Origin of the sequence: Shinella sedimenti (genome assembly GCF_022601905.1) — a bacterium.
Lineage (GTDB): Bacteria > Pseudomonadota > Alphaproteobacteria > Rhizobiales > Rhizobiaceae > Shinella > Shinella sedimenti.
Genome location: NZ_JAKVIN010000008.1, coordinates 45,572 through 160,914 on the forward strand (window position 1 = coordinate 45,572; position 115,343 = coordinate 160,914).

The window sequence follows — 115,343 nt, forward strand, 5'->3', positions numbered from 1 at the left end:
GATGAACGCCATGTGCAGAAACAGCTCGGCCACGCCTCTGCCGAGATGACCCGCAAGTATCAGCGCCGGCGTGACCGCTTCCGGGTTAACTTGACGAAGGCGGCAGGATTATAAAGGCCCAGCAATTAGGCCATTCATTGGAAAACTTTGCCAGCTGCGACTGAGTAAGCGTCCGCCGCGCGCCGAGGCAAACCATTATCCGCAGTACTGGGTTCTCGATAATGTCCGCGAATGCGGCGAGTATTCCGCAGATGCCCATTAACGTCGGATATGTGAGTCTCAGAACTGTGCGCATTCGTAGCGCTCAGAGAATACGAGCAAATTATCGCCCAAATCTGAAACTCTGATAGACGCGAAGTGGAGGATGAGCACGCGAAGACGATTTCCACATCGCTTGGGCTTTCGTATGGCCCTCCCCTACTCACCTCCTCGAAATCTCGCGACACCAAAAGGAGCTCGCCATGCGCGCAGCAATCTACGAAACGTTCGGCAATCCCTCTGCGGTCACCAAACTCGGTGACGTGCCCCAACCCATGCCCGGCAAGGGGGAAGTACGCGTCCGCATGATCCTGTCTCCTATCCACAACCACGATCTATGGACCACGCGCGGCACCTATGGCTACAAGCCGACACTTCCGGCCATCGGCGGCACGGAGGCTGTGGGCACGGTCGATGCCGTCGGCGAAGGCGTGGACGCGGTGCTAATCGGCAAGCGAATTGCCGTTGGCGGCGTTCAGGGAAGCTGGGCTGAGTATTTTAACGCCCAAGCCAACACGATTGTACCCGTTCCCGACGCCATTGCCGATGACACGGCCGCCCAACTGATCGCAATGCCCTTCAGCGCCATTTCGCTGCTGGACATGCTTAAGGCAAAGGCCGGTGACTGGATCGTGCAGACCGCAGCCAATGGCGCAGTAGGCAAGGTCATAGCCGCGTTGGCGTCAGAACGCGGCATCGGGTTGATCAATCTTGTCCGCCGCGCAGAGGCCGTAGCGGAACTCACCGACCAGGGCATGACCAATGTTATCGCCACCTCGAACGCCGACTGGATTGACGAGGTCAAGTCAGTAACCGGCCCCAAAGGCGCGGTCTCGGCCGTAGACTCGGTGGGCGGCGAAATTGGTGCTGCGCTCATCGACGTGCTGGGCACTAACGGTGAATTGGTGATCTTCGGCACGGCAACCGGCGCACCGATGCCACTCAATTCCGGCGCTGTGATCTTCAAGGAGATCACCATCAAGGGCTTCTGGGGTGCGAAGGTCAGTGCTGCTATGTCCGGCGAAAAAAAAGGCCAGTTGATCGGCGAGCTCATCACCCTGGCTGTCGAGGGCAAGCTGCCGCTACCGGTCGGCGGTATCTTTGATCTGGCGGATGCAGCTAAGGCCATGGACGCCGCTCAGGTTCCCGGCCGCACTGGCAAGGTGCTGCTACACGCGTAAGCCATGCGATCGTGGCCGCCAACCAAGGCCTGCCACACTCTATTTCAGGCAAGGTTGGGTGGCCCTGCTGCCTCACTAGTGCTTTTGATCTCGCGATTCCGTAAAAGACTGGAATTCGACGTAATGGATCTGCTGGCCTATCCCTAGCCAGCAGATCAAGCGCCTCGCCCAATACCGAACCTAAAAGAATAGCGTGTAGATTGATAAGACGGACCATGTCCTTATCGCACGGGGTTACGCCGTGGGCTAACCCAGCATTGGACAAGTGCGGCATCGCCTAGGATCTTTCGGATACCCTAATCACCATCATCCCGATGACCCTTTTCATAAGGCTGGTGACGGCGTGACGGGCGCTTATCTGCGAACCATAGCCGATGGAAGTGCAGCGCAGGCAAAACCGTTGGCAGTACGGCATGAACGCGATGATCTCCAGAAAGCACATCTGCGGGGTTGTGCAACGCGTTCACCAGAAATCCTCGCTTGGATCAAACCGAGTATTCCCTGAGGACGCGGACATGAGCTTTCGGCCTCAACGCCCTGACCGGTGAGCCCCCCACCCAATCCAGCTGTATAGCAGGCCGCACCGGCACAGGCGCCGCATGATAGCTAAAACGTCGATAAACCCAACGGGCGCCGATCAATGTAGGCTGAACCCATAGCGAGAGCTATAACTATCTTATCATTCATCGTGTTCTTTAATAGAGAAATGCGCCCTATCGTCGAGCAGAACAGCGAAAATCACCCTCAGGAGAGCTCAACGCCGTCTGGCAGCACGGCTGTTGGCGGTGGGGATTTGGCTGCCTTGCCGCCGGATGGCGGATCGGGGGCTGTGCCGGCGCATCTGCGGGATCTGACGGAGCGGGCGCGTGGTTATGTGGAGGCGGCGAGTTCGGCCAATACGCGGCGCGCCTATGCCGCCGACTGGAAGCATTTTGCCGCATGGTGCCGGCGCCAGGGGCTGGCCCTCATGCCGCCCGACCCGGCGGTCGTCGGGCTCTACATCACCGCCTGTGCCTCGGGCAGCAGCGGCGGTGCTGGCGCGCGCAACGTCAGGCCCAACACGGTCTCGACCATCGAGCGGCGGCTTTCGGCGCTGTCCTGGAGCTATGCCCAGGCCGGCCAGCCGCTCGATCGCAAGGATCGCGCGATCGCCACCGTCATGGCCGGCATCCGCAACACCCATGCCGCCCCGCCGCGCCAGAAGGAGGCGGTGCTGCCCGAAGACCTGATCGCCATGCTCGAGACGCTGGAGCGCGGGACGCTGCGCGGCCTGCGCGACCGCGCCATGCTGCTTATCGGCTTTGCCGGCGGTCTGCGGCGCTCTGAGATCACCGGGCTCGATCTCGGCCGCGACCAGACGCAGGACGGCCGCGGCTGGATCGAGATCTTCGACAAGGGCATGCTCGTGACGCTGCGCGGCAAGACCGGCTGGCGCGAGGTGGAGATCGGCAGGGGCTCGTCGGAAGCCACCTGCCCCGTCGCCGCCGTCGGCGCGTGGATCCGCTTCGCCAAGCTCTCGAAAGGACCGCTCTTCCGCCGCGTGACAGGCCGCGGCAAGGATGTCGGGCCGGACCGGCTGAATGACCAGGAGGTGGCCCGCCTCGTCAAGAAGACGGCGCTGGCTGCCGGCGTGCGGGGCGACCTGTCGGAAACCGAGCGGGGCGGGAAGTTTGCAGGCCATTCGCTGCGTGCCGGCCTTGCCTCCTCCGCCGAGGTCGATGAACGCCATGTGCAGAAACAGCTCGGCCACGCCTCTGCCGAGATGACCCGCAAGTATCAGCGCCGGCGTGACCGTTTCCGCGTCAATCTGACAAAGGCGGCGGGGCTGTGATGCCGCGTGTCCGCCACTGGCGCGGACGCCATCGGGTGGATGTGCCATGCGCTTCGGCAGCTTTCCCCTCGTCCCTCTTGATCCGTCGGGACGCGAGTTGAAAGTGGCAAAAACAACCTATAAACGCTGGAATTCGAGCATATTTATATATGACACAGAGCAGCAGTTGTAATTGTTCGCCAAATTGGCCCGCGAACTCAACTCATAATAAGCTTAACAAGACCTTAAGCATTTTCATCAAGTATTAGTCCGGCAGATCCCGGGGTAGAGGCGCGACCGATTGTAGTCGGTTCATAACGCGAACGATCATGTTCACCCTGTCTTTCGCGTCTGTTCCACCCTATCCACGGAAAATACTATGTCGCTTTTGCAAAACCTGCGGATCAGAACAAAGGTCCTGTCCCTCGTCCTCCCTGCCTGTCTTATCGGTATAGGTGGAACCCTCTATGTCTCGGGCAAATTCAAATCTGCGGATACCGAATATTCCGATTTCGTCAGCAATGACGGCAACGCCGAGATAGACATGGCGATTGCCAGCCAGCGTCTCGTTGCGATCGTCTATGACGCATACCAGGTGTTTCTCTACGACGCCGGAACTGACGGCATGAAGAGAGCGGAGAGTGACTACGCGGCCAGCAAGACCAGGCTCAACGAGCTGATTGATAACGCGCGGACACTGATGCCGGCGGACCGTGAGGTGCTGACGTCGCTGCAGGATCAAGCCAACACCGTCATCGAAATCACAGATAAGGCCGTTTCTGCAGGGTCGTCCGACCGGAACGAGGAAGCCAAAGCACTTCTCATGCAAGCCGACGAGAAGGCGGCGCAGACAATTAAAGCGATGCGGACATGGATTAACAATACGAGTGACTCTCTGAAGAAGAAATCAGAGGTTCTTTCTGAGAAAACCAACAATACGATCCTCTACACTCTTCTGGCACTGGCTGTTGTTTTCTCGTCCCTGTTGCTTCTTGCCGTGATCGTTACGAAACGCGAGATTTCATCGCCCATCGAGCGGCTTCGCCTTAGAATGATGTCGCTGGCCGCTGGTCAGGTGGATGAGGCCGTGCCGGGTGCTGACCGGCGCGACGAGCTCGGAAGCATGGCTTCTGCGGTCTCTGTCTTCCGGGAGAATGCCATTGAAAAGGATCGTCTCGAAAGACAGAGCGAGGCTGACAGAACGCTTTCCGAACACGAGAGACTGGAGCGGGAGAAACAGAAGGCCGCCGACGCCGCCAACACCAAGTTTGCGGTCGATTCCCTTCGAGATGGCCTGGAGGCTCTCGCGGATGGCAACGTCTCTCACCGCATCCTGACGCCCTTCACCGGAACGCTCGACGAACTGCGTTCAAACTTCAACAGTTCCGTGGAGAGGCTTCATTCCGTGCTTCGCTCGGTTGGGCAAAATGCGGAAGGGATCGACGCGGGTGCGAACGAGATTCGGGCGGCTGCCGACGATCTTTCGAGGCGCACCGAACAACAGGCAGCCTCCGTCGAGGAAACGGCAGCAGCGCTGGAACAGATCACAACGACGGTGAAGGATTCAGCCAAGCGTGCGGACGATGCCGGTCGGCTCGTGTCGAAGGCACGAACAGGTGCCGAACAGTCTGGTGCGTTGATGCAGAATGCCGTCGAAGCGATGATGGCGATTGAGAAATCTTCGGGCGAGATGGGTAACATAATCTCCGTTATCGATGAGATCGCGTTCCAGACTAATCTCTTGGCGTTGAATGCGGGTGTAGAAGCGGCCCGCGCCGGCGAAGCGGGAAAAGGCTTTGCGGTGGTCGCTCAGGAGGTTAGAGAGCTTGCCCAACGCTCGGCAAACGCCGCCAAAGAAATCAAGGCCTTGATCGCCGCCTCCGGCTCTCAAGTTCAAACAGGCGTCGATCTGGTAAAGCAGACCGGTGCCTCGCTCGAAACGATCGTCGCTGAAGTTCGGGAAATCAGCCTGCACGTCCACGCCATCGTGGAATCGTCTCGGGAGCAGGCGACCGGCCTTCAGGAGATCAACACCGCCGTCAACGTCATGGACCAGGGCACGCAGCAGAATGCGGCAATGGTCGAGCAGTCGACGGCGGCAAGCCATGGTCTCGCCCGGGAAGCCGCTGCGCTCAATCAACTCCTGGCGCAGTTCAACCTGAGCGGTGCAAAAGGCCCAGAAAGCATCGTCCGGACGATGCGGGCTGCATAGAAGCCGGAAGATGATGCCGCGTCACACGGCGCGGCATCTCGAAGACAAACGAATGAAAAGGACTGCCTGAGGGCGCATATAGTCGTTCGGATCCTTCCACCCGCACCGACCACCCTGCGCAGAACACCTAGCGGGGCCTGCCCGACGGCAGGCCGCGATCGGCTCAATGGGCGAGCATTTCCTCAAGGATCTGCTTGCCGTCCAGATTGGCCGGATAATAGGTCGGCCAATTCGTCAGTTCCTTCAGCACCGCAACGCGATCATTGCCCCAGTAGAGATGGTAGTGGCCTGCCTTCTGGGGGGCGATGATGTGGTCGCTGAACTGAATGAAGGATGGTGCTGCCTCGTCACCCCCTACCTTCTTGAAAATGAAGCGAACGCCGCGATTGCCTTTCTCGTAGGTCAGGATTTCGTGGCCATCGGTTTCATAGTCGCCGCTAACCGGCGTCTCGCCACGGAAGAAGGTGACCTTCGGTCCGGCGATCAGGATGCGGTCGACATCGGTCTTGTAGCCAACCTCGTAATAGGCCCGGTAATCCGCGGCACTCTTGTCGCCATGCTTGGCCTTGTCGGCCATGACCGGGTCGAGCGTTCCGTCGACGAGATAGGGATAGACCGACTGCCAGTCGCCTTCCCAGTCCGAAAGCGGACGCGCCTGCACCTGATCGTCCTCGAAGTAGCCGTCATGGACCTTTTTCTGTGCCTCGTCGGCATGGCTATGGCTATGTTTGTGCTCCGACGCGGCATGCGCGCTGGCCAGTCCCGCAAGGCCCAGCGCTGCAGATATCGCCAATACGTGGCCGAGCCTTCTCATCACCTTGGTCATTGCCTCTTCCTTTCAATTGTCCCGTTCGGCAGTCAACACCAAACCGATATGTAATAACGTTACTTAGATCGATTAACCCGCCTGGAAGTCGCGTGCAAGGTCAAAAATGCATTGAATTTTTACCCATCCTCCGTCCTGCACATCAGGCTGGCGCTAGCTTGCGCGGGATAAATGAGCACAGACTGCGGTTAAAGCGGCGGCTTTCGGCGGGCGCGCGAAGAGAGAAACGAGATGAGCGAGATTCAGAACAAGGCTGTCGCCCTTACCATGCAGAATGAAGGCGACATCTCCTCTCAATCACCCGCCGGACGGGCTCTTCCTTATCTCGAAAGCGCTCTCAACCTCTATTTCGCGCTGGGCGGCGATCCGGCGCAGGCCGTGGTTCTTGCCGGAGCCCAAAGGCCGCAGAAGCCTAGAGTTGATGCTTCCGTCGCCGATGTTATGGTGGAAATCGCAGTCGCCAGCCATCTTAGCGATATCGATATGATCCAGGCCACCTACAATCGCCTGGATTTCGAACTGACGTCCCTGCCCCGCCACAAATAGGCAAGCGGCACCAAACCCAGTTCATTCCGTCTCAACCGGTGAACGCACCGTTCTCGCCAGCGGCCTTTTCAAGCGGGCGGCGATCACCCATCTTGCGGATCAACTTCCCAGAAACGGACGCATGGCGTCGAGGCGGACTCACATGAAGAAAATCGGTTTTCTCTCCTTCGGACACTGGACCACTTCCCCCCAATCACAGACCCGTTCGGCCGGCAATACGTTGCTGCAATCGATCGATCTGGCGGTCGCGGCGGAAGAACTGGGCGCCGACGGTGCGTATTACAGGGTACACCACTTCGCGCGGCAGCTCGCTTCCCCCTTTCCGCTGCTGGCAGCCGTCGGTGCACGGACCAAAAGCATCGAGATCGGCACGGCCGTCATCGACATGCGCTATGAAAACCCGCTCTACATGGCCGAGGATGCCGGTTCGGCCGACCTCATCTCGCAAGGCCGCCTTCAGCTCGGCATCAGTCGCGGCTCGCCCGAACAGGTCATCGATGGCTGGCGCCATTTTGGTTATGCGCCGGCGGAAGGTACGAGCGATGCCGATATGGGCCGGCAGCACGCCGAGGTGTTCCTCGAGGTCCTGAAAGGAGAAGGCTTTGCCCAGCCGAACCCGCGCCCGATGTTTGCCAACCCGCCGGGCCTGCTGCGGCTTGAACCGCATTCGGAAGGCCTGCGCGAACGCATCTGGTGGGGCGCCGGCTCCAACGCCACAGCCGTCTGGGCTGCCAAGCATGGCATGAACCTGCAAAGCTCCACGCTGAAGGACGACGAAACCGGCGAACCGTTTCATGTTCAGCAGGCCGCACAGATCCGCGCCTATCGCGAAGCCTGGAAAGAAGCTGGCCATACGCGCACGCCGCGCGTTTCGGTCAGCCGCAGCATCTTCGCCCTGGTCGACGACCGCGACCGCGTCTATTTCGGCCGCGGCGGCAAGGAAGAGGATTCCGTCGGTTTCATCGACGACAAGACACGCGCGATCTTCGGCCGCTCCTATGCCGATGAGCCGGACAGGCTGATCGACCAGCTGGCCGCCGACGAGGGCATCCGGGAGGCCGACACGCTGCTTTTGACCGTTCCGAACCAGCTTGGGGTCGATTACAACGCACATGTCATCGAATCCATTCTGAAACACGTCGCACCGGCGCTTGGCTGGCGGTGAAAACGCATCGGGCGGGGGGCAAATGCGGCCATCCGCCCGGCAAACCTGAATTTTTCACGCCCTTGCCCGTCACGCCTGCGACCGTTCGAGCGCCTGAAGCATCGGATAGACGCTGAAGGCCGCACGCCCAGCCTTCTCGGTTAGGTTTCGCAGATAGCCACCGGGCGAGCGGACGGCCTCGCCCCGTTCCAGCAGCACCGCAATCACCACGGCCGCCGCTTGTTCACCCATCGCTGCCTTCGCCTTGCGCCATGCATCGGGTGAAATGCCGAGCATCGACCGCGCGAGATCCGCCGCAGCCAGGAAATCGCCCCATGACCGGATGCCGTCCTTCGTGTAGTCGGCGATTTGCGGGCAGATACGCATCAATCTGTCGAGGCTGACCGCCATCTTTTGCTCTGGCGCCTTGCCTTTGGAGATTGCGGCTTCGCCCGTTTTAGCTTCGCAGCCGCTTATTTCAAAAGATGAGTCTGTATTTGAATTCTGTATATGGTGCTCATCTTGAAGATCATTGCCGCTCATTTCTTGTTCGGAAAGACTTGAAAGATATGTGTTTTCCACCTCAGCACGCAGCGTTATCAATTCATCGCGCCGCCGCGCCAGGAGGTCGGGAGCCGTGCGGCGGCCAAGGCCGGCGGTGGCCGTGGCCAGACGGGCCGTGAAATCGAGCCAGTCTCCCGCCCTGCCCTCTTCCAGAGCGCAGGCGATGATCTTGGCGATGTCACGTTGGTGCAGCGTCACCTCGCCCCGCAGCGCCCGTATGGCCCTGTCCTCGGCGCGTGCGGCTTCCGCTGCCTCAAGGATTTCGGTGGCCCGCAGCGCGAGCGGCGCGAGATCGAAGCCGAAGGCGTCTTCCATCACGCCGTTGTCGTCACGCCGGCAGAAGCGCTTGCCATTGGCGCTGTCGCGGCGGAAGATCATGCCGGCCTCGACCAGCGCTGCCAGGTGACGGCGGATCGTCGCCGGCGCCATGCCGCGCGTGCGCACCGACAACTCGCGATTGGATGGGAAAACGATGATCGGTGCCGACCCGTCGAGCTCCCGCGTCGTGGTGAAGGAAACGAGCGCTTCCAGCACGCTGATCGTGCGATCGCCGATGCCATAGGCCGCGCGGGCCTCGGTCAGGGCGCGCATCAGCTGCCACTTGTCGGCTCGGCCGGTATCGTTACCGCCCTCCCCGGCTCGCAGCTTTTCCTGCCGCCCCGCCATTTCGCGCTGTCTCTGGAATTGGCGCGCACTCATTCGTCCGCCGCCGAAAGGCGTCGTTGCAATATGCTCCATCATTCGGGTCCCCTTTCCGAGGCAAGGAGGTCCCGTCGACGCCATCCATCCGCCCTGCCGCGTGATCGAGCGGGGTTTCCGCTCCTGCGACAGGTCATTTGGCAGACGAAGTTTCACCTTCGCACGACGCTAGCGTCGCACGACTCTTGACTTTGACTGTAGGAAGTGATTCTCTCGAATTGCTACATAGAAGAGGGCTTCCGAAATGGTGACGTTTTGGGGGCCTTTTTTCTTGTCTCCGCGCTTCCTTTCGCTGGTTTCTCAGGCGTTCTCCAGCCGCTCACGCGGCCGAATCACAGAATTGTCGGTCAGGTCTTCCCCGCCTTCGCGTCTTTGCGCGCGGCAAGAAAGTCTGCGTAATCGTCCTTCATCCGGGCTGTTACAGCCTCAATGAAGGCGGGATCCACTTCCGGTGCAAAGGCAATGCGTACGGCCTTGCCCTTGCGTTCGACCCGGGCGAGTACGCCACCGTCCGGGCGGGTGATCGCCTCGACCGCGGCCGCTGCCTTGGGAGCACGGCGCATCAGCCGGTCGAATAGCATCTGAAAACGCTCGTCGCTCGTTGCCAGGCGGAAGCGTTCGGAATGGACCTCGTCCTCAGATTTCTCGATCTCCGCGCCATCGCCGTTCTCGAAGAGCGCGCCGAGCGCCATCCAGCGTTCGCGGCCGGCCTTTGGCGCCGGCCCGATTTCGCGCACGAAGCGGAAGGGCACGGCTTCTGCGACCTGCAGCAGACGCGACAGCTCGCTCTTCTGTACGGCCAGCGCATCGCAGACGAGCTTGCGCTCGAAACCCCGCCCGACGAGCGTATGCGCAAACAGCGCGCGCTCGATGAAGCTCAGATTGCGTCGTTCGGCATTTTCCTTGCCCTGTGCCAGAACGAGTTCGTCATCGCTCAGCGTCTTGACGATCGCCTTTACGGGCTGGCCAAGGCGACGGGCTGCGCGCAGGCGGCGGTGGCCATAGGCGACCTGATAACGGTCCCCCTCCCCTGCCCCGGCATTTCCAGTAGGGGAGGGGCGCACCAGGATCGGTACCTGCTGCCCGCTTTCGCGAATGCTTTCGACGAGTGCGAGGAAATCCGGATCGTCGCGTTCCTCATCGCTGAGGCGGTCGTTGATGAAGGAGACGTCGATCTTGTCTGTATCGAGCGAAACGATGCGCTCGCCGTCCTGCAACGCCTGGCGCAGCGCCCGCGCCTCCTCCGCCTCGCGAGTAATCGAGGTCAGCGTCAGGCCCATCGCCTTGACGGCGCCGGAGGACGCCCGCACCGGGGCAGCGATCGGTTCGTTTGCCGTCGGCACGGACTTCGTTTCGGGCGCCGCCTCCCCGGTTGGCACGATATCGCCGCCGAACAGCGCCTTGATGGAATTCTTGCGATCGCGGCCCGCCATCATGTGCGCCCCCATGCAGTATGAATCAGCTGTTCGATCTCGTTGTTGACGGCATCCAGTGCGTCCATCGCGCGATCATAAGTGCCGCGGGAGAAGTTCTCGCGCCCGACTTCGTAAAGCGTCTGCTTCGTCAGGCCGGCATCCGAGACGGCGGTGGATTTCAGCATCGGTGCCGTCAGAACACGGCTGCCGAAGAGCGAACGGAGAAACCCGACGATCTGTGCCTGCGGCCCGTCATGCGGTTCATAGCGCGTTACGAGATAGCGCAGGAAATCGAAATTGAGCTGCCCGCCCGCCTCGCGCACCACGCCAAGCAGATCCGCCGTCATGAAGAGGAACTGGCTCATGGAGGCGACATCCAGCATCTGCGGATGCACCGTCACGATGACCGACGTCGAGGCGCAGAGTGCTGACAGCGTAAGATAGCCGAGCTGCGGCGGGCAATCGATGACAACAACGTCATAGTCATCCGCAACCGTGGCAAGGGCTGCCTGGACGCGGGTGAAGAACAGGCCATGGGCGTCGCCGGGGCGTCGCTCGGCAAGCGCGCGCGGCGTCGAGTGCTCGAACTCCTGGAGTTCGAGATTGCCGGGCACCAGATCCAGATTGTGGAAGTAGGTCTTGCGAACGATATCTGATAGCGGCCGCGCCTCGTCATCGTAACGGATCGCGCCGTAGATCGTGTCATTGCCGACAAGGTCGAGTTCCGGCTGGTAACCGAAGAGCGCCGAAAGCGAGGCCTGCGGGTCGAGATCGATCGCCAGAACGCGATGGCCGGTCATGGCCAGGTGCTGGGCGAGGTGGACCGCCGAGGTCGTCTTGCCCGAGCCGCCCTTGAAATTGGTGACGGAGATGACCTGCAGGTGCTCGCCCCGCGCCTCGTCACGCCATTTCAGATAGGAGCGGGCCTTTGCGGCATTGCCCTTGGCGCGCGCCTGCTCGGCGAGGTGATGACGCAGCGCATCGATATCGGCGAGCGAATACATGCGACGGCCGCCGGGGCCGGTGGCCAATTCCGGTCCCTCGCCCGCCAACGAGATCTGCCGGAGATAACCGTCGGATACGCCGATCAACCGCGCGGCTTCCCCCGACGTGAAGCTGCGCAACGACTTCCGCGATGTCGGCGAAAACAGCCGGTCGCGCATTGCCTGGAGCTGCACGGAGAGCGCCTGCGCATCTTCCGCAATGGTTTCGTCCGCCGGGCGAAGCGGCGGCGTCTGTTCTCCCATGGCTGTGTCCGACGGCAGGGCCATCAATGTCTCCGATCGTTTCCCGGTCTCGCCAGCGCCTCATGCACTGCGGACCGTCATGCTATTATCTCCCGATTCTCGACACCGTGGATATGCGACGTCTTGAAAATCTACAGATGCATTTAGCAGTTACGGCGAACTAACCATCCTTCGCCTTATTCCGTTAGGCACGCTGGGCCATGCTGCGAGTCGCGTCAAGCCCTTTCTGATTATGGGAAATGGCAATGCACAGGCAAAGAAACGCTGGAAAATGAATCGTTTGCGGGCATTTCGGCGTCAGGAACGAGGGCGTTGCCATCATCACGTTGACAGCTGTCAACGACCTTATCCATCAGCGGCATGAATCGATCAGTCAGAATCGATTCAATAAAGTCGTTGGACGCGATTCCCCGACACCTTCAAATTCGGCGCATGGAGCAAGGCACGTCAAGACATTTCATCCGCTGCGATCCCTCGCGCAACATGAACCGCTTCTATCGCTTGACCGTGACACGCGACCTGCTGGGACAGACCTTGCTCATCCGCGAATGGGGACGGGTCGGTGTCTACGCCCGCCGCCGTTCAGACGAGAAGACAGGGCTGGCGGAAGCCGTGCGCGACGCGGCAGCGCTCGCCGCGCGGAAAATGAAGCGCGGCTATGTGCCGGTCGCTGAGTGATGAGTTGATCGTTGACAGCTGTCAACGCGTCAACGATCTGCAGTTCGACGATGTAGACGACGGCACTCCCAGTGGCGACCCGCTTGATCCATGCACTGGCTTCCATGAACTTTGCCGCAAAAGGACTGGACATAGACTCCATACTCTTTCATTACAGGGACATCGCTGCTTCGAGGTTGATCGCGCACTCTCGACGCCCAGCCGGTGGACGCTGTCCATGCCAGTTTCACCTGCGCTAGCGGCAACACAAAGCCTTCTCACGAAACACCCTAGACAATTTGAAGCGGAATTCCGCTCGAACTACGATTTTCGTGCGGAATTCCGCTTCTCTCGTTCAGCGTTTCATGATAAACAGCGGACTTTCTGACATCGAGGCCCGCATGAAAACGCCGATTGCCGAAAATCTCGGCGCGCAGATCCGGCAGGCCCGGACCGGCCGCAGCATGACCCAGCCGGACCTTGCCGCACGGCTCGGGCGTGATCGCGCCCGCATTTCAGAACTGGAGCGCGATCTGCTTCAAGGGCGTATCGGCCGTGATCGGCTGGCGTTGCTGCTCGACATCTGCGACGCACTCGACCTCGTGCCCATGCTGGTGCCGGTCGAAAAATTTTCTGCCGTGCAGAGCGCGTTGCGGCAAGGGGAGGGGAGGGTTCTGTCATCCAGCCCGACCTCCACCGCTTTCGACGATGTGTTCGTCGATCTCTCGGGCGAGGACGAGTAATGGCCGGCGCGGCGATTCTCGCGATTCACATCACCGCTCCGCAGGGCCACCGGTTGCGCGTCGGCACGCTGTCGCGCGACGGGGGAGGAGCAACCGCCTTTACAATAGATGAGGCGTTCCTGCGTGATCCCGCGCGGCCGGTCGTCAGTCTTGGATGGGTGGTTCCTGGTGATGAGGAGGCCACCCGACAACGCCTTACCGGTCGTGGCGACAAGATCGGCCTCAACGGGCATCTGCCGCCATGGTTTGCGGGCCTGCTGCCGGAAGGCGCGCTCCGCGAGCTCGTCATGGCCGAAATGGGGCCGGGCCGGCACGACCAGTTCGATCTCCTGACACGGCTGGGCGGCGACCTGCCGGGCGCGCTCATCGTCACGCCAGAGACGACGCCACCTTTCACCGCCGGGCCGCTTCATCTCGAACGTCTCGGCGGGCTGGATCTGCCGCGGCCGGAAGGGCTGGTCAAATTCTCGCTCGCCGGCGTGCAGCTCAAGTTCTCGGCTACCGAAAATCACGGCCGCCTCACCGTGCCCGCGCGGGCAGGGGAGGGGAGGGCAATCCTCAAGGTACCTACGGCGCAGTATCGCGCGTTGCCGGAAGCGGAATTCGCCGCCATGTCGCTCTGCCGCATGATTGGTGTTCACACCGCTGACTGCCGTCTCGTGCCGGTCAGTGCGATCGACGGTATTCCATCGGCTTTGCTGGAGGGTGGCGCGCAGGCGCTTGCGGTCGACCGGTTCGACCGGCCGGGGGAGGGCAGGCGGCTGCATATCGAGGATGCGGCACAGATCGTGGGCGCCGTCGGCGAGCGCAAATACACGATGGCGACCTACGAGACGATCCTCAACATGATCCGCCGCTTCTCCACGGACTGGCGCGCCGACGTGATGGAAGGTTTGCGCCGCATCGTCGCCGACGTGCTGATCGGCAATGGCGACAACCACCTGAAGAACTGGTCCTTCCTGTTTCCCTCGGAAGGCATCGTCCGGTTGTCGCCGGCCTATGACATCGTACCGACCGTGCTATTTTCGCCCGCCGATGGATTGGCGCTGCGCTTCGTCGGGACGCACAGCTTCGAGAAAGTCAATCTTCGCCGCTTCCGTCGCGTGGCCGAATTCCTCGGTCTTGATGCCGACTGGATCGAACGGGAGGTGAGGGCAACCGTGCGGACGGCGCTTGAACGATGGCCGCAAGAAGCCCCACACCTGCTCGGCAAAGAACGCGGAGATCGCCTCATCGCCCGCCTGGACACGCTGGCTTTGGTGCAGGAGATAAAGGGTTAGGGCAGGGGGCTTCAGGCAAAAAAAATGGGCCGGCGAGTTGCGCGGCCCATGAAGTGTGAAGGTTCAAAAAACCTCCAGAGGGGAACAGCTGATGCGGCGGCACTGGGAGGAAAAAGCCGCCGTGTGCATCAACTGCGAGCACTATGCCCCTTTTTTGACCAGATGGAAAACATTTATTGTGCAATGCAGCTATGCACGGGCCGCGTTGCTCCCACACTGTCGCACGATTGCGAAAAATCAGCCCGATATTTGCCACAGACGGGGCTAGGATGCGGCGCCGTAACATCAGCGCGGGCTTGAGCATGTCGGACAAAACAGGTGTGGTTGCCGAGGACACGTCGTCTCGGCTCGTTGTGCTGTTTCTCACATACAGACTTTATATCCTCGGTGCGGCCAGTCTATGCGTTTTCGCGCTCGTGGCATTCGCGTTGTATCGGCTGACGGCGGAGGTGCGCTATGACGAGGTGCTCGCCGCGCTTTCGGCCACCTCGTGGAGCGCGATGGCGCTTGCCGCATTGTTCACCGGCCTCAGCTTCTTCGCGCTCATCCTTTACGACGTGAACGCGCTGGACCACGTCGGGCGCAAGGCGCCATGCCCCTCCGTCGCCGTTACCGCCTTCATGGCGTATGCGGTCGGCAATACCGTGGGTTTCGGCCCGCTCAGCGGCGGGGCCATCCGCTTTCGCGCCTATTCCAGGCTCGGGCTGACGCCGGGCGAGATCGCCCGCATCATCGCCTTCGTCACGCTCTCCTTCGGCCTCGGGCTGCTTGGCGTCAGCGCCCTTGCCACGCTTGCCGTTGCACCCCGCGTTGCCGGCATCATCGGCGTGGATGCGGTCTGGCTGCGAGTCATCGCCGGCGCGGTCGTGGCCGGGCTGGCCGCAGTCTTCTATATCGGCCGCAACGGCCGGGTGCTGAATATCAAGGGCATTCGGCTGCGTCTGCCCGACAGCGGCACCGCCTCGCGCCAGTTTCTTGTGTCCGCGCTCGATATCGCCGCAGCGGCCTCCGTGCTCTATGTGCTTCTGCCGGAAACCCATGTCGGCTGGCCGACCTTCCTCGCGATCTATGCGGTGGCCATCGGTTTCGGCGTGCTCAGCCATGTCCCGGCCGGGCTCGGGGTGTTCGAAGCCGTGATCATGGCGGGCCTGTCGAACGCCATCGGCATCGACCAGCTGCTCGGCAGCCTCGTGCTCTACCGACTGATCTACTATGTGCTGCCGCTGCTTCTTGCCACGCTCCTGCTGCTCCTGACCGAAATGCGCCAGCTCGCGCTGCGGCCGGGCGTGGCCGAGGCCGCTCAGCTTGCCGGAAAGCTCGCCCCGGCGTTGATCGCCACGCTGTCGCTACTGCTTGGCGCCATGCTGATCTTCTCGAGCGTGGTACCGACACCCGATACCGATCTGGACTTCCTGTCCGGTTACCTGCCGCTACCGATCGTCGAGGGTGCGCATTTCCTCTCGAGCCTTATCGGCCTGCTTCTGATCGTGGCTGCACGCGGACTTGGCCAGCGGCTCGACGGTGCTTGGTGGGTCGCGCTCGCTGGCGCTGCTGTTGCCTTCGCCTTCGCCTTCCTGAAGGCCATCGCGGTTTTCGAGGCGGCCCTCCTGGCGCTGTTCATCGTCGCGCTGCTTGCCAATGCGCGCGCCTTCGACCGGCACAGTTCGCTGCTGCGCCAGGCGCTCGGCCCATCCTGGCTGATGGCCATCGCCGTCATCCTTGTCACGGCGACCTTCATCCTGTTCTTCGTCTATCGCGACACGAATTATGCGCATGACCTCTGGTGGCAGTTCGAGTTCTCGGAAGAGGCGCCCCGCGGATTGCGCGCGTTGCTTGGCCTCGCCATCGCGGCATCGACACTGGCGCTTTCCAGCCTGCTGCGACCGGCACATTACCGAACGCAGGGGCCGACGCCGGAGGAGCTGAAGCAGGCCGTGGCCGTGACGATGCAGCAGGATGTGGCGGATGCCAATCTGGTGCGCATGGGTGACAAGCGGCTGATGTTTTCACCCTCCGGCCGCTCCTACATCATGTACGGCATCCACGGCCGTTCATGGATCGCGATGGCCGATCCGATCGGCGCGGAGGAAGAATTTCCCGAACTCGTCTGGCAATTCGTCGGCGCGGCGAGGGCGGGCGGGGGGCGCGCCGCCTTCTACCAGATTTCGCCCGCTTTGCTCGGCGCCTGCGCGGATGTGGGCCTTCGGGCCTTCAAGCTCGGCGAGCTCGCCACCATCGACCTTGCGGAATTCGAGCTCAAGGGCAGCCGTTTCGCCAATCTGCGCCAGTCGTATAACCGGGGCCTGCGCGACGGGCTGACATTCAACGTCGTCCAGCCGGGCGATGTCGCGCCGATCCTCAGCGATCTTCGTGCCGTGTCCGATGGCTGGCTCGACCATCACAACGCCAAGGAAAAGACCTTCTCGCTCGGGGCCTTCGATGACGATTACGTGCTGTCCCAGCCCGTTGCGGTCGTTCGGCTCGCCGAGAGCATCGTGGCCTTTGCGACGCTCATGGTGACGGATACGAAAGCCGAGGCGACGGTCGATCTCATGCGCTTTGCGCCGGATGCGCCCAAGGGCACGATGGATTTCCTGTTCGCCAGCATTCTCGACTATCTGCGCAACGAAAAATATGCCCAGTTCAACCTCGGCATGGCGCCGTTGTCGGGCATGGCGCGGCGCGAGGCGGCCCCCGTATGGGACCGAGTCGGCGGCGCGCTTTTCGAACACGGCGAGCGCTTCTACAATTTCAAGGGCTTGCGGGCCTTCAAATCGAAGTTTCATCCCCGCTGGGAACCGCGCTATCTTGCGGTTTCCAATGGCACAGGGGCGGCGCTGGCCCTGATGGACGTGACCTTTCTGATCGGCGGCGGCGTCAAAGGAGTAATCTCGAAATGAAGGTTCTGTCCCGTCTTACGGCCGCCGCGCTGCTCGCCAGCCTCCTGCCATGCGCAGCCATGGCGCAGAGCTTCGACACAGGCATGATCCCCGCCGATCATATCACCATGCCAGACGGTGCGCCTGAGGCGAGTGTGTTCCTGATCTCCGGCAAGGACGGCTGGGGCGAGCAGGAGGACAAGCAGGCTGCGGACCTGGCCGCGAAGGGCGCCGCCGTCGTCGGCATCGACCTGCCGACCTACCTAAAAACGCTCGCCGCGGATACCGGCGACTGCGTCTACATGATCTCCGACGTGGAATCGCTGGCCCACCAGACCCAGCGCGCCGGCGGGGCGACACAGTACAATCCGCCCATCGTCGCGGGCATCGGGGAGGGGGGTGCCCTGGCCCTCGCCATGATCGCCCAGAGCCCCGCCGCCACGCTCGACCAGGCTATTGCCGTCGATCCGGAAGCCGGTATCGCGCTGGACAAGGTGCTCTGCACCCCTGCCAGCAAGACGAAGGCGGGCGACCGCACACTCTATGGCCTGACGGACGGGCCGCTGCCCGCACCGGTGACGGTGCTTTTCACCACCGCCGCCCCGCAGGCCGGCCGCGACCATGTGACGATGCTGCAGACATCGCATCCCGATATCGAGGTGCGCGACGAGACGGCAAGCGCCGCCGATGCGCTCTCGCAGGCGCTGGCCGACCGGGTGGATGCCGCCGCCGACACAGAAACGCCCCTTGGCCTGCCGCTCAGCATCCTCAAGGCGACGCCGGCCTATGACACGATGGCGGTGGTCTATTCCGGCGACGGCGGGTGGCGCGACATCGACAAGCAGGTGGCCGGCGCGCTGCAAGAGCGCGGCATTCCCGTCGTCGGCGTGGATTCGCTGCGCTACTTCTGGTCCGAGCGAAAGCCGCAGGAAACGGCGGACGACCTATCCCGCATCATCGACGCCTTCAGCAAGGAATGGAACGTCAAGCATGTGCTGCTCGTCGGCTACTCCTTCGGCGCCGATGTGCTGCCTGCAACCTATAACCTGCTTCCGGCCGAAGACCGCAAGCGGGTGCCGCAGGTGACGCTGATGGCGCTCTCGCATCAGGTCGACTACGAGATATCGGTGACGGGCTGGCTCGGCGTGGCCGGGGAAGGGGCGGGCGGCGACCCGGTCAAGGACATTGCCAGGATCGACCCCAAGATGGTGCAATGCATCTACGGCAGCGAAGAGGACGACGACCCGTGCCCGACACTGAAGGCCTCGGGCGTGGAATCCATCTCCATCGAGGGCGGGCATCATTTCGACGGCGACTACGAAGCCCTTGCCGGCCGCATCGTGGATGGGTTGAAGAAGCGCCTCGGCGGCTAGGGCAGGATGGCTCCTCCTGTCTCTGCGATCTTGCCCGGACGCCGTCAGGTTGACCTCCATGCCGATCGGTAGGATAGTGACGCGTCACTCTAGGGAGGAGGGATAGCATCGTGAAGATCGTGACCAGCCTGAGTTTCCAGGGCCAGTGCCGGGAGGCGTTCGAGTTCTATGCCGAGGTTCTCGGCGGGACGATCACGGCTGCCATGCCCTATAGCGCCGCGCCACCGGACATGCCCATCAGCGACGAAAAGTACAAGGACTGGCTTATGCATTGCTGGCTGCAGGTCGGCGATCAGGCGTTGATGGGCGCGGACATGGACGTCGCGTGGGCACCGAATGTCGGCAAGCCCAAGAACGGCTTCGACGTGACATTGCACACAACCGACAAGGTCGAGGCGAAGCGCTGGTATGACGCGCTTTGTGACGGCGGGCGGCCGGGCATGCCTTTTGACGAAACCTTCTGGTCCCCCGGCTTTGGCTCGCTGACCGACAAATTCGGCGTGCCGTGGATGATCAATACGATCCCGTCCGCCGACTGGAAGCCGAAGCAAGGCTGAGATCTCGCCATTACGACCGACAGCGTGCTCAATCGTGCGGGGCCAGTTGCGAGCGCGCCAGCAGCCGCACGAGCCAGTCGACGAAAACACGGACCTTGTTGCTGAGATGCCGGTTGGGCGGATAGACGACGTAGAGCTGAAGCCGCTCGACCTGCCAGTCGGCCAGCACCGGCACCAGCCGACCATCTTCCAGCGCCCCGCGCGCCATGAAACGGGCGAGCAGGGCGATGCCCAGCCCCGAAAGCGCGGCTGTGGAATAGCTGCGCGCATCGTTGGTCGATACGGTATATCGGCCGTTGATCTCAATCCTCTCTTCTCCGCGCGTCAGCGCGAAGGGCATGATGCGGTTGTTCTGCGCGAAGAAGTAGTTCACCAGACGGTGGTCGGTTTCGAGCTCCGCCGGATGCTGTGGTGTACCGAAGGCAGCTATATAGTCGGGCGCCGCGCAGGCCAGGAGGTCGACCTCGCCAACCCGCCGCGCGATAAGCGACGTGTTGCCCGGCGCGCCTGCCCTGAGCGCGCAATCGACATTCTCCGCGAGATAATCCACCGGCCGGTCGCCGACACCAAGGTCGATGCTGATATCGGGATAGGCCTCGTGGAACTCCTTCAGCGCCGGAATGACCACAAGATCGGCGAAGGCGCCGGACATCTCCACGCGCAGGCGGCCGCTTGGATTGGTGCGGGAATGCGAAAGGCTGCCGTCCAATTCATCGATCTCGGTGATGATCTGGTTCGCCCGTTCATAGTAGAGCGCGCCGTCCGTCGTCACCATCACCCGGCGCGTCGTGCGGTTCAGCAGCTTGGTCTGAAGATGCGCCTCGAGATTATGAATGAGATTGCTGACAGTGGCTTTGGGCATGCCCAGGGTATCGGCCGCCCGGGTGAAATTTCCCATCTCGACGACACGAAGGAAAACGCGCATCGCAGAAAGCTGATCCATGGAACATTCCCGCTATGGAAGACATGATTGTTCGAGTTATCGAACAGTGAAATCAATTTTACCACACTTATCTGGGTGCAATGACTAACGATATAAATGGTGAGGGCCCCTCCTATTTCCAACAGGGCCACAGGACAAAATCGATGCCGGTGGAAATCAAGGATATGACGTTCGACAAGGTGGCCTCCGGCCCCGTGTCGGTGCGCGTCTATCAGGGAGCGGAGTACGCCAAGGGCGCACCGGTCCTGCTCTATTTCCACGGCGGCGCGTTCATGCAGTCGGGCCTCACCCATTGCCCGCTCGCCGAATGCATTGCCGGCACCGGCGCCATCGTCGCCGTGCCGAACTATAACGAGGACGGCAGCGTCTTTCCGCAGCCGCTCGAAACCGGCTTTTCCATCTTTTCCTATCTGGCCAAGAAGCGCGCCGGTCTCGGCGACCGCAAGTCGCTTCTGTTGATCGGCGGAGAGGAAGCGGGCGGCAATGTCGCGGCCGGCGTTGCGCTGAAGGCGCGGGATCACTTCGCCGACGAGCTCGACGGCCAGGTCCTGCTGTCGCCGCTGCTCGATCCCTTCATGGCCACCCCATCTTTCCGCAAGGCGGACGCCATCGGCATGCGCAGCCGCTGGGCCGACGGTTGGAGCCACTATCTCAGCGGCGGGGTCTGCCACCCCTATGCCGCACCGTCGATGTGCTCGCGCCTTACGGGCCTTGCACCGGCGCTCATCCTGTCCTCTGAGGACGATCCGCTTCTCGACGAGGGCCTGGGATATGCCGCAAGCCTCAGCGCGGCAGGCGTCAAGGTTCAGCAGCATGTCCTTCCCGCGGGAACAGGCTGGCCAACGATTTACAGCGGGACACCCAATGGTGCCGGGAACTGGGCAGGCGTCGTCGCCGACCAGTTCTCCGGTTTCGTTCACAATATAAGCACTGCCTGATTTGAATTGAAAACATAACGCGGACCCAAGCCGCACTGGAGAAAACAATGATGTCGAAGCGCAAGCGCTGGGCCCTCACGGGCGCCGGCCTGGGACTGGCTGTGTCTGCTTCTGCCGCAGCCCTGATCTTCCAACTGCCCGCCACCGCCGCCAAGGCCGAGGCGACCGTCTCCGCTGAGGTTCCCGCGGTGCCCGTCACCGTGACGGTTGTCGAGAACCGCGATGTGGTGACATGGCAGGAATTCTCCGGCCGCCTGGAGGCCATCGAACGCGTGCAGGTTCGCTCGCGCGTTTCGGGCGCCATCCAGTCGGTCAACTTCCGTGAGGGTGCGCTGGTGAAGGCCGGCGACCTGCTCTTCACCATCGATCCCCAGCCCTTCCAGACGGCGGTGACGCAGGCGAAGGGCCAGTTCGCCTCCGCCGAGGCCCGGGTTAAACTCGCCAGAACCCAGCTTGAGCGCGGCGAACGCCTCGCGCAAAGCAACAGCATCTCGCAAAGCGATATCGACCAGCGCCTGAACGCGGTGGCCGAGGCCGAAGCGGCGCTGACCACCGCGCGTGCCACGCTCGATGCCGCTGAGCTCGAACTCAGCTATACGAATGTACGCGCACCCGTCGCCGGCCGCGTCGGCCGGGTGGAGATCACCACCGGCAACCTCGTGGCGGGCGGCTCGGCCTCCCCGGCGCTGACGACGCTCGTTTCCGTCGATCCGATCTATGCGAGCTTCAATGTCAGCGAGGAAACGGTTGCGGCGGCGCTTGCAGCCCTACCCGCATCCGAAGGCGCACTGCCCCCGATCGAGCAGATCCCGGTGGAGGTCGGCACGCTCGCCGACGAAGGCACGCCCATCCACGGCAAGCTCCAGCTGATCGGCAACGAGGTGGATGCGGCCAGCGGCACGATTGCCGTGCGCGCCGTGTTCGACAATCCCGGCAATCGCCTGATCCCCGGCCAGTTCGTGCGCATCCGCATGGGCGAGCCAAAGGCCGAGAGCAAGATCCTCGTCAGCGAAAAGGCCGTCGGCACCGACCAGGACAAGAAGTTCGTCTTCGTCGTCGACAAGGAGAACAAGGTCACCTACCGGCCTGTCGTGCTCGGTAGCCTGTCCGGCAACGAGCGTATCGTCGAAAGCGGCCTTGCCGATGGGGACAAGGTGGTCGTCAACGGCCTGCAGCGCGTTCGCCCCGGCATCGTGGTCGATCCGCAGGAACAAGAAAGCGTCGCCGCCGTGAAGTAACGGCGGCCGGCGGGGCGACGTAAAGGCCCCGCCCCGATTGCATGCAAATCCATGTCCGCCGGCGGAGCCTTGCCCGCCGGGTGGGCTCGTTCGTCCGAATTTCATCCTGGAGAGGGTGCAAAATGAACATCTCCCGTTTCTTCGTGGATCGCCCCGTCTTTGCCGGGGTTCTATCGATCCTCATCGTGGTGGCAGGCCTGATCGGCATGCGCGCCCTGCCGATTTCCGAATATCCGGAAGTCGTTCCGCCCTCGATCGTGGTGCGTGCCGTCTATCCGGGCGCCAACCCCGTCGTCATCGCCGAAACCGTCGCCACGCCGCTCGAAGAGCAGATCAACGGCGTGGAGGACATGCTGTATATGAACAGTCAGGCGACGTCGGACGGCGTGCTGACGCTCACGGTCACCTTCAAGCTCGGCACCGATCCCGACAAGGCCCAGCAGCTCGTGCAGAACCGCGTATCCCAGGCCGAGCCGCGCCTGCCGGCGGAGGTGCGCTCGCTCGGCGTGACCACGGTCAAGAGCTCGCCCGACTTCATCATGGTGGTGAACCTGGTCTCGACGACTGACCGCTATGACGTGACCTATCTTCGCAACTACGCCACGCTGAACATCAAGGACCGCCTCGCCCGCATCGAAGGTGTCGGGCAGGTGCAGGTCTTCGGCGCCGGCGACTATGCGATGCGCGTGTGGATCGATCCGCAGAAGGCCGCCGAGCATGCGCTGGCGGCAAGCGATATCAGCAACGCCATCCGCGAACAGAATGTGCAGGCGGCCGCCGGCATCATCGGCGCTTCCCCGACGCCAAACGACGTCAACCTCCAGCTCAACGTCAATGCCCAGGGCCGTCTGCGCACCCCCGAGGAATTCGGCAACATCATCGTCAAGGCCGGGCCCGAGGGACAGATCACCCGCCTGAGGGATGTCGCACGCGTCGAACTCGGTGCCGCCGACTACACGCTGCGCTCCCTGCTCGACGGGCAGCCTGCCGTCGCCGTCGCCGTGCTTCAGGCGCCGGGTTCCAACGCCATCGAGATCGCCGACAGCGTACGTGCCACCATGGACCAGCTCCAGCTCGCCATGCCCGACGGCGTGAAGTACGAGATCGTCTACGATACGACGGAATTCGTGCGCGCCTCCATCGACAAGGTCGTTGATACGCTGCTCGAAGCCATCGCGCTCGTCGTGCTCGTCGTCATTCTCTTCCTCCAGACCTGGCGCGCCTCGATCATCCCGCTGCTCGCCGTGCCCGTTTCCATCATCGGCACGTTCGCCGTCATGTATGCCTTCGGCTTCTCGGTGAACGCGCTGACGCTGTTCGGCCTCGTGCTGGCCATCGGCATCGTGGTGGACGATGCGATCGTCGTGGTGGAGAACGTGGAGCGCAACATCGAAAACGGCCTGAGTCCACGCGACGCCACCTACCGGGCGATGCGCGAGGTGTCGGGCCCGATCATCGCGATTGCGCTGGTGCTCGTCGCGGTTTTCGTGCCGCTCGCCTTCATCAGCGGCCTGTCCGGTCAGTTCTACCGCCAGTTCGCGTTGACCATCGCCATCTCCACGGTCATCTCGGCCATCAATTCACTGACCCTGTCCCCTGCCCTTGCCGCGCTGCTCCTGAAGGATCATCACGCGCCGAAGGATTGGCTGACCCGTGTGATGGATGGCCTGTTCGGCTGGTTCTTCCGCGGCTTCAACCGGGCATTCGGCGCGGCCGGTAACGGCTATGGCCGCGGCGTCGGCGCATTGGTGAACCGAAAGTCGCTGGTCATGCTGGTCTATCTCGCCCTCGTCGGCGCGACCTACACGGTGTTCAATGCCGTGCCGGGCGGCTTCGTGCCGGCGCAGGACAAGCAGTATCTCGTCGGCTTCGCACAGTTGCCCGATGGCGCGACCCTCGACCGCACCGAAGACGTCATCAAGAGGATGAGCGCGATTGCGTTGGAACAGCCGGGCGTGGCGCATGCCATCGCCTTCCCGGGCCTGTCGATCAACGGCTTCACCATCGGCTCGAATTCCGGCATCGTGTTTGCGGTTCTCGACGATTTCGACAAGCGCAAGACGCCGGATCTCTCTGGCGGTGCCATCGCCATGCAGCTGAACCAGAAATTCGCTGGCATTCAGGACGCCTTCATCGCCATGTTCCCGCCGCCGCCGGTCAACGGTCTCGGCACGACGGGCGGCTTCAAGCTGCAGATCGAGGACCGCGCTGGCCTTGGCTATACTGCCCTGAACGAGGCGACCCAGGCCTTCCTCGGCAAGGCGTACCAGACGCCGGAACTGGCCGGCCTGTTCTCCAGCTTCCAGATCAACGTGCCGCAGCTTTACGCCGATCTCGACCGGGCGAAGGCCCAGCAGCTCGGCGTCCGGGTTACGGATGTGTTCGAGACCCTGCAGATCTATCTCGGCTCGCTCTACGTCAACGACTTCAACGCCTTCGGGCGCACCTACAGCGTGCGCGTGCAGGCTGATTCCGCCTTCCGCGCCAAGCCGGAAGACATCGGCCAGCTGAAGGTGCGTTCGCAGTCGGGCGAAATGATCCCGCTTTCCGCCCTCCTGAAGGTGGATGCGACGACGGGGCCGGAACGCACCACGCGCTACAACGGCTTCCTCGCCGCCGACATCAACGGCGGGCCTGCGCCAGGCTTCTCGTCGGGTCAGGCACAGGTCGCCATCGAGAAGATCGCTGCGGAAACGCTTCCCGCCGGCATCGATTTCGAATGGACGGACCTGACCTACCAGCAGATCCTGGCCGGCAATTCGAGCATCGTCGTCTTCCCGCTCGCGCTGCTGCTCGTCTATCTCGTGCTTGCCGCGCAGTATGAGAGCCTGACGCTGCCGATCGCCATCATCATGATCGTACCGATGGGCGTGCTCGCCGCGCTCGCCGGGGTCTGGTACACGGGCGGCGACAACAACGTCTTCACCCAGATCGGCCTTGTGGTGCTGGTGGGACTATCGGCGAAGAACGCCATTCTCATCGTGGAATTCGCCCGCGAACTGGAATTCGAAGGCCGAACCCCGATCCAGGCGGCCATCGAAGCCAGCCGCCTGCGTCTTCGCCCGATCCTCATGACCTCCATGGCCTTCATCATGGGCGTCGTGCCGCTCGTCCTGTCGACCGGCGCGGGCGCGGAAATGCGCTCGGCCATGGGTCTTGCCGTGTTCTGCGGCATGATCGGCGTGACCTTCTTCGGCATCTTCATGACGCCGGTCTTCTATGTGCTGCTGCGCCGGATCGCGGGCAACCGCCCGCTCGTCCAGCACGGACGGTCGACCATGTCCGAGGAGGAGCCGGAAGGCACGCCCGCGGTGCAGCACTGAACGAAACGAAAGGCCGGGTTCATCCCGGCCTTTTTCGTCGCGTCAGTCGATCGGCACGTATGGCAGCACCTCGACCGCGCCGCGATAGATCATGTCGAGCGAGACATAGAGGATAATGGCAAGGCCGATATAGGCGATCCAGCGATGTTTGTTGAGAAGGCGGGCGATGAAGTTCGCCGCAATGCCCATCAGCGCGATGGAGAGCGCAAGGCCGACGATGAGCACGCTCGGATGCTCGCGCGCCGCGCCGGCAACGGCCAGCACGTTATCCAGCGACATGGAGACATCGGCGACGACGATCTGGGTCGCAGCCTGCATGAACGTCTTCTTCGGCGCGCCTTCGGCCGGCAGGCCATCGGTGTCACTATGCCCGCCACGCAGTTCGCGCCACATCTTCCAGCAGACCCACAGCAGAAGCAGGCCGCCGGCCAGGAGCAGGCCGATAATGGCCAGAAGATGCACAGCCACGGTGGCGAAAATGATGCGCAGCACAGTGGCCGCGATGATGCCGACGAGAATGGCCTTCTTTCGCTGGGCGGGATCGAGCCCCGCCGCGGCAAGACCGATGACCACGGCATTGTCCCCCGCCAGCACCAGATCGATTGCAATAACCTGCAAGAGCGCCGTCAGCCCGGCTGCCGTCAGAATTTCCATGCGTCATACCTCAAATGTCGCGGTTCGCCTCCGGGTCATCCCTGCCCGGGGATACGGATCAGTGCGCCCCGGCTTCGCATTTTGCAAGATGGCGTGGCCGCCGCCGCGCGCAGATTGCCGCTCAGCGGCAAAACGCTTCGTTGTCGCGCGGCTCGCATTTGACTATCTATCGTTTCCCGACGCCCTGTCGGTCATGAGTGGAATTTGCGAGGATACGAATATGGACATGATCTTTTCGCCCGTGCTGACGGTGTGCGGCATCGATGAACTGCCCGGGCAGCGCGACCGCGCCGTCACCCATGTCCTGTCCATCGTCGACCCAGACCTGCCGGAGTTGGAGGCCTTCGCAACCTACGGACAGCATCATCGCACGACGTTGCGCTTCCACGACATCATTTCCGCGATACCCGACCGCGTGATGCCGCACCCCGATCACGTGGCGGCGGTGCTCGCCTTCGGCAGCGATTTCCTCGCCCGGCAGGAGCAGGACGCGCAGAGCCACCTCCTCGTCCATTGCCATATGGGCATATCCCGCTCCACGGCCGCCATGCTGACCCTGATGGCGCAGGCGAACCCGGGCGAGGAGGCCGAAGACCTGTTCCGGCGTCTCGTCGAGATCCGCCCGCAGGCCTGGCCGAATTCGCAGATGATCGGTTTTGCCGACGAGCAGCTTGGCCGCGGCGGCGATCTGACAGCAGCCCTGCGCCGCCACTATGGCCGGCAGATCCGCAACCAGCCGAAATACACGGAATGGATGACGATGCTCGGCCGCGAGGCGGAGCTGCGCATGGCGGTCACCGACTGACCGTCTGGTCCGCTTCGGCTGGACATTGGCTACCGCCGGCCCCGCGGGCGTGTCGCCAGCACATTGCGGATCGAAAAGCTGGAATGGATGCGCTGGACGCCCGGCAGCGCCGACAGGATTTCCTTGTGAATGCGCTCGAAGTCGCCGGCATTGGCGACCTCGACACGCAGGAGATAATCCGAGCCGCCCGTCATCAGGAAACATTCGCGGATTTCCGGGTGCCGACGCACCGCCGCCTCGAAGCGATCCAGATGGTCCTCCGTCTGGCGCTCCAGCGTGATGTTGATGATGACGGCGATCGTCGCCTCGGCACTCCCGGTATCGACGAGCGCCGTATAGCCCCTGATAACACCCGCTTTTTCCATCAGCCGGATGCGCCGCAGGCAGGCGGAGGGCGACAGCCCCACTTCCGCGGCGAGCGCGGCATTGCTCATTCGCGCATCGAGCCGGAGAAGCCGCAGGATGTTGCGGTCGATCGTATCGAGAGCGGCCATGGCAGATTGTTCCGAAACATCAACGTTTCTTCCAACAATCATGCAAGCACACAACAATCAAGCACTCATCGGCCGGAAATTTCACGATCGTTTCACTAGGCTTCGATAAAAGGCTCGGGGGACGGGTATGGACGGCGTAACATCACGACACATCAGCGAAGAGATCGGCGGCGCGTCCGGCTACCTCACCATTGATCTGGCCGCGCTTGCCCGCAACTATGCACGGCTGACGGCGGAAGTTTCCCCGGCACGCGCCGCCGCCGTGGTAAAGGCTGATGCTTACGGGCTGGGCGCCGACCGTGTTGCGCCTCGGCTCTATGCGGAAGGCTGCCGCCATTTCTTCGTAGCCCAGTTCGTCGAGGCCCTGCGGCTTCGCCCGCTGCTGGCCGACGATGCCCGCATCTTCGTGCTGAACGGCCTTCTGCCTGGCAATGAAAGTGCCTGTGCACGCCACGGCATCGTGCCGGTCATCAACTCGCTCGAGCAGTGGCGGCAATGGGCCGGCGCGGCGAAGACTGCGGGCCGCATCCTTCCCGCCGTCCTCCAGTTCGACACCGGCATGTCGCGCCTCGGCGTGCCGCCGGAGGAGCGCGAAGTGCTCGCGGCTCTGGTGAAAGCCGAAGCGGGGATCGCCGTACTTTTCGTGATGAGCCATCTTGCCAGCGCCGACGACGCCGAGAGCGCGCAAAACGCCAGCCAGCTTGCCGAGATGCAGGCCGTCGCGGCCACCTTCGCGCAGTTCGACCTGTGCTTTGCCAACTCCGGTGGCATCTTTCTCGGCCAGCCTTATCACGGCGTGCTCGCCCGCCCCGGTATCGCGCTCTATGGCGGCGCGCCGGTTTTCGGCCGGGCAAATCCGATGCAGCCGGTCGTCAGCCTCGACATATCGGTGGTACAGACCCGCACGGTGCAGGCGGGCGCGCGTGTCGGCTATAGCGGCACCCATATCGTGACGGGCGAGACCCGTCTTGCCACCATTGCCGCCGGCTATGCGGACGGCCTGCCGCGCAGTCTCTCGGGCCGCGGCGCCGTCTATTGCGACGGCATTCGCCTTCCCATCGTGGGCCGCGTCTCGATGGACAGCATCACGATCGACATTTCCGCACTGCCGGAGGGGCGCCTCACGCTCGGCAGCCGTGTCGAGCTGCTGGGTCCCAACCAGACGCTGCAGGATGTCGCCCGCGACGCCGGCACCATTTCCTACGAGATCCTGACCGGTCTCGGAAACCGCTACCAGCGCACCTATCGCTGACACCGTCTCTTTCCTTCGAGGGCATCATGAAAGTCATCGTTCTCGGCGCCGGCATCGTCGGTGTCACATCCGCCTACCAGCTCGCGCGCGCCGGCCACGACGTCACGGTCGTCGACCGCCAGCCCGGCCCGGCACTGGAGACCAGTTATGCCAATGCCGGCGAGGTCTCCTTCGGCTATTGCTCGCCCTGGGCCGCGCCGGGCATCCCGATGAAGGCGATGAAATGGCTGTTCATGCAGCATGCTCCGCTCATCCTGCGTCCCAAGGTCGATATGGCCATGCTGTCCTGGATGGCGCAAATGCTGCGCAACTGCACGTCGGACCGCTACGCGCTCAACAAGAGCCGCATGCTGCGGCTCGCCGATTACAGCCGCGTGGCGCTCGCCGCGTTGCGCGAGGAGACCGACATCTCCTATGACGAGCGCATGCAGGGCACGCTGCAGCTCTTTCGCACGCAAGCCCAGCTCGACGCATCGGCAAAGGACGTCAAGGCGCTCGCCGCCGACGGCATTCCCTATGAGGTGCTCGATCCGCAAGGCTGCATCCGCGTGGAGCCGGCGCTCGGGCATGTGCGTGAAAAGATCGTCGGCGGGCTGCTGACGCCGAAGGACGAGACCGGCGACTGCTTCAAATTCGCCAATGCGCTTGCCGCCAAGGCCGCCGCGCTCGGCGTTCGCTTCAATTACGGCAGCATCATTCGCGGGCTCGATGTGGAGGCCGGACGCGTCACCGGCGTCATCACGGCCCATGGCCGCATCGAGGCCGATGCCGTGGTCGTGGCGCTCGGCAGCTTCTCTCCCCTGCTCGTGCGCGCGCACGGCATCCGCCTGCCGGTCTACCCGGTCAAGGGCTATTCGCTGACGATCCCGATCACCGACGAGACGCGCGCGCCGGTCTCCACCGTAATGGACGAGACCTACAAGATCGCCATCACGCGGCTCGGCGACCGCATCCGCGTCGGCGGCATGGCGGAAATCTCGGGCTATACCAACGATCTTGGCGAACCGCGCCGCCTGACGCTGCAGCATTCCGTCACCGATCTCTTCCCCGGCGGCGACGTGTCGAAGGGGAGCTTCTGGTCCGGCCTGCGCCCGATGACACCCGATGGCACCCCTGTCATCGGGCCGACGAAGATCGCCGGCCTCTATCTCAACACCGGCCACGGCACGCTTGGCTGGACGATGAGCTCCGGCTCGGCCCGCGTGATCGCCGACCTCGTCTCCGGTCGAAAGCCCGAGATCGACGCCACCGACCTCGCCGTCGCGCGTTATGCCTGACGGCGCCGACGCCGCCACCACACTTTCCGGCGCGGGTGGCGGCGCCGATCCATAAACCAAATCCTTACATCTCATAGGCTAGCTTCCGGCGATGACGGAATGAAACCGCGGTCCGAAGCGAGAAGCGAGCGCATGAGCATGCCCGAAATCGCAATGGAAGTTCTGCTCCCGCAGGAGCCAGCATCCGAAGGCATGCCCGCCTCCGGCCGCTCCCGTCAGGACGTTGATTTCTGGATGAACTGTGTCGGCGCGCCGCTTGTGCTCGTCGAGATGCAGCAGCTTGTCGTGCGCCAGGCCAACCGCAACGCCGCGATCCTCTTCGGCCGCGGCCTCGAAGCCATTGGCCAGTGCCCGATGGAAGAGCTCGTCGGCCCCGAGGCAACCCGCATGCTCGGCCAGATCTGGAATGTCGCGCCCGTCGGCACGCCGGGCGAGCCATTCATCATCCCGGCGCAGGTGCAGGGCCAGGAACGCTCGCTCATGGTGCAGGTCACGAAGATTGCGGTGGAGGACGAAGTCCTGCGCCTGTTCACCTTCATGGACGCGCCACCGCAGGGCTCCGTCGCGCTCGCGGGCTGGCAGGACAATATGATGTCTCTGCTCAACTGGCTGCCCTTCGGCTTTGAGATCGCGGGCGCCGACGACCAGATCCAGTTCGCGAACTCCACCTTCAACGAGCTGTTCGGCTTCTCGCAGGACGACATTTCCGACATCGAGGACTGGTGGCGCGTTGCCTATCCCGATCCCGAGTACCGCGCCTACGCCCGCAAACAGTGGTACGATTCGATTGCCGCCGCCCGCGCCGAGCAGCGGGAGATGACGCCTTTCGACCTCGAGGTTGCCACGGCAACCGGCCGAACGCGGACGATCCAGTTCCGCCACCGCACGATCGGCAACTTCAACATCAACCTCTATATCGACGTGACGCAGGAGCGCGCCGCGGCGCGCGAGCTGAAGACACTTGCCGAGACCGACTCGCTGACGGGCGCGATGAACCGCCGCCGCCTGATGGACGAGGCCGCACGCCTGCATGCAGAAAGCCGCGACCGTAGCGCCGCGTTCTCCTTCCTGATGCTCGATATCGATCACTTCAAGTCGATCAATGACCGCTACGGCCACAGCGTGGGCGACCGCGTGCTGGTGGACTTCACCCGCCGCTGCCTGGATGCGCTGGAGCCGCAGGATTGCTTCGGGCGGATGGGCGGCGAGGAATTCGCAATATTGATGCGGCGTCCGGATAGCGCGGCGATCGAGGCTGCGGCGGAAAAGCTGCGCTGTGCCGTTGGCGCCACGCCCTTCGGGATCGACCACGATGACTTGACCATCACCGTCAGCATCGGCTTTTTCATCTTCGATTCCGAGACAAGTCTGGAAGCCGGCATTTCGCGGGCCGACAAGGCGCTCTACAAGGCGAAGGAAGCCGGACGCGACCGCGTCATCATGTGGAAAGCCCCGTAATCCGGCCCTCAGCCGCCCATTTCGCTATGCCGTCCGGCGTCTTTGCGTATGATGCAGGCGATTGAGATGCCGCATGAGAGGACGATGCGCAAACTCCCCGGTCTTTCGGCCATGAAGGTCTTCGAAGTGGTCGGCCAGACCCGCAGCTTCACGCGGGCGGCCGAGCGGCTGAACCTCACGCAGAGCGCCGTCAGCAAGCAGATCAAGAGCCTCGAGGACGATATCCGCGAGCCGCTGATCATCCGCCGCCATCACCGCCTCGAGCTGACGCCTGCGGGGGCCGCCTTGCTGGAAACCGTGCAGCAGGCATTCCATGACATCGAGACCTCCCTGCGCGGCATCGCCGACAAGCAGAACCGCAACCGGCTGCGCATCAATGTTCCCGCGACCTTTGCCAGGCGCTGGCTGATGCCAAGGCTCGCCGATCTGCGCCGCACCCTGCCAGACATCGATATCAGCATCGGCACCGAGGCCGTCGACAGCCTTGCGGAGCGTGGCCTGCTCGACTGCGCCATCCGCTTCGGTGACGGCGAGTGGCCCACGCTCGACGCCAGCCTGCTGATGAGCGAGGAACACATCGTCGTCGCGGCTCCCGGCCTCGTCGACGGCAGGCCGCTTGCCACACCCGGTGACCTCGCGCAATTCACCTTCCTGCATGTGCTTTCCGCGCCCGACCAGCGCTACCTCACCTGGCGGCACTGGCTGGATGCAGCCGGCTTTCCCGAACTCGACACCAGCCACGGCCTCGAATTCGATGTGCTGGATCTCGCAATCGAAGCGGCCCGCGCGGGCCTTGGCGTCACCATCGCCGACCGGTCCATGGTGGCCGCCGACCTCGCTGCCGGCACGCTGCGGCAGCTTTTCGATATCGCTGTCGGCGGCCATGAATCCTACTGGTTTGTGACCCGTCCGCGTGCCGCAGCGTCCCCCTCGCTAGCGGCTTTCCGCACATGGCTCTTCGCACAGGCGGGGCGAGCGTGCTGAGTCTTGAAGCATTCCCCGGCGGAATGCTTCACCCGAAAATTCCTCGTTTGCGCATTCCCGCTACCCCCGCGACACTTGCCCGGCGGGCCGGCGCGGGGAGAGGCGGCGTGCGCCGCTTGGCCATCCTCTCCCGGCCTCCCTCCAGCAGAGGGGGACCAGCCAGGGTGAGATACATGCGCGAATTCCGCAACTTCCTTGCCGGCCGTTTTGTGCCGCCCGCATCGTCAGAGACGATTGCCGTGCGCAATCCCACGACGGGAGAGATCGCCGCCGCCGTGCCCGCTGCCACCGAGGCCGAGGCTCTTTCTGCTGTGGCAGCCGCCCGGCAGGCGCAAGCCGCGTGGTGCGCTCTGCCCGCCATCGCGCGCGGCGATGCGCTGCGGCGGCTTGCCGACGCGCTGACGGCCCGCGCCTGCGAGATTGGCGCGGCACTCGCGACCGAATCCGGCAAGAGCCTCGACGATGCGACCGGTGAAGTGACCTACGGCGTCGAATTGATGCGCTACCACGCCGAATGGGCGCGGCGTATCGAAGGCGAAGTCATCCAGAGCGACAATGCCGACGAGACGCTCATCCTGCGCCGCGAGCCCGTCGGCGTCGTTGCCTGCCTCATCCCGTTCAACTATCCGATCTACACGCTGGTGCGGAAGATCGCGCCAGCACTGATTGCCGGCAATGCGGTGGTCGTACGGCCAAGCAACAATACGCCGCTATCCGCCCTGGTCTTTGCGGAGGCGGTGCAGGCGGCGGGTCTGCCGGAGGGGCTCGTCAGCATTCTCGCCATGAACCATGACACCGCCCGTGCGCTCTGCACCCATCCGGCCGTGGGCATGATCACATTGACGGGCAGCGTGGCCGCGGGGCAGGCCGTCCTCGATTACTGCAAGGCAAACATCGCCAAACCCTCACTGGAACTGGGCGGCAAGACGCCTGTCGTCGTCGAGCCCGATGCCGATATCGATGCGGTCGCGGCGATGATCGTCGCGGCCAAGATGAACCATTGCGGCCAGGTCTGCACCAGTCCCGAACGGCTCTATGTCCATGAAAAGGTGCATGACCGCCTGCTCGCGAGCCTACGGCAGGCGTTTTCGGCGCAGGCTTTCGGCGACCGTGCCGAGGATCCCGCGCGCATGGGCCCGCTCGTCAGCGACGCGGCCCGCCAGCGCGTCCATGCCATGGTGGAGAGCGCGCGGGCCGACGGCGCCATGGTGGAAACTGGTGGCTTCCTGCCCGAAGGCCCGGGATTCTTCTATCCGCTCACGCTGCTTTCCGGCTGCCGGCAGGATATGGAAATCGTGCGCGAGGAGGTGTTCGGACCGGTTCTCGCCGTGCTGCGCTATGCCACCTTCGAGGAGGCGCTGGCGCTGGCGAGCGACCATCAATACGGCCTCAGCGCCGTGCTTTTTACCGAGAGCTATCGCAAGGCCATGCGCGCCGCAGCCACCATCGAGGCCGGCGAACTCTACGTCAACCGCCTGCCCGCCGATCCCTATCAGGGCTTCCACGCCGGCTGGAAGAAATCCGGCCTCGGCGGTGATGACGGCAAACACGGCATGCTGGAATTCACCCAGACGCGGCTCGTCGTGTTCAAGCACTGACAGCGCTCACCGATTTTCACCAGGACGGGGGAAACCATGAAGATCGCCTCTCTCACCACCCACATCGTCGCGGTGCCGCCGCCGCATATCGGCGGCATGTACTGGATCTTCGTGCGGCTGCGCACCGAATGCGGCATCGAGGGCGTCGGCGAGATCTACGCCACCGCCTTTCATCCGGCCGCGATGACCGCACTGATCGATGACGTCTTCGAGCGTTACCTGCTGGACCATGATCCGCACCGCATCGAGCGCTTCTGGCGGGCAGCCTATTCCAGCGGCTTCACCCAGCGTCCTGACCCGACCATGATGGGTATCGTCTCCGGTTTGGAGATCGCCTGCTGGGATATTATCGGCAAGGCTGCGGGCCGTCCGGTCTGCGATCTGCTCGGTGGCACGGTACATGAGAGGTTGCGCGCCTATACCTATCTCTATCCCGTCAACGCGGCCGGCGAATACGATTACAACGACCCGGACCTTGCGGCCGACTATGCCGTTAAGATGGTCGACATGGGCTTCACCGCGGTCAAGTTCGATCCAGCCGGCCCCTATACGGATTATTCCGGCCATCAGCTCTCGCTCGCCGTGATGGACCGCTGCGAGGCGTTCTGTCGCAAGATCCGCGATGCTGTCGGCAACCGCGCCGACCTCTTGTTCGGCACGCACGGGCAGATGGTGCCCTCCTCGGCGATCCGCCTCGCGCGGCGCCTGGAAAAATACGATCCTCTCTGGTTCGAAGAGCCGGTGCCGCCCGGCCAAGAGGCGGCGATGGCCGAGGTCGCGCGGGCAACCTCCATCCCGATCTCGACCGGCGAGCGGCTGACGACGAAGTACGAATTCCAGCGTGTGCTGGAGGAGAAAGCCGCTTCCATTCTCCAGATGAACGTGGCGCGCGTCGGCGGCCTTCTGGAGGCCAAGAAGATCGCGGGCATGGCAGAGGCGCATTATGCGCAGATCGCCCCTCACCTTTACAACGGCCCCGTCGGTGCGGCCGCCAGCATCCAGCTCTCGGCCGCGACACCGAACTTCCTCATCCACGAGGCCATCGTGGACTTCTCCGGTTTTCATGCCGAGATCGTGAAAACGAAGCTCACCGTCGAGGACGGCTATATCATCCCCTCGCGCGAGCCCGGCCTCGGCATCGAACTCGATCTCGACGTGGTGGAACGCCATTCGCCCTATACCGGCGAGCGCCTGCACCTGCAGATGGCGAGCGAGCCGGTCGACGTGAAGGCGCTTGCCCCGGCACGCGGCTGAGGGCGCGCCCATGCAATACGACTATATCGTCGTCGGAGCGGGATCGGCGGGCTGCATCCTGGCGAGCCGCCTTAGCGAGGACGGCCGCAATTCCGTGCTGATCGTGGAGGCCGGCGGCAGCGACCGGTCCTTCTGGTTCCAGATCCCTGTCGGCTATGCCCGCAGCTATTACGATCCGCGCGTGAACTGGATGTACTACAGCGAGCCGGAAGCCGCGCTGAACGGCCGGCGCGTCTATGTACCGCGCGGCAAGGTGCAGGGGGGCTCAGGCGCGATCAACGCCATGATCTTCGTGCGCGGAGCAAAAGCCGACTTCGACGACTGGGCGCGCGCCGGAAATCCCGGCTGGAGCCACGACGATGTGCTGCCCTATTTCCGTCAGATGGAAACCCATGCCGGCGGCGCGTCCGGTTGGCATGGCGGCGACGGGCCGATCCATGTCACGCCGATGCGCGGCATGACGCACCCCATCACCGGCGCTTTCCTTGAAAGCTGCCGCACACTTGGCCTGCCGATGAATGCGGATTTCAACGGCGCCGACATCGAAGGCGCGGGCGTCTACGATATCAACACCAACAAGGGCCGCCGCTCGCATTCCAGCGCGGAATATCTGCGCCCGGCGCTCGGCCGTCCCAATCTGGCTATCGAGCGCGATGCGCTGGTCGAGCGGCTGACCTTTGCGCAAGACAGTCGGGTCAACGGCATCGCGGTTATCCAGAACGGCGTGACGCGCAACTTCATCGCACGGCGCGAGGTGGTGCTGGCGGCAGGCGCCATCGGCAGTCCGCAGATCATGCAGCTTTCCGGCCTCGGCGACGGCGACCGGCTGAACGACCTCGGCATTCCCGTGCGCCGGCATCTGCCCGCGGTGGGGCGGAATCTCCAGGATCATCTCTGCGCGAGTTACTATTACCGTGCGACCACGCCGACGCTGAACGGCGCATTCGCCAGCCTGTTCGGCCAGGCGCGGCTTGGGCTGCAATATCTCATGACCCGCCAGGGCCCTTTCGCCATGAGCGTCAACCAGGCGGGCGGTTTCTTTCGCGGCACACCGGATGAGGTCGCGCCGAACATCCAGCTTTATTTCAATCCCCTCTCCTATCGCATTCCAGCCGAGCCGAAGGCGGGGCTGAAGCCGGAGCCCTATCCCGGCTACCTGATCTGCTTCAACGCCTGCCGGCCGCAAAGCCGCGGCAGCGTGGCGATCACCTCGACCGACCCGCGTGTCGCGCCGGCGATCCGGCCCAACTATCTCTCCACGGAACGGGATATCGCGGAGGTTCTGCAAGGCAGCCGGCTGGTGCGGCGGATTGCGGCGCACGCAGCCCTCGCCGCGGTGACCTCAGAGGAAGTGTCTCCCGGCCCGGCAATCGACGGCGACGCCGCGCTGCTTGACTATTTCCGCGAGAATGCCGGTTCGATCTACCATCCGTGCGGCACCTGCGCGATGGGCCCGGATGGTCGCACGGCAGTCGTCGACAGCAGGCTGCGGGTGCATGGCGTGGCGGGCCTGCGCGTGATCGACGCCTCGATCTTTCCCAACATCACCGCCGGCAACATCAACGCGCCGACCATGATGGTGGCGGAAAAGGGTGCCGCAATGATCCGTGAGGATGCGCGGTAGGCAAAGCCACCTAGTAGAGAGATTGTCTACGCCGTTGCGCTCATTTGGCCCAACTCTCTGCACTCTCCCCACCCAATAGACAATCTGACCGCCATCCTCTGGCAGACTTTCTGCACACCAGAGGAGGCCTTCATGACCGCCACATTCGCCCGCCCCGCCTTTCACGAGGCCCTTGCCCGTCTTGCCGATCCGCACCTGCTGCGCAGCCTTGCCTATGTCGATGGCCGCTGGGTGGCCGGGCGTGATGGCGCGAATTTCGCGGTGATCGACCCCGGTTCCGGCACGGCGCTCGGCTGGGTCGCCGCCCTCGACGGCACGCAGACGGATCAGGCGATTTCCGCCGCAAGCCGCGCCTTTCCGGCATGGCGGGACCGGCTGCCGCAGGAGCGCGCGAAAATTCTGCGCAAATGGCACGACCTGATGCTGGAGGCCCGCGAGGACCTGGCGCTGCTGATGACGCTGGAACAGGGCAAGCCGCTGGCCGAATCCCGTGGCGAGATCGACTACGCGGCGTCTTTCATCGAGTGGTATGCCGAGGAAGGAAAGCGCCTCAACGCCGAAAGCGTCACCAGCCACCTGCCCGGCGCCGAGATGATCGTGCGCCGCGAGGCGCTCGGCGTCGTGGGCATCGTGACGCCGTGGAACTTTCCGTCCGCCATGGTGACGCGCAAGGCCGCAGCAGCGCTTGCCGCCGGCTGCACCGTCGTTGCCCACCCTTCCAGCGAAACACCGCTTTCCGCACTTGCCCTTGCCGAACTCGGCGAACGGGCAGGTCTACCTGCCGGCGTTTTCAATGTGGTGACCGGCGATGCCGCCACCATCGTCGGCCGGATGAACGCCGATGCCCGCGTGCGTGCCCTCAGCTTTACCGGCTCGACCGAGATCGGCAAGCTGATCGCCGGCCAGTGCGCACCCACCATGAAGCGGCTCGTCATGGAACTCGGCGGCCACGCCCCCATGATCGTTTTCGCCGATGCCGATATCGACAAGGCCGCCGACATCGCGGTCAACGCGAAATTCGCGACCTCCGGGCAGGATTGCCTTGCCGCCAACCGCATCTATGTCGAGCGTCCGGCGCTCGCAGCCTTCACCGCAGCCTTCCAAGCCCGCATACAAGCGCTAAAGGTCGGTACAGGGCTGGAGGACGGCGTCGAGATCGGTCCGCTGATGCACGAACGCGCCATCGCAAAGGTGGAGGAACAGGTGGCAGACGCTGTCGCGCGCGGCGCAACGCTGCTGACAGGCGGCAGCCGCCATCCGGCCGGCCCTCTGTTCTATACCCCGACGCTTCTCGCCGACGTGCCCGACGACGCGCTGATCATGCGTGAAGAGACTTTCGGCCCGGTCGCCGGCATCAGCGTCTTCGACAGCGAAGCGGAGGTAGTGGAGCGCGCCAACGATACCGAATACGGCCTCGTCGCCTATGTCGTGACCGAAAACGGCGCCCGCCAGATGCGGCTTGCCCGCGCGCTGGAATACGGCATGGTGGCGATCAACCGCGTGAAGATCACCGGTGGCCAGATCCCCTTCGGCGGCTGGAAACAATCCGGTCTCGGCCGCGAGGGCTCGCGCCACGGCATGGAGACCTTCACCGAACTGAAATATCTCTGCATCGACACCGCCGCCTGACGGCGCCGGGAACATTGAAAGGAAAGACCATGCTGGACCAACGCAACGAACTGACCGCCTGGGACCGCGACCACTTCTTCCATCCCTCCACACATATGGGCATGCATGCGCGCGGCGAAACGCCGACCCGTGTCATCGGCGGCGGCGAAGGCGTCTACATCACCGATACCAGCGGCAAGACGAGCCTCGATGCCTTTGCCGGCCTCTATTGCGTGAATGTCGGCTACGGCCGCCAAAAGATCGCCGATGCGATAGCCGAGCAGGCCAAGAATCTCGCCTATTATCACGCCTATGTCGGCCACGGGACGGAAGCCTCGATCACGCTCGCCAAGATGATCATCGACCGCGCGCCCGAAGGCATGAGCCGCGTCTATTTCGGTCTGTCCGGCTCGGACGCCAACGAAACGAACATCAAGCTGATCTGGTACTACAACAACATTCTGGGCCGCCCCGAGAAGAAGAAGATCATTTCCCGCTGGCGCGGCTATCACGGCTCCGGCGTTATGACGGGCTCGCTGACCGGTCTCAGCGTCTTCCACAATGCCTTCGACCTGCCGCGCGCTCCGGTCCTGCACACGGAAGCCCCCTATTTCTTCCGCCGGCCGGATCGCTCCATGGACGAGGAGCAGTTCGCGCAATACTGCGCCGACAAGCTGGAAGAAATGATCCTGGCCGAGGGGCCGGACACCGTGGCGGCCTTCATCGGTGAGCCTATCCTCGGCACCGGCGGCATCGTCCCTCCGCCGAAGGGTTACTGGCAGAAGATCCAGGCCGTGCTCGACAAGTACGACGTGCTGCTGGTCGCCGACGAGGTCGTGACGGGCTTCGGTCGTCTCGGCACGATGTTCGGGTCTGATCATTACGGCATGAAGCCGGCGCTGATCACCATCGCCAAGGGCCTCACCTCCGCCTATGCGCCGCTTTCCGGCACCATCGTTTCGGACAAGGTCTGGGAGGTCCTCGTCAAGGGCTCGGACGAGCTCGGCCCGATCGGCCATGGCTGGACGTATTCCTCGCATCCGATCTGCGCGGCGGCCGGCGTCGCCAATCTGGAGCTGGTCGATGAACTCGGTCTCGTCGAGAACGCAGGTACCGTCGGCGCCTATTTCCGCAGCGAACTCGCCAAGGCCGTGGGCGACCACAAGCATGTCGGTGACGTTCGCGGCGACGGCCTGATGGCGGCGGTCGAATTCGTCGAGGACCGCGACGATCGGGTCTTCTTCGATCCGGCGAAGAAGATCGGCCCGCAGGTCTCTGCCGCCCTTCTCGAGCGCGGTGTCATCGGCCGCGCCATGCCGCAGGGCGACATCCTGGGCTTTGCGCCGCCGCTTTGCCTGACGAAGGAAGAGGCAGATATCGTCGTGAAGGCGGCCGCCGATGCGGTGAAGGCCGTTCTCGGCTGACATGAAAGGACGAGGGTCGCCACGGCGGCCCTCGTCAGTCTGAAACGGAAGAAGCCAGCAACGCCGCTTTCTCCTGATGACAGGCAGGCCTACAGGCAATAGACAGTCAATATGCGCTTGACTGGAAACCTGTGACATGAAGACCTGGCATCCCGATCTCGGCCGAAGCAGCAGCCCCCTGTATATGGCGATTGCCGACCTGATCGAACTGGACCTGAAAAGCGGCCAGCTTTCGGCCGGCGACAAGCTGCCGACCCATCGCGATCTTGCCCGCCGGCTCGCCATCGACGTCACCACCGTGGCACGCGGCTATGTCGAGGCGCAGAAGCGCGGGCTCGTCCAGTCCCATGTCGGTCGCGGTACCTTTGTCGCCCGCATCGAAAGCCCGCAGGTGAACATATCGATCGCGGCAGACCCGGACAGCCGCCGCGCCGCCGTTCTCGACCTGTCCATGAACATGCCGCCAGAACCGGACGATCCCGCACTCGTCGCCCGCATGCGCGACGGGCTTGCCGCCCTTTCGTCCGATCTCCTGCCGCTCCTGCGCTACCAGGGTTTCGGCGGCGCTGCGATGGACAAGGAGGCGGCCGCAACCTGGCTTGCCCGCCGCGACGTGAACGCGCCGACAGAGCGCATTTTCGTGACGCCCGGCGCACACCCGGCGCTGCTTGCCATTCTTGCGACGCTCGCAAAGCCTGGCGAGACCGTGCTGTCCGAAAATATAACCTATCCTGGCCTGCGCTCCATTTCCGCGCAGTTGCGGCTTCGGCTCTGTGGCCTGCCGATGGATGCGGACGGCATCCAGCCGGATGCTTTTGCCGAGGCCTGCGAACGCGAGCAGCCCAAGGCGCTCTATCTCAACCCGACACTGCAGAACCCTTTGACGCTGACCATGCCGGAAGCCCGACGCCAGGCGATCGTGGAGATCGCAAGGCGTTACCGCGTGCCCATTATCGAGGATGACGCCTACGGCTTCCTGCCGGCGCAGGGACCGGCGGCTCTGGCCTCGCTCGCCCCTGAACTCACCTGGTATATCGGCGGACTTTCCAAGTGCATCGGTGCGGGCCTGCGCCTTGCCTATGTTGCGGCGCCGGATGACAGCCGCGCCCTCTGGTCCTTCGCCGGGGCAATGCGCAGCGGAAATGTCATGGCCTCGCCGCTGACGACAGCGCTCGCCACCCGCTGGATCGGCGACGGCACTGCGGATGCGATCCTCGCCTTTCTGCGCGCTGAAGCGGCCGCGCGGCAGGGAATCGTTGCTCGGCTGCTGCCTGCCGGAAGCTACGGCGCCGACGCCATCAGCTTCAACATCTGGCTGCCGTTGCCGCATGGCTGGACCCGCTCCATCTTCAGCACCCATATGCGCAGCTGTGGTCTGGGAGTGGTCGCCAGCGATGCCTTCACCGTCGATGGCGTGCCGCCCGAAGCGGTGCGGGTCTGTCTCGGCGGGCCGATGGCGCGTGGGCAGCTGCAATCCGCATTGGAATTCATGGCGCATGCACTGGAAAGGCCACCGGAGATGGCGGGTTCCTTCTTCTGATACAGCCCTGCGTCATCATGTCTAATCGACAGATTGGCCGTATGAACACATCTATATGACTGCATTGAATGACAGGATTGAATGGCTCGGAAAGGCAGACGTCATGAGTGAGACCTATCCCGCACTTCCGCCCCTCCAGACGGGGATTCGCGGCCGGTGTCCGCGCTGCGGCCAGGGCCACCTGTTCAAGGGTTTCCTGAAAATGGCGCCGCGGTGCGAGGCCTGTGGGCTGGACTATTCCTTTGCCGACCCCGCCGATGGGCCCGCCTTCTTCGTCATGATCTTTGCCTGTATCCCCAGCGCCGCGCTCGCCGTGTGGCTGGAGGTCAATTACAACGCATCGCTGCTGACACAGCTTTTCGTGACCGGCCCGTTCATGCTGCTCACCTGTATTCCGCCGTTGCGCCCGCTCAAGGGATGGCTTGTCGCGAGCCAGTATTTCTACAAGGCCGAACAGGGCCAGCTCGTGAGACGGTCGGAGAAGACTTGACCATAACATGCTCTTGCGCCGGCTCTGCCGGCGCCATTGTCTGACGTGGCAGCGAAGCCCCGCGTCGGCTCAAGGGCGGCTTGACGGCGCGATTTCTGCCCGACCGTGACGATTTCCTTCATTTCCGCTTTTCTCACACGGTATCGCGGCGCGGTTTACGCGCGACCGCGGCAGGCGCCGCTGCGGTGCGTGTCGCCCACAGCGCGGAAAATATAAATTCCATCTCTTTTATAGACTTCTTTTCGGAACGTTCTTTTCCGATCGCCGCTCCGGCGCAAACCGCATGCCTCGCGCAGCGGCAGGAATTGTCCTTATGCTTTGGAACGAAACAACGGCCGGCGCATTACCACGCGGCTGCCGACCCCAATGCGGGGAATGAAGACGGTAGCGTTAACCTTTTATTAACCAAACTCCCGGACCTTCGCCGACCGGGGGCTCGATATTCCGAACGGAAGGAGACGCCGAATGACACTGATGACGATGCCGGGCAAGATGAGGCAAGATGGCCAGCACACGCTCCTCGTCATGCGCGACGAGCGCAGGTGCCAGGCGGTCTGCATCGTCGATGACGGCACGATCGGCGACGTCACCACCAAGCTCGGCCTCATCGAGGCCATCGCCAGCCGCAAGCTCGCCGGCGGCGAACTCGCCTTCGACGGGCGCGTCTGGATCACCCCCGCCGACATGCCCGTGCCCGCATCGGCCGCCATATCCTGACCACGGACGCGCCGGATATGGTGGAGAGCCGGCACGACGCGACACGGGAGAGATAGGCCGGAAGCTGCAATTCGGATATAGCAGGTCGCCACCCGACCTGACGCCGCCCGGAGAGCGCCCGCATGAAACTCGACGCCATCGACCTGCGCATCCTGGAAGCCATTCAGGAGAACGGGCGTATCACCAAGCTGGCGTTGGCGGAAAAGGCGGGCCTTTCCCCCACGCCCTGCTGGCTGCGGCTGCGCAAGCTCGAAAAGGCCGGTATCATCACCGGCTATCATGCGCGCGTGGCCGTGCGGCGCGTCGCTCCGGTGGCCAGCGTGATGATGGAAGTGACGCTGGCCAATCACCGGCAGGCGGATTTCGAGCGCTTCGAGCGCGCCGTGGCGGCCACGCCGGAAATCGTGGCCTGCTGGTCCGTCGGCGGCGGCGTGGATTACATCCTGCGCATCATGGCCCCCGATATCGATGCCTACCAGCGGCTGGTCGACGGTCTGCTCGACCGCGAACTCGGCATCGACCGCTACTTCACCTACATCGTCACCAAGACGGTGAAGGAGGAAACGGTGCTGCCGCTTGCAACCCTCCTGCCCGCGCGCGACTGAACCGCCGGATCGCCTCCTGACGGCAAAACGCCCGGGCACAGGACCCGGGCGGTGCGGCCCCGCCTTGGCGGGACCGTAAGATGGTACGCGGCTTATTCGGCCGGCTGGAGCACCGGAACCTCTTCCGGCAGCGGCAGGGCGTTGCCGCTCAGCGCTTCGTTGAGGCGCTCGACATCCAGCTCGTTTTCCCAACGGGCCACGACGATCGTCGCGACGGCATTGCCGACGAAGTTGGTGAGCGCGCGGCACTCCGACATGAAGCGGTCGATGCCGAGGATCAGCGCCATGCCGGCGACCGGCACGGAGGGAACGACGGACAGTGTCGCCGCCAGCGTTATGAAGCCGGCGCCGGTGATGCCGGCGGCACCCTTCGAGCTCAGCATGGCGACGAGCAGAAGAAGGATCTGATCGGCGAAGGACAGCTGGATATCCACCGCCTGCGCGATGAACAGCGCCGCCAGCGTCATGTAGATATTGGTGCCGTCGAGGTTGAAGGAATAGCCTGTCGGGATGACGAGACCGACGACCGAGCGCTTGCAGCCGGCCTTTTCCATCTTCTGCATCAGGCCCGGCAGCGCAGCCTCGGAGGAGGACGTGCCCAGCACGAGCAGCAGCTCTTCCTTGATGTAGCGGATCAGCGCGATGATCGAGAAGCCGTTGTAGCGCGCGACGGCGCCCAAAACGACGAAGACGAAGAGGAACGAGGTGAGATAGAAGGTGGCGATGAGGAAGGCGAGATTGGCAACCGAGCCGATGCCGTATTTACCGATGGTGAAGGCCATGGCGCCGAAGGCACCGATGGGTGCAGCCTTCATCAGGATGGCGACCAGACGGAAGATCGGGCTGGTCAGCGACTGGAGAAAGTCGACGACCGGCTTGCCCTGATCGCCCACCATGCCGAGCGCAACGCCGAACAGCACCGAGAAGAACAGCACCTGCAGAATATCCCCCTCGGCAAAGGCGCCGACGATGGTCTGCGGGATGATGTTCATCAGGAAGCCGGTGATGGTCGATTCATGCGCCTTGGTGGCGTAGGTCGCGACCGCATTGGCATCGAGCGTGGCCGGATCGATATGCATGCCCGCACCCGGCTGCACGACATTGGCGACGACCATGCCGACGGCAAGCGCCAGCGTGGAGAAGGTGAGGAAGTAGATCATCGCCTTGCCGGCAACGCGTCCGACCTTCTTCAGGTCCGACATGCCGGCAATGCCGGTGGCCACCGTCAGGAAGATCACCGGCGCGATGATCATCTTGACGAGGCGGATGAAGGCGTCGCCGAGCGGCTTCAGGCTGGCGCCGAAATCCGGATAAAAGTGACCGACAAGCATGCCGGCGACGATGGCGACGATCACCTGGAAATAGAGGTGACGATAGAATGGAAGAGGTGTGCGCGGATGCGTATCGACAGCCGAGATCTGCATGATTTCCTCCTATGGCACCCCAACCGGAAAACCGGCTCTTCCCGGGGTGATTTGCTGAACACGGCATTCATTCAGCAAAGGCCGTGCCAGACCGCAGTTCGAACATTATGCTATTGAAATCGAAGATCTATTTTCTGAAGCCGTGAACTGCCGATACTGCGATGTGCGATAATCCGCACGATTTTTATTGAGAGTCGTGCGGTTTTGTGCTCAAAATTGCCGATGGAAACACCCGTCACGACTCCAATCCAGGCCGAGCTTTCACGCACCGCGCGACGGCAATGGCTGGCCTTTGCTGTCGTGCTGCTCTTTGCACTGGTCTGTGCGCTTCATGCCGCCGGTCTGTATGGCCGGGCCGCGGCACTTGCCGATCTGGAGGCGCAGGGGCGCACTGACGCCAATCTGAAAGTCGCGCTGCTGCGCGCCGTGCTGGAGCGACCCCGCGCCCTGCCCTTTCTTCTCTCGCGCGACCGCGACCTCGCGGACGCGCTGACCGCCGCCGATCCGGCACCGCGCACCGCGCTTGATCGCAAGCTGGAGGAGCTGGTGGCCGGCACCAGCGCGGCGGTGATCTACGTGACGGACGCGACAGGCATGACGATATCGGCCAGCAACTGGCGCGAGCCGACGAGTTTTGTCGGTAACGACTATTCATTCCGGCCTTACTTCTTCCGCGCAATGCGGGAAGGCACGGCAGAGCATTTCGCACTCGGCTCCGTCAGCAAGCGGCCCGGCCTCTATATTTCGCACCGGATCGGTCCGCCATCCGCGCCGCTCGGCGTCGTCGTGGTCAAGATGGAATTCGACCAGCTCGAACAGGACTGGCACGAAACGCAACGCCCGTCCTATGTGGTCGACCCCGGCCATGTGGTGCTGATCACCAGCATCCCCTCCTGGCGGTTCATGACGACACAGCCGCTGCCTGCCGAAAACCTTGCGGCCATTCGAGAGAGCCTTCAGTTCGGCGAGGCCCCGCTCTTGCCGCTCCCATTCATGCAGACGGCGGACGACAACATCATCCGCGTCGTCGAACCAGGCGGAGGGAGCGAGACCTATTTGCGCATCTCGGTGCCCGTGGCCACCACGCCGTGGCGGTTCGAGTATCTCATGCCGGTTACGGAAGCGGTTGCGGCGGGCCGGCGCCAGGCGCAGTTGCTCGCCCTCCTCCTCATCGGCGTCGCCACGATTGCTGCCGCCATATGGCTTCGACGCCGCCAGACCGCGCTAGCCGGGACAGTGCGCGACCAGGCCGCGCGCGAAGAGCTGGAACGCCGGGTGGTGGAGCGCACGCGTGATCTCAGCCTGGCCCGCGACCGCCTGGAAGCCGAGATCACCGATCACCATCGGACCGAGACCCAACTACAGTCCGTGCAGCAGGATCTGGTCCAGGCCAACCGGCTCGCCATTCTCGGACAGGTCGCCGCCGGCGTGGCGCATGAGATCAACCAGCCGCTGGCCACCATCCGCGCCTATGCCGACAATGCCAAGGTCTTCCTCGGCCGTGGCCGCGCGGAGCCCGTCGCGGAAAATCTTGACCACATTGCCGGCCTGACGGACCGTATCGCCACGATCACCGAGGACCTGAAGGCGCTGGCGCGCAAGGGCCGGTCGGGCGAGGAACCGGTGAACCTGCGCGCAGCGGTGGATGGCGCCGTCCTGCTGCTTCGCAGCCGGTTCACGGGACGTCTCGAGCGAATGAAGATCGTTCCCTTCCCGACGGGCCTGGAGGTCATGGGCAACCGGCTTCGCCTCGAGCAGGTGTTCATCAACCTCTTCCAGAACGCGCTGGAGGCTGTGGCAGAGAAGGCCGATGGCCGGGTCGATGTTTCCGTCGAGGAAAACGGAACCGACGTCGCCCTGACGGTTGCCGACAACGGGCCGGGTCTTTCCGACATTATTCTCGCCTCCCTGTTCGAGCCCTTCAATACGTCCAAGGAAACGGGCCTCGGGCTCGGCCTCGTCATCGTCAAGGACATCGTTTCAGACTATGGCGGCAGGCTGGAGGTCGAAACGGACGCGCGCGGCGCCCGCTTCCGCGTGCATCTCAGAAAGGCCGTGCCATGACCACACCCGTTCTCCTCATCGATGACGACGGGCAACTGCTGCATGCGACCGCGCAGACGCTGGAACTGGCCGGTTTCGACGTGACGCCGCTTGCCCGCGCCACGGAAGCCATCAGCCTCATAAACAGCGATTTCAGGGGCGTCGTCGTTTCCGATATCCGCATGCCGGGTATGGACGGGCTGCAGCTTTTCGAGCGCATCCGCGCCATCGATGCGGAGATACCGGTGATCCTCGTTACCGGCCACGGCGATATCCCGACAGCCGTGAAAGCCATCCAGGACGGCGTCTACGATTTCATCGCCAAGCCCTTCCCGGCCGAACGCCTGATCCAGTGCGTGCACCGCGCTGCCGAAAAGCGCGGCCTCGTCATGGAGAACCGCCGCCTGAAGGATGCCGCGCGGCAGGCGGAGGACGATTTTCCGCTGATCGGCCAGACCGTGACCATGGACCGGCTGCGCCAGACGTTGCGCCAGATCGCCGATACCGATGTCGATGTCCTGGTGACAGGAGAGACCGGCAGCGGAAAGGAAGTGGTGGCCCGTCTGCTGCACGGCTGGAGCCGACGCTCGAAGGGCAACTTCGTCGCGCTCAACTGCGGCGCCCTGCCCGAGCAGGTCATCGAGAGCGAGCTGTTTGGCCATGAGCCCGGCGCCTTTACGGGCGCGCAGAAGAAGCGCGTCGGCCGCATCGAGCATTCCAGCGGCGGCACCCTTTTTCTCGACGAGCTGGAAAGCATGCCGCTTTCGACTCAGATCCAGATGCTGCGCGTTCTGGAGATGCGGGAGGTGACCCCGCTCGGCACCAACGAGGTGCGTCCCGTCGATATCCGCATCGTCGCGGCCGCCAAGGTCGATCTGGCCGATCCTGAACAGCGCAAGACCTTTCGTGAGGATCTCTATTATCGCCTCAACGTGGTGTCATTGACGATCCCGCCGCTGCGCGAGCGGCGCGAGGATATTCCGCTGCTGTTCAGCTATTTTGCAGAGCGCGCGGCGCGGCGCTTCCAGCGCGAGGCCCCGCCGCCTTCCGCCGCTATCCTGAAACATCTGGCCGAGCACGACTGGCCCGGCAATGTGCGCGAACTTTCCCACTTCGCCGAACGCGCCGTGCTCGGCATGATGCCGCCCGCTGCTCAACAGACAATGTCAGCACCTGCTGATACCGGCGACGGCGCGCTTCCCGAGCGTCTGGAGAGGATGGAGGCGCAGATCATTCGCGATACGCTTTCGGCCCATGGCGGCGACGTGCAGGAAACGATTGCCGCACTCGGTATTCCGCGCAAGACCTTCTACGACAAGCTCCAGCGCCACGGCATCGTGCGCCGTGACTTCACGCAGAAGGCGGACGGCTGAGCGATCGTTTGCCGCGTTGTCCGAAGGTCAAAGCGATCCCGCTTCCGCCGGAAATGGCTTAGAACAGGGCGTCCTCGAAGAGGTCCTCGTCGCTGCCGGTCGCGGCGCTTACGGCTGGCGGCTCGGCCGCCGTGCCGAAGATGCGGGCATGCACGTCCCGCTCGGACACCATCGTATAGGTCCGGGCGATCCGTGCACCGAGATCGGCCAGTACGGGTTCAAGGCCATCCGTATCCGGCAGACCGGGGCCGCTGAGTTCACCCGCCCGCGCCGTGCAATCGGCGAGCACGTCGCCGAGTTCGGCGTTGAAATCAAGCCCTTCCGCCATACGTCCAGCCGTTGCGGTGACGTCGACCGCGCAGGCGCGCAGCGCCGTCATGTCCTCTTCCATACGGTCGCCGGTGTGGCGCAGATGGCCAAGCACGTCTTCAAGCCGCGCATCGAGCGAGTCACCGCCCGCGGCACCCACGGCGCCCAGCTTGCCGGCATCCTCCTCAAGCGATTGCAGGGCCGTCAGGATCCGTTCTGCGGTCTCGTCGAGCTGGCTTGAGAAACTGCGCAGCTCCGCCGTGACGACATTGATCGCGCGGCCTTCCTCACCAAGCTTGCTGCAGCGCAGGTTGGTGTTCAGCGCCATGTACTGGATGTCGGTGCGTACCAGCTGGATGGTTTTCACACCCTTCAGGAGCTCGTGCACCGTCGCGACCGTGCTTTCGCCGAGCGTGTTCGCCTTGTCGGCCACCTGCTCGATGTCGCGCACCACGGCGCGTGCGGCGGTGATGTCCGCCTCCAGCGTACGCATCGCGCGGTCGGCGGACGCGCCGTCGCCGGCATCCATATCCCGATAGAGCGTCATGAGGTTGTCGACGTCGGCGCCAAAGCTGCGGATCGTCTGGACGACGGTGCGGCATTCGCGTTCGAAATCCCTGGCGATTTCGTCGAGCTGGGCATGGACGAGATGGCGAATAAACTGCGTAAGGCGCGTCGATGCCTCATCGTCGAAGCTGCCCGCCGCAAGCTCCGCCTCGAGCATCGTCAGCGCCGACTGGCAGTGTTCGATGCGCTGGCGGGTGATGTCGCCGATCTGCATTGCCGAGAGCGTCGTGGCGACCTTGCCCTGCACGCCGCGTGCAAGCGCGCCGACCTTGCCGGCCAGCTGCGAGAGATGCCGGCGCTGCGTGCCGAGATCTGCGGCATTGCGCGAAAGATTGCCGGCGATATCAGGCACGCTGCCGCGAAAGCGCTCAAGCGCATCGCCGCCGCCGGCCGAAGCGCTGGAAATCACGGTGCCGAGCGTGCTGATCTTGCTGCCCAGCGCATTGACCTCGCGCGTGCCGAACTGGATACGTTCGAGGATTTCGTCGGCAAAGCCCGCGAAATCCGGAATGGCAGCGCCGGTGATCTTGGCTGTGGTGGCGAAGGTGCGCAGATAACGCAACGTTTCCTGCATGGTGGCGATGTGGGCGCCAAGCGATTTTTCCGTAAGAGCCACGCCGGCAAGACGCTGCTGGCGTGTTTCCTCGATGCCGGGCAAGGCTGTCAGCTGATCGATCGTCGCAAGCAGGCGCGCCGTCGTGGCTTCCGTGTCCTCGCCGCCCAGCGAACCGGAGAGGTTCTCGAGCGAGGCAACCAGCCGGTTGAGCACATCGAGTACGCCGAGCAGCACGACGCCGCCATCCAGAAAGCGTTGTTCGATGCGCGAACGCGCGCCTTCGAGCCGCGATACGAGTTCGGCTTCATTCGTCTGCTGCTCAAGCCGCAATGCGCCCGCTGTTCCTGACACGCCATACCCCATCTTCAAGAATCCCATAGCGGACCCTAGGGCAAACAATGTAACGGCCAGTAAATTCGGATTCCCTTATGGAGGCAAAACAGCCGTTTCGGGACCTTGCTGCGGCTTACACCCGTCCTGCACGCATCCCTAGAATTAGTGGTTCATAAATAGTATTACATTTTGCTAATTCTCATGTTTATTCATGTTATTCAGACACTTGAACGAACATGAATATTACCTAATACAAAGGCATGCGTCTTGTATTGCTCCGAATTGGCGGATTTCACCACCCGTAATTTACAGTTCATTAAGTATATGCTGGGAATTTGCGCTGGAAATTACTTTACGGAAAAACCTGATATCGAGGCCTCCATGTCGTCGCCTGCGCCCGATCACGCGTCATTAACCTTACCGAAGACGCTAACTATCAAAAATATACTTGACGTTCGCGAGAAAATCCTGAGCGCCGTCGACAATAACGGCGAACTTGTACTTGAAATCGCCGACGATGCACAGGTCGACCTCAGCTTCGTGCAACTTGTCGTAGCGGCGCGCAGCCACGCCACACAGAAGACGGGACGCGTTCTACTTGCGCGACCCGCGACAGGTGAGCTGCGCGAGGCTCTACGGCGCGGCGGCTTTCTCGATGAGCTGACACCCGACGCCTCCCAATTCTGGTTACATCAGGAGCAGACTTTATGACCGCGAATATTTTGACCGTCGACGATTCAGCCAGCATCCGGCTGACGACACGCATTGCGCTTGGCAATGCCGGCTACACCGTCACCGAGGCCGTCGACGGCCTGGATGGCCTCAACAAGCTGAAGGGCGGGGAATACGACCTTGTCGTCACCGACCTGAACATGCCCAACATGGATGGCCTGACCATGATCCGCGAGTTGCGCAAGCTGCCCGCGCATACCGGCGTTCCGGTCGTCTTCCTGACGACGGAATCGGACGGCGAATTGAAGGCGCAGGCCAAGGCGGCTGGCGCCACCGGATGGCTCACCAAACCGTTCGATCCCGAAAGCCTCGTCAAGATCGCCCGAAAGGTCCTCGGAAGATGAGCAACCCGGACCCGATCTCAGTCTTCAGGACAGAAGCTGCCGAACTGCTGGAGCAGATCGAGTCCGGCCTTCTCGACCTTACCCGCCGCCTTGACGACCGCGATCAGATCGACGCGGTCTTTCGTGGTTTGCACACGCTGAAGGGCTCAGGCGCGATGTTCGGCTTCGACCAGCTCGCCGCCTTCACGCACCATTGCGAGACAGCCTTCGACCGTGTGCGCAAGGGCGATGTCCCGGCAACGCACGAACTGGTCTCGGCGGTTCTTTCCGCGCAGGACCATATGCGCGCCCTGCTTGAAACGCCGAACGGCGATCATGATGCCGTCAGCGCAGCCCTGCTCGACGGTCTGCACCGCGCTGTCAATGGTGCGGGCATGCCCACTCCTGCGGCGCAACAGGCCGAAATGGCACCGAGCGCCGGCGAGGATGCCGGCGGCGTGCGCGAATGGCGCATCCGCTTCAGCCTGCCGACCAATGCCATGGCCAACGGCACCAATCCGCTCGGCCTGCTCGACGAGATGCGCGACCTCGGCGAATGCACCATCGTCGCCGACACCGCCAAGGTGCCGACACTCGATGTACTCGATCCGCGCGACATCCACCTCCACTGGCTGGTGACGCTCAAGACGGAGCGTCCGCGCAGCGAGATCGAAGACGTCTTCATCTTCGTCATGGACGAAATGGAGCTTGATATCACGGAGATCGCAGCCGAGCGCCCGGTCGCCGCCGCAGCGGCCGCTCCCGTCGAGCCCGCCGCACCCTTGACACCCGTCTTCACCGAGCGCGAGCCCGCGCAGGCGGTCAACGATCCCAAGCAGAACAAGACCGCAGAGAATGTCCGCGTCCCTGCCGAGCGCCTTGACGAGATGATGGACCGGGTCGGCGAACTCGTCATCGCCCAGTCGCGCCTCACCCAGCTTGCCGGCACCGCTGCCGATCTTGGCCTGCGCTCGGTTTCGGAGGAAATCGAGCGTCTGTCCGGCGAACTGCGCGATACGATGATGGTGCTGCGCATGATGCCGGTCGCGAGCCTCTTCAGCCGCTTCCGCCGCCTGGTGCACGACCTTTCGCGCGAAACGGGCAAGGAGATCGAACTCATCACGGAAGGCGAAAGCACCGAAGTCGACAAGACGGTCATCGACCGGCTGGCCGATCCGCTCGTGCATCTCGTGCGCAACTCGATCGACCACGGCCTCGAACAACCCGACGAGCGCCTTGCCTCCGGCAAGCCCGCCAAGGGCCGCGTCGCGCTCTCGGCGCACCAGACGGGTGGCGAGGTCATCATCACCATCAAGGACGACGGGCGCGGCATCAACCGCGATCGCGTCCGGGCCAAGGCAGAGGCTTCCGGGCTCATTCAGCCGGGCGCTACGCTTGCCGACCAGGATCTCCTGCAACTGATCTTCCAGCCCGGCTTCTCCACTGCTCAGCAGGTCACGAACCTGTCCGGTCGCGGCGTCGGCATGGATGTCGTCAAGAAGACGGTCGAAGCGCTGCGTGGCACGATCGACATTACCAGCCGGCCCGGCGAGGGCTCGGAAGTGTCGCTGCGCATCCCGCTGACGCTCGCCATCATCGAAGGCCTGCTCGTGCGTGTCGGCACTGGCTGCTACGTCATACCGCTTTCGGCGGTCGAGGAATGCCTGGAGATCTCGCTGGAGGACGATGTCCGCTCGCGCGGTCGCAGCTTCATATCGCTGCGCGACAGCCTCGTACCGTTCCTGCGCCTGCGCGAACTCTTCCGCACCGGAACCCAGCCCGACCCGCACCAGAAGGTCGTCGTCATCTCGACGGGCTCGGAGCGCGTCGGCCTCGTCGTCGACCAGATCATCGGCGACCATCAGACAGTCATCAAATCCATGTCGAAACTGCACCATGACGTCGTCACCTTCTCCGGCGCGACCATCCTCGGCGATGGCAGCGTGGCGCTGATCCTCGACGTTACTCACCTGGTCGCGGTCGGACAGCAGCAGGAGGCGCAATTGCGGGCGGCAGGATGAGCGAAGCAGCAAGAAAACTCGACTACGATGCAATCTGGGGCACGGACGAGGACCTCTCGGTTCTGACGTTCAACCTCAATGGCGAGACCTTCGCCATCGAAGCAACCGTCGTGCAGGAAATCCTCGATCTCCTGCCGGAAACCCACGTTCCCGGCAGCAAGCCGTTCGTCTCCAGCGTCATCAACTTCCGAGGCAAGGTCATTCCCCTGTCGGATATCCGCCTCGCCTTCGGCATGGAGGCGGTGGAAGCCACCATCGACAGCCGCATCATCGTCATCGAGCTTCTGCTCGACGACGAGACGACGCTGATCGGCATCCGCACGGACAAGGTCAACGAAGTCACCACCCTGCCGAAGGTCGCCAGCGAACCGCCGCCGAGTGTCGGCATGCGCTGGCGGGCGGATTACATCAGCTGCCTCGTTAAACGTGACGGAGAATTCATCATCGTCCCCAACCTGCAGGCGATTTTTGCCCCGCAAAGGGACCGTGTCGGCGTCGCAGCCGGGACCAACTAAAGGATTTAGACAATGCGTATTGCGATCAAGACAAAGCTTATAGCCACCTTCACGACCGTCATCCTGCTTTCGGGCGTCAGCATGTACGTCGCGGTGCAGGATCTCGGCGAGCTGAACAACCGGATGGAACGGGTCGTCAACGGCCGCGCGGCGGCCACGCTCGGCCTGAGCCGGACCGAGACCATGACCACCGACGTGGCCTCCCAGACCCGCCAGATGATCCTCAGCACCGACCCCGAGGAGATGGCCGCGATTTCCCGAGCGCTCGACGCCAGGAACAGCGAAATCGGCGCAACGCTGGCGGACGTCCGCTCGAAGCTGACGACGGATGCAGGCCGCGCAATCCTCGACGACTTCTCCAAGAAGTGGGACCTCTACTGGGCGCAGAACCTGAAGATGCAGGCCCTGACGCGGAAGAACACCGATGCAGAGGCCCTGCGGATTTCCACGACGGACGGCAGCGCGGCCATATCCGCTGCGGAAGAAAACGTCATCCGCATGTCTAAGGCACTGCAGGATGCCGCCAACCGCGGCGAGCCGGGTGCGCTCGAAAACTTCGCCCGCGTCGCCGCCGTACGCGCCGATATCAGCGACTTCTTCCGCCAGCACCGCAATATCCTGCTTGCCAGCAATGACCCGGAGCGCCAGACGACCTGGGCCGCGGACTACGCCAAGGCCGGTTCCGACATCGAAACGAACATCTCGCTTCTGGTCGCTGGCCTGCAGGGCAGCGCGCGCCAGTTGGCCGTCGAGGTGCAGAAGAGCTTCGCGGCCGTCAAGGAAGCTGCTGACCGCGGCAACGCACTTGCACTCGAACGCGGCAACTTTGAAGCCAACCGCTTTGCAAACCACGAGATGCGCACAGCCCGTGAAGAGGCGGTCGCCTCCCTGAACGAGCTTGTCGCCTTCAACGGCGAACGCCAGAAGGAAGATCTCCAGGCCTCGGTCGAGACGTACGAAGCCAGCCGTTCGCTGCTGATCGCCCTTCTCGCCATCTCGACACTGATCGCCGCAAGCGCCGCCTCGTGGATCGTCGTCTCCATCGCACGCGGGCTGCGCAAGGCCAATGAGGCGGTCCGTTCCGTATCCGAGGGCGATCTCACCCGCTTTGCCGACATCACGACCAAGGACGAGATCGGTGACCTGCTGGGCTATGTCAACACCATGATCGAGCGCCTGCGCGGTGTCGTCGCAGATGCGCTTTCGGCTTCCGACAACGTGTCGTCCGGCAGCCAGGAACTGTCGTCGAGCTCCGAAACCCTCTCGCAGGGCGCGACCGAGCAGGCATCGTCTGCCGAAGAGGCATCCGCCTCGATGGAGGAGATGGCCGCCAACATCAAGCAGAACGCCGACAACGCCGCACAGACCGAGAAGATTGCCCGCCAGTCTGCGAAGGATGCGGAAACCTCCGGCGAGGCCGTGGGCCGCGCCGTCGGCGCGATGCGTACCATCGCGGAGAAGATCTCCATCGTTCAGGAAATCGCCCGCCAGACCGACCTGCTCGCACTAAACGCTGCGGTGGAAGCCGCCCGTGCCGGCGAACATGGCAAGGGCTTCGCCGTCGTTGCTTCGGAGGTGCGCAAGCTTGCCGAACGCAGCCAGGCGGCGGCCGCCGAAATCAGCACGCTGTCGGGCCAGACAGTTTCCGTCGCCACGGAAGCTGGCGAAATGCTGAACCGGCTGGTGCCCGACATCCGCAAGACCGCCGAACTGGTTTCCGAAATCTCGGCCGCCTGCCGCGAGCAGGATATCGGCGCCTCGCAGATCAATGAAGCGATCCAGCAGCTCGACAAGGTGACGCAGCAGAATGCCGGCGCATCCGAGGAGATGTCCGGCACGTCGGAAGAACTCGCCGCCCAGGCCGAGGAATTGCAGGCATCCATCGCCTTCTTCCGGGTCGACAACGCCGCCCGCAGCGAAGCCAACCATGCCGACAAGCTGCGGGCAACCGCAGCCCGCATGGCAGCGCCAGTCGCCAAGCGCCCCGCCGCAAACCCGGCCTATCGCCAGGCGCCGGCCACGGCCAAGGCCACCCGCAGCGGCGGATTTGCGCTCGACATGTCGATGGGCGGTCCCGATGCCGACGACGACGATTTCCGCCAGAGTGCGTGATTGAACAATCCGCCGCGCTTAAATCGAGCGCGGCGGAAAACCCGGCGTATGTACGCGCCGGCTCAAGGGCCGCTCCGGCGACCCGCGGAAGGGTGAGTGTATCGGTCTTCACGCATAAAGAACGCCATGTTTCGGTGTCCCTCCAAAACAAGGCATCTGTGATTAAGGAGACCTACTAGATGCGTCTGACCATCAAATCGAAGCTCGCCCTCGTCTTCGGCTTTCTGATCCTTCTCCTTTGCGTTTCTGCTGGTATCGGCGTCCGAAGCATGAGCGAGATGAATTCGCTCCGGGACAGCCTTCTTGAAGGTCCTATTCAGCAGGACGACTATGCCGACGATCTCGCAGGCGCCTTTGACGGCCTCGGCCTCGCCGAGGCGGACCTCCTCATGGCTTCGACGGTTGAGCGCGCCAACAAGGCAAAGGCGACAATGGCGGCGGAGCGCGAAGCTTTCGAGACGGCGCTAAAGCAAGGCGAGGCAAGCGCCACAGATGAATTCAGGTCGAAGTGGCAGGAAATCCGCGACTTCTGGGACGATTATCTGGCTATCAACGAAAGAATGGTCTCGCTTATCGCGTCGGGACAGCGGGATATGGCGATCGAGCTGAACCAGACGGAGGGCACCGTCGCCAGCGAAAAGCTCGACAAGATGACCGAGGACCTCGCCGCACTTACCGAGGTGGCGATCAAGGATTCCGACATTGTCGCCGATGCCCGCTATGCAAGCGCGCTTTACACACTCGCCGCGCTGACCGTGGTCGCGTTCGTTCTTGCCGTGGGTGCAGCGTTCTGGATCGCCCTTGGAATCAATTCCGGCCTGCGAAAGATTCGTGACGCCGCTGAAGCCGTCGCGATCGGCGATCTCGATCAGACGATTTCCGTCAAGACGAATGACGAGATCAAGGATCTCGTATCGACCATCAACGTCATGACCGGCAATCTGCGCGAAGCGGCCAATATTGCCAACCAGATCGGCAACGGTGACCTGTCGGATACGCCGAAGCCGCTGTCCGACAAGGACGTTCTGGGTCACGCCATGCTGGGCATGGTCGTCAACCTGCGCAACACCGCGACCATTGCCGACCAGATCGCCAACGGTGACCTGACAGTGACGCCGAAGCCGCTATCCGACAAGGATACGCTCGGTCTTTCGCTGGAAAGCATGGTGGAGCGCCTGCGCGGCGTTGTGGCGGATGCGCTTTCGGCGGCAAACAACGTGTCTTCGGGCAGCCAGGAACTGTCCTCGAGCTCCGAAACCCTCTCGCAGGGCGCGACCGAGCAGGCGTCCTCCGCCGAAGAGGCATCCGCCTCGATGGAGGAGATGGCTGCCAACATCAAGCAAAACGCCGACAACGCCGCACAGACCGAGAAGATCGCCCGCCAGTCCGCCAAGGACGCCGAAGCCTCCGGCGAGGCCGTGGGCCGGGCCGTCGGCGCCATGCGTACCATCGCGGAGAAGATCTCCATCGTGCAGGAAATCGCCCGCCAGACCGACCTTCTCGCGCTTAACGCCGCCGTCGAGGCAGCACGCGCCGGCGAACATGGCAGGGGCTTTGCCGTCGTTGCTTCGGAAGTGCGCAAGCTCGCCGAGCGCAGCCAGGCGGCGGCCGCCGAAATCAGCACCTTGTCCGGTGAAACCGTCTCCGTTGCCACTGAAGCCGGCGACATGCTGAACCGGCTGGTGCCCGATATCCGCAAGACCGCCGAACTGGTTTCCGAAATCTCGGCCGCCTGCCGCGAGCAGGATATCGGCGCCTCGCAGATCAACGAAGCAATCCAGCAGCTCGACAAGGTGACCCAGCAGAATGCCGGCGCATCCGAGGAGATGTCGGGCACGTCTGAAGAACTCGCCGCCCAGGCCGAGGAATTGCAGGCATCCATCGCCTTCTTCCGGGTCGATCTTTCATCCGGCGCCCAGGCTGCCATCCAGCGCCGCCCGGCACCGGTCGCCGCCCGCCATCCCGCCAAGCCGGCCGCCACGGCGATCCGCAAGGCAGACAACAGCATCAACGCTCAGCAGGCTCGTGCCCGCGGCTTTGCTCTCGACATGTCGATGGGCGGCCCCGACGCCGACGATGACGATTTCCGCGCAAGCGCGTGATTGAACAATGACCGCCGCGCAGCCGAAAGGATGCGCGGCGGCAAAAACCGGCGTGTGTACGCGCCGGCTCAAGGGCTGCTCCGGCGGCCTGCGGAAGGGTGAGTGTATCGGTCTTCACGCATAACGGACACCGCGTTGTGTCCCGCAATAACAGGGCGATGTGCCCAAGGAGACCTTTTCGAGATGCGTTTCACCATCAAACTCAAACTCGCCATTGCGTTCGGCGTCATCATTGCCATGACCTGCGGCATGGCGGCCATGTCCATCATGAACCTCTCGTCGCTGAACGCCGCCATCACTGACATCATTAAGGGACCGACCGCCAATCTGCGCAATTCCGGTGACCTTTCCCAAGCCGTACTGACGGCTATCCGTGAGGAGAAGAACGCCGTTCTCAACACCGATGCAGCTCAGATCCAGAGCTATGTCGATGCCGTGGACATCCAGCACGATGCCATCAGCAAGTCGCTGGCGCTGTTTGACAATGAAACCAACGAAGGCATTCGCTCCAAGATCGGCGAATTCCGCGCTGCTTTTCCGGACTGGGAGAAGTCTCAGAACGAAATCCTTCGTCTCGCGAAGTTGAATACACCTGAGAGCAACCAGCGTGCCGCAGCACTTTCCATGGGCAGTGGCGCCAAGGTGACCGAAGATGTGCTTGCGACGCTGAAGGCCCTGAACGAGAAGATCGAACAGGACCTTAGCGAAACGGACGCGGCGACGAACGCTCAGTACGACTTCATCAGCTCGGCCCTTGTCGCCGTCGTGGTGGGTTTGATCCTGCTCTCGTCGGCCATCGCCATCTGGCTTTCGCTCAGCATCGCTCGCGGCTTGCAGAAAGCCGCCCGGCTTGCCGATGCGGTGGCCATCGGCGATCTGGAGCAGGACATCGATTACAAGAGCAATGACGAGATCAAGGACCTCGTCAACTCCATGCAGCGCATGACCGGTAACCTGCGCAACACCGCCACGATTGCCGACCAGATCGCCAATGGCGACCTGACGGTGACGCCGAAGCCGCTTTCCGACAAGGACACGCTCGGCCTTTCGCTGGAAAGCATGGTTGAGCGCCTGCGCGGCGTCGTGGCCGATGCGCTTTCGGCGGCAAGCAATGTCTCGTCTGGCAGCCAGGAACTGTCTGCAAGCTCCGAAACCCTTTCGCAGGGCGCGACCGAGCAGGCCTCGTCTGCCGAAGAGGCATCCGCCTCGATGGAAGAAATGGCCGCCAACATCAAGCAGAACGCCGACAACGCCGCACAGACCGAGAAGATCGCGCGTCAATCGGCCAAGGATGCGGAAGCGTCCGGCGATGCCGTGGGCCGCGCCGTCGGCGCCATGCGCACCATCGCCGAAAAGATCTCCATCGTGCAGGAAATCGCCCGCCAGACCGACCTGCTCGCCCTTAACGCCGCGGTGGAAGCCGCCCGTGCCGGCGAACATGGCAAGGGCTTTGCGGTCGTCGCTTCGGAAGTGCGCAAACTCGCCGAACGCAGCCAGGCCGCCGCTGCCGAAATCAGCACGCTCTCCGGCCAGACGGTTTCCGTCGCGACCGAAGCCGGCGAGATGCTGACCCGCCTGGTGCCCGATATCCGCAAGACCGCCGAACTGATCTCCGAAATCTCGGCCGCCTGCCGCGAACAGGATATCGGCGCCTCGCAGATCAACGAAGCGATCCAGCAGCTCGACAAGGTGACGCAGCAGAATGCCGGCGCATCCGAGGAGATGTCGGGCACGTCTGAAGAACTCGCCGCCCAGGCCGAGGAACTGCAGACATCGATCGCCTTCTTCCGCGTCGACATGTCATCGGGCGCCCAGGCCTCCATGCAGCGTCACCCCGCTCCCGTCGCGGCTCGCCAGCCCGCCAAGCCGGCCGCCACGGCGTTCCGCAAGGCAGACAACAGCGTCAATGCCCAGCAGGCCCGCGCCCGCGGCTTTGCCCTCGACATGTCGATGGGCGGCCCCGACGCCGACGACGCCGACTTCAGAGAAAGCGCTTGATCATGACCGGTCCGTCCTCCGAATCCCAATACGTCACGTTCTCTCTCGACAACGAGGTCTTCGCGGTGCCCGTTTCGGTCGTCCGGGAAATCCTTGATCATGAGGATGCCTTCCGGATACCGCACGGCCCCGACTACCTGCTCGGGTTGAGGGACGTGCGCGGCCAGGGCGTGCCGGTCATCGACCTGCGTCTTCGTCTCGGCATGACGAAGACGCAGAAGACGCACAACACACGGGCGCTGGTGCTCGACGTACCGATCGACGGGAAGACCCTGACGCTCGGTCTCGTCGCGGACCGGGTCTACGAGGTGGTGCCGTTCCGTAACGACGAGATCGAGGGGGCGCCCGATATCGGCGTTCGCTGGCCTTCCGATTACATTTCCGGCGTCGTGCGCCGGAACGGCGCCTTCGTCGTCATCGTCGATCTCGCTCGCCTCTTCTCCACCTCAGAAGTGGCGATGATGGGCACGGCCAACCGCCTTGCGGCCACGGCATAAGTTTCAGGAGGACCGCGTGGCGGCAGCAGCAGTACAAACGCAGGCGCAGACAGGCCCGGATGGCTTAAACAGCCGAAACTTCGACGCCCTGTCCCGCTTCATCTACGACTACAGCGGCATCAAGATGCCGATCACCAAGCTGACGATGCTGGAGGGCCGCCTGCGCCGGCGCCTGAGGGCAACCGGCATTCCGGATTTCAACGGCTATTGCGACTACCTCTTCAAGCATGGCGGCATCGAGAAGGAAGCCATCTTCCTGATCGACGCCGTCACGACGAACAAGACGGACTTCTTTCGCGAGCCCAAGCATTTCGAGTTCATGGAAAGCACGGGCCTTCCGGAACTGGCGGCAGCCGGCCACAAGCGCTTCCGGCTGTGGAGCGCGGCCTGCTCCATCGGCGCCGAGCCCTATACGATGGCCATGGTCATGCAGGACTTCGTCGAGAAGACGTCCGGCATGGACTACCGCATCCTGGCGACCGATCTGTCGACCGACGTATTGCAGGCCGCCCGGCGCGGCGTCTATCCGCGCGACATGATCCAGCCGGTCTCCGCCGAGATGCGTCGCAAATACGTGATGACCTCGAAGGACGCCTCGCGCGGCGAGGTGCGTGTCCATCCGCGCCTGCGCGCCACGGTCGGTTTCGCGCGCATGAACCTCATGGACAACGCCTACAAGGTGGGCGAGCCGATGCACATGATCTTCTGCCGCAACGTGCTGATCTATTTCGACAAGCCGACCCAGGCAAAGGTGCTGACGCGCCTGTGCGACTGCCTTCTGCCCGGCGGCTTCCTGTATGTCGGGCATTCCGAGACGGTCACCGGCATTTCGCTGCCGGTGCGCCAGGTCGCCAACACGGTTTTCAAGAAGATCTGATGCCCATTCCGACCAAGAAGATCCGCGTTCTCATCATCGACGACTCCGCAAGCGTGCGTCAGGCGCTGACGCACGTTCTGGAGCAGGATCCGGAAATCGAGGTCATGGGGGCCGCCTCCGATCCCTTCATGGCGGCAAAGAAGATCCAGGAGGAAATGCCCGACGTCATCACGCTGGACGTGGAGATGCCGCGCATGGACGGCATTACCTTCCTGCGCAAGATCATGTCGCAACGACCCATCCCCGTCGTGATGTGCTCCTCTCTGACGGAAGAAGGGTCAGAGACGCTGATGCAGGCGCTGGAAGCCGGCGCCGTCGACATCATTCTCAAGCCGAAGATCGGCGCAGCCGACCACCTCGCCGAATCCGGCGCGCGCATCCGCCAGGCGGTGAAGGGTGCGGCCGTCGCCCGCCTCGGCGCGGGACGCCGCGCCATGGCGGCCGCTGCTGCAAGCGCCACCGCCAACGTGACCACGAAACTGACCGCCGACGCTGTGCTCCCGCCGCCCTCCGGCCGCGCCATGGCCAAGACCACCGAGATGGTCGCGTGCATCGGTGCCTCCACCGGTGGGACGGAGGCGCTACGCGTCATGCTGGAACAGCTTCCGGCCAATTCGCCGGGTATGGTCATCGTCCAGCATATGCCGGAAAAGTTCACCGCCGCCTTCGCCAAGCGCCTGAACTCGCTGTGCGAGGTCGAGGTCAAGGAAGCCGTTCACGGCGATCCGGTGCTGCGCGGTCATGTTCTGATCGCCCCCGGCGACCGGCACATGATGCTGGAACGCCAGGGCGCGCGCTATCATGTGGCCGTGCGTGAAGGACCGCTCGTCTCGCGCCACCGCCCGTCAGTCGACGTGCTGTTTCGCTCCGCCGCACGCGCGGCCGGTGCCAACGCCATGGGCGTCATCATGACAGGCATGGGTGATGACGGCGCGCGCGGCATGGCCGAGATGCACCAGGCTGGCGCCTATACGGTGGCGCAGGACGAAGCCTCCTCCGTCGTCTTCGGCATGCCCAAGGAGGCAATCGCCCACGGGGGCGTCGACAAGATCGTGTCGCTCGACCAGATCGCGCGCGAAATTCTCGCTGCCGACCGGCGGCATTGAGAAAAATACACCAACGATTAACCATAGTTGGCGAGGATAACGACGCACCATGCAAGGTGCCCCAGGCGAGCAATGATCGGCTCGAGAACCATTCCGGGGGACCTCATGCCCGTCATCACATTCGCCAACACCAAGGGCGGCGCCGGCAAGACCACCGCCGTCCTGCTGCTCGCCACCGAATTTGCCCGCATGGGCTACCGCGTCTCCGTGCTCGACGCTGATCCGCAGCACTGGATCACCCGCTGGTACGAGACCTCAGGGGGCGTGCTCGGCAAACGCCTGAACGTCGTTCCCTACGTCACGATGAACTCCATCGACCGCCAGCTTGCCGAAGAGAAGGCGCGCGCCGACTTCGTGCTGATCGACCTGCCCGGCTCGCGCAGTTCCCTTCTCGCCAAGGCCGTCGGCCACGCCGACTACGTGCTCATTCCCGTGCAGGGCTCGGCCATGGACGCCCAGGGCGGTGCCAATGTCATCGAGCTTCTGCAGTATCTGGAAGACAAGGCGAATATCCGCATCCGCCATTCCGTCGTGCTGACCCGCGTCAATTCCATGGTGACGACGCGCGCCATGAACGCCGTGAAGGACCTGTTGGCGGCGCGCCGCGTGCACCTTCTCCCCACCCCCATCGGCGAACGGGCGGCTTTCCGCGATATCTTCGGCTGCGGCGGAACGCTTTATTCGATGGATCCGCGCCGCGTTACCAATCTCGACAAGGCGCAGGAAAACGCCCATGCCATGGCCATGGACGTGCTGCGGCAGATGGCGATCCCCGCCACTGCAAGCGCGCCCGTATTGCGCAAGGTCGCCTAGAACATTTCCGGCCGAAGCGGGATCGCTTCGGCGCCGGACAATTCGGCAAGACCAAGTATCTTCATCATGCCGCGACACCCGTCGCGGCATTGTCAGCGGCCGAAAGGCGTCGCCAGAGCGGCGTCATTGCGGCCGCGATATCCGTATAGAGGGCGTAACGGCGGTCATAGTGCGCGGCCATCGCAGCATTCGGGCGGTAGTGCCGGTCGCTCCGCACCATCGCATTCGCGCCATCGGTAAAGTCGGCAAAGAGGCCGACGCCCGTGCCGGCGGCAATGGCGGCCCCGAGCGCACCCGTCTCACGGGAAACCGCAACGGAAACCGGCACGCCGAGCACATCCGCGAAAATCTGCGGCCAGAGCATGCTGCGCGATCCGCCGCCTGACAGCACCGCCTCCTCGAAGCGCGCACCGGCCTTGCGGATGGTTTCGATGTGCTGGCGATGACCGAAGGCGACACCTTCCAGCAGCGCACGGATCAGGTGGCCCTTGGTGTGCCAGCCCGCCATGCCGTAGAAGCCCGCCCGTGCATGGCCATCCTGCTGGGCACCGTAGAGATAGGGATGGTAGAGCGGATCGTCGGCTGCGGGTGTGATGGCGGCGGCAAGCGCGCAGCAGGCATCGAAGGGTGAGACGCTTTCGTCATGCGCGCCCTCGAAGAACTCCCGAACCAGCCATTCCAGATTGGCCGCCGAGGTCGCGCTGTTTTCCATGGCCATATAGCGTGTGCGATCGAAGGTGGACGACATGAACACGGGGCCATCGAGATCCGGCCCGTCGATGACGACCTGATTGATACTCCAGGTGCCGGCAATGACCGAGGCGCTTCCGGTGCGCGAAACGCCGGAACCGAGCGCGGAGGCCACGACGTCGAACAGCCCGCCGACAACGGGCGTGCCGGCCGCAAGCCCGGTCTCCAGCGCCACGGCCTGCGTGACGGTGCCGGCAATATCCGCGCTTTCGATTAAAGGCGGCAGGAGATTCATGCAATCGCCCAGGCTATAGGCCTCCATCAGCGTCCTGTCATAGCGGCGGGCGGCAAGATCGAGCAGGCCGGCTCCGGACATGTCCGACATTTCGCTGATCCGCTTTCCCGTCAGGCGGTTGACCACGAAATCCTTGGCGAAGAACACCGTGCCGATGCGCTGGAAAAGCGCGGGCTCGGAACGTTTCAGCCAGGCGAGAAGGGTCGGCGTCTGGGCGGGCCAGGGACGCTGGCGGCCGATGGGATAGGTTCGGTCGCCGACACCCTGCGATGTCCATTCCTCCACGAGGCCGGTGGCGCGTGTATCGATCGACTGGATGCCTATGAGCGGCTCGCCCTCGCGATCGAGCGCGTAGAGCCCGTTGCCGTGACCCGCGCAGCCGATCGCCGCGATGTCGCTCGCTGCGATGCCGGCCTTGTCAAGGCAGGCGGCGATCACCCGCTTGGCATTCTCCCAGAATTCGCCGAGATCGCGCTCGACATGGCCGGGGCGCGGCATGCGGCTCTTGCCCTCCTGCCCCGCATGGGCGAGTTCCCGCCCTTCGAGATCGAAGATCACGGCCTTGATGACGGTGTTGCCCGCGTCGAGCCCCAATAGATATTTCGGCATCCTGAACCCCTCCCAAGGTTCGTTTTCCTTCGCGGCACCGGGAACGCGCTGGCGTCCCCGGCACATGCGTCACTTCAGCCCTGCTGATAGAGCGAATAGGCCGCCTCGCCGCTCGCATCCGCATGGATGATCGCCATCAGCCCGCGCACGACGGCGCTTGGATTGGCATGCTGGTAGATGTTGCGCCCATAGACCATGCCCATGGCGCCCTGTTGCATCAAGGCGGCAGATTTTGCAAACACGGCCGAAAGGTCTTCCTTTCCGCCGCCGCGCACCAGCACCGGGCAGCGCGCTGCCTCGACGACGCGGTGGAAATCCTCGGCATTGCTCGTCGGATCGGCCTTGACGATATCCGCGCCCATCTCACGGGCAAGCCGGGTCAGTGTGACGATCTTGTCGGCATCGCCGTCGACCATATAACCGCCATGCTCTGTGACGGGCTGCATGACCAGCGGCTCGATCATCAGCGGCATGCCGTATTTCTCGCAATCGGCCCGTACGCGCGAAATATTCTGAACGCACTGGCGGAAGAGGTCCGGTTCGTCCGGCAGCATGAACAGGTTTACCACCACGCAGGCGGCATCCATCTCGAGCGCGCCGACCAGCGGCTCGGCTTCGTTCTGGAGCACGGCCCACATGTCGCGGTGACGGATGCGGTTATAGGGGTTGCCCATGTCGATGCGCATGACGAGCGCCGGCTTGTCCTTGCCGGGCAGGTCCTGCAACAGCTCCGCCTGGCCGTAGTTCATCTGGATCGCATCTGGTTTCGCATCCACCAGCGCCTTCACCACGGCGGGCATGTTCTCCAGCCCGTCGAGGAAGGACGGCTCGTTGCACACACCATGATCGATCGCCACGTCCAGGCAACGGCCGTTGCCGAACAGCCGGTTCATCCGGACCTTGCGGTTGTCTCGCATCGTTCACTCCTTTGTTCGTTCCTTGCGGACAGGGTTTCCTCCGCGACGCCGTGGCGCTCGCGCATGAGGGTGAGAAATCGGTCACGCTCCGCCGCGGTGCGCTCTGCGCTCCAGCCCTTCTCGACGGCCAGCACGTCCAGCGCAGCATCGACCATCCCGAGCGACAACTCGCCTGAGATGGCGAGCGTCGTGCGGCGCAAAAGCAGGTCATCGAGATGTTCGACGGCCTCCGCCCGGATGAGGTAGAGAACCTCCCGCACGCTATATCCCTCGTGCGGCAGCGGCCGGTCGTCTTCCGCCGCAATGAAGCGGGCGACATCCTCAGCCTCCGTGCCGTAACGTTTGAAAAGCGTTTCGACGCGCGAGACGGAGACGCCTGTCGAGGCCGAAACGTTGCGGATCCATCCGGCGCGATCCGAAGGGAAGCCGCGCCCGCCGCCAATGGCGCGCTCGCCCGTATCGACACGGCGCGCCTGCCCCAGCCGGTCGAGCGCCATGTCGGCGGCGAGTTCACCGAAGGAGCGGAAAGTCGTCCACTTGCCGCCGATCATGCACAGCACCGACGGGCCACCGTCCTTGTCTTCCAGCACGGTGCAGAAATGATCGCGGGGAATGCGGCCGGTGAAGCTGTCCTTGCTGGCCGGCAGCGGGCGAACGCCAGCGAACTGGAAGACGATCTCCTCTGGCCGGATATTGACGCCGGGCAGCACGAAGGCGAGCGATTGCAGGATATAGTCCCGCTCATCCGCCTCGCAGCGCACCGTGCCGGGATCGTCGACACGGATATCCGTCGAGCCAACCAGCACCTTGCCGAGATAGGGAAACAGGATGCAGATGCGCCCGTCCTCATTCTCGTAATAGACCATGTGGCCATCGAGCATGTCGCGCAGCGCCGGATTGTCGACGATGAGATGCGAGCCCTTGGTGCCGCCCATCAGTGGCGCCGGTGCATCCGCGCCCGTCAACAGCGTGCGGTTGGCAATATCGATCCAGCCGCCGGTGGCGTTGACAATCAGCCGCGGCACAATCGGCAGTGTCTCGCCGGTCAGGTCGTCGCGCAGCAGGTAGGTCCCCTCGCCGGCCTGCTCGACCGTCGCGTAGTTCAGCGCCCCGGCGTTCGGACCGGCAGACAGTGCGTCCTGCAGAAGCTCGATGCCGATGCGTTCGGGATGGCTGACCCACGCGTCGTAATAGGTCGCGGAGTTGCGGATCGATGGATTGAGCGACGGCCACTTGGCGAGCGTCGCCTTCCTGCTGCGGAACTGGTGTTTGGGCATCAGCGCACGCTTGCGCGTCAGAAAGTCATAGATGCCGAGACCCGTCTTGATGGCAATGGCGCCGCGACGGCTGGGGCGGCGGGTGAGGCCCAGAAAGCGTACGAAGCCATTGGCCAGCCCCGAGAAGGTATCGAAGATCGGCACGGTCGTGGGCAGAGGCGCGACATAGTGCGGCGCGTTGCGCAGCAACCTGTCGCGCTCCATGAGCGATTCCTTGACCAGGCTGAACTCGCCATTTTCGAGATAGCGCAGGCCGCCATGGACCATGCGCGAGAGCGCCGCACTCGCGCCCGAGCAATAATCCGCCTTATCGACGAGCAGCACATTGACGCCCTGCAACGCCAGCTCGCGGAAGACGCTGAGCCCGTTGATGCCGCCGCCGAGGACGCACACGTCCACCTTCGGGCTCCGGCGAAGCCCGTCCAAAGTCTCGTTCCGGTTCATGATGGCAGTCCGTTATCCGTCCATATTGGCCAGTTTCGCCGTTATGGCATTGTTGATGACCGCGAGGTCTTCCTGCGTGAGCCGGAGCGTGCCGGCCCGTGCATTGTCGAGCGCCTGTGTGGGGCTTCTTGCCCCGCACAGCGCGAAGGTCACGCCGGGCTGCGCCAGCGTCCAGGCGATTACCACCTGTGCGATGCTGGCATCATGCCGCTCGGCAACAGTCCTGATCGCCTCGGAAAAATCACCGGCCTTCTGCCGGTTAGCGACGGAGAAGCGCGGATTGTCCTTGCGCTGATCGTCGCCCGCAAAGACGCGGTCCGGGCCGATGGTGCCGGAAAGAAGGCCGAGCGCGAGCGAGGAATAGCTGAGCGTCGCCACGCCGTTCGGAACCGTGAGCGGCAGCAGATCCGCCTCGATCTCGCGGTCGATCATGCTGAACCGTTCCTGGATCGCGTCGAGCGCGCCGGTGGCGATGTATTGCTCCAGTTCGGCGCGACTGACGTTGCTGGCGCCGATAGCGCGGATCTTGCCGGCCTTCTTGAGTTCCTCAAGCGCCGCAACGGTCTCCGCAATGGGTGTCGTCGGGTCCTGCCAATGGGTGATGTAGAGATCGATGTAATCGGTGCCGAGCCGGCGCAGGCTCTGCTCGACTTCATGGATGATCGCGTCCCGGCCGAGATAGCGGTGAACCGGCTTGCCGTCCTGATCGAAGAAGTGCCTGCCCTTCTGCGTGTGCCAGACCAGGCCGCATTTCGTGGCAATGACCGCCTTGTCGCGCCGGCCGGCAAGGGCCTTGCCGACGATCTCTTCCGAACGGCCGAGCCCATAGGCCGGCGCGGTGTCTATGAGGGTTACGCCCGCATCAAGAGACGCCTGTATGGCGGCAATCGACTGCGCCTCGTCGGTGCCGCCCCACATCCAGCCGCCGATGGCCCAGGTGCCGAGGCCGACGGCCGACGCCTTGACGCCGGAGCGTCCGATTTCGCGGATCAATTGTTCGCCGCTCATGCGGAAAGTCCTTCTTCGGATGCCAGCTCGAGGATGCGCGCGCCGGTCGCCTCGTCGGTAACGAGCGTGTCCAGATGATTGCCGCGCAGCACGCTGAGGATGGAGCTTGCTTTGTTGAGACCGCTCGCCACGCCGATCTTCATGGGGATCGAGGCGAATTCCGCGAGCGTCAGCGAAACGAGCGAACGGTTGAGCGAGTAGTCGCAGATCTGGCCCTCGCCATCCAGAAGATGGGCGAGCAGTTCCGCGCTTGCGCCGGAATGCTCGATGGCGCCGCGGTCCGCACTCGGAGATGGATGAAGGTCGTAATAGGTGGAATCCGAGCTCAGGATGGAGCCGATGCCGACCACCGCGACCTTCGCCTCCCGGGCCCGCTGGAAGACATCAGCCACCGAACGCATGTTGATGAGCATCGCCCGCTGGGCGGCATCGTCGGCAAACAGCGGCGCGTGGATCTGCCAGGAGCGGCCGCCGAGGCGTTCGGCCATCAGCGTCGAGACGTGGTTGACGTCCGTATAGTGCTTGCCCTGTACGCAGCCCGTCGCGGGAATGACCTCGACATCGAAGCGGTGCGGTGCCTGAAGGCCGGCGACCACGGCGCTCACGCCCTTGCCGCCGGTGATGCAGATGGTGTCACCATCACCGATCTCCTCCAGCAACAGCCGGGCAGCCGCCGCGCCGACCGCAAGAAGCGCGGTCTGCGGATTATCGGAAACGGTCGGAACCACGACCGCGCGGCTGATCCCGCCGAGTGCCAGAAGCCGCTCCTCCAGATCGACCAGCGGTTCGACCGGCGACTTGATCTTGATCTCGACGAGACCGAGCTGGCGGCCGCGCTTGATGAGCCGGTTGACGGTGGCGTGCGAGATACCGAGCTGGTCGGCGATCTGCGCCTGTGTCAGGCCTTCCAGAAAATGCAGCACGAGCGCCTGGTGCATCTGCCGGGCGATGACGATCTCCTCGCGCGGAGCCGTTGCTCGGGATTTCAGCGGTGGTTTCAGTCTGGCGATCGGCATGTCAGGCGGCCTTCCGCTTGTGCAGGAAATGGTCGATCGAAACGGCCGCGAGAAGAATGCAACCCTTGATCATATCCTGCCAGTAAACCGAAACGTTCAGAAGGATCAACGAGGAGGTGACGAGCGACAGCAGCGCAATGCCGAGAATTGCGCCGAGAATGGTGCCGGAGCCACCATTGAGCGAAGCGCCGCCGATGACCGCGGCCGCGATGATGTTGAGTTCCATGCCGACGCCGAAGGTGGGCGTGGCCGCGCCGAAGCGGGACATGTAGATGACGCCTGCAACGCCTGCGAGCGTCGAGCAGAGAACCGTGACCCAGAACTTCACCTGATTTGTCTTGATGCCGGAATAGAGCGCGGCCTTCTCGTTGCTGCCGGTGTAGAACACCTTGCGGAAGGCGGTCGCCCGACGAAGCAGGAAGTCGAACAGGACGACGACCGCGACAAAGATCAGGATGACATAGGGCACACCGTAGAAGGTGCCCTGCCCCACTTGCTTGAAGGACGCCGGCAGCGTGAAGAGCGACAGCGGCGTACCCTTGGTGATGATAAGGCAGAGCCCGCGCACGATCACCATCGCCGCCAGCGACGTGATGAAATGGTTGAGGCCGACGACGGTCACGAAGAAACCCATGGCCCCGCCGATCGCCGCGCTTGCGAAAATGCCAATGAGCGAGGCCGACCAGGGATCGAGCCCGGCAAGGAAGAGTGAGCCCGACAGGACCATAGCGAAGCAGACGACGGAGCCGACGGCAAGGTCGATGCCGCCGACGATGAGCAGGATCGTCATGCCGACGACCACGATGCCATCGACGGAGAAACTCATCAGCATGGCGCGGAAGTTCCCGAGCGTCAGGAAGTGCGGCGACGCAAAGGTCATGGCGATGCTGAGTGCCAGAATGATGGCGATCAGCCCTGCCTCGCGCATGGTGCCGATGCGTCTGAACGACGATGTCCTGGGCGACGGTGCCGTCATCGTATCGATAGCCATGGTCTTCTCTCCCACTTCTTTTTCATGCGGCATGGTGCGCCGCCTGTTCGTTGCCAAGCCCGGAGGCGAGGCGGATGACGGCCTCTTCCGACATCTCGTCGGCGCCGAGTTCGCCTGCGATGCGTCCCTCCCGCACGACCAGCACGCGGTCGGAAAGACCGAGCAGTTCCGGCATCTCCGAGGAGATGACCACGATACCGATGCCGGCCTGCGCCAGTTCGCGCAGCAGGCGATGAATTTCTGTCTTGGCGCCGACATCGATGCCGCGCGTCGGCTCATCCATCAGGATGACCTTCGGCTTGACGGCCAGTTGCTTGGCGATCGCCACCTTCTGCTGATTGCCGCCCGACAGCGACTTGACCGGCGCCTCGACGCCGCTCATGCGCACGGCGAGTTTTTTGGCAAAATCCTCCGCCAGCGCCGTCTCCGCACGGCGCTTCAAAAGCCCGGCGCTGTTGGTGAGCGCCTTCAGCTCCAGCACGGAAACGTTCTGCGCGATGGACATTTCGAGGAAGACGCCCGAGCCCTTTCGGTCTTCCGAGAGATAGACGATGCCGGCTTTTACGGCATCCGCATAGGACTGGATCTTCTGCGGCGCTCCGTGCAGCGAAACCGATCCGGCCGTGCGCGGGCGCAAACCGCAGATGCCCTCGGCGATCTCGGTCCGGCCCGAACCGATGAGGCCACCGATCCCGAGGATCTCGCCTTCGCGCAGCTCGAAACCGACGTCGTGGAAGCGCGTCGCGTCGGAGAGCCCTTCTACAGACAGAATGGTTTTCCCTTCAGGCGCGTTCGCATCCCGCTTGTCGGGATAGAGCTGCGTGATCTCGCGGCCCACCATACGACGGACGACATCGTCAGGGGTAATGTCGGCGATGCGGTCGGTGCAGACGTAGCGGCCGTCGCGGAACACCGTCACGCGGTCGCAGAGCGAGAAGATCTCGGCCATGCGGTGGCTGATATAAATGATCGAGATACCGTTCGCCTTGAGATCCCGGACGATCGAGAACAGCTGCTGCGCCTCGGTTTCCGTCAGTGCCGCCGTCGGCTCGTCGAGGATAAGCACGCGGCAGTCGAGGGTCAGCGCCTTGGCGATCTCCACGAGCTGCTGGCTGGAGATGGGCAGGTCAGCGACCTTCTGGCTGACGTCGATGGCGGCAAGCCGGTTCATCACGGCCTGCGCGTCACGCTCCAGCGCGCGGTAATTCATAAAGGGCGAACGCCTGCGGTTGGTCGCGGCCATGAACATGTTTTCGGCAACGGTCGCATCCGGGCATAGCGCGATTTCCTGATGCACCAGGCCGATGCCGAGGGACTGGGCGACAGCGGGGGACGCAATGCGCACGATCGAGCCGTCAAAGCGGATTTCACCCGACGTCGGCTGCAGGACGCCGGCGATGATATTCATCAGCGTCGACTTGCCCGCGCCGTTTTCGCCGCAGAGCGCGTGCACCTCGCCGCGATCCAGCGTGAAGTTGACATCCGTCAACGCCTTCACCGCACCGAAATGCTTGGTCACGCCATGAATGGTGAGCACCGGCTCCGCCATCGTCTTCCTCCCTCTTCCCTCAAGAGCCACCCGCACCGGAGTGCGGGCGGCTTCGCCTTGGGAGATTACTCCTCGATACCCTTGGTGCCGCGGCGCTTCAGGTACTTGTCCCAGTAGAAATCATCGGCGTTTTCGGCGGTCACGACGGACAGGCCGTTATCGACGACGGGGATGCTCATCGGATTGAAGCCCGCGCGCTTGGCGTCGTTCATCGGGTCGATCAGCTCGGGATGCTTGGCAAGCCAAAGCAGCATGAAGCCCATATAGCCCTGCATGCCCTGGTTCGGGTTGATCGAGCCGAAGACTTCGCCGGCCTTGATCATGTCGAGGATGTTGGCGTTGACGTCCGCGCACATGACGAGAACCTTGCCGCCGGCTTCCTTGGCCGCCTGAGCGGCGCCGATGGCCGAGCTCGCCTCAGGCATGAAAACGGCGCCGAGGTTGGGATTGGCCTGGATTATGCTGGAGAGACCCTGATAGGCCTTGGTCGGATCCTGGTTGGAGGCCGCGCGGCCGACAAGCTTCATGTCCGGCCACTTCTCTTCCATGCGGGCGATGAAGGCGGCGATGCGCTTGTCGTGATTGTCCTGGCCGGGATTTTCCAGAACCGCATATTCGCCCTTGCCGCCCATCTTCTCGGCAATCGCATCGGCGGCATAGGTGCCTTCGCGCGTGTTGTCGGAGGTGATGAAGGAAACGCGCTTGGACAGCGGCGAGTCGGCGGCGAAGGTCACGACGGCCGTGCCCTGCTCGATGGCGCGGTTGATCGGCTCGATGAACGGGTCAGAGTTCATCGGATGAACGAGAATGCCGGCCGGGTTCTGCGCCAGCGCCTGATCGAAGCTCGCGATCTGCTTGTTGACGTCATATTCCGGCGTGCCGGTATACTCCGTCTCGCAGCCCATCTGCTGGCCGGCCTGCTTGAACATTTCATAGACCGGGAACCAGTATTCAACGCCAGATACCATGACGTTCATGACGTATTTCTCGCCCGGCTTGCAGCGGAAAGGGCTTTCCGTTTCGGCCGCGGCCGCGCCGGCAAAAAGCGTCGTCGCAAGGACCGCCATGGCGGTCGTCGTGAAAAAAGTGCGCACGTTTCCTCCTCGAGGCCGAAGCCCCTCCCAAATAACCCCAAGGCGCAGCAACCGCGCCGGTGTTTGCATGAAGACCGGAATTCCTCCTCGAAATCCGATGGAGGGCAGCTAACGGCAAGCCCGAGAAGTTGTCAATATAATTCACTAAAAGAAATATATTTCACTATTGTGGTTACGAGTGCCGGTCCCGTTGCTGGGATGTGGGATCTGAAGTTCCCTGCAACGCAAAAAGCCCCGGCTTTCGCCGGGGCTTTCGTTTTCACTCGATAGAGCAGGCTAGAACAGGGCTGCGGTATTCTTGACCGTAACCCAGATGCCCCAGAGCAGCGGCAGGCCGACGATTGCCCAGGCAACGGCCGCCTTGGCGTCGAAGCCGCCGGTGCCGATGCCGAAGGAGCCGGTCGGGCCGGCATTCGCGGCGGCGGTCTTGGCCTGCAGGGACGCGACTTCCTCGTCCGACATGAACCACTTGTCGGAGAGCGGACGCACCAGCGCATTGGCGATCAGCCCCACCGCCAGCATGCCCGCGAGGATATACATCGTTCCGCTATAGAGGGCCGGTCCCGGTTCCACGCCCGCGGAGATCTGCGCCTCACGGATGTAGTTGACCACGACGGGGCCGACGATGCCGGCGGTTGCCCATGCGGTCAGGAGCCTGCCGTGGATGGCGCCCACGAACTGCGTGCCGAAGATGTCGGCAAGATAGGCCGGCACGGTGGCGAAACCGCCGCCATACATCGACAGGATGATGGCGAAGGCGCAGACGAAGAGGACCTTGCTGCCCATGTCGGCGAAGGTCGGCGCCAGTGCATAGAGCACGATGCCGAGGATGAAGAACGTATAATAGGTGTTCTTACGGCCGATCTTGTCGGAGAGCGACGCCCAGAAGAAGCGCCCGCCGATGTTGAACAGGGACAGGAAGCCGGTAAAGCCCGCCGCGATTGCTGCGATGGCAGCCTTTTGCTCGAGGCTCAGATCACCGAAGGAAAGCTCGGGCTGGCCGATAAGGCGGCCGCCGAAGATTTCCTGCAGCATGGGCGAGGCCATGCCGATGACGCCGATACCGGCGGACACGTTCATGCACAGCACGATCCAGACCATCCAGAACTGCATGGTCTTGTGCGCATCGCGCAGGTGTACGTGCTTGGTCGTGATCATGGTGGACTTGGAAACCGGGGGCGTCCAGCCTTCCGGACGCCAGCCAGCCGGCGGAATGCGGTAGCCGAAGGCGCCGCCCATCATGAAGCAGAAGTAGATCGCGGCCATGACCAGGAAGGTCTGCCAGACGCCGGGATTCACATCCGTCTTGAACACATTCATCAGGATATTGGCCAGCGGCGCGCCGATCATGGCGCCGCCGCCGAAGCCCATGATGGCCATGCCTGTGGCCATGCCGCGACGGTCGGGGAACCACTTGATCAGCGTCGAGACCGGCGAAATGTAGCCGAGGCCGAGACCGATGCCGCCGATGAAGCCGGCGCCCAGCCACATCAGCCACAGCTGGTGGGTCATGACGCCGAAGGCTGCGACGACCATGCCGCCGCACCAGCAACAGGCCGAAACGAAGCCGGCCTTGCGCGGGCCCACCCGCTCCAGCCAACCGCCCCAGATGGCGGCCGAACAGCCAAGCAGCACGAAGAACAGGGTGTAGATCCAGCCGAGATCGGCGACGCGCCAGTTGCAGCTTGTGGTAAACAGCGCGGACAGAAGGTTCATGTCGGCGCAGGCGGGATCGGGATCGCCGGCAATCGCCTTGGACAGCGGCAGCCAGAACACGCTGAAGCCATAGGCCATGCCGATGCAAAGGTGGATGGCAAGGGCGGCCGGCGGAACCAGCCAGCGGTTGAAGCCGGGTTTCGCGATGATGCGCTCCCGGTCGAGGATGCCAACGGAATTGCCGCCAGCATAGGTCTCGGTCGATGCAGTCATTGTGTCTCCTCCGCAACGCACCCCTCGGATGCGAAGATTTCGTGGCGGGAGGCGGCCGAATGTCCTTCCGGCGTCCACAGCCGCACCCTCCATGCGAGCGCTGGCCACCGGTCCTCCCGCCAGCTGCTTTGCAAGTGCCATGCCAGAGATGATTTGCTTTGATATCAACGGGTTGAATGACACACGACGCGGCGGTCGGACAAATTGTCCTAAAAAGTCGGACAAATTGTCCGATCACTCCGCCTCGGGCAGCCAGATCGTGAAGGTCGCACCCTCGCCCGGCCGGCTGGCGACGGAAATGCTCCCGCCCTGTCGGCGCACCAGCGTCTGGCTGATCGACAGGCCAAGCCCGGTCCCTTCCTGCCGCTTGGTCGTGAAGAACGGATCGAAGATCTTGGCGGCAAGCTCCGGGTCCATGCCGACGCCGGTATCGCTGACGACGATCTCCACGCCGGGGCGCCCCTCGCGGTCGCTGTCATGCGTACCGATCGTGAGCCGGCCGCCATCCGGCATGGCATGGATGGCATTGACCACGAGATTGACGACCACCTGTTGAAGCTCTGTGCGGTTCATCAGAACCTGCCGGGCGGCCGTGTTGTCGAGCGTCACCGATATGTCGGCCCTCGCAAGCAGGTGCTGGACGAGTGGCAGGCAATCGGCCACCGCAAGGCCCGGTGCATGCCGATCGACAATGCCGGCGAATTCCTCGGGCTTGGCGAACTGCAGCAGCTTGGTGACGATCAGGCTGATGCGCTGGATTTGCTCATCGAGCAGCTGGAACTCGACCTTGGCCAGCTCTGCACGGTCTCCCACCACGGAACGCACGACCTCCAGATTGCCCTGCATGACGGCAATTGGGTTGTTGATCTCATGCGCCACGCCTGCCGTGATCTCGCCGATGGCGGCGAGTTTTTCGGAGAGGATGAGCTGCTTGGTCGTCGCCTCCAGCTTGCGATTGGCAAGCTGGAGTTCGCGCGTGCGTTCGTCGACACGGGCGTTCAGTTCCTCGTTCCAGCCGCGCAGTTGCTGGTCGTTGCGCTCGAGCTGGTCGAGCAACGCATCGAGATGGACGGCGACGCGGCCGATCTCGTCCTGGCTGTCCACCGGCCCGGTGCGCGCACCGAGATCGCCGCTCTCCACCCGCGCGATCGTCGCATCCACACGCTCCAGCGGCTTGAAGATCCCGCGCGCCCAGCGCAGGAAGATCGGCACGCTGGCGGCGGCGATGGCGAAGAAGGCGGCCACGATGGTCAGCACGGTCTGATATTTCGCCGCCGTGAACGGGGCCTCCAGGAAGCCGACATAAAGCATGCCGACGCGCTTGCCGTGACTGTCGACGATGGGCTCGTAGGCGGAAATGTACCAGTCGTTGACGACGAAGGCGCTGTCGAGCCAGGTGCGCCCCTCGTCCAGCACCGCCGCGCGCACCGCCGACGAAACGCGCGTGCCGAGCGCACGCCGACCTTCGAAGAGCCGGACATTCGTGCTCACACGCACGTCATCGAGGAAGAGCGTCGCCGTGCCCTGGCTCCCCTCTGGCAGGCTCGCCTCGCGATAGACGAGGTCGTTGATCGTGTCGATGAAGACGAGGTTCTGGTTGAGCAGGATGCCGCCGACCAGAACGGCACCGCGCCCGCCGCCGAGCGTCACGGGGCTTGCGCTCTGCACGACCATGCCGCGCGTTTCCTCCTGCCGCTCGGTCGGCACGGCATTGGGCGTGGGAACGAGCGGCAGGCGCGCCCGCGCCGCCAGATCCGGCGAGAGCTTCTCGAGATCGGCATTGTCGAAGATATCGATACCGGTTGCTGATTTCCCGGCAATCGCATCTCGAATGACTGGCCAGTCGGTGCGCAGGGTGTTCGACGTCTCGGTGATGACGGAGGCGACGAGCTTGCCGTCAGGCTCCATGACATAGAGGAAATCGAGTTCGAGCCTTGCCCGTGCATCGTCGAGCAGCGACTTGAGCGCGGCGGGGTCGTTGGCGACATCGCGGAAGCCGGCAGAGCCGCCGAGGGCCGTGACATGCTCGCCGGTATTGTCGAGGATATGAGCGAGATACTGGTGCGCGATCGTCAGGTCGCCATTGACCTTGGAGATCAGCGTCGCGTCGAATTTCTCGTTCCAGCGATAGACCGTCACGCCAAGCAGAAGCGGCAGGATGACCAGCATCGGCAGGAGCGCGATGGCGAGTAGCCGGTAGCGAACGGAGCGCGCGGGCCGCACGGCCCCGGCAGGCCTGATTTCAGCCATCCCAGGCCGCCAGCTTGCGATCGATGGTCTTGCGGGAAATACCGAGCTGCCGCGCGGCATCATCCCGCTGGCCGTTGCAGGCAGCGAGCACCGACAGGATGTGGCGTCGCTCGACATCGGCGAGCGAGCCGGCGTCGCCAGGCACGGGCGACGCTACGGCCGAGCCGAACCCTTCCGGGAAGCGGCCGAGGATCAGCGTGCGCTCGATGAGGTTGCGCAACTCGCGCACATTGCCCGGCCAGTCATAGCTCGAAAGGGCCCGGCGGGCCGCGTCGTCGATGGGTACGGCCGGCATGGCAAGCTGGGCCGATAGCTTGTTCATGAAGAGCGCGGCAAGCTCCACCGCATCGCCATCGCGCTCCTTGAGCGGCGGCAGGTGGATCTGCATGACATTGATGCGGAAGAACAGATCGGCGCGGAAGCGGCCGGCCTGAACTTCCTTTTCAAGCTCCGCATTGGTGGCGAAAACGAACCGAAGGTCCACCGGGACCTCGCGCTCGGAACCGACGGGCCGCACCTTGCGGTCTTCCAGCACACGCAGCAGCTTGCTCTGCGTGGCCAGCGGCATTTCGCTGATCTCGTCGAGAAAGAGCGTGCCGCCCTGTGCGTGCAGGAACAGGCCCTCGCGCGCCCGCTCGGCACCGGTAAAGGCCCCCTTCAGATGACCGAACAGCTCGCTTTCAATCATGTCGGGCGGAATGGCACCGCAATTGACGGGAACGAAGGGCTTCTGCGCCCGGTCGGAAAGCGTATGCAGCGAGCGCGCCGCGACCTCCTTGCCCGTGCCCGATTGCCCGGTGAGCAGAACCGTGGTCGGCAGCGGCGCAACACGGGCAATGGCGTCGCGCACGCGAGCGATGGCCGAGGACTGCCCGATCAGCCGGTCGCGCAGGAGAATGTGGTCGGAGGCCGCCTTCAGCTCGTAGCGCAGCACGTAGTTCTCGCGCTGCAGGCGGATACGGTCCAGGCAGCGGGCGACCGCATTGAGCAGCTGGTTGGAGCGGAACGGCTTCAGGATGAAATCGACCGCGCCGGCCCGCAGCGCCTGGATGGCCGTCTCCAGATCGGCATAGGCCGTCATCAGGATGGCATCAGCAAAGAAACCGATAGCACGCTGCTCGGCAAGCCACTCCACGCCGTTCTTGCGCGGCATGATGTTGTCGAGGATCACAACGTCGAAATGATGCTGGTCGAGCTTGAGCGAGGCCTCGTCCGTATCGGCGGCCAGTTCCAGCCGGGCGCAGCGTGGCCCCAGTGTCCGCATCAGGAAGTTGCGCATACCCGGCTCGTCGTCCACCACCAGGATCGAGGCCTGCGCCAGCCAGGGGCCGAACTCCGGATCGACGGACGTGTCGCGCGGCACGCGCGCGGCTTCACTCGACACCTGGTTTCCTCCCGGCGGTCATTCGCATCAGGCGGCCACCATAAGAAGCCGTGGCCGCAAGCACAAGGCGGTGCGGCTCAGGGTAAGGCAGATCGCGTTCGATGTGCCTTAACCCGCAAAGCCGCCTTCCAGCAGGAAGGCTGCTTCTTCCGGCGTGGTGTCGCGGGCGAGCAGGTCATTGCGATGCGGAAAGCGGCCGAACCGCCTGATGATATCGCGGTGTCCTTCTGCATGCAAAAGCCATGGTTCTCCAAGAACCGCATTGAGCGCAACGGACACATCCTGATCGGCAAGCGATTCGGAATGGGCGAAGGGCAGGCAGAAGAACAGCCGGATATCGCCTTCGAAGCGCGCCATGTGACCATTTTCCTGCGCATGGCGTGCATGGAGCCGGGCCAGCGGATCGGTCGCATACATATGCGCCGTGCCGCGGAAGGCATTGCGCGGGTACTGGTCGAGCAGGACCATCAGGGCGAGCGCACCCTCCGGCGTCCCGCCCCAGCCGTCACATTCGCGGCGCGCGGCGGCGACGTGAAGATCGAGGAAGCGCTCGCGAAACGCCGTGTCGAAGGTCGGGTCCTTGGCGAACCACGCCCCCTTCTCCCCAGCGTCCTGCCAGAAGGCAACGACCACGTACGCCTCGGCCAGGGGCGGTTTCAATGCTGCTGCTCCTGCGCGACATTGCCATGGATCATCGAACGACCCGCATAGATTCCGCCTGCCGTTTCCAGAGCAAAGCGCTCCGCATCCTGCTGACGGATGTCGCCGATCAGCTCCGCGGCCTCTTCCGGCGTATCACCCAGCCGCATGAGGGCTTCCCGGCCGACCAGCAACGCGCTCTCAAAGGTCTCGCGGATCTGGAAATCCACGCCGGCCTCGACGAGCTTTAGCGCGTGTTCGCGGTCAAAGGCGCGGGCCAGCACCGGCACCGTCGGGAATTCGTGCCTCGCCAGTTCTGCAATGCGGGTCGTGGCCTCGGCATCGCCCGCCGCCGCGATGATCAGGCTTGCATCGGCGGCCCCCGCCGCATGGAGGATATCCAGCCGTGCGCCGTCGCCATACCAGATCTTGAAGCCGAAATCCTTGGCATCGCGGATGGCATCGGGATCGGATTCGATGATCGACAGGCTGTGGCCGCGCGCCAGAAGCGGTTGGCTGATGATCTGCCCAAAGCGCCCGAAGCCGATGAGCAGCACCCGGCCGGAAAGGCCCTCGGCCGCCTCCACCCCGTCCATCGACGGGGACGCCTTGGGCACCAGCCGATCGTGCAGGATGATCATGATCGGCGTCAGCACCATGGAGATGATGATGATGGCCGTCATGTTGGCGTTCCATTCGGGTGTGAGGATCCCGAACTGGGTTGCCGTTGCGTAGAGGACGAAGGCGAACTCGCCGCCCTGAGCCATCAGGACCGTGCGCTCCAGCGCTTCGGCACGGCCGGCCTTCATGAAGCGGGCGACCGCATAGATGACCACCATCTTCAGGATCATGAAAGCGGGAACGGAAATGGCGATGACCACCCAATTGGCGGCGATGATGTTGAGATCGAGCGCCATGCCCACGCCGAGGAAGAACAGGCCGAGCAGCAGGCCGCGGAAGGGCTCCACATCGGCTTCTAGCTGGTGGCGGAAGGAGGATTCCGACAGCAGGACACCCGCGAGGAACGCGCCCATCGCCATGGAAAGCCCGCCTGCCTGCATCAGGACGGCCGCGCCCAGAACCACCAGCAGCGCGGCGGCCGTCATGACTTCGCGCGCGCCGAAGCGGGCGAGAAGGCGGAACATCGGATCGAGCAGGTAGCGGCCGGCAAGCACGAGGGCGGCGATGGCAGCAAGGCCGATGGCCACACCCTGGAGGCGGTCCGCCATCGTCGCTTCCGCGCCGCCGGGCGCCAGGAAGGCGACGAGCGCCAGAAGCGGCACAATGGCGAGGTCTTCCAGAAGGAGGATCGCGATGATGCGCCGCCCGCGCGGCAGGTTCATCTCGCCGCGCTCTTCCAGCATCTGCATGACGATCGCCGTGGAGGTCAGCACGAAGCCGGTGCCGGCAACGAAGCTCGCCTCCGTGGGATAGCCGAGGAGGATACCGACCCAGACCAGCGTCGCGATGGCGAGGCAGACCTGAACGAGGCCCAGCCCAAAGATTTCGCCGCGCATGCTCCACAGCCGCGAGGGCTGCATTTCAAGGCCGATGATGAAGAGGAAGAGCACGACGCCCAGTTCCGCGATATGGAGGATCGACTGGGCGTCATGGAAGAAGCCGAGCCCGAACGGGCCGATGGCCAGTCCCGCCGCGAGATAGCCGAGCACGGAACCCAGCCCAGCGCGCCGGAACAGGGGAACGGCGATGACGGCGGCCGCGAGCAGAACCACGACCCCCGTCAGTTCGACACCACCATGCTGCGCCGCCTCGGCGGCATGCGAGACTGCTTCTGCTGCCATGCACGTACCCTCTTATTGTGCGGGAATGCGGAATTCGGTGATCAGCCCATCGGCCAGCGTGACATAGGCCTCGCTGCGCCCGTTGAAGACACGGCTTTTCCAGTCGAAGACGATATGCGTGGTCGGGCCCTCGGTCGCGGCTTCGATCACTGTCATGTGCGCCTTGGCGCCAATCGCATCGGAGCGGGCCCATGAGAGGACGCCTGCGGGACCTTTCAGGATGCGGCCCCAGTCGTTGATGCTGCCTGAGGGTGAAAAGGCGGAAACGAATGCGGCTTCATCGCCTGCATTGATAGCGTCGACGGCGGTCTGGAGCGCAGGCGGAAGGGAAACCGGCATATAGGTATTTTCCTGATTCCTAATGGAGCGATAGTGCCGGGACGGCAATCATTTCGCAAGCTGCCATGCGAGCCCGCCAGCCAGGACCGCCGGAACGATGAACACCACCGCAAGGATCGGCAATTCCTGCGTCACGGTGTAACCGGCCTTGGTGACGCCCACCCACATGTTCGTGATTGCAACGACCAGCCAGACCGGGATGAACAGGCGTGCGCCCGCCGCAATGCCGGCGACATCCGCGCCCCACAGCTTTCCGAAAAGCGCAAAAACGCCGAGAAGGATCACTCCTCCGACGATGACAAGAAGCATGTGCATGGGACGTCTCCCGTTGAGGTTTGTGAAAGGAATGAAAGACCACCGGCGGGACGGACCGCCGGTGGCCACCCCGTCACTTGGTGGTGTAGCCACCATTGACGAGGATGGTCTGGCCGGTCATCCACCAACCCTCGGATACCATGAAGCGGATGTAGGGCACGATATCCTCGATATGGGTCAGACCCGTGGGCGTAAACTTCGACAGGGCCGCCGCCGTCTTGTGGTAGGCGACCGCGTCGGCGCCCTCGGCCGGATAGAAGAAGGGCGTGTCCATCGGGCCCGGGCCGATGGCAGTGACCGAAATGCCGCGCTCCCCGAACTCCTTCGATGCGGCCCGCGTGAAATGCTCGACCGGCGCCTTCGTGCCGGCGTAGCTCGCGTAGAACGGCGTGAAGGCGCCGAGAAGCGAGGTGACGAGCGTGCAGATCTTGCCGTTGTCGTTCAGGTGCTTGCCGGCTTCCTTGATGAAGAAGAAGGCAGACTTGGCATTGACCGCGCTCATGGCGTCATATTCGGCTTCGGAAATCTCGACGATCGGCTTCTTCAGCACCTTGCCGACAGTGTTGATCGCGATGTCCGGCCGGCCGACGGCGGCGGTGACATCGGCGAAGAGCTTTTCCATGGCGCCGGCCGAGGTGAGGTCGGCCTGGAAGGCGACCGCTTCGGCGCCGGCGGCTTTGATGGCGGCGACAGTGGCGTCCGCATCGGCCTTGCTGGCTGCGCTGTTGTAATGGATGGCGATGGCCTTGGCGCCGTGCTCGGCGAGGTCGCGGGCAATCAGGCCGCCGAGATTCTTCGCGCCGCCGGCGATGATGACGGTTTTGCCCTTGATGCTATGATCGGTCATGGGAGTATGATCTCCTTCGTTGGCACGGCCTCATGCCGCGCTTACATTAGCAAATGTACGGTCTAGGATTTCGGGATAAAGCCGCCTATCGTGACATCACTTGTCAGGAATCAAGAACAATGATGGGGCGTGATGGACCGGATCGACCTGTTTCGCATTTTCTGCCGGGTGGTCGAGTGCTCCAGCTTCACCCGGGCCGCCGATACATTGGGCATGCCGCGATCATCGGTTTCGGCGGCGGTTCAGGAGCTTGAAACCCGCGTTTCGGCACGGCTCCTGCAACGCACCACCCGCCGGGTCTCGCCGACACAGGAGGGCCTTGCCCTCTACGAGCGTTGCCAGCGGCTGATCTTCGATGTCGAGGAGGCCGAAAACCTTTTCCGCCACGACGCCGCCCAGCCCTCCGGCATGCTGCGCATCGACGTTCCCGGTCGGATCGGTCGGCTGATTATCGCGCCCGCGCTGCCGGGATTCCTGGAGCGCTATCCGAAGATCGACATCAGCCTCGGAGTCACCGACCGCGCGGTCAATCTTTTCGAAGACAGCCTGGACTGCGTGCTGCGCGTCGGACCGCTCAGCGATTCCGGCCTGATTGCACGGCCCATCGGCAAGCTGGCGCTGATCAACGTCGCGAGCCCCGCCTATCTGGCGCGCCACGGCACGCCCGCATCGCCGGCCGACCTCGCGGCGCATTGGGCCGTCAATTACGCCTCCCCGTCATCCGGCCGCGTCGAGGACTGGGAATGGCAGGAGGATGGCGCGTTGCGAACCCTGCCCGTCAAGAGCCGCGTCACGGTCAACAGCGCGGAAGCCTATATCGCCTGCTGTCTCGCGGGGCTCGGCCTCATCCAGATTCCCGCCTATGACGTGCGCCGCCATCTGGAGGCGGGCGAGCTTGTGGAGGTCATGCCGGAACAGCGCCCGGAGCCCATGCCGATGACGCTGCTCTATCCGCACCGCCAGTTCCTGTCGCAGCGCCTCCAGGTCTTTATAGAATGGCTCGAGGCCCTGCTGAAACGGCACCTCCTGCCGTGACAGCCGGTGCGCCATGGTGCGGCGGCACAACAGCAAACAGAATTTATCGGCCGCACGTTTTCCGCCTCAAAAAGCCACTTTTCTTTTTCTAGAGCCGGGCGTATGGCGCCACCTCGACGATGGCGGCAGTCGCAACGGCCCCCGCCGGGCGATTCGAACGGTCCCGCGCCCCAGGCGCGCCACTGCCCGAACGCCAGTTCGCCGGACAAGGCACAAGCAGGATTTTAGAACATGAACGATGCAGGGCCCCTTTTGCGCGGCCTCACCCAGGGCGCCGTGGAATCCACGGTGAGCGGCCTCATGCCGCAAATCCTCTGCGGTCCCGATTTCTCCCATCCCGGCCAGCCGGAAGAGCGGCTTTCAGGCGTCTTTGAGGGTTTGGCCTCAACCTTCGGCGCCTCGCCCGCCGTGCTCGATAACGGGCGGGTCTGGAGCTACCGGGAGATGGATGCGGAGGCGAACCGCCTCGCGCACCTGCTGGCCCAACGCGGGGTCGCGCCCGGCGACCGCGTCGCGCTGCTGCTCGACCGTTCCGCCGAGACCTACATCACCATCCTCGCCGTGATGAAGGCGGGTGCGGCCTTCGTGCCGCTGGCACCGGCCTTTCCCGACGAGCGCATGGCGCTGATCGTCGAGGATGCCGGCGTGCGCCTCGTCGTCACCGTTGCCGGCTACGCGGCGCGCGCCGCAGGCCTTGTCGTGCCGCATGTCGTGGTCACCGCCGGTGGCGAGGAAACCGCCCGCTTTCCCGACACGCCGCCGGCCGTCGATACGTCCGGCGACGACATCTGCTACATCCTCTACACATCAGGCACGACGGGCCGACCCAAGGGCGTGGCGGTGCGCCACCAGAGCATCTGCAACTTCGTGCGCGTGGCTGCCCATGCCTACGGCTATCGCCCGGGCGACCGGGTCTACCAGGGCATGACCATTGCCTTCGATTTCTCCACCGAGGAAATCTGGGTACCCTTCGCCGCCGGTGCGACCGTGGTGCCCGCACCGGGCCGCATGACGCTGGTGGGCGAGGAGCTTGCGGACTTCCTGCGCGCCAACGCCATCACCTGCATGGCCTGCTCGCCGACGCTGCTGTCCTCCATCGAAAGCGACGTGCCGAGCCTGCGCGCCATCCTCGTCGGCGGCGAGGCCTGCCCGCACAATCTCGTCACGCGCTGGTCGAAGCCCGGCCGCCAGATCCTCAACACCTATGGTCCGACCGAGGCGACAGTCACGGCAACCATGGGATATCTGACGCCCGACCGCGCCGTCACCATCGGCGCGCCGCTGCCCACCTATTCCATCGTCATCCTCGATACCGACGCCCCGCAGCTGACGGCGCCGGGTGAACTGGGCGAGATCGGCATTGCCGGCATCGGGGTCGCCGTCGGCTACCTCAACCGGCCGGACCTGACGGCGCAGAAATTCATTCCCGATTTTCTCGGCCTGCCGAACAATCCCTCGCAGCGCATCTACCGCACCGGCGATCTCGGGCGCATCAATGCCGATGGCGAGGTCGAGTACCATGGCCGCATCGACACCCAGGTGAAGATCCGCGGTTACCGCATCGAGCTCGGCGAGATCGAAGCCGTGCTGCTCGACCAGCCCGGTATTGCCCAGGCCGCCGTCACCACCTGGGAAATGGAACCCGGCCGTGTGGAGCTCGTCGGCTATTACGCGCTGAAATCGGGCGCGGATGCAGTCCTGCGCGCCGATCTGGCCAAGGCGCTGCGCCAGCGCCTTCCCGACTATATGGTTCCCGCTTTCCTGGAGGAGTTGCCGGCGCTGCCGATGACCGTTTCCGACAAGGTGGACACGCGCAAGCTTCCCAAGCCCTCGGGCCTGAGGCTCGGCGGCGAGCGCAAGGCGATCCTGCCCTCCACCGACGAGGAGCGCTTCATGACGGAGGCGCTGCGCGATGTCCTGAAGATGGACGACATCTATGTCGAGGATCATTTCTTCGATGATCTCGGCGCCAATTCCCTGCTGATGGCCCGCTTCTGCGCCAGGCTGCGCACGCGCAAGGAATGGGCCGGCACCTCGATGCGCGACATTTACATGCACCCGACGGTCGCGGCACTCGCACGCCACCTGCACGGCCCACAGGAGGACGTCGCCCTTCCCGAGGAGCCTTGCCTGACGCACCACGCCTCGGACCTCGCCTACTGGACCTGCGGTGCGGCCCAGCTCGCTTTCTACGGCCTCTACAGCTACTTCGGCTTCTGGATCCTCAATTCGGGCCTCAACTGGGTCTATGACATGCTGGACGATCCGGTTCAGCTTTACCTGCGATGCGCCGTGCTGTCGGCCGCCGTGTTCTTCGGCATGTCGGGCTTCGCCGTGGCCATGAAGTGGCTGCTGGTCGGGCGCTGGAAGGCGGAACGCTTCCGGATCTGGGGGCTGCGCTACTATCGGTTCTGGGTGGTCAAGACGCTGATCCGCACGGCTCCCGTCGTGCTGTTCCGCGGCAGTCCGCTCTACAGCCTCTATCTCCGCCTGCTCGGCGCGCGTCTTGGCCGCAGCACCACCGTCGAATGCCGGGCCGTGCCCGTCTGCACCGACCTCATCTCAATCGGCGAGAATGCGATCCTGCGCAAGGAATCGATGGTCCTCGGCTACCGTGCCCAGGCCGGCTACATCCACACCGGCCCCATCGCCATCGGCCGTGACGCCTTCGTCGGCGTCGGCTGCATGATCGACATCGACACCTCGATCGGCGACCGTGCGCAGCTCGGGCATGGCTCCTCGCTCCAGCGCGGCCAGCACATTCCCGATGACGCGCACTGGCATGGATCGCCGGCCGTTCCGACATCGGCGGACTATTGCGCGGTTCCCGTCGTCACGCTGTCGAAGACCCGGCGCTTTCTCTACGAGGCGGTGCAGCTGGTCACGCTGTTTGCCGTCGTCACGCCCTTCCCGTTGCTCTTCCACAGCTACTGGCAGAATGTCAGCGACGACTACCAGGAATCCATCGGCATCGTCGCCATCGGCACGACGGTGACGCTCTTCATCCTCATTGGCGCGCTGCTGTTTGCGGCACTGGTGCTGCCGCGCCTGTTCAGCCTCGTCTTGAAGCCCGGCCGCGTCTACCGGCTCTATGGCTTCCATTTCTGGCTGCAATCCATCGTCGAGGTCTGCACGAACGCCCGGCTGCTCAACCTGCTCTTCGGCGACAGTTCGGCCGTCGTGCACTATATCCGCGCGCTTGGCTGGAACCTCAACACGGTGGTCCAGACGGGCTCCAACTTCGGCAGCAACCAGCAGCAGGACAACCCGCTGTTCTGCGAGATCGGCACGGGCACCATGGTGTCGGACGGTCTCTACATGATCAACGTCCACAAATCGGCCTCCGCCTTCCGGCTCGAGCATACCAAGGTCGGCGAGCGCAACTATTTCGGCAACAACATCTTCTATCCGCCGGACGGGCGCACGGGCGACAACGTGCTTCTGGGCACCAAGGTCATGGTGCCGATCGACGGGCCGATGCGCGAGAATGTTGGCCTCCTGGGTTCACCGCCCTTCGAAATCCCGCGCATGGTCAAGCGCGACAAGGAACTGATCCAGGGCGTCAGCGACGAGGAGCGCCGTGCGCGCCTTCCGCACAAGAACCGCCACAACCTCGCGACCGCGATGATGTTCATTGCCGTGCAATGGACGACATTGTTCGTGACGCTCGCCATCTGGGACCGCGCGCTGAACTACTATACGGAATGGGCAAATGTCGCACTGTTCGCCGCGGTCGTGCTGACGGGCGCCATCACCATTCCCTTCTACATCTTCATGGAATGGGCGAGCCTCGGGTTCCGCAAGCTCCAGCCGCAGGTGACGACCATCTACGACGTCGCCTTCTGGCGGCACGAGCGCCACTGGAAACTGTCGGATTCGCCCATCGTGCGCCTCTTCGCCGGCACGCCCTTCCGCCCCATGATCCTGCGGGCGCTCGGCGTGAAGGTCGGCAAGCGCGTCTATGACGGTGGGGCCAATCTCACCGAACGCTCGCTGGTGGAGATCGGCGACGACGCCACGCTCAACGAGGGCTGCGTCATCCAGGCGCATTCGCTGGAGGAAGGCGCCTTCAAGTCGGACTATATCCGGATCGGCAACGGCTGCACGCTGAGCCCGGCCGCCTTCGTGCATTACGGCGTTACCATGGGCGATGGCTCCATTGCCGATGTCGACTGCTTCATCATGAAGGGCGAGATTCTCGAGCCGAACTCGATCTGGCGCGGCAACCCCGCCAAGCTCTACGGCTGGGTCAAGCCGGTCGCGGCGGAATGAGTGACGGCGCGGGTGAGGCGGCGCTTTCGGCGGCAATGAAGCGGATTGCGCCGCCGGGCATCCGCCTCGGCTGCCGCCTTATCCGCGATGGCGACGAAGCGTTGCTCCTGCCTGCGGAGGCCGCAGCCCTTCCCACCCGCCGGACGGCAGCCCGGCGCGCCAGCGGTGCCGCGCGCGCCCTTGCCCGGCATCTGCTGAAGAACGAGGGGATGGCGGACGCCGTCATAGGTCGATCGGCGACGGGCGCTCCGCTCTGGCCGCCAGGCGTGGTCGGCTCGCTTGCCCATGACGACGAAATGGCGGTGGCGGCCATCGCCAGGGCGGCCGATGTTCCCTCGGTCGGGATCGATGTGGAGCCGGCCGATCCGTTGCCGGACGACATCGCCGCCCTCGTTTTCCATGATGGCGATGCGGTCGGCGGCGTCGAGCCGATGCTGTCCGGGCGTGCCCTCTTCAGCGCCAAGGAGGCCGTGTACAAGGCCATCCATCCGCTCGACGGTGAAATCCTCGACTATGAGCATATCCGCGTGGACTTCGCACGCGGCCGGGCCACCACCACGACCGGCCACGCCATGCGGCTGTTCTTCTGCCTTCATCCCCGCGTGGTCGTGCTGGCCGTCTCGACGTAAGATCAGCCGAACAGCATCTTGAAGGCGATGTAGAGCACCACGAGCAGGACGGCGATCGCCGCCAGAATAAGCCCGAGCCGTTTTTCGACGAAGGCCTGGATCGCCTCGCCGTAACGGCGCAGCAGGAAGGCGAGCAGATAGAAGCGCAGTCCGCGTGCGATGACCGCCGAGACGATGAAGTGCCAGAGCTTGATATGCACCACGCCGGCAAGAATCGTGACGATCTTGATCGGCGGCAGATGGGCGAGCCCGGACGTGACCAGAAGCAGGTTGAGCTGCTCTTCCGTGACCTGCGACTTCAACCGCTCGAAGGCCTCGAGCTTGCCGTAGAACTCCAGCACCGGCACGGCGATGGTCGCATAGGCATAATAGCCGAGCAGCCAGCCCGCGATGCCGCCCGCAACCGACGATACGGTTGCGACAAAGGCGTAGCGATAGGCCCGCTCGCGCCGGGCAATCGCCATCGGCACGAACAAAACGTCCGCCGGCACGAGAAATACCGAGCTTTCGACGAAGGCGATAACGGCGAGCCACACTTCGGCAGCCTTGCGGCCGGCAAGCGAGAGGGTCCAGGCATAGAGTTTTCGTAACATCGATTCTTGTGTCTGCGGCAGGTGGCTGGGAGGGTGTGACCGCTGCCTACACGCTTCGCCCGTCGAAATCCAGTGAAGCACCGGTCAACCGGGAACGGCCCTCCGGGACAAACGGTGTGGATTGTCCGCCGGATGCATGAAGAACATTGATTATCCGATCAAATTATTGGCCATTATGCTCTCGCCGGAACAGGCAAACTGCAGCGGAAAACAGGACGGAGAGCCATGAAGCCAGATCCCATCACGCAACCGCCATCCGACGCCAGTGCGCGCAAGGCGATCCAGCCGGTGATCTGCTATCCGCGTGATACGCTCCCGACGGCTGATCTTGCCGCCTACCGCGCCGTGCGCGACGATATGGAGCTTGTGGAGACGGTGGTCATACCGCCGCGAGAGGCCGCGACCTGGGAGGTGCCGGCCGGCCATTTCTGCCGCATGCTGTGCTCCCAAGGCCCGCAGGTCGGCGATCTCAACCTTTTCAACCTGCACGACATCGAGGAGCGGTTCTTCAGCGGCAAGACGCGCGCGTTGAACGGAACGCATGTCGGTCTCGGCGATCAGTTGTTCTCGAACTTTCCCTATATGCGCCCCATCGCCACCATCACCCATGACACGCTCGACTGGTACGGGTTCGATGAGTTCGGCGGATCGGTGCACGATGTCATCGGCACGCGCTGCGACCCCTATACCAACAACCTGCTGAGCAACGGCGGCCAGTATCACCATTGCTGCCATTCCAATCTGACACGCGCACTGTCGCAGAAGACCGGTCTGCCGCTGGCCGAGGCCGAGCGCCACGTCCATGACGTGCTGAACGTCTTCATGTGCACCGGCTTCACGCGCGACACCGGGCAATATTTCATGAAGGCGAGCCCGGTGCGGCCGGGCGATTACCTCGAATTCTTCGCGGAAATCGATCTTCTCGGCTGTATGTCGGCGTGTCCGGGCGGCGACTGCTCGGCGCAGCACTCCTCCGACACCGCCGCCTGCTACCCGATGGTCGTGGAGATCTACAGGCCGAAGCGCCTGCCGGAAGGCTGGCAGTCTCCGCCCCGCAACGGCTACGACCGCAGCCACGGTCTTCAGGCGTAACACACGCCCGAGACCACCGCTCCCAACGAACAGGATGTGTTCTTCATGATCCAGCTTCCCTTCGCGCTGACCGAATACAAGGCCCGTCTCCATGCCATCCGAACGGAGATGGCACGCCGTAATCTTGACCTCCTCATCGTCAACGACGTCGCCAACCAGCATTACATCACCGGTTACGATGGGTGGTCCTTCTATACGCCGCAGGTGGTACTCGTGACGCTGGCGGATGAGGAACCCGTCTGGATCGGCCGCGCGATGGATGCAGCGGGCGGCCTGCTGACGGCGTGGATGAAGCCGGAAAACGTGGTGGGCTTCCCGGAGGATCATGTCCAGCGCGCCGACCGCCATCCCATGGACTGGATCGCCGCTTGGATGACCAGCAAGGGCTGGGCTAAGGGCCATATCGGCATCGAGCTGGAGGCCTATTATTACTCGCCAAAGGCGCATGCCCGTCTCACCGCCGGCCTGCCGAATGCAACCTTCCATGACGCGGACCTGCTGGTGAACTGGGTGCGCAGCGTGAAATCGCCTGTCGAAGTCGACTATCTGCGCAAGGCATCGCGTCTGGCCGAAGCGGCCGTTACGGCGGCCTACGAGGTTATCGCGCCCGGCGTTCGCGAATGCGACGCCATCGCGAAAATTCAGGCCGCGCAGGTCGCCGGCTCACCGGACTTCGCCGGCGACATCACCGCTCTGCCCCCCACCATTCTCGGCGGCGAGAACGCGTCGGCTCCGCATGTCATGTGGAGCGACAGGCGGTTTGGCGAAAACGAGACGGTGGCACTGGAACTGGCCGGCGTCGTGCGTCGCTATACGGCGGGTCTTGCCAGGACGATGCAGCTCGGCGCCATGCCCGCCAAGGTGAGCGACACGAGCAAGGCGGTTCTGGAAGGCATGGAAGCCGTTCTCGACACGATCCGGCCCGGTGTGACTGCCGAGGCCGTGGAGGCGGCCTGGCGTCAGGTCATCCAGCGCTATGGCCTGAAGAAGGAATCACGCATCGGCTACTCCATCGGCGTCGCCTATCCCCCGGACTGGGGCGAGCACACGATCAGCCTTCGTCCCGGCGACACGACCATCCTGAAACCCGGCAACGTGCTGCACTCCATTCTCGGCATGTGGATGGACGGTTGGGGCATCGAGGTCAGCGAGACCATCCTCGTCACCGAGAACGGCTGCGAGACGCTCACCAGCTTCCCGCGGGACATCCATGTCAAGGCCTGACGAAACCGGCATGGCGATGGATGCGGCGCTGGAAGGCCGGATGATCGATATACGCCGGCATCTCCACCGCCATCCCGAACTGTCGAACGAGGAGCGCGAGACGCAGGCCTATCTGCGGCAAGCGCTGGTCGAGGCGGGCTTCGCAACGGTGCGCCCCATCGCCGGCTTCGGCCTTGCGGTGGATATCGTCGGCACCGCCGGCCCGTCCAACCGCAAGGTGGTGATCCGCGCCGATATCGATGCCCTGCCGATCACCGAGGCCTCAGGCGTGCCGTTCGCCTCGCTGCGTTCGGGCGTCATGCATGCCTGTGGCCACGATGCCCATGCGGCGATGGGTTACGCCGCCGCCGTGCTGCTCGACGCGCAGCGAGAGAGCTTCAGCGGCACCGTCCGGCTGATCTTCCAGCCCGCCGAGGAAGCCGAGCCGCTGGGCGGCCGGCGCGTCATCGAGGAAGGCCTGCTCGACGACGTGGATGCGGCCATCGGCATCCACGTCGACCCCTACACGCCGGCGGGCCGGATCGCCGTCGGCGCAGGCCCCTACACGCTCGCCTGCGATAATTTCGACGTGATCGTCACCGGAAACTCCGCGCATGCCGCCAAGCCCTCGGATGGAGTGGACGCCATCGCGGTCGCCTGTTCCATGGTGACCGAACTACAGAAGATCGTGGCGCGCGAGATCGACCCCTACGATCCGCTGGTCGTGTCCGTCACCGGCATCGAAGGCGGTGGCGCCTATAATGTCATCGCACCCGAAGTCCGACTCAAGGGCACGATCCGCAGCGGCCGCGAGGAAACACGGCAGAAGGCCTGGGAAAGGCTGCGGCAGATTTTCGAGGGTATTGCGGCCGCCCACGGCGCCCATGTTGCGGTGGATATAAGGCGCGGCGAACCAGCGGTGGTCAACGATCCTGAAATGGTCGATATCGTGCAACGCGCGGGCGCGGCGATCGTTGGACGCGACAATGTCCAGACAGCACCCGGCTGGACCGCCGCCGACGATTTTGCCTTCTACAGCGAAAAGTGCCCTTCGGTGTACTTCCGCCTTGGCATCCGCAACGCCGATATCGACGCTGTCTATCCCTTGCATCACCCGAAGTTCAGCATCGACGAGACGGCCCTGCCGAAGGGCGCAATGGTACTGGCCGAGGCCGCGCGCGCCTTTCTCGCCAAGCCCCGCTAGAGTCGCGGCATTAATCGTAGGCGTATGGCGCTCGCTCGACGCGGGCGCACCTATCGTGGAGATTTATCGAGAAAATATCGAATTGATTGCGCCGCTTACCCGTACCCACAGGGTATGCCCTTGAACGACGGCAATCAAAACGAGGTTTGAACGATGCATCTTGTGGGTCTTCTGGTGATGGTGCTGGGTGGTGCGGCGGTCTGGTACTGGCGCTTCAAGATGGTGCGGGAGGCCGGCAGCGAAGTGGTCGATTCCATCGAAAGAATGCGCGGCGCCTACAAGCGCAAGCAGTTCCGCCAGAAGGCGGAAGCGGCCCCGCTCGCCTCGATTGCCGATCCGGCCATCGCCGCCGTAGCCTTCTTCCTCGCCCTTGCGGCCGAAAAGCCGCACGCCAGGGATCAGGCATCCGCCGTCATCCGCACGCGCATGAGCCGCATCATCAAGCCGCAGGACATGGACGAGGTGCTGATCTTTGCCGACTGGGCGACCCGCAACGTCGTCAACCCGCAGGATCCGATTCGCCGCTTTCGCGATCTCTGGCTGAGCAGGCTCGATATTGCAGAACGGCAGGAACTGGTCGCCATCGCCGACGCGGTGGCTTCGGTCGAGGGCGATCCCACGGCCGAACAGGCTGAAACATTGCAGGCCTTGCGGCGCACCCTGCTGAACTAACGCCCGGCAGGACGCGCCGATAGCACCATGACCTGCGCTCAGGCTGCCGCAGGTCGGGCGAACATGCGGCCGGTTGCATGACGCGGCGAGGCGGTCGTGCCGCCGAGCTCGAAAGTGGCCAGAAGCGCATTGAGCGCCTGGGACTGCGAGGCGAGGTTGGCGCTCGCCGCGGATGTCTGCTCGACCATCGCGGCATTCTGCTGCGTGCCCTGATCGACCGTGCCGACGGCGGAATTGATCTCCGCAAGGCCGGTCGATTGCTCGCGCGACGCTTCGACGATGGCGACCACGTTGCTGCTGACCTCCTGCACATCACGGATGATCTGCTCCAGTGCCGCACCCGTCTCGCCGACGAGCTTAACGCCCGAGCGTACCTCGTCGCTGGACTTCAGGATCAGTTCCTTGATCTGCTTTGCGGCCTCGGCGGAGCGCTGTGCAAGCACGCGCACCTCCTGCGCCACGACGGCGAAGCCCTTGCCGGCATCTCCCGCACGCGCCGCTTCCACACCCGCATTGAGCGCCAGCAGGTTGGTCTGGAATGCGATTTCATCCATCATGTCGGTAATCGAGCTGATCTCGCGCGAGGAGCGCTCGATTTCGCCCATGGTGGCGACGGCGCGCTTGACGACCGTCTCGGAGAGCTCGGCACTGGCCTTCGTCCGCGCGACGATCTGGCCGGCCTCCTCGGCCCGCGCCACCGAGCTTTTCACCGTCGCGGTAATCTCGTCGAGGGCCGCAGCCGTTTCCTCCACGGACGCCGCCTGCTGTTCCGTGCGCATGGAGAGGTTGGCGGCCGCCGCGCTGAGCTCGCCGGCCGATGCGTCGATGCTGAAGGCATTTTCACCCACCTTCCGCAGCGCGGTCCTGAGGGTCGCAACCGAAGCGTTGAAATCGAGCCGCAGCTGATCGAGAGCGGGGATGAACGCTTCGTCGATCTCGCAGGTCAGATTGCCACCCGCAACCTGCGCAAGGCCCGTGCCAAGGGTGGTGACGGCCTTGACCCGCGCCGTAATATCCGTGGCGAACTTGACGACTTTGATCACCCGGCCATCCGGATCGAAGATCGGATTGTAGGATGCCTGGATCCAGACCTCCTTGCCCCCCTTGCCGATGCGCTTGAACTCCGCTGCCACGAACTCGCCGCGCCGCAGGCGCTGCCAGAACTCCGTGTAGTCGGCGCTCTGCGCATAGGCCGGCTCGACGAAAATGCTGTGTGGCCGGCCCGCGATTTCCGCGAGGTCATAGCCAAGCACCCCCAGGAAGTTGTCGTTTGCTGTCAGAACGCGTCCGTCAACGCTGAATTCGATGATTGCCTGCACCCTCGACAGGGCCGTGAGCTTGCCAATGGCCTCGGCAGCGCGCATTTTTTCGGCCGTGATATCGGTCGCGAATTTCACGATCTTCAGCACCTTGCCGCTGCTGCTGACGACCGGATTATAGGACGCCTGAATCCAGACTTCCCTGCCGCCCTTGCCGATACGCTTGTATTCCGCCGCATCGAATTCGCCGCGAGCGAGCTTGCGCCAGAAGGCGGCATAGTCGTCGCTGACCGCATAGGTGGGATCGACGAACATGCGGTGGTGCTGTCCGACAAGCTCGCTCGCGCTGTAACCCAAGACGCGCAGGAAGTTCTCATTGGCGGATAGAACGTTTCCGGCAGCATCGAACTCGATGACGGCGAAAGCCTTTCCGATCGTCGAAAGAACGGCCTCCGCCGTCGCCCCGCCCGTGAGTTTCGTCCAGACGCGATTCATGCCTGTTTCCCATCCCGTTCAGGAAGCACAGCCGGCAGCATCGCAGCGTGCATCGATATCAAGGGCCTGGGCATCATGCCGTGGCGGTTGATCGGTAAACTTCCGCCTCTTTAGGGAAAGAGCGCCTGAGCACCTTCGCGGCAACCCGGCACGTCACGCACCAGCCGGCCACCGCAGAAAGCTTTCACCTTTCTAAACGGATCCGGTAAATATTTAGATTATGTAATATAGGTTGTTCTTGCGCTGTGCGATCCCGCAATTCGCGTGCCGGAGCGGCTGTCCGGTACCGCGAGAGGTTACCTATACGCTCGGGGTGGCTTGATCGACGTGGAGCCGTTGGCTACGCATAGGCATTGGCTTGAAGGACTTGCCCATGAGCATCCAACTCTTCGACCTCACGGGCAAACGCGCGCTCGTGACGGGTTCCTCTCAGGGCATCGGCCTAGCACTGGCGCGGGGCCTTGCGGCCGCAGGCGCCGAAGTCGTGCTCAACGGCCGTGATGAGGCCAGGCTCGCTGCGGCGGCCAGTGAGATCGGCACAAGTCGCACGCTTGCCTTCGATGCATCGGATCACGCGACGGTGCGCGACGCAATCGATGGTTTCGAAGCGAAAGTCGGCCCGATCGATATCCTCGTCAACAATGCCGGCATGCAGCATCGCGGGCCGCTGGAGGACTTTCCCGCCGACGCCTTCGAACGGCTGCTGAAGACCAACATTTCCAGCGTGTTCAATGTCGGGCAGGCCGTCGCCCGCCACATGATCGCGCGCGGCGCGGGCAAGATCATCAATATCGCCAGCGTCCAGACCGCGCTCGCGCGTCCCGGCATTGCGCCTTACACCGCCACGAAGGGGGCGGTCGGCAATCTCACCAAGGGCATGGCGACCGATTGGGCCCGATACGGTCTGCAATGCAACGCCATCGCGCCCGGCTATTTCGAGACGCCGCTGAATGCGGCCCTCGTCGCCGACGCGGCCTTCTCCACCTGGCTGGAAAAGCGTACACCGGCCGGGCGCTGGGGCAAGGTCGAAGAACTTGTCGGCGCCTGCATCTTCCTTGCCTCGAACGCATCCTCTTTTGTGAATGGACACACGCTCTATGTCGACGGCGGCATCACGGCCTCACTCTGAAACGCCCTGGCGCCTCGTCCTCATGGGCGTCGCCGGCTCTGGCAAATCCGCCGTCGGCGCCGCACTGGCCGCGCGTCTCGGCGCCGTCTATCTCGACGGCGACGACCTGCATCCGCCGGCAAATATAGAGAAGATGAGTCGCGGCGAACCGCTGACGGACGAGGATCGCTGGCCATGGCTGACCCTCGTCGGAGAAAGGCTGGCCAACCCGCAGGGCACCCTGATCATCGGCTGCTCAGCGCTGAAACGCCGCTACCGCGACCATATCCGCGCGCAGGCCGGCGCGCCCGTGATCTTCGTGCACCTCGCCGGCAGCCGGAAACTGATCGCCGAGCGCATGGGCGCCCGCTCCGGCCACTTCATGCCCACCAGCCTCATCGACAGCCAGTTTTCAGCGCTCGAGCCGCCTGAGGCCGACGAGAGCGCTGTCACCGTCGACATCGACGCACCGCTGGACGACGTAGTCGGCGCCATCGCCGCCAGACTGGAAGATGCCGGGCCGACCGCTTCGAACGGTTGATGATCCGTGCGACGTCATTGTGATATGCCGCCGCACGGGATCGTCCTTCGTGGTCAAGCGCCGTTCAGATAGGGAGCGATGAGGCTGAGATCGGCTTCGCTCAGGCGGTCGTTGGCCGTGTTTCTCTGGTGCCAGTAGGGATATTGCAGCCAGGGCTGGCTGACCTGATCGAGCCGACTGCGCTCCTCGTCGCTCAGCTTCAGCTCGGCAGCGGCGAGGTTATCCCTGAACTGCGCCTCGGTGCGCCCGCCGATGATGACGGATGTCACGCCCTTGCGGCCAAGCAGCCAGGCGAGCGCCACCTGCGCGGCCGACACACCACGCTCACCGGCAATGGCGACCAGCGTCTCGACGATGGACCAGAGGCGGTTTTCATCGCGGATCGGAGGTTCGGTCCAGCCGGCGAACTGGCGCGTGCCCTCCGGCGCACCCTGATCGCGGCGATGCTTGCCGGAGAGAAGTCCACCGGCGAGCGGGCTCCAGACGAGGATGCCGAGGCCCTGGTCGATGCTGACGGGAACGAGCTCGTTTTCGGCGTCGCGGCTCTCCAGCGTGTAGTGGATCTGCTGGCTCACGAACCGCTGATAGCGGTCGCGCTCGGACACGCCGAGCGCCTTCATAATGTGCCAGCCGGAGAAATTCGAGCAGCCGATATAGCGCACCTTGCCCTGGCGCACGAGCGTATCGAGCGCTTCCATGGTCTCTTCCAGCGGCGTCAGGCCATCCCATTCATGCACCTGGTAGAGATCGATCACGTCGGTCTTCATGCGCTTCAGGCTCGCCTCGCAGGCGGCGATGAGGTGCTGGCGCGACAGGCCGCGGTCATTCGGCCCGTCGCCCATCGGAAAGCGGGCCTTGGTGGCGATCAGGACACCGCTCCTGCGCGGGCCGCCGATGATCTCGCCGAGGATTTCCTCGCACACGCCCTGCGAATAGGCATCTGCGGTATCGATAAGATTGACACCGGCATCGACGCAGAGGTCGACGAGACGGCGCGCATCGGCGACGCCGAGATCGCCCACCGTTTTCGCCCAGCCCACGCCTCCGAAGGTCATGGTGCCCATGGTGATTGCCGAAACCTTGAGGCCGGAGCGGCCAAGCTGCCGATATTCCATTCGCCTTCTCCCTTAAGATTGCAGAGCCTCCGCCGCGCTCGGCGCAGGCTTTGTTTCAGACCAGCATCATTTTGCGCTGATCATGTCACGCCAGAGATCGATGCCGCCTTCCGTGGCGTGGGTATCGATCTCCTTCAGTTCCTCGTCGCTGAAGGCGAGGTTGTTCAGCGCGTCGAGCGAATCGTCGAGCTGGGCGACATTTCGTGCTCCAATCAGGGTCGACGTCACGCGCGCATCCCGCAGCACCCAGGCGATCGCCATCTGTGCCAGCGACTGGCCACGGCGCCTGGCGATCTCGTTCAGCGCCCGCACACGGGCAAGGTTGCCCTCGCTCAGCAGCGCCTCGTCAAAGGAGCCGGCGCGAGCGGCACGCGCATCCTGCGGGACACCGTTGAGATATTTGGACGTGAGCAGTCCCTGCGCGAGTGGCGAGAAGGCGATGCAGCCGACGCCGAGGTCGCCGAGCGTATCGAGCAGGCCGTTCTCGATCCAGCGGTTGAGCATGGAATAGGACGGCTGGTGGATCAGCAGCGGCACGCCTTCGGCGCGCAGGATGCGCTCGGCCGCGCGGGTGCGCTCCGGCCCGTAGGAAGACAGGCCGACATAGAGCGCCTTGCCCTGACGCACCATCTGGATCAGCGCGCCCATCGTTTCCTCGAGCGGCACGTCTTCCGTCGGGCGGTGGGAATAGAAGATGTCGACATAGTCGAGCCCCATGCGCTGGAGGCTTTGATCGAGAGACGCCAGCAGGTGCTTACGCGAGCCGCCGCGGCCATAGGGGCCATCCCACATTTCCCAGCCCGCCTTGGACGAGATGACGAGTTCGTCGCGGTGATGACGGAAATCCTTCTTCAGGATGACGCCGAAATTTTCCTCAGCCGAGCCGGGCGGCGGGCCGTAATTGTTGGCAAGATCGAAATGCGTGACGCCACGGTCGAAGGCGCGCCGCACGACGCTGCGGCCGGTCTCGAACAGGTCGATGCCGCCGAAATTGTGCCAGAGGCCGAGCGAAATCGGCGGCAGGCGGAGACCGGCGTTTCCGCTGCGGCGATATTCGGTGCCGTCGTAACGGTTGGGATTGGCGAGATACATGCTGTCTCCTTTGTATTTCAGCCGGGCAGGACCGGGCTCCGGCAGTCCGGCATCAGGGGTACGCCGCCGCGATCATTGCATCAATGACCTATCGCTCAATGGATCATTGAATTCAGCTCAACGATGACGCGGCTGCACTTCGCGGATGGTCTGTATCAGCGCCTGCAAACCGTAGGGCACCTGCCGGCGGCTGGAATAGTAGAAAGCGAGCGGAGGTCCGAGCGACGACCAGTCCGGCACCGCCCGCTCCAGCCGGCCGGTCCGCAGATGCGGCTCGGCCACCTTTTCCAGGCAATAGACGATACCGATGCCCGACAGCGCCGCCGACACGGAGACATCCGTCGATCCCGATATCAGCGCACCAGGCACATCGATCTGCCGCTTGTCCTCGCCACGCTCGAACTCCCAGTGATAGATCTGTCCGCGCCCGGTTCGAATGCGGATACAGTTGTGCGACAGAAGGTCCTCGGGCTTGGTGGGCCGTCCCGAGCGGGCAAGATAGGCCGGCGAGGCCACCGCGACCCAGTTCAGCGGCTCCGTGACCGGCACGGCGATCATGTCCTCGGGAATGGTGCCGGCGTAACGCAAGCCCGCATCGAAACCCTCCGCCGTGACGTCGACGAAGGAATCCTCGGAAGCGATCTCCAGCTCGATATTGGGATAGCGCTCGCGAAACAGCGGGAGCACCGGCGTCAGCAGCAGGTCGACGGCATCGCGCAAGACGTTGATGCGCATGCTACCGGCAATGCCGCTGAAGCGGCCCTGCAGCTCCTCCAGCCCGCTGGTGATAAGATCGAGACCGGCCGCGACCTTCTCGGCCAGCGCCGATCCAGCGGCTGTCGGGGAAACGCTCCGGTTCGTCCGGTTCAGGAGCCGTACGCCGAGCCGCCCCTCCAGCGCCTTCATGCGGTGGCTGAGGGCGGACACGGATATTTCAAGCTGGTCAGCGGCCTTGCGGAAGCTTCGGCTGCGGACGATCTGAAGGAACACCGCCAGATCGGATAGCTCGTTGCGATTGGAAACCATGCTCACCGTCACCCCCTCGCCCCGTCATAAATAGCGCAACGGGGCGCGTCAAAGCGCGGTCAGGCCTTGTTGACGCTCGCCGCGTAGATTTCCTCGATCGTCTTGCCGAGGCTCGCATTGAACGTCGGGTCGTCCATCGTCACGCGCAGGTCTTCCGTCAGCGCGCGGGAGAAGCTGGCGATCACGCCGTGGTTGCGGCTGAGCTTTTCGCAGGCATCCGCGCGGCTGTAGCCACCCGAAAGTGCCACGACCCGCGCAACGGCCTTGTGCTCGACCAACGGCCTGTAGAAATCCGCCTGGGTGGGAAGGGTGAGCTTGAGGAAAACCCGTGTTCCCGCCGGCAGCGCGTCCAGCTCGCGGGCGAGTTCGTCGCGCAGGCGCGCTTCCGCCTCCTGCTTGCTGGGACTGCCGATGGAGACTTCCGGCTCGATGATCGGGATGAGGCCGTGATCGAGAATCTGCCGGCCGATTTCGAACTGCTGGCGCACGACAGCGCCGACACCCGCCCTGTCGTCCCTTGCTATGACAGAGCGCATCTTGGTACCGAAGACGCCCTTTGCGCTCGCGCGCTTCAGCAGTGCGTCGAGGTCGGGCATCGGCTTCAGTATCTGTGCGCCGTTCTCTTCCGCCGCAAGACCCTTGTCGACTTTCAGGAATGGCACGACGCCGCGGTCTTCCCACAGATAGGTCGGCACCGGCTTGCCGCCCGCCTCGCCATCCATCGTCTTTTCGAACAGGATCGCGCCGATCACCCGGTCACCGGAAAAGGCCGGTGCGGTCATGATGCGCACACGCATCTCATGCATCAGGCGGAACATCGCCTCGTCGCCGTCATAGTCGGTCTCGGCAATGCCGTAGAGCTTCAGCGCCCCCGGCGTCGAGCCGCCGCTCTGGTCGAGCGCGGCGATAAATCCCGGCTTGCCTTCCATCTGGGACATCATCTTCGGATCGGTCATCTCGCCTCCTCCTGTTTCACCCGCTTTACTCCGGCCGGGTCTGTATCGGATTGTGAACATAGACCAGAACGGGCGTAATCCAACCGGGGACAGACCGCTTTTTCAATGTCGTCGCGCACCGGGTGAAGCGCATCGGCCAAACGCGGTGGGGTTGCGGGGTGTCCGGCAAGAATCCACCTTGACGGACATTCGCAGTCGTCGCACACTCTCTTCGACCGTCCCCTTGCCCGTTCCGGCGATGCCGCAAGGCCACGGTCACGGCAAGGCGCATCTGCCCCACCCACGGGGACGCAAGCCGATCCTCCTCCTGACAAGGACGTCAGACAATCATTCCGCAACCGTCGATGCTGTGCGTCCTGCCAAAGGCGCGCGTCGCGCCTGTTGCGGTCCATCTTGCGCAGCCGGAGCACCGCTCCGGATGCCCCATGCGCTTGTCTCGCGCGGAAAGGACCCATCATGACCGCCTCTGCCAGAATCGTCCCCGATCTGCTTGCCGATCTCGGCACCCTCACCATAGCGCAGGTGCAGGCGGCCTTCGCGGCCGGCACGCTGACTTCCGAAGATCTCGCGCGCGCCTCACTGGCCCAGGTCGAGAGGCTGAACGGCAAGTACAATGCCGTGATCTTCCCTTGCGACGACGCCCTGGAACAGGCGCGTGAGATCGACCGCCGCCGCGCGGCTGGCGAAGCGCTCGGGCCACTGGCCGGCATCCCCGTCGTCATCAAGGATACTGTCGATATGGTTGGATATCCGACCACGGCGGGCTGGCGCCTCCTCTATTCGGGCACCGGCGGTGTCGATCTCTTCCCCGAGCGGGACGCCCCGGTGGCGGCGCGCATGAAGGCCGCCGGCGCCGTGATCCTCGGCAAGACGAATGTGCCGATCCTCAGCTGGACCGGCACGCACGCCAATGACAGCTGGGCGGGACCGACGATCAACGTCGCCATCGAGGAGCGCGCACCGGGCGGATCGAGCGCGGGGACTGCAAGCGCCGTGGCTGCGCATATGTGCCTTGTCGGCCTTGCGGAGGAAACTGGCGGCTCGATCCAGAACCCTGCCTCCGCGCAGGGCCTCGTCGGCATCAAGCCGACCATTGGCATGGTGCCGAATACGGGCGTCGTTCCGCTTTCCAGCAACCGCGACGTTGTCGGGCCGATTGCCCGCACGGTCGCCGACGCCGCTCTTTGCCTCGACGCCATTGCCGGCTTCACCTGCGAAGATCCCAAGACGCTCGCGTCGATCGGGCACATTCCGCCGGGCGGTTTTGCCGCCAATCTCTCGCGGGACGCCCTCAAGGGCAAGCGGATCGGGCTTTATGGACCCGGCTGGCGCAAGGACGCGCTCTCCGATGAGACGGCCGCGCTTTACGAGCGTGCGAAGGGCGAGTTGATCGCCTCCGGTGCCATCCTGATCGAGGATCCCTTCGCCGGCACAGATTTCAACACCTATCGGCAGATCACGCCCGGCACGCCGTTCTTCGACGGGCGCGGGCTGGAATCCCTGCCCTATGACATCACCTGCTACCTGCGCCGTCTTGGCCCCAAGGCCGCGCTGAAAAGCTGGGAAGAGTTCACCGCCGCGACGAGCGCAGAAAACCCGCTCGCCATCGGCGCGATCCTCGGCTACCTCAACGAACTGCCGGACTTCCTGGAAGCGGTGAAGGCACCGGCCGTTCCGCCGGCCATGCCGGAATTCGCCGCCCTCAAGGAAACCTATCTCAGGCTTCTCGATGAGGTCTTCACCCGCCACCAGCTCGACGCGCTCGCCTATCCGCAGATGCTTTGCGAATTGCCCGGCCTGCATTCGGGCGACGCGATCAAGGAAACCACGGTGGGCGAGCTCAACATTGCCGGCATTCCCGGCATCACGGTGCCCGCCGGCTACTATGCGTCGGGCGCTCCGTTCGAACTTATCTTCCTCGCCCGGCAATGGGATGACGCGAAGATCATCGACCTCGCCTACGCCTATGAGCAGGCCACGCTGCATCGCAAGCCTGCGGTCTGACCGCTCTCCTGAAGCCGGGCCGGCATACCTTGCCGGCCCGGCCACTATCGAAAACTGTTATGCACGGCGGGGCAATGTCGCCCTTGCCAGATCGCCGACGGCCTGACATGATCCGGCCATTGGTATTTCCAGATCCTTGAGCGGGGTGGCTCTCGACCGGCAACGGGCGGGAGCTTTTTGTTTTGGCGGTAGGCATGCGGAATGATGATTGGCGCGTTGGCGTCCTGTTTTCGGAAACCGGGGTGACGGGGGCGGTCGAGCGCACGCAGCGCGCCGCAACATTCCTCGCGATAGACGAGATCAATCGCGCTGGTGGTGTGCGGGGGCGGCCTATCGTGCCGATCGCCTACGATCCGGGCTCCATCCCCGCAAACTATCGCGACATGGCCTTAAAACTCGTCGACGAGGACCGGGTCGACGTCGTCTTCGGATGCCACATGTCCAACACGCGCAAGGCAGCGTTGCCGGTCATCGAGGCGCGGGGGGCGCTGCTGTTCTATCCCACCCTTTACGAGGGCTTCGAATATTCGCGCAACTGCATCTATACGGGCGCGGCCCCCAACCAGAATTCCGTGCAGCTCGTCCAGTTCCTCACGCAGAACTACGGCAACCGGGTGTTCCTCGTCGGCTCGAACTATGTCTATCCCTATGAATCGAACCGCACCATCGCCGATCTCTTCGTGCGCGCCGGCGGCCAGGTGGTGGATGAGATGTACGTGCCGCTTGCCCTGGACGATGCCAGCATCGCAACGATCATCGAGCGCATCCGCCGCACCAAGCCCGACGTCATCTATTCCACGGTCGTTGGAGACGGCATCGTTCCCTTCTTCAAAGCCTTCAAGGAAGCGGGCTTCGATTCGAAGCGCATGCCCATCGCCAGCCAGTCCACCAGCGAGGCCGACTTCAGGCAGCTGACGCCCAGCGTTGCCGAGGGCCATGTAACGGCAGCACCGTTCTTCTCTACGCTCGACCGCCCCCAGGCGAAGGAATTCGTCGCAAGTTACCACAGGGCATTTGGTGACGACGTCCTTCCGACCGCACCGGCGGAGGCGGCCTATTTCCAGGTTCACCTCTTTGCCCAGGCCCTCGAACAGGCCGGCAGCACCGCGCTCGGCGATCTGCTGCCGGCGCTTGCGGGCGTCGAGTACGATGCGCCGCAGGGGCTCGTGAAGATCGACGGCGCCACCAACCACACCCATCTGTGGCCGCGGGTGGCGAAGGTCAACGCGAAGGGTGAGTACGATATCGTCTACGATCCGTCCGTCCGTGTCGCACCCGATCCGTTCATGCTCGAATACAGACCGGAGTCGGCGATGTCGGCGACCCGCAACGCCATCGGTCTTTAGGAGGCAGGATGTCATTTGCGCTTCTGCGAGATCTCCGGGACCTCAAGGTGCTCGTGCTCCATCCCAACAATGCCGAGGGCCAGTCGCTGACCGAACACCTGCGCCGCATCGGCTGCTCTCCCACCCAGATCTGGCCCGTTCCGCCGGAGTTGCCCGTCGGCACCGATGTGGTCTTTCTGGCGATCGAGGACGATGCCCGCCCAGAGATCGAGCGGTTCATCAAGAACCAGCCCAAACCCGGCCCGACCATGCTGGCCATCGTCGGCTACGAGAACCCCTCGACACTTCAGATCGTGCTGGAAAGCGGGGCTCTTGCCGTGGTCGAAAGGCCGATAAAACCCTTCGGTCTGCTGACCAATCTCGCCATTGCCAGAAGTCTCTGGCTGGAGCAGCAGCGCCTCATCAAGGAGACGAGGAAATACCGCAGGAAGGTCATGGGCGACCAGCAGCTCGCACGCGCCAAGGCCATTCTCATGGCGCACAATGGCACGACAGAAAACGAGGCATATCAAGATCTTAGGCGGCAGGCGATGGAGCGCCGCATTTCGATCGAGGAGGTGGCAAAGTCCATCGTTCTGTCCGAGGAGCACTTGCGCGCCTCACCGAAACGTGCTTAGTTCGCACTGTCCTGAAAGACATATATATCCATGGGTCCCCGTGCAACGTCATGGCCATTCATGGAAGCGGCACAGAGGAAAGTGCCAACGGCAAGGTAGCCCGCAGGTTCGAATGAGCCTCGCGGGTTTTTTATTGTCACCTGACAAGGTCGTCAGTCCCATCACAGCGAAAATCAGCGACGGAATGCCGTGCCGCGGCATTCGGCGGAGTCGCGCCATGCAACGTTCATCAACAAGGGGAACACAATGTTGAACAGACGCAATTTCCTGAAGACAACAGCCGCCGCATCGGTCGTCATGACGACGCCGGCGATCATCGGTCGCGCCTTTGCCTCCGACCCGATCCGCGTCGGCGCCCTCTATTCCCAGACCGGCGGCTTGTCGGTCGTTGAAAAGCTTCTTGCCAATGCGGTGCAGATGGCCGCAAGCGAGATCAACGCCGCAGGCGGCGTGCTCGGCCGGCCAATCGAGGTCGTCGTGGAAGACGGCGCCTCCGACCCGAAGACCTTCAGCGAGAAGGCCTCCTCCCTCATCGTCAAGAACAAGATCGATACCGTATTCGGCTGCCACACGTCGGCGAGCCGCAAGGCCGTCTTGCCGATCTTCGAGCGCCGCAACGCGACGCTCTTCTACCAGACCCATTACGAGGGCTTCGAGTGCTCGCGAAACGTGGTCTATTCCGGCGCGATACCGAACCAGCAGCTCGGTAAATACATTCCCTGGATCGTCGAGACGCTCGGCAAGAAGAAATTCTTCATCGTCGGCTCGAACTACGTCTATCCGCGCGAAATGGCAAAGGTTTCCAAAAAGCTCATCGAGGCCAGCGGCGCCGAATGGGTGGCGGACGAGTATCTGGAACTCGGCCACTCCGAATGGGCTGTCATGGTCAACAAGATCAAGGAATCAGGCGCCGACGTGGTTCTTTCGAATGTGGTCGGCGACAGCATCATCGCCTTTTACCGCGAGTTCAAGAACCAGGGTCTTTCCCACGAGACCATTCCGATCTGCGCGACCGTGACCTCGGAAATCGAGATCGCGGCAATGGGCGCGGAATATGCAGCGGGCAGCTACATGTCGGTGCCCTACTTCATGTCAATCGACACCCCGGCGAACCACACCTTCATCGACAACTTCCGCAAGTTCACCAACGACCCGAAGGCCGTCACCTATCACTCGCTCGAGGCGGCCTATTTCCAGGTTTTCCTCTGGAAGCAGGCGGTGGAGAAGGCCGGCAATCTGGATCCGCAAGGTATGCGCGACGCCATTCGCGGCCAGAGCTACGACGCGCCCGGCGGCAAGGTGACCATCGACGCCGACAACCTGCATTGCTGGATGACGCCGCGCATCGGCCAGTGGCAGGCCGACGGCCAGAGCAAGGTCGTCCGCGAGGAGCCGGCACCGCTCAAGCCGCTGCCCTATTCCGCTTACGGCGAGACGGAGGACAACCTGTTCTGCACCGCCAAGGGCCTCGATCAGGCAAAGCTCAAGGGCTAAGTCGGCGAATTGCGCCCGCCGGGTCCTCGTGCCCCGGCGGGCGTTCGCTCGACCGGAAGGAACAGCTCAATGTTTGATGTGATTTTCATTGGCCTCAGCCTCAGCTCGATCCTGCTGCTGGTGGCTCTGGGGCTTGCCATTACCTACGGTGCCATGGGCGTCATCAACATGGCGCATGGCGAAATGGTGATGATCGGGGCCTATGTGGCGGTGCTGTCCAGCATCTGGCTCGGCGCCAATTTCCTGCTCGCCATTCCCATCGCCTTCGTGGTGACCGCCCTCTTCGGGCTCGTCATCGAGCGCCTCGTGGTGCGCCGCCTCTACGGCCGCCTTCTCGATACGCTCCTTGCCACCTGGGGGATTTCCATCCTCATCCAGCAGGCCGTGCGGCTCGAATTCGGCCTCACCTTCTTCGGTATCCATATCGACGGTCTTGGCCCGGGCCTCCAGAACGTGACCGTGCCAGCCTACCTGCAGGGCACGGTCTCCGTTGCCGGGCTGGAATTCAACGGCTACCGCGCCTTCATCATCGGCGTGACACTCGCCCTGACCGCGCTGACCTGGTTCATCCTTTATCGCACGTCTGCCGGCGTGCAGGTTCGCGCCATCATCCGCAATCCGAAGATGGCCGCCGCCTGCGGCATCGACGTCAAGCGCGTCAATGCGCTGACCTTCGCCTTCGGTTCGGGGCTGGCGGGCGTCGCCGGTGTCATGATGTCGGGCTTCAAGACCGTGTTTCCCGATATGGGCGCGACCATGGTGGTCGATGGCTTCATGGTCGTCGTCACGGGCGGCGTCGGCAGCATTTTCGGCACGATCCTGTCCTCCGGGCTTCTTGGAGAGATCAATGCACTCGTGGCGATCGGCACCAACGACATCATCGCGCGCGCCGTGGTCTTCGCGGTTGTGATCGGCGTGATCCTGTTCAAGCCCAACGGGCTCTTCTCTTACAAAGGACGCTGACCCCATGGCTCTCGAACGCAAGATACAGCTCGCGGCCTATGGATTGTTCATCGCCGCGCTCTTCCTCGCTCCGGCTTTCGGCGATGAATTCTGGCTGAACCGCATCGCGAAATACCTGGTCTACGGCATGCTCGGCGTCGCCATCGCGCTGACCTGGGGCTATGCCGGCATCCTCAACCTGGGACAAGGCCTGTTCTTCGGCATGGGCGCCTACATGCTTGCCATGTCATTGAAGCTCGCCAGCCCCACAAGCCTTTCGCAGGGCTCGGACACGCCGGTACCGGATTTCATGCTGTGGAATGCCGAACCCGGCGCACCCACGGATTTGTGCTGCATCAACAAGGGATCGTTCCTGTGGCTGCCCTTCCAGCACCAATGGTTCGGCCTTGCCATGGGCATCGTTGTGCCAGTCCTCATCGCAGGTGTGCTCGGCGCTGTCATCTTCCGCAAACGCATCTCCGGCGTCTTTGTGTCGATCATCACGCTCGCGCTCGTGCTTCTCGTACGGCTCGTCCTGGTCGATGCGCAACCCATTACCAATGGCTTCAACGGCCTTACGGACCTTGGCTGGCTGACGATCGGCGGCATCGAGTTCGATCCCTACAGCCGGGCCACCTACTATCTTTGTGCAGCGTCGCTCTCGCTGACCCTGATCGTCGCACGGCTGTTGGCCGACACACGGGCAAGCCTCATCCTGCAGGCGATCCGCGACGACCAGCTGCGCGCGCGTTATCTTGGCTTCAACGTGCCCGTCTACCAGACGTTCTTCTTCGTCGTGTCGGCGGCGATCGCCGGCTTTGCCGGCATGCTCTATGTGGTCGTGACCGAGTTCGCTTCACCGACCTTCATGGACCTCTCGTTTTCCGTGACGATGGTGGTGTGGGCGGCCGTCGGCGGGCGTTCGTCGCTGCTCGGCGCCTGCATCGGCGCCATCCTGATCAACATGATCGAGGCACAGGTCAGCGAGACCGAAGCGCTGGTCGAGGCATGGAAGGCCATTATCGGGCTCATCTTCGTGCTCGTCGTGCTCTTCATGCCGCGCGGACTGGGCGGGCTCGCCCATGCGCTCGTCGCCCGCTTCCAGCGGGACGAACAACCCTCGGCCCCCGCGGCCGTGGGCGCTGCACGATCGGAGACCGCGTAACATGAACCAGGCACTTACACTCAACGGCCTGAGCGTCGCCTTCGGCGGCTTCAAGGCGATCAAGGATGTCAGCCTGAGCGTCGCGACCGGCGAACTCAGGGTGCTGCTCGGCGCCAATGGCGCGGGCAAGACCACGCTCATGGATCTCGTCAGCGGCAAGATCCGCAGCACGGAAGGCAGCGTGCGCGTCTTCGGCCAGGAGATCACGAACTGGCCGGAGCATCGCATTGCCCGCGCCGGCATCGGCCGAAAGTTCCAGATCCCGAGCGTGTTTCGCGACCTGACCGTCGAGCAGAACATCCAGGTGGCCTGCTGCAACAAGCACCCCTCGGTTTTTGCCAATCTCCGATTTGGCGTTTCGGCCGACCGGCGACGGCGCATCGCGGAGATACTGGAGCTGACAGGCCTGGTTGAGGTCGCGCGCAAGACAGCGGCGTTCCTCAGCCACGGGCAGACCCAGTGGCTTGAACTCGGCATGCTGATGGCGCAAGACCCGAAGGTCATCCTGCTCGACGAGCCGACAGCCGGCATGACCCATGCCGAAACGTCAAAGACAGCCGATATCATAAACCGCCTCAAGGGTCGCCACACGCTTCTCGTCGTTGAGCACGACATGGGCTTCGTGCGGGAAATCGCCCAGCACATCACAGTGCTGCATCTCGGCGAGGTGCTGGCGGAAGGCAGCGTGGCGGAGATCGAGAACGATGCGCGCGTACGCGCGGCCTATCTCGGTTCGAAGGGAATATCCTGATGCTCTCGATCAAGAACCTGAACAGCTATTACGGCCGCAGCCATGTGCTGCAAGGCATCTCGCTCGAGGTGCCCGCCGGCAAGATCACCAGCATTCTCGGGCGCAACGGCACCGGCAAGACGACATTCCTCAAGACGCTGATGGCGCTGACCGATCGCAGCACGGGCGCGGTCGTGCTCGATGGTCAGGACATCTCGTCTGCGCAGACCCATCAACGCGCGCGGGCGGGCATCGCCTATGTGCCGCAGGGCCGCGAGATCATTCCCGATTTCACCGTGCGGGAAAACATCCTGATGGGCTCGTTTGCACGCGCAGACCGCAAGCATGTCGTGCCCGAGCTGGTCGGGGAACTCTTCCCCTATCTGGTCGAGAATTTCGACCGGCAGGGCGGCCTCCTGTCGGGCGGGCAACAGCAGCAGCTCGCAATCGCAAGGGCACTCGCCACCGGCCCCAAGCTCCTGCTGCTCGACGAGCCGAACGAGGGCATCCAGCCCTCCATCGTCGAGGAGATCGAGCGCGCCATCGTGCGTCTCAACCGGGAACTTGGCATGACCGTGATCCTTGTGGAGCAGAACATCGCGTTCGCCCGCGAGGCGTCGGATCATTTCGCCATGATGGAAAAGGGCCGTATCGTCGCGCAAGGCCCGATCCCGGCGCTGACGGATGATCTCGTGCATCGCCACATGACGGTGTAGCGGAGGCGCGCCGGCCAATATCGGCGCACCCCCGCGGCCGACATGCCATCAGGCGCGGCCGAACCTGAAGTTCAAAACCCCGTAGGCGAGAAGGCCGATCACCAGCCCCCAGAAGGCGCCGCCGATGCCAAACAGCTTGATATTGGCGGCGGAGGCCAGGAAGGTGATGAGCGACGCCTCGCGGGTGGCGGGATCGGCCATCGCGCCGGCGAGGCTGCCGCCGATCGTGCCGAGCAGCGCGAGGCCGGCAAGCGTGGTGATGAAGGTTGCGGGGAAAGCGGTGAACACGGCTGCAAGCGTGACACCGAACACGCCGACGAGAATGTAGAAGCAGCCTGCCGCAATCCCCGCGATCCAACGCTTGCGGCGGTCCTCATGGGCTTCCGGGCCGGTGGCGATGGCCGCGGTGATGGCTGCAATGTTGAAGGCATGCGAGCCGAACGGCGCCATCAGCAGCGAGCCGAGGCCCGTGACGGTGACGATCGGATTGGCGCTGGTGCGGAAACCGTCGTTGCGCAGCACCAGCATGCCCGGCATGTATTGCCCGGTCAGCGTGATCAGGAACAGCGGAAGCGCGACAGACAGCAGGGCGTTTAGCGAAAACTCCGGCACCGTCAGCAACGGCGTGGCCAGTTGCAGGCTTAGCCCCGACAGGTCGACCCGGCCCTGCGCAAGCAGGAAGATGAGACCGAGCAGAAGGATGCCGACCACGGCATAGCGGGCGGAAAGCCGCTTGAGAACGAGATAGACGACAACGAGCAGACCCACCAGCGCGGGATCGACGCTCGCGCCGCCGAAGGCACCGATGCCGAATTGCAGAAGGATACCGGCAAGCAGGCCCGATGCGATACCGGGCGGGATCAGCCGGATGACCTTCTCGAAGGATCCCGAAAGCCCGAGCGCCACGAAGGCCGCGGCCGAGATCATGTAGGCGCCCACAGCCTCCGCATAGGGGGTAGTGGCTAGCGCCGTGACGAGAAAAGCTGCCGCCGGTGTGGACCAGGCCGTGATGATCGGCTCTCGGTAGCGCCAGCTCAAAAGCAGCCCGGTCACCCCGACGCCGATGGAAACGGACCATACCCACGACGCCGTGCGTTCAGGGCTGAGGCCGGCCACTCGGGCGGCCTGGAAGACGAGAATGAATGTACCGCCGTAGTTGACGATGACGGAGATCAATCCGGCGACGATGGGGTGCATCAGATCGTTGAGGCGTATGGCGGATGTGGCGGGCAACATGACGTGAAAGGGCTCCTGAAACCATGGCGCGTGGCCGTCGAGGGGCCCGACATGTAGCCGGAGAATGGCAGGTTTGATCCTGCCATTTTTGCAATGTTATTCAGACCAATTTGACCCGTCGTATGGAAAACCATATCGGCCGCCAAGCCTTTTGCCTGCGAGTCGTCGCTGCACCAATGAGGAACCAGATGCAAAAGGGGCGAAAACCGCCCACTCCGGCCACGCCCCAAGCCATGCCCGCTAGGCGCTGTTGCGCAGCACCGAAAGGCCCGTCGTGCGATCGAAGGCGTGCAGGTTTTCGCCGCTGACGGAGAAGCAGACCGGGGCGTCGCGCATCGGCCGGCTGGCGGCCGGGACAAGGGCACCGATTTCCTTGCCGCCGACGCGGAAGGAGATGAGCGCGCTGTCGCCGTGGAATTCGACGAGATCGGTGACCCCCGCAAGCGTGTTTTCGCCGCCCCGGGCATCCGGCGACGCAGACAGGGCGGAGGGCCGCACGCCGAGCGTCAGCCCCTGGCCTTCCGTGATCTCGAAACGCTCGCGGCTCACCCGGAACCGCACGCCGTCGCCGTCGAGCAGCCATGTGTCGCCGTCTGCCCGTGCCGTGACGTCGAGGAAATTCATGTTCGGCGTGCCGATGAAGCCGGCAACGAAGAGAGTGCGGGGCCGCTCGTAGATCTCCGCCGGCGTTCCGACCTGCTCGATGGCGCCACCCTTCATGAGCACGATGCGATCGGCGAGCGTCATGGCTTCGAGCTGGTCGTGGGTAACGTAGATGGTGGTGGTCTTGAGGCTCTGATGCAGACGCGCGATCTCGACGCGCATGTGGTTGCGCAGCTTGGCATCGAGATTGGACAGCGGCTCGTCGAAGAGGAACACGCGCGGCGTCTTGATCATCGCGCGGGCAATCGCCACGCGCTGCTGCTGGCCGCCAGACAGTTCCGTCGGCTTGCGGGAGAGATACGGCTCCAGCCCGAGCGTGCCGGCAACCGTCTTGATGCGGCTTTCGATTTCCGACTTGTCGACCTTCATGCGCTTCAGGCCGAAGGCAATGTTGTCGTGGATCGTCATGTGCGGATAGAGCGCGTAGTTCTGGAAGACCATCGCAACGCCGCGGTCGCGCGGCTCCAGGTCGTTGACGGTGCGCCCGGCAATCGAGACCGTGCCGCCGGAGATTTCCTCCAGCCCGGCGATCATGCGCAGAAGCGTGGATTTTCCGCAGCCGGACGGCCCGAGGAACACCACGAATTCATGGTCGTCGATTTCCAGGTTGAAGTCCCTGATGACATTGACGGCGCCATAGGCCTTGTCGACATGGGAACAGACGATATTGGCCATGCTCAGCCCTCCTCCGCGACAAGGATCTGCAGTTTCACATCGGTTGGCCGCGCCTCGACGGCCCGGTCGAAGGCGGCGATGCTGTCCTTGAAGGCATAGGTTCCGGTGATCAGCGGCTTGAGGTCGACCTTGCCGGACGCGATAAGTTCAAGGGCGCGGTCGAAGACATTGGCGTAGCGGAAAACCGTCTCGATGCGCACCTCGCGGGAGATGGCGCCGGCCACGTCGAAACGCACCGGATCCACCGGCAGGCCGACAAGCACGGCCGCGCCGCCCGGCCGCACCAGGTTGAACAGGCCCTCGAAGGCCTTGCCGCTGCCGCTCGCCTCGAACACCACATCGGCGCCCCAGCCCCGTGTTGCCGTGTCGATGGCGGCGGCAAATGTGGTTTCCTTCAGATTGACCGCCTCGATGCCCGGATAGGCAGCGGCGATGGCGAGCTTCTCGGCGGAAAAGTCGGAAATCAGCACCCGGCTGCAACCGCCTGCCAGCGCTGCCAGCGCCACCATGATACCGATCGGTCCCGCACCGATGACGGCCGCGACATCCCCTGGCACGATGCGGGCGCGCGTCGCCGCCTGCATGCCGATGGCAAAGGGCTCGACCATGGCGCCCTCGGCGAAGGAAACGCTGTCGGGCAGGCGATAGGTGAAGGCCGCGGGATGCACCGCGTAAGGTGCGAGAATGCCGTGCACGGGGGGCGTCGCCCAGAAGCGAACGGCGGGATCGACATTGTAAAGCCCGAGCTTGGAAGCGCGTGAGGAGAGATCGGGAATGCCGGGCTCCATGCACACACGATCGCCGACGGCGAGTGAGCGCACATTCTTGCCGACCTCGACGACGGTGCCGGCTGCCTCGTGACCGAGCACCATGGGCGCGCGCAGCACATAGGGGCCAATGGCGCCATGGGTGTAATAATGCACGTCGCTGCCGCAGACACCAACCGTGTGGATGGCGATCTTCACATCGTCGAGGCCGACGGTCTGCGGGAGGTCGATATCGCGAAGGGCAAGCACGCCCTTTTCTTCGAGAACCAAGGCTTGCATGGCTATATGTCCTGTCATCAATTGCTCTTGCGCCGGAACGCATTGTTGAGAAGGCCGCTCAGAATGCCGATGAGCAGGAGCGGCGGTATGGAAAGCAGAACCACCGAGGCATTGAGAATGCCCCAGGGCACATCACGACCGAGCTGTGTCAGTTCCGAGGCGACGATCGGCAGGGTCTTGGCGTCCGAAGTCGTCAGCATCAGCGCGATCAGGAATTCGTTCCAGACCAGCACGAAGGCGAAGGCGACGGCGCCGATCAGCGAGCGCGAGGCTATCGGCAGCGCGATCAGGAAGAAAACGGCATAGGGCCCGTAGCCATCGACCCTTGCCGCCTCCTCCACTTCCTTCGGCACGCGGACGAAAGCAGGCACGCCGAGCCAGATGACAGTGGCGAGCGTCAGCAGCGTATAGGTGACGATCAGCGAGATCCGCGTGTCGTAAAAGCCGAGATCGAGCCAGATCACCATGAGCGGGATTGCGACGGCGACCGGCGGTAGGAACCGCAGCGATAGCACGAAGAACTGGATGTCGGCGGACCAGCGGTTGGGATAGCGGGCAATGGCGTAGGCGGCTGGCAGCCCGAGCAGCGCGCCGATCAAGACGGAGCCGCCGGCGGCAATCACCGAGTTGACGAGGCCGGCGGCCACGCTGTCGCGACCCAGCACATAGGCAAAGTTGTCGAGCGTTGGCGTGAAGATGAAGAGCGGCGTCGGCGTGACGATGTCGACGCGGTTCTTGAAGGCGTTGATCGCCGTCCAGACCATCGGGAACACGGCAGAGAAGGCCGCGAGATAGAGCACGGACTTTCCGAGGAAGCGCGACAGGCTCATGGCTTCACCCTCTTCCAGATCACCGTGAAGATCACGGTTGTCGCGACCATCATCAGCACCGCCATGCTGGAGGCGTAGGAGATGCGTCCGGATTCGATGAAGCCCTGCGAGAAGGCGTACATATCGAGCGTTTCCGTCACGATGCCGGGGCCACCGCGCGTCATGACATAGATGAGGTCGAAGGCGCGCAGCGACTCGATCATCTTGATGAAGGTGAGCGAGATGAGCGGCGCCTTGAGCATGGGAAGCGCGACATAGAGATAAATCTGCCACGGGCGCGCATGGTCGAGCCGGGCGGCCTCGAAGGGCTGCGGCGGCAGGGTCTCCAGAAGCTTCAGCACGATGACACCGAAGAACAGGCCCCATTGCCAGACATCGACGAGCGCCACCGTCATCAGCGCCGTTGCCGGGTTCGACAAAAGGTCGAGCGGCTGGCCCGTGATGGCCTTGTAGGGATAGGTGACGATGCCGTAAAGCGGATGGAAGGCAAACTTCCAGACGAAGGCCGCCGAAACGCGCGGCAGGATGACCGGCACGAGGAAGATCAGCGTCAGCACCGCCCGCTGGCGCGCCGAGGCGAATTCGAACATCAGGATGCCGAGCACGATGGCCACCAGCAGCGTCAGCGTGACCGTGACCAGTTCCCAGGTCAGCGACACGCCGATGGCGTTGACGAAGCGGCGATCCGAGAAAAGGTCGATGTAGTTGGCAAGGCCGACGAAGCTGGAGTCCGGGCGGCTGAGTTCGCGGTTGCGGAAGGAAATATAAATCGCATAGGCCGTCGGCACGAAGGCGAGCACCGCCAGGATGAGCAGCGGCGGCGCAAGGAAGACGGCAGGCAGGCGAGTTCTTGATGTCATGGATTTTCCTCGTG

93 protein-coding genes and 3 pseudogenes are annotated in these 115,343 nt (G+C 63.6%); 60 read left to right on the forward strand and 36 right to left on the reverse strand.

All coding sequences use genetic code 11. The features are described 5' to 3' along the window. The 4 genes and pseudogenes from MKI86_RS18375 to MKI86_RS18390 form a co-directional block, all read left to right on the forward strand. A pseudogene (locus MKI86_RS18375) lies at positions 1 to 114 on the forward strand (integrase); the annotation flags it as partial. A 347-nt stretch (positions 115 to 461) separates the two neighbouring features. Then, positions 462 to 1,439: a zinc-binding dehydrogenase gene (locus MKI86_RS18380; protein ID WP_241603863.1), complete on the forward strand. Its 978-nt coding sequence runs from the start codon at positions 462 to 464 to the stop codon at positions 1,437 to 1,439. A 706-nt stretch (positions 1,440 to 2,145) separates the two neighbouring features. Further along, complete coding sequence (locus MKI86_RS18385; protein ID WP_241603865.1) at positions 2,146 to 3,270, forward strand: site-specific integrase; 1,125 nt, start codon at positions 2,146 to 2,148, stop codon at positions 3,268 to 3,270. Positions 3,271 to 3,628: 358 nt separating this feature from the next. Further along, positions 3,629 to 5,461: a methyl-accepting chemotaxis protein gene (locus tag MKI86_RS18390; RefSeq protein WP_269470872.1), complete on the forward strand. Its 1,833-nt coding sequence runs from the start codon at positions 3,629 to 3,631 to the stop codon at positions 5,459 to 5,461. A 163-nt stretch (positions 5,462 to 5,624) separates the two neighbouring features. Here the strand turns inward: MKI86_RS18390 and MKI86_RS18395 are convergent, their stop codons facing one another. Continuing rightward, on the reverse strand, positions 5,625 to 6,287 hold the full coding sequence (locus tag MKI86_RS18395) for a ZinT family metal-binding protein (protein ID WP_241603867.1): 663 nt from the start codon (positions 6,285 to 6,287) through the stop codon (positions 5,625 to 5,627). Between the two features lie 231 nt (positions 6,288 to 6,518). Between MKI86_RS18395 and MKI86_RS18400 the strand changes: the two genes are divergently transcribed. Further along, a complete protein-coding gene (locus MKI86_RS18400; protein WP_241603869.1) occupies positions 6,519 to 6,833 on the forward strand; it encodes a hypothetical protein in 315 nt (104 codons plus the stop codon). A 142-nt stretch (positions 6,834 to 6,975) separates the two neighbouring features. Then, entirely contained in the window at positions 6,976 to 7,998 is a 1,023-nt protein-coding gene (locus MKI86_RS18405; RefSeq protein ID WP_241603871.1) for an LLM class flavin-dependent oxidoreductase, read from the forward strand. Between the two features lie 69 nt (positions 7,999 to 8,067). Here the strand turns inward: MKI86_RS18405 and repC are convergent, their stop codons facing one another. From repC to repA, 3 genes are all read right to left on the reverse strand, one after another. Further along, positions 8,068 to 9,282, reverse strand: coding sequence for a plasmid replication protein RepC (gene repC / locus MKI86_RS18410; protein WP_241603873.1), 1,215 nt, complete (start codon positions 9,280 to 9,282; stop codon positions 8,068 to 8,070). 305 nt (positions 9,283 to 9,587) lie between these two features. Beyond that, positions 9,588 to 10,673 (reverse strand): plasmid partitioning protein RepB, encoded by a 1,086-nt coding sequence (gene repB, locus MKI86_RS18415; protein ID WP_241604530.1) that lies wholly within the window; start codon positions 10,671 to 10,673, stop codon positions 9,588 to 9,590. After that, positions 10,673 to 11,926 carry a plasmid partitioning protein RepA gene (gene repA / locus MKI86_RS18420; protein WP_241603876.1) on the reverse strand — a complete coding sequence of 418 codons (1,254 nt, stop codon included), beginning with the start codon at positions 11,924 to 11,926 and terminating at the stop codon, positions 10,673 to 10,675. Before repA ends, repB begins: the two co-directional genes overlap by 1 nt. A 408-nt stretch (positions 11,927 to 12,334) precedes the next feature. On the opposite strand from repA, the gene MKI86_RS18425 reads away from it, so the two are divergent. From MKI86_RS18425 to MKI86_RS18450, 6 genes are all read left to right on the forward strand, one after another. Then, the gene (locus tag MKI86_RS18425; protein ID WP_241603877.1) at positions 12,335 to 12,580 is read left to right on the forward strand and encodes a WGR domain-containing protein; all 246 of its coding nucleotides are present in this window, start codon (positions 12,335 to 12,337) and stop codon (positions 12,578 to 12,580) included. A 380-nt stretch (positions 12,581 to 12,960) separates the two neighbouring features. Further along, positions 12,961 to 13,302, forward strand: a complete 342-nt coding sequence (locus tag MKI86_RS18430) for a helix-turn-helix domain-containing protein (protein ID WP_241603879.1) — start codon at positions 12,961 to 12,963, stop codon at positions 13,300 to 13,302. Next, on the forward strand, positions 13,302 to 14,582 hold the full coding sequence (locus tag MKI86_RS18435) for a type II toxin-antitoxin system HipA family toxin (protein ID WP_241603881.1): 1,281 nt from the start codon (positions 13,302 to 13,304) through the stop codon (positions 14,580 to 14,582). Before MKI86_RS18430 ends, MKI86_RS18435 begins: the two co-directional genes overlap by 1 nt. A 302-nt stretch (positions 14,583 to 14,884) precedes the next feature. After that, positions 14,885 to 17,482, forward strand: coding sequence for a bifunctional lysylphosphatidylglycerol flippase/synthetase MprF (gene mprF / locus MKI86_RS18440; protein WP_241603883.1), 2,598 nt, complete (start codon positions 14,885 to 14,887; stop codon positions 17,480 to 17,482). Next, positions 17,479 to 18,834: a virulence factor family protein gene (locus MKI86_RS18445; protein ID WP_241603886.1), complete on the forward strand. Its 1,356-nt coding sequence runs from the start codon at positions 17,479 to 17,481 to the stop codon at positions 18,832 to 18,834. Before mprF ends, MKI86_RS18445 begins: the two co-directional genes overlap by 4 nt. A gap of 110 nt (positions 18,835 to 18,944) precedes the next feature. Continuing rightward, a complete protein-coding gene (locus MKI86_RS18450; RefSeq protein ID WP_241603889.1) occupies positions 18,945 to 19,391 on the forward strand; it encodes a VOC family protein in 447 nt (148 codons plus the stop codon). 28 nt (positions 19,392 to 19,419) lie between these two features. Here the strand turns inward: MKI86_RS18450 and MKI86_RS18455 are convergent, their stop codons facing one another. After that, the gene (locus MKI86_RS18455; protein ID WP_241603892.1) at positions 19,420 to 20,334 is read right to left on the reverse strand and encodes a LysR family transcriptional regulator; all 915 of its coding nucleotides are present in this window, start codon (positions 20,332 to 20,334) and stop codon (positions 19,420 to 19,422) included. A 143-nt stretch (positions 20,335 to 20,477) separates the two neighbouring features. On the opposite strand from MKI86_RS18455, the gene MKI86_RS18460 reads away from it, so the two are divergent. The 3 genes from MKI86_RS18460 (at position 20,478) to MKI86_RS18470 (ending at position 25,833) form a co-directional block, all read left to right on the forward strand. Continuing rightward, a complete protein-coding gene (locus MKI86_RS18460) occupies positions 20,478 to 21,272 on the forward strand; it encodes an alpha/beta hydrolase fold domain-containing protein (protein ID WP_241603895.1) in 795 nt (264 codons plus the stop codon). 47 nt (positions 21,273 to 21,319) lie between these two features. Further along, complete coding sequence (locus tag MKI86_RS18465) at positions 21,320 to 22,510, forward strand: efflux RND transporter periplasmic adaptor subunit (RefSeq protein WP_241603898.1); 1,191 nt, start codon at positions 21,320 to 21,322, stop codon at positions 22,508 to 22,510. 122 nt (positions 22,511 to 22,632) lie between these two features. Continuing rightward, complete coding sequence (locus MKI86_RS18470) at positions 22,633 to 25,833, forward strand: efflux RND transporter permease subunit (protein ID WP_241603901.1); 3,201 nt, start codon at positions 22,633 to 22,635, stop codon at positions 25,831 to 25,833. Positions 25,834 to 25,875: 42 nt separating this feature from the next. Here the strand turns inward: MKI86_RS18470 and MKI86_RS18475 are convergent, their stop codons facing one another. Beyond that, positions 25,876 to 26,487 (reverse strand): TerC family protein, encoded by a 612-nt coding sequence (locus MKI86_RS18475; RefSeq protein ID WP_241603904.1) that lies wholly within the window; start codon positions 26,485 to 26,487, stop codon positions 25,876 to 25,878. A gap of 220 nt (positions 26,488 to 26,707) precedes the next feature. On the opposite strand from MKI86_RS18475, the gene MKI86_RS18480 reads away from it, so the two are divergent. Next, on the forward strand, positions 26,708 to 27,292 hold the full coding sequence (locus tag MKI86_RS18480) for a tyrosine phosphatase family protein (protein WP_241603907.1): 585 nt from the start codon (positions 26,708 to 26,710) through the stop codon (positions 27,290 to 27,292). A gap of 29 nt (positions 27,293 to 27,321) precedes the next feature. Here the strand turns inward: MKI86_RS18480 and MKI86_RS18485 are convergent, their stop codons facing one another. After that, on the reverse strand, positions 27,322 to 27,786 hold the full coding sequence (locus MKI86_RS18485; RefSeq protein ID WP_241603911.1) for an Lrp/AsnC family transcriptional regulator: 465 nt from the start codon (positions 27,784 to 27,786) through the stop codon (positions 27,322 to 27,324). 127 nt (positions 27,787 to 27,913) lie between these two features. Here MKI86_RS18485 and alr point away from each other — a divergent pair, with 127 nt between their 5' ends. The 13 genes from alr to MKI86_RS18550 all read left to right on the forward strand — a co-directional run bounded on the left by alr (position 27,914) and on the right by MKI86_RS18550 (position 43,617). Then, complete coding sequence (gene alr, locus MKI86_RS18490) at positions 27,914 to 29,038, forward strand: alanine racemase (RefSeq protein ID WP_241603914.1); 1,125 nt, start codon at positions 27,914 to 27,916, stop codon at positions 29,036 to 29,038. Positions 29,039 to 29,064: 26 nt separating this feature from the next. Beyond that, positions 29,065 to 30,315, forward strand: a complete 1,251-nt coding sequence (locus tag MKI86_RS18495; RefSeq protein WP_241603917.1) for a D-amino acid dehydrogenase — start codon at positions 29,065 to 29,067, stop codon at positions 30,313 to 30,315. A 132-nt stretch (positions 30,316 to 30,447) separates the two neighbouring features. Next, positions 30,448 to 31,773 (forward strand): GGDEF domain-containing protein, encoded by a 1,326-nt coding sequence (locus MKI86_RS18500; protein WP_241603920.1) that lies wholly within the window; start codon positions 30,448 to 30,450, stop codon positions 31,771 to 31,773. 84 nt (positions 31,774 to 31,857) lie between these two features. Next, positions 31,858 to 32,757 (forward strand): LysR substrate-binding domain-containing protein, encoded by a 900-nt coding sequence (locus tag MKI86_RS18505; RefSeq protein ID WP_241603923.1) that lies wholly within the window; start codon positions 31,858 to 31,860, stop codon positions 32,755 to 32,757. Positions 32,758 to 32,930: 173 nt separating this feature from the next. Beyond that, entirely contained in the window at positions 32,931 to 34,355 is a 1,425-nt protein-coding gene (locus MKI86_RS18510; protein WP_241603926.1) for an aldehyde dehydrogenase family protein, read from the forward strand. Between the two features lie 36 nt (positions 34,356 to 34,391). Then, the gene (locus MKI86_RS18515; RefSeq protein WP_241603929.1) at positions 34,392 to 35,609 is read left to right on the forward strand and encodes a mandelate racemase/muconate lactonizing enzyme family protein; all 1,218 of its coding nucleotides are present in this window, start codon (positions 34,392 to 34,394) and stop codon (positions 35,607 to 35,609) included. Between the two features lie 10 nt (positions 35,610 to 35,619). Then, positions 35,620 to 37,233, forward strand: a complete 1,614-nt coding sequence (locus tag MKI86_RS18520) for a GMC family oxidoreductase (protein ID WP_241603933.1) — start codon at positions 35,620 to 35,622, stop codon at positions 37,231 to 37,233. 132 nt (positions 37,234 to 37,365) lie between these two features. Further along, entirely contained in the window at positions 37,366 to 38,862 is a 1,497-nt protein-coding gene (locus MKI86_RS18525; protein WP_241603936.1) for an NAD-dependent succinate-semialdehyde dehydrogenase, read from the forward strand. Between the two features lie 29 nt (positions 38,863 to 38,891). After that, positions 38,892 to 40,265 (forward strand): aspartate aminotransferase family protein, encoded by a 1,374-nt coding sequence (locus MKI86_RS18530; RefSeq protein ID WP_241603939.1) that lies wholly within the window; start codon positions 38,892 to 38,894, stop codon positions 40,263 to 40,265. A 136-nt stretch (positions 40,266 to 40,401) separates the two neighbouring features. Beyond that, positions 40,402 to 41,805, forward strand: coding sequence for an aminotransferase-like domain-containing protein (locus MKI86_RS18535; protein WP_241603943.1), 1,404 nt, complete (start codon positions 40,402 to 40,404; stop codon positions 41,803 to 41,805). A gap of 103 nt (positions 41,806 to 41,908) precedes the next feature. Beyond that, the gene (locus MKI86_RS18540; protein ID WP_241603946.1) at positions 41,909 to 42,295 is read left to right on the forward strand and encodes a DUF983 domain-containing protein; all 387 of its coding nucleotides are present in this window, start codon (positions 41,909 to 41,911) and stop codon (positions 42,293 to 42,295) included. Positions 42,296 to 42,760: 465 nt separating this feature from the next. Then, complete coding sequence (locus MKI86_RS18545) at positions 42,761 to 43,012, forward strand: hypothetical protein (protein ID WP_241603949.1); 252 nt, start codon at positions 42,761 to 42,763, stop codon at positions 43,010 to 43,012. Between the two features lie 122 nt (positions 43,013 to 43,134). Beyond that, positions 43,135 to 43,617: an Lrp/AsnC family transcriptional regulator gene (locus tag MKI86_RS18550; RefSeq protein ID WP_241603952.1), complete on the forward strand. Its 483-nt coding sequence runs from the start codon at positions 43,135 to 43,137 to the stop codon at positions 43,615 to 43,617. Between the two features lie 92 nt (positions 43,618 to 43,709). Here the strand turns inward: MKI86_RS18550 and MKI86_RS18555 are convergent, their stop codons facing one another. Then, positions 43,710 to 45,041, reverse strand: coding sequence for a dicarboxylate/amino acid:cation symporter (locus tag MKI86_RS18555; protein WP_241603955.1), 1,332 nt, complete (start codon positions 45,039 to 45,041; stop codon positions 43,710 to 43,712). 222 nt (positions 45,042 to 45,263) lie between these two features. Here MKI86_RS18555 and MKI86_RS18560 point away from each other — a divergent pair, with 222 nt between their 5' ends. Together MKI86_RS18560 and MKI86_RS18565 are read left to right on the forward strand one after the other, a co-directional pair. Continuing rightward, entirely contained in the window at positions 45,264 to 47,105 is a 1,842-nt protein-coding gene (locus MKI86_RS18560) for a sensor histidine kinase (RefSeq protein WP_241603958.1), read from the forward strand. Beyond that, positions 47,102 to 48,457: a sigma-54-dependent transcriptional regulator gene (locus tag MKI86_RS18565; protein WP_241603963.1), complete on the forward strand. Its 1,356-nt coding sequence runs from the start codon at positions 47,102 to 47,104 to the stop codon at positions 48,455 to 48,457. The genes MKI86_RS18560 and MKI86_RS18565 overlap by 4 nt, the downstream gene beginning before the upstream one ends. 58 nt (positions 48,458 to 48,515) lie before the next feature. Here the strand turns inward: MKI86_RS18565 and MKI86_RS18570 are convergent, their stop codons facing one another. Further along, on the reverse strand, positions 48,516 to 50,240 hold the full coding sequence (locus MKI86_RS18570) for a type VII secretion target (protein ID WP_241603966.1): 1,725 nt from the start codon (positions 50,238 to 50,240) through the stop codon (positions 48,516 to 48,518). Between the two features lie 249 nt (positions 50,241 to 50,489). Here MKI86_RS18570 and MKI86_RS18575 point away from each other — a divergent pair, with 249 nt between their 5' ends. The 12 genes and pseudogenes from MKI86_RS18575 to MKI86_RS18625 all read left to right on the forward strand — a co-directional run bounded on the left by MKI86_RS18575 (position 50,490) and on the right by MKI86_RS18625 (position 63,318). After that, on the forward strand, positions 50,490 to 50,933 hold the full coding sequence (locus tag MKI86_RS18575; protein ID WP_241603969.1) for an STAS domain-containing protein: 444 nt from the start codon (positions 50,490 to 50,492) through the stop codon (positions 50,931 to 50,933). Further along, positions 50,930 to 51,298 carry a response regulator gene (locus tag MKI86_RS18580; RefSeq protein ID WP_241603972.1) on the forward strand — a complete coding sequence of 123 codons (369 nt, stop codon included), beginning with the start codon at positions 50,930 to 50,932 and terminating at the stop codon, positions 51,296 to 51,298. The genes MKI86_RS18575 and MKI86_RS18580 overlap by 4 nt, the downstream gene beginning before the upstream one ends. Further along, positions 51,295 to 53,298, forward strand: coding sequence for a chemotaxis protein CheA (locus MKI86_RS18585; protein ID WP_241603974.1), 2,004 nt, complete (start codon positions 51,295 to 51,297; stop codon positions 53,296 to 53,298). The genes MKI86_RS18580 and MKI86_RS18585 overlap by 4 nt, the downstream gene beginning before the upstream one ends. Next, the gene (locus MKI86_RS18590) at positions 53,295 to 53,813 is read left to right on the forward strand and encodes a chemotaxis protein CheW (protein WP_241603977.1); all 519 of its coding nucleotides are present in this window, start codon (positions 53,295 to 53,297) and stop codon (positions 53,811 to 53,813) included. The genes MKI86_RS18585 and MKI86_RS18590 overlap by 4 nt, the downstream gene beginning before the upstream one ends. Before the next feature lie 12 nt (positions 53,814 to 53,825). Then, a complete protein-coding gene (locus MKI86_RS23965; RefSeq protein WP_241603980.1) occupies positions 53,826 to 55,925 on the forward strand; it encodes a HAMP domain-containing methyl-accepting chemotaxis protein in 2,100 nt (699 codons plus the stop codon). Between the two features lie 179 nt (positions 55,926 to 56,104). Further along, a pseudogene (locus MKI86_RS23915) lies at positions 56,105 to 56,620 on the forward strand (MCP four helix bundle domain-containing protein); the annotation flags it as partial. 75 nt (positions 56,621 to 56,695) lie between these two features. Continuing rightward, positions 56,696 to 58,027 (forward strand): annotated as a pseudogene (locus tag MKI86_RS18600) (methyl-accepting chemotaxis protein); the annotation flags it as partial. A 183-nt stretch (positions 58,028 to 58,210) separates the two neighbouring features. Further along, the gene (locus tag MKI86_RS18605; RefSeq protein WP_241603987.1) at positions 58,211 to 60,025 is read left to right on the forward strand and encodes a methyl-accepting chemotaxis protein; all 1,815 of its coding nucleotides are present in this window, start codon (positions 58,211 to 58,213) and stop codon (positions 60,023 to 60,025) included. Positions 60,026 to 60,027: 2 nt separating this feature from the next. Next, positions 60,028 to 60,522 carry a chemotaxis protein CheW gene (locus MKI86_RS18610; protein ID WP_241603990.1) on the forward strand — a complete coding sequence of 165 codons (495 nt, stop codon included), beginning with the start codon at positions 60,028 to 60,030 and terminating at the stop codon, positions 60,520 to 60,522. A gap of 16 nt (positions 60,523 to 60,538) precedes the next feature. Continuing rightward, entirely contained in the window at positions 60,539 to 61,399 is an 861-nt protein-coding gene (locus MKI86_RS18615) for a CheR family methyltransferase (protein ID WP_241603993.1), read from the forward strand. Further along, on the forward strand, positions 61,399 to 62,505 hold the full coding sequence (locus tag MKI86_RS18620; protein ID WP_241603996.1) for a protein-glutamate methylesterase/protein-glutamine glutaminase: 1,107 nt from the start codon (positions 61,399 to 61,401) through the stop codon (positions 62,503 to 62,505). Before MKI86_RS18615 ends, MKI86_RS18620 begins: the two co-directional genes overlap by 1 nt. A gap of 105 nt (positions 62,506 to 62,610) precedes the next feature. After that, positions 62,611 to 63,318: an AAA family ATPase gene (locus tag MKI86_RS18625; protein WP_241603999.1), complete on the forward strand. Its 708-nt coding sequence runs from the start codon at positions 62,611 to 62,613 to the stop codon at positions 63,316 to 63,318. Positions 63,319 to 63,382: 64 nt separating this feature from the next. On the opposite strand, the gene MKI86_RS18630 is transcribed toward MKI86_RS18625, so the two are convergent. The 16 genes from MKI86_RS18630 to MKI86_RS18705 form a co-directional block, all read right to left on the reverse strand. After that, positions 63,383 to 64,912, reverse strand: coding sequence for an FGGY-family carbohydrate kinase (locus tag MKI86_RS18630; protein ID WP_241604002.1), 1,530 nt, complete (start codon positions 64,910 to 64,912; stop codon positions 63,383 to 63,385). Positions 64,913 to 64,986: 74 nt separating this feature from the next. Beyond that, positions 64,987 to 65,829 (reverse strand): class I fructose-bisphosphate aldolase, encoded by an 843-nt coding sequence (locus MKI86_RS18635; RefSeq protein WP_241604005.1) that lies wholly within the window; start codon positions 65,827 to 65,829, stop codon positions 64,987 to 64,989. Next, positions 65,802 to 67,550 carry a glycerol-3-phosphate dehydrogenase/oxidase gene (locus MKI86_RS18640; protein ID WP_241604008.1) on the reverse strand — a complete coding sequence of 583 codons (1,749 nt, stop codon included), beginning with the start codon at positions 67,548 to 67,550 and terminating at the stop codon, positions 65,802 to 65,804. Before MKI86_RS18640 ends, MKI86_RS18635 begins: the two co-directional genes overlap by 28 nt. Positions 67,551 to 67,562: 12 nt before the next feature. Then, positions 67,563 to 68,558 carry an aldo/keto reductase gene (locus MKI86_RS18645; RefSeq protein ID WP_241604010.1) on the reverse strand — a complete coding sequence of 332 codons (996 nt, stop codon included), beginning with the start codon at positions 68,556 to 68,558 and terminating at the stop codon, positions 67,563 to 67,565. Next, complete coding sequence (locus MKI86_RS18650; RefSeq protein WP_241604013.1) at positions 68,555 to 69,574, reverse strand: sugar-binding transcriptional regulator; 1,020 nt, start codon at positions 69,572 to 69,574, stop codon at positions 68,555 to 68,557. Before MKI86_RS18650 ends, MKI86_RS18645 begins: the two co-directional genes overlap by 4 nt. A gap of 1 nt (position 69,575) precedes the next feature. Further along, the gene (locus MKI86_RS18655) at positions 69,576 to 70,565 is read right to left on the reverse strand and encodes an ABC transporter permease (RefSeq protein WP_241604016.1); all 990 of its coding nucleotides are present in this window, start codon (positions 70,563 to 70,565) and stop codon (positions 69,576 to 69,578) included. Between the two features lie 22 nt (positions 70,566 to 70,587). Then, complete coding sequence (locus MKI86_RS18660) at positions 70,588 to 72,114, reverse strand: sugar ABC transporter ATP-binding protein (protein WP_241604019.1); 1,527 nt, start codon at positions 72,112 to 72,114, stop codon at positions 70,588 to 70,590. Positions 72,115 to 72,179: 65 nt separating this feature from the next. After that, entirely contained in the window at positions 72,180 to 73,208 is a 1,029-nt protein-coding gene (locus MKI86_RS18665; protein WP_241604022.1) for a substrate-binding domain-containing protein, read from the reverse strand. Between the two features lie 276 nt (positions 73,209 to 73,484). Continuing rightward, a complete protein-coding gene (locus MKI86_RS18670) occupies positions 73,485 to 75,137 on the reverse strand; it encodes an OFA family MFS transporter (RefSeq protein ID WP_241604025.1) in 1,653 nt (550 codons plus the stop codon). A gap of 234 nt (positions 75,138 to 75,371) precedes the next feature. Continuing rightward, complete coding sequence (locus tag MKI86_RS18675) at positions 75,372 to 77,387, reverse strand: sensor histidine kinase (RefSeq protein WP_241604030.1); 2,016 nt, start codon at positions 77,385 to 77,387, stop codon at positions 75,372 to 75,374. Next, positions 77,380 to 78,771, reverse strand: a complete 1,392-nt coding sequence (locus MKI86_RS18680) for a sigma-54-dependent transcriptional regulator (protein WP_241604033.1) — start codon at positions 78,769 to 78,771, stop codon at positions 77,380 to 77,382. The genes MKI86_RS18675 and MKI86_RS18680 overlap by 8 nt, the downstream gene beginning before the upstream one ends. A gap of 108 nt (positions 78,772 to 78,879) precedes the next feature. After that, positions 78,880 to 79,431, reverse strand: a complete 552-nt coding sequence (locus MKI86_RS18685) for a DUF924 family protein (protein ID WP_241604036.1) — start codon at positions 79,429 to 79,431, stop codon at positions 78,880 to 78,882. Continuing rightward, positions 79,428 to 81,212, reverse strand: coding sequence for a monovalent cation:proton antiporter-2 (CPA2) family protein (locus MKI86_RS18690; RefSeq protein WP_241604039.1), 1,785 nt, complete (start codon positions 81,210 to 81,212; stop codon positions 79,428 to 79,430). The genes MKI86_RS18685 and MKI86_RS18690 overlap by 4 nt, the downstream gene beginning before the upstream one ends. 12 nt (positions 81,213 to 81,224) lie before the next feature. Continuing rightward, positions 81,225 to 81,551, reverse strand: a complete 327-nt coding sequence (locus tag MKI86_RS18695; RefSeq protein ID WP_241604043.1) for a nuclear transport factor 2-like protein — start codon at positions 81,549 to 81,551, stop codon at positions 81,225 to 81,227. Between the two features lie 48 nt (positions 81,552 to 81,599). Continuing rightward, on the reverse strand, positions 81,600 to 81,866 hold the full coding sequence (locus MKI86_RS18700) for a hypothetical protein (RefSeq protein WP_241604047.1): 267 nt from the start codon (positions 81,864 to 81,866) through the stop codon (positions 81,600 to 81,602). Between the two features lie 73 nt (positions 81,867 to 81,939). Continuing rightward, on the reverse strand, positions 81,940 to 82,713 hold the full coding sequence (locus MKI86_RS18705) for an SDR family oxidoreductase (protein WP_241604050.1): 774 nt from the start codon (positions 82,711 to 82,713) through the stop codon (positions 81,940 to 81,942). A gap of 132 nt (positions 82,714 to 82,845) precedes the next feature. Here MKI86_RS18705 and MKI86_RS18710 point away from each other — a divergent pair, with 132 nt between their 5' ends. From MKI86_RS18710 to MKI86_RS18720, 3 genes are all read left to right on the forward strand, one after another. Next, positions 82,846 to 83,748 carry a LysR family transcriptional regulator gene (locus MKI86_RS18710; protein ID WP_241604054.1) on the forward strand — a complete coding sequence of 301 codons (903 nt, stop codon included), beginning with the start codon at positions 82,846 to 82,848 and terminating at the stop codon, positions 83,746 to 83,748. A 300-nt stretch (positions 83,749 to 84,048) separates the two neighbouring features. Next, a complete protein-coding gene (locus MKI86_RS18715; protein WP_241604532.1) occupies positions 84,049 to 88,020 on the forward strand; it encodes a Pls/PosA family non-ribosomal peptide synthetase in 3,972 nt (1,323 codons plus the stop codon). Continuing rightward, positions 88,017 to 88,649, forward strand: coding sequence for a 4'-phosphopantetheinyl transferase superfamily protein (locus MKI86_RS18720; protein ID WP_241604057.1), 633 nt, complete (start codon positions 88,017 to 88,019; stop codon positions 88,647 to 88,649). The genes MKI86_RS18715 and MKI86_RS18720 overlap by 4 nt, the downstream gene beginning before the upstream one ends. 2 nt (positions 88,650 to 88,651) lie before the next feature. Here MKI86_RS18720 and MKI86_RS18725 read toward each other — a convergent pair whose 3' ends face one another. Beyond that, positions 88,652 to 89,242, reverse strand: a complete 591-nt coding sequence (locus tag MKI86_RS18725; protein ID WP_241604060.1) for a YqaA family protein — start codon at positions 89,240 to 89,242, stop codon at positions 88,652 to 88,654. A 225-nt stretch (positions 89,243 to 89,467) separates the two neighbouring features. Here MKI86_RS18725 and MKI86_RS18730 point away from each other — a divergent pair, with 225 nt between their 5' ends. The 4 genes from MKI86_RS18730 (at position 89,468) to MKI86_RS18745 (ending at position 93,413) form a co-directional block, all read left to right on the forward strand. Continuing rightward, a complete protein-coding gene (locus tag MKI86_RS18730; RefSeq protein ID WP_241604063.1) occupies positions 89,468 to 90,334 on the forward strand; it encodes an urea carboxylase-associated family protein in 867 nt (288 codons plus the stop codon). Positions 90,335 to 90,379: 45 nt separating this feature from the next. Further along, positions 90,380 to 91,558, forward strand: coding sequence for a M24 family metallopeptidase (locus MKI86_RS18735; RefSeq protein WP_241604066.1), 1,179 nt, complete (start codon positions 90,380 to 90,382; stop codon positions 91,556 to 91,558). Continuing rightward, positions 91,545 to 92,741, forward strand: coding sequence for a M20 metallopeptidase family protein (locus MKI86_RS18740; RefSeq protein WP_241604069.1), 1,197 nt, complete (start codon positions 91,545 to 91,547; stop codon positions 92,739 to 92,741). The genes MKI86_RS18735 and MKI86_RS18740 overlap by 14 nt, the downstream gene beginning before the upstream one ends. A gap of 153 nt (positions 92,742 to 92,894) precedes the next feature. Next, positions 92,895 to 93,413: a hypothetical protein gene (locus MKI86_RS18745; protein ID WP_241604072.1), complete on the forward strand. Its 519-nt coding sequence runs from the start codon at positions 92,895 to 92,897 to the stop codon at positions 93,411 to 93,413. A gap of 38 nt (positions 93,414 to 93,451) precedes the next feature. Here MKI86_RS18745 and MKI86_RS18750 read toward each other — a convergent pair whose 3' ends face one another. Then, positions 93,452 to 95,167, reverse strand: a complete 1,716-nt coding sequence (locus tag MKI86_RS18750) for a methyl-accepting chemotaxis protein (RefSeq protein ID WP_241604074.1) — start codon at positions 95,165 to 95,167, stop codon at positions 93,452 to 93,454. Positions 95,168 to 95,540: 373 nt separating this feature from the next. Here MKI86_RS18750 and MKI86_RS18755 point away from each other — a divergent pair, with 373 nt between their 5' ends. Both MKI86_RS18755 and MKI86_RS18760 read left to right on the forward strand, forming a co-directional pair. Beyond that, entirely contained in the window at positions 95,541 to 96,296 is a 756-nt protein-coding gene (locus MKI86_RS18755; RefSeq protein ID WP_241604077.1) for an SDR family oxidoreductase, read from the forward strand. After that, positions 96,265 to 96,816: a gluconokinase gene (locus MKI86_RS18760; RefSeq protein WP_241604080.1), complete on the forward strand. Its 552-nt coding sequence runs from the start codon at positions 96,265 to 96,267 to the stop codon at positions 96,814 to 96,816. Before MKI86_RS18755 ends, MKI86_RS18760 begins: the two co-directional genes overlap by 32 nt. A 53-nt stretch (positions 96,817 to 96,869) precedes the next feature. On the opposite strand, the gene MKI86_RS18765 is transcribed toward MKI86_RS18760, so the two are convergent. The 4 genes from MKI86_RS18765 to MKI86_RS18780 all read right to left on the reverse strand — a co-directional run bounded on the left by MKI86_RS18765 (position 96,870) and on the right by MKI86_RS18780 (position 101,005). After that, on the reverse strand, positions 96,870 to 97,931 hold the full coding sequence (locus tag MKI86_RS18765) for an aldo/keto reductase (RefSeq protein WP_241604083.1): 1,062 nt from the start codon (positions 97,929 to 97,931) through the stop codon (positions 96,870 to 96,872). Positions 97,932 to 97,997: 66 nt separating this feature from the next. Next, positions 97,998 to 99,023, reverse strand: a complete 1,026-nt coding sequence (gene mgrA / locus MKI86_RS18770) for an L-glyceraldehyde 3-phosphate reductase (protein WP_241604086.1) — start codon at positions 99,021 to 99,023, stop codon at positions 97,998 to 98,000. 117 nt (positions 99,024 to 99,140) lie between these two features. After that, positions 99,141 to 100,049, reverse strand: coding sequence for a LysR family transcriptional regulator (locus tag MKI86_RS18775; RefSeq protein ID WP_241604534.1), 909 nt, complete (start codon positions 100,047 to 100,049; stop codon positions 99,141 to 99,143). Positions 100,050 to 100,108: 59 nt separating this feature from the next. Beyond that, positions 100,109 to 101,005: a fructose bisphosphate aldolase gene (locus MKI86_RS18780; RefSeq protein ID WP_241604089.1), complete on the reverse strand. Its 897-nt coding sequence runs from the start codon at positions 101,003 to 101,005 to the stop codon at positions 100,109 to 100,111. Positions 101,006 to 101,461: 456 nt separating this feature from the next. On the opposite strand from MKI86_RS18780, the gene MKI86_RS18785 reads away from it, so the two are divergent. The 8 genes from MKI86_RS18785 (at position 101,462) to urtE (ending at position 110,019) form a co-directional block, all read left to right on the forward strand. Beyond that, positions 101,462 to 103,009, forward strand: coding sequence for an amidase (locus MKI86_RS18785; protein ID WP_241604092.1), 1,548 nt, complete (start codon positions 101,462 to 101,464; stop codon positions 103,007 to 103,009). 194 nt (positions 103,010 to 103,203) lie between these two features. Continuing rightward, entirely contained in the window at positions 103,204 to 104,355 is a 1,152-nt protein-coding gene (locus MKI86_RS18790) for a transporter substrate-binding domain-containing protein (RefSeq protein WP_241604096.1), read from the forward strand. Positions 104,356 to 104,363: 8 nt separating this feature from the next. Next, complete coding sequence (locus tag MKI86_RS18795) at positions 104,364 to 104,972, forward strand: ANTAR domain-containing response regulator (protein ID WP_241604099.1); 609 nt, start codon at positions 104,364 to 104,366, stop codon at positions 104,970 to 104,972. 246 nt (positions 104,973 to 105,218) lie between these two features. Next, complete coding sequence (locus MKI86_RS18800) at positions 105,219 to 106,466, forward strand: transporter substrate-binding protein (RefSeq protein WP_241604101.1); 1,248 nt, start codon at positions 105,219 to 105,221, stop codon at positions 106,464 to 106,466. Positions 106,467 to 106,535: 69 nt separating this feature from the next. After that, positions 106,536 to 107,429, forward strand: coding sequence for an urea ABC transporter permease subunit UrtB (urtB, locus tag MKI86_RS18805; RefSeq protein WP_241604105.1), 894 nt, complete (start codon positions 106,536 to 106,538; stop codon positions 107,427 to 107,429). Positions 107,430 to 107,433: 4 nt separating this feature from the next. Further along, a complete protein-coding gene (gene urtC / locus MKI86_RS18810; RefSeq protein WP_241604107.1) occupies positions 107,434 to 108,573 on the forward strand; it encodes an urea ABC transporter permease subunit UrtC in 1,140 nt (379 codons plus the stop codon). A 1-nt stretch (position 108,574) separates the two neighbouring features. Further along, on the forward strand, positions 108,575 to 109,324 hold the full coding sequence (gene urtD, locus MKI86_RS18815; RefSeq protein ID WP_241604110.1) for an urea ABC transporter ATP-binding protein UrtD: 750 nt from the start codon (positions 108,575 to 108,577) through the stop codon (positions 109,322 to 109,324). Further along, complete coding sequence (gene urtE, locus MKI86_RS18820; RefSeq protein ID WP_241604115.1) at positions 109,324 to 110,019, forward strand: urea ABC transporter ATP-binding subunit UrtE; 696 nt, start codon at positions 109,324 to 109,326, stop codon at positions 110,017 to 110,019. Before urtD ends, urtE begins: the two co-directional genes overlap by 1 nt. A 48-nt stretch (positions 110,020 to 110,067) precedes the next feature. Here urtE and MKI86_RS18825 read toward each other — a convergent pair whose 3' ends face one another. The 5 genes from MKI86_RS18825 to MKI86_RS18845 form a co-directional block, all read right to left on the reverse strand. Beyond that, complete coding sequence (locus MKI86_RS18825; RefSeq protein WP_241604118.1) at positions 110,068 to 111,255, reverse strand: benzoate/H(+) symporter BenE family transporter; 1,188 nt, start codon at positions 111,253 to 111,255, stop codon at positions 110,068 to 110,070. A gap of 240 nt (positions 111,256 to 111,495) precedes the next feature. Continuing rightward, entirely contained in the window at positions 111,496 to 112,593 is a 1,098-nt protein-coding gene (locus MKI86_RS18830) for an ABC transporter ATP-binding protein (protein ID WP_241604121.1), read from the reverse strand. Between the two features lie 2 nt (positions 112,594 to 112,595). Continuing rightward, positions 112,596 to 113,639 (reverse strand): NAD(P)-dependent alcohol dehydrogenase, encoded by a 1,044-nt coding sequence (locus MKI86_RS18835; protein WP_241604124.1) that lies wholly within the window; start codon positions 113,637 to 113,639, stop codon positions 112,596 to 112,598. Positions 113,640 to 113,656: 17 nt separating this feature from the next. Further along, complete coding sequence (locus MKI86_RS18840; protein WP_241604127.1) at positions 113,657 to 114,469, reverse strand: carbohydrate ABC transporter permease; 813 nt, start codon at positions 114,467 to 114,469, stop codon at positions 113,657 to 113,659. Next, complete coding sequence (locus tag MKI86_RS18845; protein WP_241604130.1) at positions 114,466 to 115,329, reverse strand: carbohydrate ABC transporter permease; 864 nt, start codon at positions 115,327 to 115,329, stop codon at positions 114,466 to 114,468. The genes MKI86_RS18840 and MKI86_RS18845 overlap by 4 nt, the downstream gene beginning before the upstream one ends. Positions 115,330 to 115,343 lie beyond the last annotated feature (14 nt).

Coding starts and splice junctions, on each gene's coding strand:
- MKI86_RS18380 (WP_241603863.1), top strand. CDS start 462: ATGCGCGCAGCAATCTACGAAACGTTCGGCAATCCCTCTGCGGTCACC.
- MKI86_RS18385 (WP_241603865.1), top strand. CDS start 2,146: ATGCGCCCTATCGTCGAGCAGAACAGCGAAAATCACCCTCAGGAGAGC.
- MKI86_RS18390 (WP_269470872.1), top strand. CDS start 3,629: ATGTCGCTTTTGCAAAACCTGCGGATCAGAACAAAGGTCCTGTCCCTC.
- MKI86_RS18395 (WP_241603867.1), bottom strand. CDS start 6,287: ATGACCAAGGTGATGAGAAGGCTCGGCCACGTATTGGCGATATCTGCA.
- MKI86_RS18400 (WP_241603869.1), top strand. CDS start 6,519: ATGAGCGAGATTCAGAACAAGGCTGTCGCCCTTACCATGCAGAATGAA.
- MKI86_RS18405 (WP_241603871.1), top strand. CDS start 6,976: ATGAAGAAAATCGGTTTTCTCTCCTTCGGACACTGGACCACTTCCCCC.
- repC (WP_241603873.1), bottom strand. CDS start 9,282: ATGATGGAGCATATTGCAACGACGCCTTTCGGCGGCGGACGAATGAGT.
- repB (WP_241604530.1), bottom strand. CDS start 10,673: ATGGCGGGCCGCGATCGCAAGAATTCCATCAAGGCGCTGTTCGGCGGC.
- repA (WP_241603876.1), bottom strand. CDS start 11,926: ATGGCCCTGCCGTCGGACACAGCCATGGGAGAACAGACGCCGCCGCTT.
- MKI86_RS18425 (WP_241603877.1), top strand. CDS start 12,335: ATGGAGCAAGGCACGTCAAGACATTTCATCCGCTGCGATCCCTCGCGC.
- MKI86_RS18430 (WP_241603879.1), top strand. CDS start 12,961: ATGAAAACGCCGATTGCCGAAAATCTCGGCGCGCAGATCCGGCAGGCC.
- MKI86_RS18435 (WP_241603881.1), top strand. CDS start 13,302: ATGGCCGGCGCGGCGATTCTCGCGATTCACATCACCGCTCCGCAGGGC.
- mprF (WP_241603883.1), top strand. CDS start 14,885: ATGTCGGACAAAACAGGTGTGGTTGCCGAGGACACGTCGTCTCGGCTC.
- MKI86_RS18445 (WP_241603886.1), top strand. CDS start 17,479: ATGAAGGTTCTGTCCCGTCTTACGGCCGCCGCGCTGCTCGCCAGCCTC.
- MKI86_RS18455 (WP_241603892.1), bottom strand. CDS start 20,334: ATGGATCAGCTTTCTGCGATGCGCGTTTTCCTTCGTGTCGTCGAGATG.
- MKI86_RS18460 (WP_241603895.1), top strand. CDS start 20,478: ATGCCGGTGGAAATCAAGGATATGACGTTCGACAAGGTGGCCTCCGGC.
- MKI86_RS18465 (WP_241603898.1), top strand. CDS start 21,320: ATGATGTCGAAGCGCAAGCGCTGGGCCCTCACGGGCGCCGGCCTGGGA.
- MKI86_RS18470 (WP_241603901.1), top strand. CDS start 22,633: ATGAACATCTCCCGTTTCTTCGTGGATCGCCCCGTCTTTGCCGGGGTT.
- MKI86_RS18475 (WP_241603904.1), bottom strand. CDS start 26,487: ATGGAAATTCTGACGGCAGCCGGGCTGACGGCGCTCTTGCAGGTTATT.
- MKI86_RS18480 (WP_241603907.1), top strand. CDS start 26,708: ATGGACATGATCTTTTCGCCCGTGCTGACGGTGTGCGGCATCGATGAA.
- MKI86_RS18485 (WP_241603911.1), bottom strand. CDS start 27,786: ATGGCCGCTCTCGATACGATCGACCGCAACATCCTGCGGCTTCTCCGG.
- alr (WP_241603914.1), top strand. CDS start 27,914: ATGGACGGCGTAACATCACGACACATCAGCGAAGAGATCGGCGGCGCG.
- MKI86_RS18495 (WP_241603917.1), top strand. CDS start 29,065: ATGAAAGTCATCGTTCTCGGCGCCGGCATCGTCGGTGTCACATCCGCC.
- MKI86_RS18500 (WP_241603920.1), top strand. CDS start 30,448: ATGAGCATGCCCGAAATCGCAATGGAAGTTCTGCTCCCGCAGGAGCCA.
- MKI86_RS18505 (WP_241603923.1), top strand. CDS start 31,858: ATGCGCAAACTCCCCGGTCTTTCGGCCATGAAGGTCTTCGAAGTGGTC.
- MKI86_RS18510 (WP_241603926.1), top strand. CDS start 32,931: ATGCGCGAATTCCGCAACTTCCTTGCCGGCCGTTTTGTGCCGCCCGCA.
- MKI86_RS18515 (WP_241603929.1), top strand. CDS start 34,392: ATGAAGATCGCCTCTCTCACCACCCACATCGTCGCGGTGCCGCCGCCG.
- MKI86_RS18520 (WP_241603933.1), top strand. CDS start 35,620: ATGCAATACGACTATATCGTCGTCGGAGCGGGATCGGCGGGCTGCATC.
- MKI86_RS18525 (WP_241603936.1), top strand. CDS start 37,366: ATGACCGCCACATTCGCCCGCCCCGCCTTTCACGAGGCCCTTGCCCGT.
- MKI86_RS18530 (WP_241603939.1), top strand. CDS start 38,892: ATGCTGGACCAACGCAACGAACTGACCGCCTGGGACCGCGACCACTTC.
- MKI86_RS18535 (WP_241603943.1), top strand. CDS start 40,402: ATGAAGACCTGGCATCCCGATCTCGGCCGAAGCAGCAGCCCCCTGTAT.
- MKI86_RS18540 (WP_241603946.1), top strand. CDS start 41,909: ATGAGTGAGACCTATCCCGCACTTCCGCCCCTCCAGACGGGGATTCGC.
- MKI86_RS18545 (WP_241603949.1), top strand. CDS start 42,761: ATGACACTGATGACGATGCCGGGCAAGATGAGGCAAGATGGCCAGCAC.
- MKI86_RS18550 (WP_241603952.1), top strand. CDS start 43,135: ATGAAACTCGACGCCATCGACCTGCGCATCCTGGAAGCCATTCAGGAG.
- MKI86_RS18555 (WP_241603955.1), bottom strand. CDS start 45,041: ATGCAGATCTCGGCTGTCGATACGCATCCGCGCACACCTCTTCCATTC.
- MKI86_RS18560 (WP_241603958.1), top strand. CDS start 45,264: ATGGAAACACCCGTCACGACTCCAATCCAGGCCGAGCTTTCACGCACC.
- MKI86_RS18565 (WP_241603963.1), top strand. CDS start 47,102: ATGACCACACCCGTTCTCCTCATCGATGACGACGGGCAACTGCTGCAT.
- MKI86_RS18580 (WP_241603972.1), top strand. CDS start 50,930: ATGACCGCGAATATTTTGACCGTCGACGATTCAGCCAGCATCCGGCTG.
- MKI86_RS18585 (WP_241603974.1), top strand. CDS start 51,295: ATGAGCAACCCGGACCCGATCTCAGTCTTCAGGACAGAAGCTGCCGAA.
- MKI86_RS18590 (WP_241603977.1), top strand. CDS start 53,295: ATGAGCGAAGCAGCAAGAAAACTCGACTACGATGCAATCTGGGGCACG.
- MKI86_RS23965 (WP_241603980.1), top strand. CDS start 53,826: ATGCGTATTGCGATCAAGACAAAGCTTATAGCCACCTTCACGACCGTC.
- MKI86_RS18605 (WP_241603987.1), top strand. CDS start 58,211: ATGCGTTTCACCATCAAACTCAAACTCGCCATTGCGTTCGGCGTCATC.
- MKI86_RS18610 (WP_241603990.1), top strand. CDS start 60,028: ATGACCGGTCCGTCCTCCGAATCCCAATACGTCACGTTCTCTCTCGAC.
- MKI86_RS18620 (WP_241603996.1), top strand. CDS start 61,399: ATGCCCATTCCGACCAAGAAGATCCGCGTTCTCATCATCGACGACTCC.
- MKI86_RS18625 (WP_241603999.1), top strand. CDS start 62,611: ATGCCCGTCATCACATTCGCCAACACCAAGGGCGGCGCCGGCAAGACC.
- MKI86_RS18630 (WP_241604002.1), bottom strand. CDS start 64,912: ATGCCGAAATATCTATTGGGGCTCGACGCGGGCAACACCGTCATCAAG.
- MKI86_RS18635 (WP_241604005.1), bottom strand. CDS start 65,829: ATGCGAGACAACCGCAAGGTCCGGATGAACCGGCTGTTCGGCAACGGC.
- MKI86_RS18640 (WP_241604008.1), bottom strand. CDS start 67,550: ATGAACCGGAACGAGACTTTGGACGGGCTTCGCCGGAGCCCGAAGGTG.
- MKI86_RS18645 (WP_241604010.1), bottom strand. CDS start 68,558: ATGAGCGGCGAACAATTGATCCGCGAAATCGGACGCTCCGGCGTCAAG.
- MKI86_RS18650 (WP_241604013.1), bottom strand. CDS start 69,574: ATGCCGATCGCCAGACTGAAACCACCGCTGAAATCCCGAGCAACGGCT.
- MKI86_RS18655 (WP_241604016.1), bottom strand. CDS start 70,565: ATGGCTATCGATACGATGACGGCACCGTCGCCCAGGACATCGTCGTTC.
- MKI86_RS18660 (WP_241604019.1), bottom strand. CDS start 72,114: ATGGCGGAGCCGGTGCTCACCATTCATGGCGTGACCAAGCATTTCGGT.
- MKI86_RS18670 (WP_241604025.1), bottom strand. CDS start 75,137: ATGACTGCATCGACCGAGACCTATGCTGGCGGCAATTCCGTTGGCATC.
- MKI86_RS18675 (WP_241604030.1), bottom strand. CDS start 77,387: ATGGCTGAAATCAGGCCTGCCGGGGCCGTGCGGCCCGCGCGCTCCGTT.
- MKI86_RS18690 (WP_241604039.1), bottom strand. CDS start 81,212: ATGGCAGCAGAAGCAGTCTCGCATGCCGCCGAGGCGGCGCAGCATGGT.
- MKI86_RS18695 (WP_241604043.1), bottom strand. CDS start 81,551: ATGCCGGTTTCCCTTCCGCCTGCGCTCCAGACCGCCGTCGACGCTATC.
- MKI86_RS18700 (WP_241604047.1), bottom strand. CDS start 81,866: ATGCACATGCTTCTTGTCATCGTCGGAGGAGTGATCCTTCTCGGCGTT.
- MKI86_RS18705 (WP_241604050.1), bottom strand. CDS start 82,713: ATGACCGATCATAGCATCAAGGGCAAAACCGTCATCATCGCCGGCGGC.
- MKI86_RS18710 (WP_241604054.1), top strand. CDS start 82,846: ATGGACCGGATCGACCTGTTTCGCATTTTCTGCCGGGTGGTCGAGTGC.
- MKI86_RS18715 (WP_241604532.1), top strand. CDS start 84,049: ATGCCGCAAATCCTCTGCGGTCCCGATTTCTCCCATCCCGGCCAGCCG.
- MKI86_RS18720 (WP_241604057.1), top strand. CDS start 88,017: ATGAGTGACGGCGCGGGTGAGGCGGCGCTTTCGGCGGCAATGAAGCGG.
- MKI86_RS18725 (WP_241604060.1), bottom strand. CDS start 89,242: ATGTTACGAAAACTCTATGCCTGGACCCTCTCGCTTGCCGGCCGCAAG.
- MKI86_RS18730 (WP_241604063.1), top strand. CDS start 89,468: ATGAAGCCAGATCCCATCACGCAACCGCCATCCGACGCCAGTGCGCGC.
- MKI86_RS18735 (WP_241604066.1), top strand. CDS start 90,380: ATGATCCAGCTTCCCTTCGCGCTGACCGAATACAAGGCCCGTCTCCAT.
- MKI86_RS18740 (WP_241604069.1), top strand. CDS start 91,545: ATGTCAAGGCCTGACGAAACCGGCATGGCGATGGATGCGGCGCTGGAA.
- MKI86_RS18745 (WP_241604072.1), top strand. CDS start 92,895: ATGCATCTTGTGGGTCTTCTGGTGATGGTGCTGGGTGGTGCGGCGGTC.
- MKI86_RS18750 (WP_241604074.1), bottom strand. CDS start 95,167: ATGAATCGCGTCTGGACGAAACTCACGGGCGGGGCGACGGCGGAGGCC.
- MKI86_RS18755 (WP_241604077.1), top strand. CDS start 95,541: ATGAGCATCCAACTCTTCGACCTCACGGGCAAACGCGCGCTCGTGACG.
- MKI86_RS18760 (WP_241604080.1), top strand. CDS start 96,265: ATGTCGACGGCGGCATCACGGCCTCACTCTGAAACGCCCTGGCGCCTC.
- MKI86_RS18765 (WP_241604083.1), bottom strand. CDS start 97,931: ATGGAATATCGGCAGCTTGGCCGCTCCGGCCTCAAGGTTTCGGCAATC.
- mgrA (WP_241604086.1), bottom strand. CDS start 99,023: ATGTATCTCGCCAATCCCAACCGTTACGACGGCACCGAATATCGCCGC.
- MKI86_RS18775 (WP_241604534.1), bottom strand. CDS start 100,049: ATGGTTTCCAATCGCAACGAGCTATCCGATCTGGCGGTGTTCCTTCAG.
- MKI86_RS18780 (WP_241604089.1), bottom strand. CDS start 101,005: ATGACCGATCCGAAGATGATGTCCCAGATGGAAGGCAAGCCGGGATTT.
- MKI86_RS18785 (WP_241604092.1), top strand. CDS start 101,462: ATGACCGCCTCTGCCAGAATCGTCCCCGATCTGCTTGCCGATCTCGGC.
- MKI86_RS18790 (WP_241604096.1), top strand. CDS start 103,204: ATGCGGAATGATGATTGGCGCGTTGGCGTCCTGTTTTCGGAAACCGGG.
- MKI86_RS18795 (WP_241604099.1), top strand. CDS start 104,364: ATGTCATTTGCGCTTCTGCGAGATCTCCGGGACCTCAAGGTGCTCGTG.
- MKI86_RS18800 (WP_241604101.1), top strand. CDS start 105,219: ATGTTGAACAGACGCAATTTCCTGAAGACAACAGCCGCCGCATCGGTC.
- urtB (WP_241604105.1), top strand. CDS start 106,536: ATGTTTGATGTGATTTTCATTGGCCTCAGCCTCAGCTCGATCCTGCTG.
- urtC (WP_241604107.1), top strand. CDS start 107,434: ATGGCTCTCGAACGCAAGATACAGCTCGCGGCCTATGGATTGTTCATC.
- urtD (WP_241604110.1), top strand. CDS start 108,575: ATGAACCAGGCACTTACACTCAACGGCCTGAGCGTCGCCTTCGGCGGC.
- urtE (WP_241604115.1), top strand. CDS start 109,324: ATGCTCTCGATCAAGAACCTGAACAGCTATTACGGCCGCAGCCATGTG.
- MKI86_RS18825 (WP_241604118.1), bottom strand. CDS start 111,255: ATGTTGCCCGCCACATCCGCCATACGCCTCAACGATCTGATGCACCCC.
- MKI86_RS18830 (WP_241604121.1), bottom strand. CDS start 112,593: ATGGCCAATATCGTCTGTTCCCATGTCGACAAGGCCTATGGCGCCGTC.
- MKI86_RS18835 (WP_241604124.1), bottom strand. CDS start 113,639: ATGCAAGCCTTGGTTCTCGAAGAAAAGGGCGTGCTTGCCCTTCGCGAT.
- MKI86_RS18840 (WP_241604127.1), bottom strand. CDS start 114,469: ATGAGCCTGTCGCGCTTCCTCGGAAAGTCCGTGCTCTATCTCGCGGCC.
- MKI86_RS18845 (WP_241604130.1), bottom strand. CDS start 115,329: ATGACATCAAGAACTCGCCTGCCTGCCGTCTTCCTTGCGCCGCCGCTG.